A 114,267-nucleotide genomic window follows, 5' to 3' on the forward strand; every position below is an offset into this window, starting at 1 on the left:
TCGCTGCTGGTGATGACTATCGTTATCCCGATTGGCATCTTTTCGCGCTACGTACTCAACCGCGGTGAGTCGTGGCCGGAGCCGATTGCCATTATCTGCATGGTGACGTTCACCTTTATCGGCGCGGCGGTGAGCTACCGCGCCGGCTCGCATATTGCGGTGAATATGCTCACTGACAGATTACCGGCTTCACTGAAAACGCTCTGCGCGCGCACGGTCGATCTGCTGATGCTGGCGATCTCGGGGATCATGTTCTGGTACAGCTACCTGCTGTGCATTGAACTCTGGGAGCAGCCGGTGGCGGAGTTCCCGATCCTGACCTCCGGCGAAAGCTATCTGCCGCTGCCGATCGGATCGGCAGTGTTAATCCTGTTTGTGCTTGAGCGCCTGATGTTTGGCTCTCAGGAACATCGCCCGGTCGTGCTGATCGGCAACCACAGTTAAGGGGTGAACAATGGATGCATTTGTTTTGTTATTCACCCTCGCCATTCTGCTGGCGCTGGGGATGCCGGTGGCCTTTGCCGTCGGCTTAAGCGCCGTGGCCGGGGCGCTGTGGATTGACCTGCCGCTGGAAGCGCTGATGATCCAGATAACCAGCGGGGTGAATAAGTTCACCCTGCTGGCGATCCCGTTCTTTATCCTCGCCGGGGCGATCATGGCGGAAGGGGGCATTGCCCGCCGTCTGGTGAACTTTGCCTATATCTTCGTCGGCTTTATTCGCGGCGGGCTGTCGCTGGTGAATATCGTCGCCTCCACCTTCTTCGGCGCGATTTCCGGCTCCTCGGTGGCGGATACCGCCTCCATCGGGACAGTGATGATCCCGGAGATGGAGAAGAAGGGCTATCCGCGCGAATACGCGGCGGCGGTGACCGCCAGCGGTTCGGTGCAGGCGATTTTGATCCCGCCCAGCCACAACTCGGTGATTTACTCGCTGGCGGCCGGAGGCACCGTCTCCATCGCCACGCTGTTTATCGCGGGCGTGCTGCCGGGGCTGATCCTCGGGTTAAGCCTGATGGTGCTGTGCCTGGGCTTTGCGCGCAAACGGGGTTATCCAAAAGGCGAAAGGGTGCCTTTTAAACAGGCGCTGAAGATCTTCTTCGATGCCCTGTGGGGGCTGATGACGGTGGTGATTATCCTTGGCGGTATCTTGTCGGGGATCTTTACCGCCACGGAATCTGCGGCGGTCGCCTGTCTGTGGGCGTTCTTTGTCACCATGTTTATCTATCGCGACTACAAGTGGAACGAACTGCCGAAGCTGATGTGCCGCACGGTGAAGACGGTAACCATCGTGATGATCCTGATCGGCTTCGCGGCGGCGTTTGGCGCGGTGATGACCTACATGCAGCTGCCGATGCGGATCACCGAGTTCTTTACCTCGCTCTCAGATAACAAGTACGTGATCCTGATGTACCTCAACATCATGCTGCTGTTGATTGGCACCCTGATGGACATGGCGCCGATCATCCTGATCCTGACCCCTGTCCTGCTGCCGGTGACCAATTCGCTGGGCATCGATCCGGTGCATTTCGGCATGATCATGATGGTAAACCTTGGGATCGGCCTGATTACCCCGCCGGTAGGATCGGTGCTGTTTGTTGCCAGTGCGGTGAGCAAGCAGAAGATTGAAGCGGTGGTGCGGGAGATGCTGCCATTCTACGGCATGTTGCTGGTAGTGCTGGGGATGGTGACCTACATTCCGGCGATATCGTTGTGGTTGCCGAGGATGTTGGGTATGCAGTAGTAAAAATGCCGGGCGGCGCTGCGCTTGCCCGGCCTACGGTTCGAGGACGTTGTAGTTGTAGGCCCGGTAAGGCGTAGCCGCCACCGGGCGTTTTCTTACCGACCACGCAACAACCGCAACGCGTTCGCCGTCACTAACACCGTCGCCCCGGTATCCGCCAGCACCGCCAGCCACAATCCCGTTATTCCCAGTAGCGTGGTCACCAGGAAAATCCCCTTTAACCCCAGCGCGATAGCGATGTTCTGCCGGATATTGGCCCGGGTGGCGCGGGCAAGAGCAATCATCTGCGCCAGCCCGGTCAGGCGGTTGTGGGTGAGCGCCGCATCGGCGGTCTCCAGCGCCACGTCGGTGCCGCTGCCCATCGCGATCCCAATCGTAGCCGCCTTCATCGCCGGGGCGTCGTTGATCCCGTCCCCGACCATCGCCAGCGGCGCTTGCGCATTCAGCGCCGTCACCGCCTGCACTTTATCGGCGGGCAGCAGGCCAGCGCGGAAGTCCAGCCCCAGCTCCCCGGCAATGGCGGCGGCCGCGCGCGGGTTATCCCCGGTCAAAATCACCCCGTTGACCCCAAGCTGGTGCAGGGCCTGAACCGCCTCCTTCGCATCCTCACGCAAAGTGTCGCGCAGGGTAATCAGCCCTTTTGCCACGCCATCCTGCACGAGCATGACCACAGTTTGTCCGGCCTGCTCAAGAGACGCGATTTGCGCCGTCAACGGCGGGGCAGGGAATTTATCCGCCGCACAAATCAGGATCGTGCTGTCCGCTACCCTGGCCTCGATGCCCGAACCCATCAGCGCGCGCTGGGCACTCGCTGCCGCAATCGTCAGATTCCGGGCCTTTGCTTCACGGACAATCGCCTGCGCCAGCGGGTGGGTGGAACCTTGCTCCACCGCCGCTGCCAGCGCCAGCAGATCGTTTTCGCTGATGTCGAGAGGATAAACGCCCGTCACCTGCGGCTTGCCGACCGTCAGAGTGCCGGTTTTATCGAAGGCCACCTGCTGCACCTGCGCCAGCTGCTCCAGCGCGGCGCCGCCCTTAATCAACGCGCCACGTCGCGCCGCCGCCGCCAGCCCGGAGGTGATGGCCGCCGGGGTGGAGATCACCAGCGCGCACGGACAGCCAATCAGCAGCAGGGTCAGCCCCTTATAGATCCAGCCCTCCCACGGGGCGCTGAAGAGTAGCGGCGGCATCACGGCCACCAGCAGGGCAACCAGCATAATCACCGGGGTATAGATGCGGCTGAAACGGTCGATGAAACGCTCCACCGGGGCGCGGCGCTCTTCGGCCTCTTCGATCAGCTTCAGGATGCGGTCGATGGCGCTGTCACCGGGTTCGGACAATACCCTCAGCTCGACCAGCCGATCGACGCTGGTGGCGCCTGCCGGGACTTTTTCCCCGGCGGTGCGATCCACCGGGATGGATTCGCCGGTCAGCGCGCTTTCGTCAAAGCTGGCCGCGGCGGTAAGCAGCGTTCCGTCAGCGGGCAGACGGCCCCCGGCGGCGACTTCGATCACATCCCCCGGACGCAGCGCGGCAATGGGCACGGTTTTGCGCTCGCCGTTAATCACCTGGGTGGCGGTCTCGGGCTTCAGCGCCATCAGCGCGCTCACCCCTTTACGCGCCCGGCTCGCTGCCCAGCCTTCGAGCCGCTCGCCAATCAGAAACAGCAGCAGCACCATCGCCGCTTCCGCCGTGGCGCCGATAAACAGCGCTCCGATGGCGGCCACGCTCATCAGCGTTTCGATGGCGAACCAGCTGCCGCTTTTCATCAGGCGCAGCGCCTGACGGGCCACCGGCCATAGCCCGACGAGGGTGGTGGCGATAAAGGCAAGGTTGCCGAGCGGGTGGTTGAACTGCGTAAGGCTCCAGCTCAGCGCCATCAGCACGATCAGCGTGATGAGCGGCAGGTTATCGCGCAGCAGAGAGGTTTTTTCAGCCGGGGCGTTTTCGTTGCGCAGGGTGTAGCCCGCTTTCACCACCGCGGCCTCGACCTGGGCGCTGACGTTGCTTGCCGCATCAACCAGCAGTTTTTCCGTGGCAAACAGCACCTGAACATGATTCACGCCCGGCACCTGGCGAACGGCGGTTTCCACTTTGCGGGCGCAGGCGGCGCAGTCCATGCCGTTGACCACCCAGCTGTAACGCTGGCCTTCTACGGGCGGCACGGTTTCGGCCTGCGGCGCGGCGTGATCCACGGCGCAACAGGCGTCTTTAGCGGGAAGGGGGGCAAGTTTAAGCGCCGAGAACTGCGGCACTTTTTTCGGTGTTTCTGGAGTCGACATGGCACTCTCCGGCAATGATAATTTTCTCATTAACCGCAGTATGCACTCTGGAGTCGACTCCAGAGTCAAGCGTTAAATATAGAGCGAACGCACAATCAGGAAGTGCCCGGCAAAGTAGCACGCGGCGGCAATGGCGTTATCGGCGCGGAAACGGCGACGATAGTGGCTACCCAGCCAGACGATATTGCCCAGCAGCAGGAGCGTAGCGCCGATAAAGGCCGACAGCGCCGGAGCCGTTGGACGGAAGAACCACAGCTCGCCCGCCAGCCACACCATCACCAGGGTCATGGCGATAAAAGTACACACCGCCCAGCGCAGCTCTTCCAGACGCGACCAGATCACCGCGATCAGCAGCGCGCCAATCACCAGCAGCGCCAGCGGCAGCGGCCAGAAGAAGGAGAGCGTCATCTGGCTGGCAAAGTAGATGGTGTAGAGCAGGTGGGATAAGAAGAAGGCCCCCACGGCATACAGCAGACGCTGGCGCGGCAGCAGGGTCAGAGCATCGCCTGCCAGCGACGCGCAGAGCCCGGCGAGAACCAGGTAGCTGATCGCGTTAAACATCGGTGCCTGCCAGGCCAGCAGCAGCAGGAGCAACAGGGTGACGGGTTTAAAAAGCCAGCGCTGCCAGGCAGGGCCGCGGTAGGACGCATCGACATACAGCCATGCGGAGAAACAGACAGCGATAAATGACCAAAGCATATTAAGTCCCTGTATCTGTTATTGTTGAATAAACAGTTTCACTTCAGTGTAGTGGTGCAGACGGGCCAATAGCAATGCCTGACGCGGCACGCTATTCTGATTTCAGCCTGGTCTTATAGGATGGTCTAATGAGCAAGATACCGCTCTTTTTTATTATCGTGCTGGCGATTATCGTCGTTGCAGCGTCATTTCGCTTTGTGCAGCAGCGCCGGGAAAAGGCCGATAACGACGCCGCGCCGCTGCTGCAAAAGCGGGTGGTGGTGAGCAATAAACGGGAAAAAGCCCTCAACGACAGGCGCTCGCGCCAGCAGCAGGTGACGCCTGCCGGCACCACCATGCGCTATGAAGCGAGCTTTAAGCCGGAAAGCGGCGGCCTGGAGATGACCTTTCGCCTCGACGAGAAGCAGTACCATCAGCTGACGGTTGGGGATAAAGGGGTGCTGAGCTACAAGGGATCGCGGTTTGAGGGGTTTGATCCGGTGCCGTGATGTCCCCTCACCCTAACCCTCTCCCCAAAGGGGAGAGGGGATCGCCCGGATCCGTGTTTTCTCCCTCGCCCCTTTGGGGAGAGGGCCGGGGTGAGGGGCAAAAATTACTTCTTCGCCTGCGCCTTAAACTTATTCATCCACACCAGCAGCTCAAACACGCCAAAAACAAAGACCCGGAACTGCTGCCAGCCGGTCATTTTTGGGCCATCTTTCGGCATCCCGTTTTTCAGCATCACCATCTGCAGGGCGTGCATGAATGAGGTAAAAATCAGCGCCACGTTGACGAAAATGTTCATTGGGCGCGGGAACGGGTGGACGAGGTTGAGCAGTAAAAATGCCCAGACCCCAATCATCAGCAAACGACCCAGATTAATCAGTACCGGCATCAGTCTCTCCTTGTGATTGTCGGTGATAAAGACGATAGGCGACCTGCCCGGCCACTTTTTCCCGGTGCAGATCCCAGTGGGCAGGCACCGGCGGTAAACCGTTTTCTACCTCGCTCTCGACGTAGATTAGCGCATCATTAGCCAGCCAGCCGTTGTTTTCCAGCAGCGTTAACGTCTCTTCCAGCAGCCCTTTACGAAACGGCGGATCGACAAACACTACATCGTGCGGCGTGCCCGCCTGGGCCAGAAACGCGAGGGAGTTAGTGTTAACGACGCGGGCGTGCGCCGCTTTTAACGTAACGAGATTTTGCTGTAACTGCTGGGCGACGCTGCGATCCATCTCCAGCAGCGTGGCGCTGGCGGCGTAGCGCGACAGGGCTTCGATGCCGAGCGCGCCGCTTCCGGCGAAGCAGTCCAGGCAGCGGGCATCTACCATTGAAGGGGCCAGCCAGTTAAACAGCGTCTCGCGGACGCGGTCGGTGGTCGGGCGCAGGCCGGGGCTGTCCGGTACGGGAAGTTTACGGCCTCGCCACTGGCCGCCGATAATGCGGATCTGGCCAGCGGCGGCACGGTTGGGTTTCTTCATATTGTTGCTCAGGTCACTCGTACGGCCTGCGCTTGCAGGCGGTGATGTGCGTTAAGTTAAGTGATAAACTATTTCATCATTTTTTTAGCTTCCATGTATATAGCGCCAGTAATTAACCGCGAGGGGTGTAGTCGCAGATGGCAAAAGAGAAAAAACGTGGCTTCTTTTCCTGGCTGGGATTTGGTCAAAAAGAGCAGGAAACCGAGCAGCAGAACGAAGAACAACAGGTCGCAGAACAGCCGGCGGTTGTTGAGCAGCCGCAGCCTGAAACCCCTGTTGAAACCGTCGCTGACGTAGAAGCAGAAGAACACGCCCACAGCCAGCAAGAGACTGAAGCCTTTGCTGAAGAGGTGGTTGAGGTTACTGAGCAGGTTCAGGAGAGCGAAAAACCGCAGCCGGTCGAGCCGGAGCCTGTCGCCGTAGAACCAGAACCTGTCGCCATTGTGCCGGAACCGGTTGTCGAGCCCGAGCATGAAGCCGAGCCGGTGCAGGCGGTTGAGCATGAAGAGCTGCCGCTGCCGGAAGAGATCGCCGAACAGATTGAAGAAGTCATTCCGGAAGAGTATCTGCCAGAGTCTGAAGAAGAGGCAATCAGCGACGAAGAGCTGGAAGCTCAGGCGCTGGCGGCCGAGGCGGCAGAAGAGGCGGTGATCGTTGTTCCGGTCGCTGAAGAAGACGAGCCGGTCGAAGAGATCGCTCAGGAGCAGGAAAAACCGACTAAAGAGGGGTTCTTCGCCCGCCTGAAACGCAGCCTGATCAAGACCAAAGAGAACCTCGGTTCCGGATTTATCAGCCTGTTCCGCGGCAAGAAAATCGACGATGATCTCTTTGAAGAGCTGGAAGAACAGCTCCTGATTGCCGACGTTGGCGTGGAAACCACCCGCAAAATCATCAGCAGCCTGACCGAGAGCGCCAGCCGTAAGCAGCTGCGTGACGCCGAAGCGCTGTACGGCCTGCTGAAAGAAGAGATGGGCGAAATCCTCGCAAAAGTTGACGAACCGCTTAATATTGAAGGCAAAATGCCTTTTGTTATTCTGATGGTCGGCGTTAACGGCGTGGGTAAAACCACCACCATCGGCAAGCTGGCGCGTCAGTTTGAGCAGCAGGGCAAATCGGTGATGCTGGCTGCGGGGGATACCTTCCGTGCCGCCGCCGTTGAGCAGCTGCAGGTGTGGGGCCAGCGCAACAATATTCCGGTGATTGCCCAGCACACTGGCGCAGACTCCGCATCGGTAATTTTCGATGCCATTCAGGCGGCGAAAGCGCGTAATGTGGATGTCCTGATTGCCGATACCGCAGGGCGTTTGCAGAATAAATCGCACCTGATGGAAGAACTGAAGAAGATCGTCCGCGTCATGAAGAAGCTGGACGAAGATGCACCGCATGAAATTATGCTGACTATTGATGCCAGCACCGGGCAGAACGCCATCAGCCAGGCGAAGCTGTTCCATGAAGCGGTAGGGCTGACCGGGATCACGCTGACCAAGCTGGATGGCACAGCGAAAGGCGGGGTGATCTTCTCGGTGGCGGACCAGTTTGGTATTCCTATCCGTTACATCGGCGTTGGCGAACGTATCGAGGATTTACGTCCGTTTAAATCGGGCGACTTTATTGAGGCACTTTTTGCCCGAGAGGATTAACAATGATTCGCTTTGAACACGTCAGCAAGGCCTATCTCGGTGGGAGACAAGCGTTGCAGGGGGTTAATTTCCACCTGCAGCCGGGCGAGATGGCATTTCTGACCGGCCACTCCGGCGCGGGGAAAAGTACCCTGCTCAAGCTTATCTGCGGGATCGAACGGCCCAGCGCCGGGAAAATCTGGTTCAGCGGCCATGACATCAGCCGCCTGAAAAACCGCGAAGTGCCGTTCCTGCGTCGGCAGATCGGCATGATTTTCCAGGATCACCATCTGCTGATGGACCGCACGGTATTCGACAACGTGGCGATCCCGCTGATTATCGCGGGCGCAAGCGGGGATGATATTCGTCGTCGCGTGTCGGCGGCGCTGGATAAGGTCGGGCTGCTGGACAAAGCGAAGAACTTCCCTATCCAGCTCTCCGGCGGTGAACAGCAGCGCGTCGGCATTGCCCGCGCGGTGGTGAACAAACCGGCGGTACTGCTGGCGGATGAACCGACCGGTAACCTGGACGACGCCCTTTCCGAAGGGATCCTGCGTCTGTTTGAGGAGTTTAACCGCGTGGGAGTGACAGTACTGATGGCGACGCACGACATGGGGCTTATCTCCCGCCGTTCGTACCGCATGCTGACGCTCAGCGACGGGCATTTGCACGGAGGCCTTGGTGAATAAGCGTGACGCAATGAACCAGATGCGGCAGTTTGGCAGCAAACTCGACCGTTTTCGCAAATCGGCAGGCGGCCCGGGTGACGGCAACCGCAACGTGCCGAAGCGCAGCAAATCCTCGCCAAAACCCAACTCGCGCAAGACGAACGTCTTTAACGAGCAGGTGCGTTACGCCTTCCAGGGCGCGCTGCAGGATCTGAAAAGCAAACCCTTCGCCACCTTCCTGACGGTGATGGTTATCGCCATCTCCCTGACCCTGCCCAGCGTCTGCTACATGGTCTACAAAAACGTCAATGAGGCGGCATCGCAGTACTATCCTTCCCCGCAGATCACCGTCTATCTCGATAAATCCCTCGACGATAACGCCGCTGCGCAGGTGGTGGGGCAGCTGCAGGCCGAGCAGGGCGTCGAGAAGGTGAACTACCTGTCGCGGGAAGACGCCCTGGGTGAGTTCCGTAACTGGTCCGGGTTTGGCGGCGCGCTGGATATGCTGGAAGAGAACCCTCTCCCTGCGGTGGCGGTGGTGATCCCGAAACTGGATTTCCAGGGCACCGAGTCGCTGAATACTCTGCGCGATCGCGTTTCCCGTATTCATGGTATTGATGAAGTGCGGATGGACGACAGCTGGTTCGCCCGCCTGACAGCGCTGACCGGTCTGGTCGGGCGCGTGGCGGCGATGATTGGCGTGCTGATGGTGGCGGCGGTGTTCCTGGTGATCGGTAACAGCGTGCGTCTGAGCATCTTCGCCCGTCGCGATACCATTAACGTGCAGAAGCTGATTGGCGCCACCGATGGTTTCATCCTGCGTCCGTTCCTTTATGGCGGCGCACTGCTCGGTTTTGCCGGCGCATTTCTTTCACTGATTTTGTCAGAAATTTTGGTGATGCGTCTTTCCGCTGCGGTGACCGATGTAGCGCAGGTTTTCGGAACTAAGTTTAATATCAGTGGCTTATCCTTCGATGAGTGCCTGTTACTGCTGCTGGTTTGCTCGATGATTGGCTGGATAGCCGCCTGGTTAGCAACTGTGCAACATTTACGTCACTTTACCCCTGACTAAAAAATCTCTGGTATAATCTTTCCCTGCATTGAGAATCACCGTGCAGGGAAAGAGTCCCCCTGTTGTCTCTGACCCGCATTATCATCCCCGTGTCACATTTTGTGCGTAATTTATTCACAGTTACATACGGAACTTGTGGATAAAATCACTGTCTGATAAAAGAGTGAATGATATTCTCGTTGCTCATTAATTCTGGCATGTTCGTTGCCTGATGGGGACAAACCGCCGCCAGAAAGAATAGATTGAGAGGAATGAATGACCAAAGAAATGCAAACTTTAGCTTTAGCCCCTGTTGGTAACCTGGAATCTTACATCCGGGCCGCTAACACCTGGCCGATGTTGACGGCTGAGGAAGAAAAGGAGCTTGCTGAAAAGCTGCATTACCAGGGCGATCTGGAAGCAGCTAAGACGCTGATCCTGTCTCACCTGCGCTTTGTTGTTCACGTTGCTCGTAACTATGCGGGCTACGGCCTGCCGCAGGCAGACCTGATCCAGGAAGGTAACATCGGCCTGATGAAGGCGGTGCGTCGCTTTAACCCGGAAGTGGGTGTGCGTCTGGTCTCCTTTGCCGTGCACTGGATCAAAGCGGAAATTCACGAATACGTGCTGCGTAACTGGCGTATCGTGAAGGTCGCGACCACCAAAGCACAGCGTAAACTGTTCTTTAACCTGCGTAAAACCAAGCAGCGTCTGGGCTGGTTCAACCAGGATGAAGTTGAAATGGTTGCCCGCGAGCTGGGCGTTTCCAGCAAAGACGTGCGTGAAATGGAATCGCGGATGGCCGCGCAGGACATGACCTTTGATATGTCCTCCGACGACGATGCCTCCGACAGCCAGCCGATGGCCCCGGTCCTGTATCTGCAGGATAAATCGTCCAACTTTGCTGACGGCATTGAAGACGACAATTGGGAAGAGCAGGCCGCTAACAAGCTGACCTATGCAATGGAAGGCCTCGACGAGCGTAGTCAGGATATTATCCGTGCCCGCTGGCTGGACGAAGACAACAAGTCCACCCTGCAGGAGCTGGCCGACCGCTACGGCGTCTCCGCTGAACGTGTACGTCAGCTGGAAAAGAACGCCATGAAAAAACTTCGCGCCGCTATCGAAGCCTAATCCTCGCGAAGTGCCCCGATAACCCTCGAATGCAAATTCGGGGGTTTTGTTTTTTTAGCCCCTCTCCTGGCGAATTCTCCCTCCTTCGCAAACACTTATCGCAGCGTTGTGTGCTGACTCGTTAAAGCCTCGCTTACCTTATATACATTTCAAAATAGCTATTCCAAATAGATAAAAATGGGGTATGTTTTAGCAGAGTATGCTGAAAAGGCGCGCACGGCAGACACATAATCGAAATAAAGCGCCATAAAACAACATCACAACAAACACAATAACCATCACAATGGGGATTCTCAGGATGAATATGAAGGGTAAAGCCTTACTGGCAGGATGTATCGCGCTGGCATTCAGCACTATGGCTCAGGCGGATATCAAAGTGGCCGTGGTTGGCGCCATGTCCGGTCCGGTAGCGCAGTACGGCGACCAGGAATTTACAGGTGCAGAGCAGGCGGTTGCCGACATTAATGCCAAGGGCGGTATCAAAGGCGAAAAGCTGCAGATCGTAAAATATGATGATGCCTGTGACCCGAAACAAGCGGTTGCGGTTGCCAACAAAGTGGTGAATGACGGCATCAAATACGTTATCGGCCACCTGTGCTCCTCTTCCACACAGCCAGCGTCTGACATCTACGAAGACGAAGGCATTCTGATGATCACCCCTGCCGCCACCGCGCCGGAGCTGACTTCCCGTGGCTATAAGATGGTGATGCGTACCACCGGTCTGGACTCCGACCAGGGCCCAACTGCGGCGAAATACATCGTCGATAAAGTGAAGCCGAAGCGTATCGCAATCGTTCATGACAAACAGCAGTACGGTGAAGGCCTGGCGCGTTCCGTGCAGGACAACCTGAAAAAATCTAACGCCAACGTGGTGTTCTTCGACGGTATCACCGCCGGTGAGAAAGACTTCTCTACCCTGGTGGCGCGCCTGAAGAAAGAGAACATCGATTTCGTTTACTACGGTGGCTACCACCCGGAGATGGGCCAGATCCTGCGTCAGTCTCGTGCGGCCGGTCTGAAAACCCAGTTCATGGGTCCGGAAGGCGTTGCGAACGTCTCCCTGTCTAACATCGCCGGTGAATCTGCTGAAGGTCTGCTGGTGACCAAGCCGAAGAACTACGACCAGGTTCCTGCGAACAAACCTATCGTAGATGCCATCAAGGCGAAGAAACAGGATCCAAGTGGTGCTTTCGTATGGACCACCTACGCTGCGCTGCAAACCCTGCAGGCGGGCCTGAATCAGTCAGCTGAACCGGCTGAAATCGCCACCTGGCTGAAAGCGAACTCCGTTGAAACCGTAATGGGGCCGCTGTCCTGGGATGAGAAGGGCGATCTGAAAGGCTTCGAGTTTGGTGTATTCGACTGGCATGCTAACGGTACAGCGACCGACGCCAAATAATTTTCCCGTCGCCTTTCGCGCCGCAGGTGCGTTGGCTGCGTTATTCAACCCCGGTCACTTACTTATGTAAGCTCCCGGGGATTTCATAACTTGCCGCCTTCCTGCAACACGAAATTCTTGGGAAAATGCTGCGGAGCATGTAGGCCGGGTAAGCGTAGCGCCACCCGGCTTTTTTAACGCTTCTCCCACCCGTTACTCTGCGCCGTGAACCCCAGCGCCTGCATAAAGGCCGCCATCACGCCCCTGTCTTCCACGCCGACGTCCGCCATCCACCACGAGGCCACGCTCGGGTTGTCGCGAATCACTTCCTCAATCAAATATTGCCCCACGCCGCGACGACGGGTGACTTCGCGCACGCGCAGGGAATCCAGCGCCCCTTGCGTCCCGCTCAGCGTTACCCGCACCGCGCCTAACAGCCGCTCGTTAAAGCGCGCAGCATAAATACGGTGGGTGTCGTCAACGTTGAGGGAGGAGGGGGAATATTCCGGCCAGATCTTGTTGAGGTCGATATGATCCTGGTCGCTAAAGTTCTCCAGACGGTGGATGGTCAGTTTCATTAGCCGCTTGTCCAAATCAAAAAGAGTGCAGGCAGTGTACTCAATTTATTCTGTCAGACGCTTCCACTTTTTAAACCCATTACCTAGCTGATTACTTTTTTAGCGTTGCGTTGCGTAGTTTTAAAACGCAGGGATCGAAAAATAAGCAGAATTTTAACCTAAAAGGCAGCGTTTTATTCGGCGCATTGTACCGTTATTTTATGCTGCAATTCGTACTTTTATTTGTTTATCTCTGCCTGATTTCAGAATATTATCTTTGCTTAATCGCCTGAAATATAGAGATTTTAGTCTGATTTTTGTGAAAAAACTGCGCTAAACCATTAAAGGCAATAGCAAAAGTTGCGTTGTTTATTAAAAGTACAGAATGCTTTTTAACCATAATAAAACAAAATATATACATCACGTCACGAATGGGGATTCACCGATGAAAAGGAACGCGAAAGCATTACTCGCGGGAATGGTTGCACTGGCAGTTTCACAGGCAGCCATGGCGGAAGATATTAAAGTTGCCGTAGTAGGTGCGTTGTCCGGCCCTGTTGCCCAATGGGGTGATATGGAGTTCAATGGCGCGCGCCAGGCAATTAAAGACATCAACGCCAAAGGCGGCATCAAAGGCGACAAACTGGTTGCCGTGGAATATGACGATGCCTGCGACCCGAAACAGGCCGTTGCCGTTGCCAACAAAATTGTTAACGATGGCATTCAGTATGTGATTGGCCATCTCTGCTCCTCCTCCACCCAGCCAGCGTCCGATATCTACGAGGACGAAGGCATTCTGATGATCACGCCGGGCGCCACTAACCCGGAACTGACCCAGCGCGGCTATCAGTACATCATGCGTACCGCCGGTCTCGACTCGTCTCAGGGGCCGACCGCGGCGAAGTACATCCTCGAAAGCGTTAAGCCGCAGCGTATTGCCATCATTCACGATAAGCAGCAGTACGGCGAAGGGCTGGCCCGCTCCGTCCAGGACGGCCTGAAGAAAGGCGGCGCCAACGTGGTCTTCTTCGACGGCATTACCGCAGGCGAAAAAGACTTCTCCGCGCTGCTGGCGCGTCTGCAAAAAGAGAATATCGACTTCGTTTACTACGGCGGTTACTACCCGGAAATGGGGCAGATGCTGCGCCAGGCGCGTTCTATCGGCCTGAAAACCCAGTTTATGGGGCCGGAAGGGGTGGGTAACGCTTCGCTGTCGAACATTGCGGGCGATGCGGGCGAAGGCATGCTGGTAACGATGCCAAAACGCTATGACCAGGATCCGGCGAACAGCGCTATCGTGAACGCGCTGAAAGCCGAGAAGAAAGACGCAAGTGGTCCTTACGTCTGGATCACCTATGCCGCCGTACAGTCTCTGGCCACCGCCATGGATCGTACCGGCAGCAAAGCGCCGCAGGATCTGATTAAAGATTTAAAAGCACACGGGGCAGATACCGTGATTGGGCCGCTGAACTGGGATGAGAAAGGCGATCTGAAGGGATTTGAGTTTGGTGTCTTTAAGTGGCACGCCGACGGGTCATCCTCGGTCGCCAAATAATCATGATCCCACCGCCCGGCAGGTCCGGGCGGGAATAGAAAGGTTACCTTATGTCCGAGCAGTTTCTCTATTTTCTGCAGCAGATGTTTAACGGCGTTACGCTGGGAAGCACCTATGCACTGATCGCCATCGGCTACACGATGGTGTATGGCATTATCGGCATGATCAACTTCGCCCACGGCGAGGTGTATATGATCGGCAGTTATGTCTCCTTTATGATTATCGCCGCACTGATGATGATGGGGATCGACAGCAGCTGGCTGCTGGTGGCCGCCGGATTTGTCGGGGCGATTGTCATTGCCAGCGCCTACGGCTGGAGTATCGAACGGGTGGCCTATCGCCCGGTGCGCAGCTCCAAGCGTCTGATTGCGCTGATCTCCGCGATTGGTATGTCCATCTTCCTGCAGAACTACGTCAGCCTGACCGAAGGGTCCCGCGACGTGGCGCTGCCAAGCCTGTTTAACGGCCAGTGGATTGTGGGTGCCAGCGAGAACTTCTCGGCGTCGATTACCACCATGCAGCTGGTGATCTGGATTGTGACCTTCCTCGCCATGCTGGCGCTGACCCTGTTTATCCGCTACTCCCGTATGGGCCGCGCCTGCCGCGCCTGTGCGGAAGACCTGAAAATGGCGAGCCTGCTCGGCATCAACACCGACCGCGTGATCGCCCTGACCTTCGTGATTGGCGCGGCGATGGCGGCCGTTGCTGGTGTTCTGCTCGGCCAGTTCTACGGCGTGATCAACCCGTACATCGGCTTTATGGCCGGGATGAAAGCCTTCACCGCAGCGGTACTGGGCGGTATCGGCAGCATTCCGGGCGCGATGATCGGTGGCCTGATTCTGGGCGTGGCCGAAGCGCTCTCCTCTGCTTACCTGAGTACCGAATATAAAGATGTGGTGTCGTTTGCCCTGCTGATTCTGGTTCTGCTGGTTATGCCTACCGGTATTCTGGGTCGTCCGGAGGTAGAGAAAGTATGAAACCGATGCATTTTGCGATGGCGCTGCTTTCTGCGGCGATGTTCTTCCTGCTGGCGGGCGTCTTTATGGGCGTGCAGCTGCAGCTGAGCGGCACAAAGCTGGTAGTGGATTCCGCCTCTGATATCCGCTGGCAGTGGGTGTTTGTCGGCACCGCGGTGGTCTTCTTCTTCCAGCTGCTGCGTCCGCTGTTCCAGAAGGCGCTGAAAAACGTCTCCGGGCCGAAGTTTGTTCTGCCGGCGATTGACGGCTCGACCGTTAAACAGAAGCTGTTCCTGGTGGCGCTGCTGGTGGCTGCGGTAGCGTGGCCGTTCGTGGTCTCGCGCGGGACGGTGGACATCGCCACCCTGACCATGATTTACGTCATTCTGGGCCTCGGCCTGAACGTGGTGGTAGGTCTGTCTGGCCTGCTGGTGCTGGGCTACGGCGGCTTCTACGCCATCGGCGCCTATACCTTTGCCCTGCTGAACCACTATTACGGTCTCGGCTTCTGGACCTGTCTGCCGCTGGCGGGGCTGGTCTCTGCGGCGGCGGGCTTCCTGCTCGGCTTCCCGGTGCTGCGCCTGCGCGGTGACTATCTGGCGATTGTGACCTTAGGCTTCGGCGAAATTGTCCGTATCCTGCTGCTCAACAATACCGAAGTGACCGGTGGCCCGAACGGCATCAGCCAGATCCCGAAACCGACCTTCTTCGGTCTGGAGTTCAGCCGTTCCGCCCGTGAAGGCGGCTGGGACACCTTCAGCAACTTCTTCGGCGTGAAGTACGATCCGTCCGACCGCGTGATCTGGCTCTACCTGGTGGCGCTGCTGCTGGTGGTCATCACCCTGTTCGTGATTAACCGTCTGCTGCGCATGCCGCTGGGACGTGCGTGGGAAGCGCTGCGTGAAGATGAGATTGCCTGTCGCTCCCTGGGCCTGAATCCGACCCGCATCAAGCTGACCGCCTTTACCATCAGCGCCGCGTTTGCCGGTTTCGCCGGAACGCTGTTCGCCGCGCGTCAGGGCTTCGTCAGCCCGGAATCCTTTACCTTTGCGGAATCCGCGTTCGTGCTGGCTATCGTGGTGCTCGGCGGGATGGGCTCGCAGTTTGCCGTTATTCTCGCGGCCATCCTGCTGGTGGTCTCCCGTGAGCTGATGCGCGACTTTAACGAATACAGCATGCTGATGCTCGGTGGTTTGATGGTACTGATGATGATCTGGCGTCCGCAGGGCTTGCTGCCGATGACCCGTCCACAGCTGAAACTGAAAAACGGGCAAGCGAAAGGAGAGCAGGCATGAGTCAGCCATTATTATCCGTTAACGGCCTGATGATGCGTTTTGGCGGCCTGCTGGCGGTCAACAATGTGTCTCTGGATCTGCATCAGAAAGAGATTGTTTCGCTGATCGGCCCGAACGGTGCCGGTAAAACCACGGTCTTTAACTGCCTGACCGGTTTCTACAAACCGACGGGCGGCACCATCATGCTGCGCGACCAGCACCTGGAAGGGCTGCCGGGCCAGCAGATTGCCCGCATGGGCGTGGTGCGTACCTTCCAGCACGTGCGTCTGTTCCGCGAGATGACGGTGATCGAGAACCTGCTGGTGGCGCAACATCAGCAGCTGAAAACCGGGCTCTTCTCCGGCCTGCTGAAAACCCCGGCGTTTCGCCGTACCCAGGATGAAGCTTTAGATCGCGCCGCCACCTGGCTCGACCGTATCGGTCTGTTGCAGCACGCTAACCGTCAGGCCAGCAACCTGGCCTACGGTGACCAGCGTCGTCTGGAGATTATCCGCTGCATGGTGACTCAGCCGGAGATCCTGATGCTCGACGAACCGGCGGCAGGGCTTAACCCGAAAGAGACCAAAGAGCTGGACGAGCTGATTGTCGAGCTGCGTAACCATCACGACACCACCATCCTGCTGATTGAGCATGATATGAAGCTGGTGATGGGCATTTCGGATCGTATTTACGTGGTGAACCAGGGCACGCCGCTGGCGAACGGGACGCCGGAAGAGATCCGCAACAACCCGGACGTGATCCGCGCTTATCTGGGTGAGGCATAAGATGGAAAAAGCGATGTTATCTTTTGACAAGGTTAATGCCCACTACGGCAAGATCCAGGCGCTGCACGACGTCAGCCTGCACATCAACCAGGGGGAGATCGTCACCCTGATTGGGGCCAACGGCGCGGGGAAAACCACCCTGCTCGGCACCCTGTGCGGCGATCCGCGCGCCACCAGCGGGCGTATCGTTTTTGACGGTAAAGACATTACCGACTGGCAGACCGCCAGAATCATGCGTGAAGCGGTGGCGATTGTCCCGGAAGGGCGTCGCGTCTTCTCCCGCATGACGGTGGAAGAGAACCTGGCGATGGGCGGCTTCTTTGCCGAGCGCGAGCAGTTCCAGACCCGCATCAAGCGCGTGTATGACCTGTTCCCGCGTCTGTTTGAGCGTCGTATTCAGCGTGCGGGCACCATGTCCGGCGGGGAACAGCAGATGCTGGCGATTGGCCGTGCGCTGATGAGCCAGCCGCGCCTGCTGCTGCTCGACGAACCGTCCCTCGGGCTGGCGCCGATCATCATTCAGCAGATCTTCGACACCATCGAGCAGTTGCGTAGCGAAGGGATGACCATCTTCCTCGTGGAGCAGAACGCCAATCAGGCGCTGAAGCTCGCGGATCGCGGCTACGTGCTGGAGAACGGTCGCGTGGTGCTGGAAGACACCGGCGACGCGCTGCTGGCGAACGAAGCGGTGCGGAGTGCGTACCTGGGCGGTTGAGCCGTCTGTGATGCCCAGTGGCGCTGCGCTTACCGGGTCTCCAGAATCGAGCCGGGTAAGGCGAAGCCGCCACCCGGCTTTTTTGTTTTTTGTACACTTCAGTTGTACAATTGACTTGTACTTAAAAGGAGGGGTTATGCGTACAATGAACTATAGCGAAGCACGTCAAAACCTTGCTTCAGCGCTGGATTCCGCGGCGACGGGAACACCCGTGACAATCACGCGTCGGGGCCATAAGCCTGCCGTGATTATCAGCGCGGAAGAGTTTGAACGTTATCAGGCGGCAAAGCTGGATGCCGAGTTCGATGCCATTATGGGCATACATGGGAACGAAATAAGGGAACTGGCTGATAAATGAATCTGCAATTTATCTCAGCGGAAGAGATAGTCCTGTTTCATGACAAACTCCTGAGCGTCACGCCTGGCGTCACGGGAATGTCAGACCCGGGACGTGCTGAAGCATTGCTCTATCGCGTACTGAACAAATATCAATACGAAGGTGTGACCGATGTATGGATCCTGGCGGCAATGCATTTGCTGGCCATATCCCGCGGTCATATCTTCAATGACGGCAATAAACGCACAGCGCTGTTTATCACCCTGCTTTTTCTCAAACGCAACGGCATTACGCTGAAGGCCAACCCGGATTATGTGGCGATGACGGTTGAAGCTGCTGCGGGTCGCCTGTCGCTCGAAGAGATTGCTGAACGTCTACGCTGCACCCCTTTCACACAACCATCATCCCCCTGACGCCTTGCTGTCATCTCTCTGTAAACAAAAAGTTATTTTTCTGTAATTCGAGCATGTCATGTTACCTCGCGAGCACAAAACGCGTGATATCGCGCATCCGGCACAATAAGAGAGATGACAATGACATCGTTACGACACACAGCTTTGGGTCTGGCAATGGGTCTGGCGTTTGCGACTAACGCAATGGCCGTCACCACTATTCCGTTCTGGCATTCCATGGAAGGGGAGTTGGGTAAAGAAGTTGACTCCCTGGCGCAACGTTTCAACGACAGCCACCCGGACTACAAGATTGTGCCGGTGTATAAAGGCAACTACGAGCAGAGCCTGAGCGCGGGCATCGCCGCATTCCGTACCGGCAACGCCCCTGCGCTGCTGCAGGTTTACGAAGTGGGCACCGCCACCATGATGGCATCGAAAGCCATCAAGCCGGTCTATGAAGTGTTCAAAGACGCGGGCATCAACTTCGACGAGTCCCAGTTCGTGCCGACCGTCTCCGGTTACTACACCGACTCCAAATCCGGCCATCTGCTCTCCCAGCCGTTTAACAGCTCCACCCCGGTGCTGTACTACAACAAAGACGCCTTCAAAAAAGCCGGTTTAGATCCGGAGCAGCCGCCGAAAACCTGGCAGGATCTGGCGGCGTACACCGCCAAACTGAAAGCGGCCGGCATGAAGTGTGGCTACGCGAGCGGCTGGCAGGGCTGGATCCAGATCGAGAACTTCAGCGCCTGGCACGGCAAGCCGGTGGCGACCGAAAACAACGGTTTCAACGGTACCAACGCGGTACTGGAATTCAACAAGCCGGAGCAGGTGAAGCACATCGCCCTGCTTGAAGAACTGAACAAGAAGGGCGATTTCAGCTACTTCGGGCGTAAAGACGAATCCACCGAGAAGTTCTACAGCGGCGACTGCGCCATCACCACCGCCTCGTCCGGCTCGCTGGCGGATATTCGCCACTACGCCAAATTCAACTACGGCGTGGGGATGATGCCGTACGACGCTGATTCTGAAGGCGCGCCGCAGAACGCCATCATCGGCGGGGCGAGCCTGTGGGTGATGCAGGGCAAAGACAAGGAGACCTACAAAGGCGTGGCCGAGTTCCTCGACTTCCTGGCGAAACCAGAAAACGCGGCGGAATGGCACCAGAAGACCGGCTACCTGCCGATCACCAAAGCCGCCTATGACCTGACCCGCGAGCAGGGCTTCTACGACAAGAACCCAGGGGCGGATATCGCCACGCGCCAGATGCTGAACAAGCCGCCGTTGCCGTACACCAAAGGCCTGCGCCTGGGCAACATGCCGCAGATCCGTACCATCGTGGATGAAGAGCTGGAGAGCGTGTGGACCGGTAAGAAAACCCCGCAGCAGGCGCTGGATGCGGCCGTCGAGCGTGGCAACCAGCTACTGCGCCGCTTTGAGCAGTCGACTAAATCGTAAAAAATGCCCGGTGGCGCTGCGCTTACCGGGCCTACGATGTGCCCCATGTAGGCCGTGTAAGGCGTAGCCGCCACCCGGCACTGTTCAGGAATCCAATCTCCATGTCCTCATCCCGTCCGGTGTTTCGTTCCCGTTGGCTGCCGTACCTGCTGGTCGCGCCGCAACTGGTCATCACCGTTATCTTCTTTATCTGGCCTGCGGGCGAAGCGCTGTGGTACTCGGTGCAGAGCGTCGATCCGTTCGGGCTCTCCAGCCAGTTTGTTGGCCTGGATAATTTCGCTGCCCTGTGGCACGACAGCTACTACATCGACGCCTTCTGGACGACGATCAAATTCAGCACCCTGGTTACCTTTAGCGGCCTGATCGCCTCGCTGTTTTTCGCCGCGCTGGTGGATTACGTGGTGCGCGGCAGCCGTCTCTATCAGACCCTGATGCTGCTGCCCTACGCCGTGGCGCCCGCCGTCGCCGCCGTGCTGTGGATCTTCCTCTTCAACCCCGGTCGCGGGCTGATCACCCATTTCCTCGGTGAATTCGGCTACGACTGGAACCACGCCCAGAACAGCGGCCAGGCGATGTTCCTGGTCGTGTTCGCCTCGGTATGGAAGCAGATCAGCTACAACTTCCTGTTCTTCTTTGCCGCGCTGCAGTCCATCCCGCGCTCGCTGGTGGAAGCCGCCGCGATTGACGGCGCAGGCCCGATCCGCCGCTTCTTTAAACTGGCGCTGCCGCTGATCGCCCCGGTGAGTTTCTTCCTGCTGGTGGTCAACCTGGTCTACGCCTTCTTCGACACCTTCCCGGTGATCGACGCCGCCACCGCAGGCGGCCCGGTGCAGGCGACCACCACGCTTATCTATAAGATCTACCGCGAAGGGTTTGCCGGTCTGGATCTCTCGGCCTCTGCCGCCCAGTCGGTGGTGCTGATGTTCCTTGTCATCATCCTCACGGTGGTGCAGTTCCGCTATGTCGAAAGTAAGGTGCGCTACCAATGATTGAGAACCGTCGCGGGCTGACGATTTTCAGCCACACCATGCTGATTCTGGGGATCGTCGTCATCCTGTTCCCGCTGTACGTGGCCTTTGTTGCCGCCACGCTGGATCGCAACGCCATATTTGAAACCCCGATGACGCTTATCCCCGGCGGCCATCTTTTCGAGAACATGGCAACCATCTGGACCCAGGGCGTCGGCGTTAACAGCGCCCCGTTCTGGCTGATGATGCTCAACAGCTTCATCATGGCGCTGGGCATTACGGTGGGCAAAATCGTGGTGTCGATGCTGTCGGCCTTCGCTATCGTCTGGTTCCGCTTTCCGCTGCGCAACCTGTTCTTCTGGATGATCTTTATCACCCTGATGCTGCCGGTAGAGGTGCGTATCTTCCCGACGGTAGAGGTGATCGCTAACCTCGGCATGCTGGACAGCTACGCGGGCTTAACCCTGCCGCTGATGGCCTCGGCCACCGCCACCTTCCTGTTCCGCCAGTTCTTTATGACCCTGCCGGACGAACTGATTGAGGCCGCGCGTATCGACGGCGCGTCACCGATGCGCTTCTTCCGCGACATCGTGCTGCCGCTGTCGAGAACCAACCTTGCGGCGCTGTTTGTGATCACCTTTATCTACGGCTGGAACCAGTACCTGTGGCCGCTGTTGATTATCCAGGACGTCAACCTCGGCACCGCCGTGGCGGGCATCAAAGGCATGATCGCCACCGGCGAAGGCACCACCCTCTGGAACCAGGTGATGGCGGCGATGCTGCTCACCCTTATCCCACCCGTAGTCATTGTTTTAGCCATGCAGCGTGCATTTGTCCGCGGCCTGGTCGATAGCGAGAAATAAGATGGCAGGTTTAAAACTACAGGCAGTTACCAAAAGCTGGGACGGCAAAACCCAGGTCATTCAGCCCCTCACCCTCGACGTGGCGGACGGAGAATTTATCGTGATGGTCGGCCCGTCGGGCTGCGGCAAATCAACCCTGCTGCGGATGGTGGCTGGCCTTGAGCGCGTCACCTCGGGCGATATCTGGATCGACCGCAAGCGCGTCACCGAGATGGAGCCCAAAGACAGGGGCATCGCGATGGTGTTCCAGAACTACGCGCTTTATCCGCACATGAGCGTGGAGGAGAACATGGCCTGGGGGCTGAAAATCCGCGGCATGGGCAAGGGCCACATTGAGGAGCGCGTCAAAGAGGCGGCGCGCATTCTGGAGCTGGACGGCCTGCTGAAGCGCCGCCCGCGCGAGCTCTCCGGCGGCCAGCGTCAGCGCGTGGCGATGGGCCGCGCCATCGTGCGCGATCCTGCGGTATTCCTGTTTGACGAACCGCTCTCAAACCTCGACGCCAAGCTGCGCGTGCAAATGCGTCTTGAGCTGCAGCAGCTGCACCGCCGCCTGAAAACCACCTCCCTGTACGTCACCCACGATCAGGTCGAGGCGATGACTCTCGCCCAGCGGGTGATGGTAATGAACAAAGGTGTCGCCGAGCAGATTGGCACCCCGGTGGAGGTGTACGAAAAGCCTGCCAGCCGCTTTGTGGCGAGCTTTATCGGCAGCCCGGCGATGAACCTGCTGGAGGGGCGCATCAGCGCTGCGGGCACCCATTTTGAAATGGACAGCGGCATGGCGCTGCCCATCAACTGGTTCTATCGCGGCTATGCCGGACGCAAAATGACCCTGGGTATCCGCCCGGAACATATTGCGCTAAGCTCGCAGGCGGAAGGCGGCGTACCGCTGGTGATGGACACCCTGGAGATGCTGGGGGCCGATAACCTGGCGCACGGACGCTGGGGCGAGCAGAAGCTGGTGGTGCGCATGTCGCATCAGGAGCGCCCGAAAGCGGGCAGCACGCTGTGGCTGCACCTGCCGGAAAATCATCTGCACTTATTTGATGGTGAAACAGGACAACGCATATGAGTAACTGGCCTTATCCCCGCATCGTCGCCCACCGGGGCGGCGGTAAACTGGCCCCGGAAAACACGCTGGCGGCCATCGACACCGGCGCACGCTACGGTCACACCATGATCGAGTTCGACGCCAAGCTGTCGAAAGACGGGGAGATCTTCCTCCTGCATGATGACAACCTCGAGCGTACCAGCAACGGCTGGGGCGTGGCGGGGGATCTGCCGTGGCGCGACCTGCTGAAAGTGGATGCCGGAAGCTGGTTCAGCGGCGAATTCACAGGCGAGCCGCTGCCGCTGCTTGCGGAAGTGGCCGATCGCTGTCGCCAGCACGGGATGATGGCCAACATCGAAATTAAACCGACCACCGGCACGGGGCCGTTAACCGGCAAGGTGATTGCGTTAGCGGCCCGGGAGCTGTGGGCAGGCATGACGCCGCCGCTGCTGTCGTCGTTTGAAATGGATGCGCTGGAAGCGGCCCAGGCTGCGGCTCCGGAACTGCCGCGCGGGCTATTGCTGGACGAGTGGCGGGAAGACTGGCGCGAACTGACCACCCGGCTGGGCTGCGTGTCGATTCACCTGAACCATCGTCTGCTGAATGAAGGGCGGGTAGAGGCGCTGAAAGCCGCGGGATTACATATCCTGGTTTATACCGTCAACCAGCCCCAGCGTGCAGCCGAACTGCTGCGCTGGGGTGTGGATTGCATCTGTACCGATGCGATTGCTCTTATTGGCCCGGACTTTCAGCCCTAAGGGTTATTCAGCATCGAACCATTCTGCTGCTGCGGCAGCATATGTTGCTGCTGCACGCCGCTGGCATCGACCCCGCCACCGCTGAGCATCCCGCCGTTGGTGTTAGGCAGAACCTGCACCCCCGGCTGGCTCTGCTGAATCCGCTGGGTGTTGTTATTCATCTGGGTTTGCAGATGCTGCTGCTGGACGCGGGTCTGCGTCTGCAGCTGCTGGTTGAGCATCCCTGTCTGCTGCTGCTGCTGGATCATCATCTGATTTTGCATTCGCTGCTGGCTGGGGTTCTGATAGCCCGGCTGGTTGGGGTTATTCAGGGTGTTGATCGGCTGCGCGAACACGGCAAACGGCAGTAACGCCGCAACAAGAATGAGTCGTTTCATGGTCATTCCCTCCTTCTGAGGCCTTACCTAAGTTTACCTCGAATCCGCCATTACGATGATTTTTTAAGAGTTATGAACCAGGATTAAGCGGGAGCCCGAGTCCCATCACCTGGAGAATTATAAAGATGAAACCAACGTTTATACGCTGGGTAGCGATTGCTGCCCTGACGGCAGGCGGTACGTTTTGCGTGGCAGCGAATCCTCCGGCGGCACCGCCGGTATCCTACGGCGTGGAGGAGGATGTGTTCCATCCCGTACGGGCGCAGAAGGGGATGGTTGCCTCGGTAGATGCTCTCGCCACCCAGGTCGGGGTGGATATCCTCAGGCAGGGCGGTAATGCGGTAGATGCGGCGGTGGCGGTGGGTTACGCGCTGGCGGTCACCCACCCGCAGGCGGGTAACCTCGGCGGCGGCGGTTTCATGATGCTGCGCACCAAAGAGGGCGTGACCACGGCCATCGACTTCCGTGAAATGGCCCCGGATCAGGCGACGCGCGACATGTTCCTCGACGAGCAGGGCAACGCCGACAGTAAAAAATCGCTTACCTCCCATCTGGCGACCGGTACGCCGGGCACCGTGGCGGGCTTCTCGCTGGCGCTGGATAAATACGGCACTCTGCCGCTGAACAAGGTGGTGCAGCCGGCCATCAAGCTGGCGCGCGACGGCTTCGAGGTTAACGATGCCCTGGCCGACGATCTGAAAACCTACGGCAGCGAAGTGATCCCCAACCATGAGAACAGCAAAGCGATCTTCTGGAAGGATGGCGAGCCGCTGAAGAAGGGCGACAAGCTGGTGCAGACCAACCTCGCCAAAAGCCTGGAGATGATCGCGGAGAACGGCCCGGATGCCTTCTATAAAGGTCCGATTGCCGACCAGATTGCCGAAGAGATGAGTAAAAACGGCGGGCTGATCACCAAAGCGGATCTGGCCGCCTACAAAGCGGTGGAGCGCACGCCAATCAGCGGCGACTATCGCGGGTATCAGGTCTACTCCATGCCGCCGCCGTCTTCCGGAGGCATCCATATCGTGCAGATCCTCAACATTCTTGAAAACTTCGATATGCACAAATTTGGCTTCGGCAGCGCGGATACGTTGCAGGTGATGGCCGAGGCGGAGAAGTATGCCTATGCCGACCGCTCGGAGTATCTGGGCGACCCGGATTTCGTTAAGGTGCCGTGGCAGGCGCTGACCAACAAAGCCTATGCCAAATCCTTGGCCGATCAGATCGATATCAACAAAGCCAGACCCTCGAGCGAGATCCGCCCCGGCAAGCTGGCGCCCTATGAGAGCAACCAGACCACCCACTTCTCGGTGGTGGATAAGGACGGAAACGCGGTGGCGGTGACCTATACGCTTAACACCACCTTCGGGACCGGGATCGTGGCGGGCAACAGCGGCATTCTGTTGAACAACGAGATGGATGACTTCTCTGCCAAACCGGGCGTGCCGAACGTTTACGGGCTGGTGGGCGGGGATGCCAACGCCGTCGGGCCGAAGAAGCGTCCGCTGTCGTCGATGTCGCCGACCATCGTGGTGAAAGACGGTAAAACCTGGCTGGTGACCGGCAGCCCGGGCGGGAGCCGCATTATCACCACCGTCCTGCAGATGGTGGTCAACAGCATCGATTTCGGGATGAACGTGGCGGAAGCCACCAACGCGCCGCGCTTCCATCACCAGTGGCTGCCGGATGAGCTGCGGGTGGAGAAGGGCTTCAGCCCGGACACCCTGAAACTGCTGGAGCAGCGCGGGCAGAAAGTGGCGGTGAAAGAGGCGATGGGCAGCACCCAGAGCATTATGGTCGGGCCGGATGGCACGCTGTATGGGGCGTCGGATCCGCGTACGCCAGGGGATTTAACGGCGGGGTATTGAGTTATTTGCCGGGTGGCGGCTTCGCCTTACCCGGCCTACAAGGTCAACGCAAAACGGCAACCTCGGTTGCCGTTTTTAATGTTTGCACCCTCTCCCTGTGGGAGAGGGCCGGGGTGAGGGCACCAGCCCGCACAAAACTACTTAATACGCGCCATATAAAGCGCATCCACAAATTCGCCGTCGCGCAGGGCAAACTTATTCCCGGTGCCTTCCACGACAAAGCCGTATTTGCGGTACAGGGCAACGGCGGACGGATTGTCGGAAAATACCGTCAGCTCAATGCGTTCGATGCGCAGCCAGTTGTCGCACAGGTTGATCATCTCACGCATTAACGCGCTGCCCACACCGTGGCCCTGCACGTCGGCAGAAACGCCGATGCCAAAGGTTGCCACATGGCTGCGGCGGGGGTTTTCCATCACATCCAGCACCAGATGACCGACTACCTTATCGTCCAGGCAGGCCACCAGTTGGCGTCTGCCTGGCTTTCTCATCACCCGTTCCTGCCACATCTCCATCGAAGGATGAGGAAGTTGTAGTGTGTTGTGATACACCCCTGGATGGGCATTTAGCTGGCGTAAAGCTTCGGCATCGGCGGCTTCAACGTGGCGTATCACTATCTCACTCATTCCTTCGTCCTCAGTTAGTTAGGTTCCTTTCCAACATCCATGAGATTGAAATGTGAGTCAACTAGCATTTTTTGCAAAAAATGAGTGGACAAGTGCGAATGAGAATGATTATTATTGTCTTGCATTCAGGAAGTCCGCGACGGAAACCTGAAAGCACGACATTGCTCACATTGCTTCCAGTATTATTTTAGCCAGCGTTTCGCTGGCTTTTTTTTGCCTAAAGCTTTTGCAACGGTATGAGTTCAGGCGTGTCAGGCACGTTCTCTTTCATCAGGCCCACCACGTTGTTCTTCTCGGCGAGAGCAGGTAACACCTCCGCCTGGCCGGAAAACACACCGCCCTTTTTGACCGCCAGCGTCCGGTAGAGCAGGGTGCCCGTGACCTGACCGTTTTCGCAGATCTCAATAACATCGCCGCTGCACTGGCCGATGACCTTGCCATCGACAATCAGCTCCCGGCAGGTGATGTTCCCCTCCACCTGACCGCCGCGCATGATTTTTATCAGGCTCTCTTTAGAGTCGATATTGCCGGTCAGCGTGCCGTGAACGTAGACGTGCCCGCCCGAGACGATATTGCCTTCAAAGTGCACATCGCTGGCGATAACGGTGGTGCCGTGTTTCTCCACCGCGGTGGGCTCTTTCTCGCTGACCGGGGCCGGTGCGATCATCTCTGGCTTGTCAATTTCGGTGATTTTTTGCTTTTTAAACATAAGGTTGACCTGATTAGATAAGAGGGGAATAGCAAAAGCCATTAGGGTCAATGCCGCGAACAGCCACGTCAGGGAGCGGGCGTTAAAGCACCAGGCGACCAGGGCGAGCAGCCAGAAGAGAAGTGCGCTATTCAACGCGAGATATTTTCTGTCCATAGAAAATGAGCGCGACTCCGTTCGCGAGCAGATTGATTTGACCGCCTCCTTATCCTGATAATTTCGGCCAGGATCAAGGTCCTGGCTGCCATTTTAGGATTCGTTATAGAAATATATTTCAGCGTCATGTTGCGCTATGGTTGAAAGCAGAGACCTTAGCCAGGAACAACACCATGACACTACACTGCGCATTTATTGGATTTGGCAAAAGCACCACCCGCTATCACCTTCCGTATGTTCTTACCCGTAAAGCCAGCTGGCACGTGGCGCACATCTTCCGCCGCCACCCGAAACCGGAAGAGCAGTCCCCGCAGTACTCCCATATTCACTTCACCAGCGATCTCGACGAGGTGCTGAACGATCCTGAAGTGAAGCTGGTGATCGTCTGTACCCATGCCGACAGCCATTTTGAGTACGCAAAACTCGCCCTGGAAGCCGGTAAAAACGTGCTGGTGGAAAAGCCGTTCACCCCGACGATGGCCGAAGCAAAAGAGCTCTTCGAGCTGGCCCGCAGCAAAGGGCTGACCGTCAGCCCGTATCAGAACCGCCGCTTCGACACCTGCTTCCTCACCGCGAAACAGGCCATTGAGAGCGGCAAGCTGGGCGACATCGTCGAAGTTGAAAGCCACTTCGATTACTACCGTCCGGTGGCCGAGACCAAACCCGGCCTGCCGCAGGACGGCTCGTTCTACGGCCTCGGCGTGCACACCATGGATCAAATCATCTCCCTGTTCGGTCGCCCGGACCACGTGGCCTATGACATCCGCAGCCTGCGTAACAAAGCTAATCCTGACGATACCTTTGAAGCGCAGCTGTTCTACGGCGACCTGAAGGCAATCGTCAAAACCAGCCATCTGGTGAAAATCGACTACCCGAAATTCATCGTCCACGGCACCAAAGGCTCGTTTATCAAATACGGTATCGACCAGCAGGAGACCAGCCTGAAAGCCAACATCATGCCGGGCGAGCCAGGGTTTGCGGCGGATGATTCCGTGGGCGTGCTGGAGTACGTTAACGACGCGGGCGTGACGGTGAAAGAGGAGATCAAACCGGGCAACGGCGACTACGGTCAGGTCTACGACGCGCTGTTTGAAACCCTCACCAACGGAGCCCCTAATTACGTCAAGGAAATTGAAGTGATGACCAACCTTGAAATCCTTGAACGGGCCTTTGAACAGGCTTCACCTGCCACAGTAACCCTTGCCAGATAAGCCTGAATGACTCCTCTGTGTTTGTTCAGATATTTTGAACAGAGGAGTCAATTTTCACCCTCTATGATCCCAGGTCGATTGCGTCCACACTTACTCCATCGAAACGAACTGAGGGTAAAAACAATGATCTTCTTACGCAAAGCAAACGACCGCGGTCACGCAAACCATGGCTGGCTGGACTCATGGCACAGCTTCTCGTTCGCCGATTATTACGACCCGAATTTTATGGGTTTCTCGGCACTGCGCGTGATTAACGATGACGTGATCGATGGCGGCCAGGGCTTTGGTACCCACCCGCACAAAGACATGGAAATCCTGACCTACGTGCTGGAAGGGGCGGTTGAGCACCAGGACAGCATGGGTAACAAAGAGCAGGTTCCGGCGGGCGAGTTTCAGATTATGAGCGCCGGTACCGGGGTGCGTCACTCCGAGTACAACCCAAGCAAAACCGACCGTCTGCGTCTGTACCAGATCTGGATCATTCCGGAAGCGAAAGGCATCACCCCGCGCTACGAGCAACGCCGCTTTGACGCGCAGCAGGGTAAACAGCTGGTGCTTTCCCCGGATGCCCGTGACGGCTCGCTGAAAGTGCATCAGGACATGGAGCTCTACCGCTGGGCGCTGGCGAAAGACGAGCAGTCTGTGCACCAGATTGCCGCCAACCGCAAAGTGTGGATCCAGGTGGTGAAAGGCGAAGTGACCATCAACGGCACTAAAGCCACCACCAGCGATGGTCTGGCTATCTGGGATGAGCAGGCGATCTCCGTGCATGCCGACAGCGCTGCTGAAATCCTGCTGTTCGACCTGCCGCCGGTCTAAATCATAAATAATTTCCAGCCTTCTCCTTTCGCAGGGGAAGGTTGGTCTTTGTCCGTGATAAACTGAGGAAATCTATTGCTACCGATTTCTCTCAGGAAGATGAAAAAGAAAAGACCCGTACTTCAGGATGTAGCCGATCGCGTCGGTGTGACTAAAATGACGGTCAGCCGTTTCTTACGTAACCCGGAGCAGGTCTCCGTGGCGTTACGTGGCAAGATTGCCGCTGCTCTCGATGAACTGGGTTATATTCCTAACCGCGCCCCGGATATTCTCTCCAACGCTACCAGCCGCGCGGTGGGTGTCCTGCTTCCCTCCCTGACCAACCAGGTTTTCGCCGAAGTGCTTCGCGGCATTGAAAGCGTGACCGACGCCTTTGGCTATCAGACCATGCTCGCCCACTACGGCTACAAGCCGGAGCTGGAAGAGGAGCGTCTGGAGTCGATGCTCTCCTGGAACATTGACGGCCTGATCCTCACCGAACGTACCCACACCCCCCGCACCCTGAAGATGATCGAAGTGGCGGGTATTCCGGTGGTGGAGCTGATGGACAGCCAGTCACCCTGTCTCGATATCGCGGTCGGATTCGACAACTTTGAAGCCGCACGCCAGATGACGGCGGCGATCATCGCCCGCGGCCATCGTCATGTCGCCTATCTTGGCGCACGTCTGGATGAACGTACTATCATCAAACAGAAGGGGTACGAGCAGGCGATGCTCGACGCGAACTTAACGCCGTACAGTGTGATGGTCGAGCAATCCTCTTCCTACACCTCCGGCATTGAGCTGATGCGTCAGGCGCGTCGTGAATATCCGCAGCTTGATGGCATCTTCTGTACCAACGATGACCTCGCGGTGGGCGCCGCTTTCGAATGCCAGCGTCTCGGGCTTTCCATCCCGCAGGATATGGCGATCGCCGGTTTCCACGGTCATGACATCGGCCAGGTGATGGAGCCGCGTCTGGCGAGCGTCCTGACGCCGCGCGAGCGCATGGGGCGTATCGGTGCAGAACGCCTGCTGGCGCGCATTCGCGGTGAGACCGTGACGCCTAAAATGTTAGATTTAGGTTTCACGCTGTCACCAGGTGGATCTATTTAGCCTGACAAGTTTGAACTAGCTCACACTTATTCACTTCGCGCACGTTTGGATATTGCTTCTCGATAGCCCCGGCAGGACAATGTTACCGATAACTGTTACCCGTAACAATCGACTGAGGGACATACCTTGAGCACCACTAATCCTGATCACCACGTTTATGTCCTGATGGGCGTTTCCGGTAGCGGTAAGTCCGCCGTTGCCAGTGAAGTGGCGCATCAAATTCATGCCGCGTTCCTTGATGGTGATTTTCTCCATCCGCGCAGCAACATCACCAAAATGGCCTCCGGTGAGCCGCTGAACGACGACGATCGTAAGCCGTGGCTGCAGGCGCTGAACGATGCCGCCTTTGCCATGCAGCGCACCAATAAAGTGTCGCTGATCGTCTGCTCCGCGCTGAAAAAGACCTACCGCGACCAGCTGCGTGAAGGTAACGCCAATCTCTCCTTTATCTACCTGAAGGGCGATTTCGACGTGATCGAAACCCGTCTGAAAGCGCGCAAAGGGCACTTCTTCAAAACCCAGATGCTGGTGACGCAGTTCGAAACCCTGCAGGAACCGGGCGCTGACGAAAGCGATGTGCTGGTGGTGGATATCGATCAACCGCTGGACGGTGTTGTAGCAAGCACCATCGAGGTCATTAACAAAAGGCAGTAAGTTTTGAGTACGTTAACGCTTGTTTTAACAGCAGTCGGCTCCGTGCTGTTACTGCTGTTTTTAGTGATGAAGGCCCGTATGCACGCCTTCGTTGCTTTGATGGTGGTCTCTATTGGTGCAGGTCTCTTTTCCGGAATGCCGCTCGATAAAATCGCAGCGACCATGGAAAAAGGGATGGGAGGCACGTTAGGCTTCCTGGCGATTGTGGTCGCGCTTGGCGCGATGTTCGGCAAAATCCTGCATGAAACCGGCGCGGTCGATCAGATCGCCGTCAAAATGCTGAAATCCTTCGGTCACAGCCGGGCGCACTATGCCATTGGTCTGGCCGGTCTGATCTGCGCGCTGCCACTGTTCTTCGAAGTGGCGGTGGTGCTGCTGATTAGCGTGGCCTTCTCCATGGCCCGCCATACCGGCACCAACCTGGTGAAGCTGGTGATCCCGCTGTTTGCCGGTGTGGCCGCCGCCGCGGCGTTCCTGCTGCCGGGGCCTGCGCCGATGCTGCTGGCCTCGCAGATGCACGCGGATTTTGGCTGGATGATCCTGATTGGTCTGTGCGCGGCGATCCCGGGGATGCTGATTGCCGGTCCGCTGTGGGGCAATTTCATCAGCCGTTACGTTGAGTTGCACATTCCTGATGACGTCTCCGAGCCGCATCTGGGCGAAAACAAAATGCCGTCCTTCGGCTTTAGCCTCGCGCTGATCCTGCTGCCGCTGGTGCTGGTGGGGCTGAAAACCATCGCCGCCCGCTTTGTGCCTGAAGGCTCTACTGCCTATGAATGGTTTGAGTTTATCGGCCATCCGTTCACCGCGATCCTGGTGGCCTGTCTGGTGGCGATTTACGGTCTGGCGATGCGCCAGGGTATGGCGAAAGACAGGGTAATGGAGATCTGCGGTCACGCGCTGCAGCCGGCGGGTATTATCCTGCTGGTGATCGGTGCGGGCGGGGTGTTCAAGCAGGTGCTGGTCGATTCCGGCGTTGGCCCGGCATTGGGTGGGGCGCTCACCGGAATGGGCCTGCCGGTTGCGGTGACCTGCTTCGTGCTGGCTGCGGCGGTGCGTATCATTCAGGGCTCCGCGACCGTGGCCTGTTTAACCGCCGTCGGGCTGGTGATGCCGGTGATTGAGCAGTTGAACTACTCCGGCGCGCAGATGGCAGCACTGTCTATCTGTATCGCGGGTGGGTCGATTGTGGTGTCGCACGTTAACGACGCCGGTTTCTGGCTGTTCGGTAAATTTACCGGGGCGACGGAAGCGCAGACCCTGAAAACCTGGACGATGATGGAAACTATCCTCGGGACGACCGGGGCGATTGTGGGGATGATTGCGTTTACGTTGTTGAGCTAGCGGCTACAAAGCCAGACCGTAAACCGTAGGCCGGGTAAGCGCAAGCGCCACCCGGCTTCTGGCACCCCGCACTGGGGTGAACATGTGGCAACGGTGGTGGTTTCGTTCACTTTACGTTCCTTGCTTCTCTGTATGCCACGTCACCCGTGAACGTGTCAGGGGGGCTTGCCGCCGCCCCCCTGACCACCCCGGCTCCCGGCAAAGAAAATCGCCGCTTCGCGGTACCCTCAGCTTATTCCTTTCGGCTATCGGGTCGGGGGCGATCCTACATCCCTGTAGGTCGCCCCCTCTCGGCGCATCCATGCGTCTCGCCCCGGCCTTCAGTCAACGCTTCGGCGATTTTCAGCCGGACCAGGGAGCCGCTGCGGGTGTTTTGCCAGCTTTTAACTCAATTGCTGTTGAGCAAATCGCTGTCAAAAAATGATGAAAGAGTGGCAGGAGATTTACTCCAGGAACTGCTTGGTTTTTATAGCGATACGCTAAAAGCACCGCGCTGGCTGCGTACAGATGAAGGTGTCGTGCTGCTGTAAAAAGCCGGGTGGCGCTTGCGCTTACCCGGCCTACATTTCGTGCCTGACGGTTTTGTAGGCCGGGTAAGGCGTAGCCGCCACCCGGCGTCTGGCACCGGGATGAACGGAACGACCTGGAAAGCCGCATGTTCCCCTCACCCTAACCCTCTCCCCAAAGGGGCGAGGGGATCGTTCGTCACCCCTTCATCCACGCCCTAATCCCATCCAAAAACATCTGCGTCGCCATCATCACCAGTATCAATCCCATCAAACGCTCCAGCGCATTCACCCCTTTCTCCCCCAGCAGGCGCAAAAACAGCGACGACTGCAGCAGGATGATAAAGGTCCCGCCCCAGGCTATCAGCAGGGCAATCACCAGATGGCTCATCTGATTCGGATACTGATGCGACAGCAGCATCAGCGTCGCCAGAATGGTCGGCCCGGCGACCAGCGGGATCGCCAGCGGCACAATAAACGGCTCTTCACCCGCAGGCAGGCCGCTGCTGTTGCCTTCGCTGCTCGGGAAAATCATTTTGATGGCGATCAGGAACAGAATAATCCCGCCGGAAATCGAGACCGTTTCAGCGCGTAAATTCAGGAACGCGAGAATTTTCTCGCCGGCAAACAGGAAGATAAACATTACCAGTAGGGCGATGAGCAGCTCGCGGATCATGATGGCCCGACGGCGCTTCGGCTCGGTGTGCTTCAGCACCGACATGAAAATAGGCAGGTTTCCGAGTGGATCCATAATTAGGATCAATAAAACAGCTGCGGAAATGATTTCGCTCATCGTAGGTTATCCCTGATACTTGTATGGTTTCTCGGATGATTAGCTCTTTTTCTGATAGCCGGGCAATCATCGATTAATTTCGCTTGCGACTTTGGCAGCATTTTGTAATGTGAAGCATATCCCAGTTCAATACTGGCTTGCATAAACAGCACACACCCTCTGCAGGAAAAAAATGCTATGAAAAACGTTGGTTTTATCGGCTGGCGCGGTATGGTCGGCTCTGTACTCATGCAACGCATGGTTGAAGAGCGCGACTTCGACGCTATCCGCCCTGTCTTCTTCTCCACTTCCCAGCTCGGCCAGGCTGCTCCGTCCTTTGGGGGTTCCACAGGCACGTTGCAGGATGCTTTTGATCTGGAAGCGTTGAAGGCGCTGGACATTATCGTGACCTGCCAGGGCGGCGATTATACCAACGAAATTTATCCAAAGCTCCGTGAAAGCGGCTGGCAGGGCTACTGGATTGACGCGGCCTCTTCGCTGCGCATGAAAGACGACGCCATCATTATTCTTGACCCGGTTAACCAGGATGTCATCACCGATGGCCTGAACAAGGGCGTGAAAACCTTCGTCGGCGGCAACTGCACCGTCAGCCTGATGCTGATGTCGCTGGGCGGCCTGTTTGCTCAGGATCTGGTGGAGTGGGTCTCGGTTGCCACCTATCAGGCAGCGTCCGGCGGCGGCGCGCGTCATATGCGCGAGCTGCTGACCCAGATGGGCCAGCTGCACGCAAGCGTTGCGCAAGAGCTGGCAAATCCGGCGTCCGCCATTCTCGATATCGAGCGTAAAGTGACTCAGCTGACCCGCAGCGGCGAGCTGCCGGTGGATAACTTCGGCGTACCGCTGGCCGGTGGCCTGATCCCGTGGATCGACAAACAGCTGGATAACGGCCAGACCCGCGAAGAGTGGAAAGGCCAGGCCGAGACCAACAAGATCCTGCGTACCTCTTCCGTGATCCCGGTTGACGGCCTGTGCGTGCGCATCGGCGCGCTGCGCTGCCACAGCCAGGCATTCACCATCAAACTGAAAAAAGATGTGTCTATTCCGACGGTGGAAGAGCTGCTCGCATCGCACAATCAGTGGGCGAAAGTGGTGCCAAACGACCGCGACATCACCATGCGCGAGCTGACCCCTGCGGCAGTGACCGGCACACTATCTACCCCTGTTGGACGCCTGCGTAAACTAAATATGGGGCCAGAATACCTTTCCGCCTTTACCGTCGGCGACCAGCTGTTATGGGGTGCCGCCGAGCCGCTGCGCAGGATGCTGCGTCAGCTGGCGTAATAAATACTTAATACTAAGGGGTGATTTATCACCCCTTTTTTTGCGTACTAAAGGACGAAAACGCAAATGATCCATTATTTTTCGGGAGTCATATAAAGCGTTGGCTATGCTTTATGCGGGATGCCACATATTCCGCCTGGAGGTTGGATGGAACAGAGAGGATGCACAGTGTGCTGTTCCATTCAGGTCACATCAAGGTCGTACCCGGCGCGCGAAAGGGGCGGCAACTAAAAAAACAGGATGAACACCATGTCTGTTCGTATTGATAGAGACGTGATTAATGCGCTTATTGCGGGTCACTTTGCGGATCCGTTTTCTGTACTTGGCATGCACCGCACTGACGCCGGGCTGGAAGTCCGGGCACTGTTACCTGACGCAACGGAAGTGTGGGTGATTGAACCCAAAACCGGTCGCAAGGTCGGTAAACTCGAATGTATCGATTCACGCGGCTTCTTCGCTGGCGTGATGGCCCGCCGTAAAAACTTCTTCCGCTATCAGCTCGCCGTGATCTGGCATGGTCAGCAGAATCTGATCGACGATCCCTATCGCTTTGGTCCTCTGTTGCAGGAGATGGACGCCTGGCTGCTGTCGGAAGGTACGCACCTGCGGCCTTATGAAACCCTCGGCGCGCACGCCGACACGATGGACGGCGTCACCGGCACCCGCTTTACCGTCTGGGCACCGAATGCCCAACGCGTCTCCGTGGTGGGGCAGTTCAACTACTGGGATGGCCGCCGCCACCCGATGCGCCTGCGCCGTGAAACCGGCATCTGGGAGCTGTTTATCCCCGGCGCGCAAAACGGCCAGCTGTACAAATATGAGATGATCGATGCTCACGGCAAGCTGCGCATCAAGGCCGACCCCTATGCCTTCGAGGCACAGATGCGCCCGGAAACGGCGTCACTGATTTGCGGCCTGCCGGAGAAAGTCGCCCAGAGCGAAGAGCGCGCCCGGGCCAACCAGTTCGATATGCCGATCTCCATTTACGAAGTCCATCTTGGCTCCTGGCGTCGTCATACCGATAACAACTTCTGGCTCAGCTACCGGGAGCTGGCCGACCAGCTGATCCCCTATGTGAAATGGATGGGCTTTACCCATCTGGAGCTGCTGCCGATCAACGAACACCCGTTTGACGGCAGCTGGGGCTACCAGCCGACCGGGATGTATGCCCCGACCCGCCGTTTCGGCACCCGGGATGACTTCCGCTACTTTATCAACGCCGCGCACGCCGCCGGGCTGAATGTGATCCTCGACTGGGTCCCGGGCCACTTCCCGTCCGATGATTTTGGCCTGGCGCAGTTCGACGGCACCAGCCTGTATGAGCACAGCGATCCGCGGGAAGGCTATCACCAGGACTGGAATACCCTGATCTACAACTATGGCCGTCGGGAAGTGACCAACTACCTGGTGGGCAATGCGCTCTACTGGATCGAGCGTTTCGGCATTGATGCCCTGCGCGTGGATGCGGTGGCGTCGATGATCTACCGCGACTACAGCCGCAAAGAGGGGGAGTGGATCCCGAACGAATTCGGCGGCCGCGAAAACCTCGAAGCGATCGAGTTCCTGCGCAACACCAACCGCATTCTCGGCGAGCAGTCGCCGGGCGCGGTGACGATGGCTGAAGAGTCCACCGACTTCCCGGGCGTCTCCCGTCCGCCTTCAATGGGCGGCCTCGGCTTCTGGTACAAGTGGAACCTCGGCTGGATGCACGACACCCTGGATTACATGAAGCTCGATCCGGTGCATCGCCAGTATCACCACAACAAGCTGACCTTCGGCATGCTCTATAACGGCACCGAAAACTTTGTCCTGCCGCTCTCCCACGACGAAGTGGTTCACGGCAAAAAATCGATTCTCGACCGTATGCCGGGCGACGCATGGCAAAAATTTGCCAACCTGCGCGCCTACTACGGCTGGATGTTCGCCTTCCCGGGCAAAAAGCTGCTGTTTATGGGCAACGAGTTCGCCCAGGGCCGCGAGTGGAACCACGACTCCAGCCTCGACTGGCATCTGCTGGAAGGGGGCGACAACTGGCACCACGGCGTTCAGCGCCTGGTTCGCGACCTCAACCATACTTACCGTCACCACAAGGCCCTGCACGAGCTGGACTTCGATGATTACGGCTTTGAGTGGCTGGTGGTGGATGACCACGAACGCTCGGTGCTGATCTTTGTTCGTCGCGATAAAGCGGGCAACGAAATCATCGTCGCCAGCAACTTCACCCCGGTGACGCGCCATCACTACCGGTTCGGCATCAATCAGCCGGGCAAATGGCGCGAGGTGCTGAACACCGACTCCATGCACTACCACGGCAGCAATGCGGGTAACGGTGGGCTGGTGCAGAGCGACGAGCAGGAGAGCCATGGTCGTCCACAATCCCTGAGCCTGACGCTGCCGCCGCTGTCCACTATCTGGCTGGTCCGGGAGGGGGAATGACGCAACTCACTGCCGGTAAACCCGCCCCGCTCGGTGCGTGCTACGACGGGAAGGGGGTGAACTTCACGCTCTTCTCCGCCCACGCGGATCGGGTTGAACTCTGTGTGTTTGACGGCAAAGGCATTGAACATCGCTACGATCTGGTGGCGCGCAGCGGCGATATCTGGCACGGCTATCTGGAACATGCCCGCCCCGGCATGCGCTACGGCTATCGGGTGTATGGCCCCTGGGATCCGGCCAAAGGGCTGCGCTTTAACCCGGCGAAACTGCTGCTCGACCCCTGCGCGTATCAGGTCGATGGCACGCTGAATGACGACGTTCTGCTGCACAGCGGCAAAGAGACCCCGGATCATCGTGACAGCGCCGCCGTCGCGCCGAAAAGCGTGGTGGTCAACGATCATTACGACTGGGAAGAGGATGCCCCGCCCAACACGCCGTGGGGCAACACGGTCATCTATGAAGCGCACGTCAAAGGGCTGACCTGGCTGCACCCTGACATCCCGGAAGAGATCCGCGGCACCTATCAGGCGCTCAGCCATCCGGTGATGATTGCCTATTTTAAGCAGCTCGGCATCACGGCCCTGGAGTTATTGCCGGTGGCCCATTTCGCCAGCGAGCCGCGCCTGCAACGCCTCGGCCTCAGCAACTACTGGGGCTATAACCCGATGGCGATGTTTGCCCTCGAGCCGCGCTACGCCTCGCATCCCGACCGGGCGCGGGATGAGTTTCGTGACGCGGTGAAGGCGCTACACGAAGCGGGTATCGAGGTCATTCTGGATATCGTTCTCAACCACAGCGCCGAGCTGGATCTTGAGGGGCCGACCTTCTCCCTGCGCGGAATTGATAACCCTAGCTATTATTGGTTAAGAGAGGACGGGGATTATCACAACTGGACCGGGTGCGGTAACACCCTCAACCTCAGCCATCCGGCGGTAACAGACTACGCGTACGCGTGCCTGAAATACTGGGTTGAAACCTTCCACATCGACGGTTTTCGTTTTGACCTGGCCCCGGTAATGGGACGCACGCCGGAATACAGCCAGCAGGCGCCGCTGTTTGAGGCCATCAAAAACTGCCCGCTGCTCTCTGGCGTGAAGCTGATTGCTGAACCCTGGGATGTCGGCCCGGGCGGTTACCAGGTGGGGAATTTCCCGCCGCTGTTTGCCGAGTGGAACGATCACTATCGTGATGCGGCGCGCCGCTTCTGGCTGGCGCGCGATCTGTCGCTGGGGGCCTTTGCCGGACGTTTCGCGGCGTCCAGCGATCTGTTTAAACGCAACGGGCGTTTGCCTTCTGCGTCGGTCAATTTGCTGACGGCGCACGACGGATTCACCCTGCGTGACTGCGTTTGTTTCAATCAGAAACACAATGAAGCAAACGGCGAAGAAAACCGTGACGGCACCTTCAATAACCACAGTTTTAACCATGGTGTTGAAGGATTAAGTGGCAATCTGGATGTGATTGAACGGCGGCGCGCCAGCGTGCATGCGCTGCTGACCACCCTTTTGCTGTCACAGGGGACGCCGATGCTGCTGGCGGGCGATGAACATGGCCACAGTCAGCACGGCAACAACAACGCGTATTGCCAGGATAACGCGTTAACCTGGCTGGACTGGCAACAGGCCAACGAGGGATTGGTCGCCTTTACGGCCGCGCTGGTGCATCTGCGCAAGCAGATCCCGGCGCTCACCCTGAATCAGTGGTGGGAAGAGGGCGATGGCAATGTTCGCTGGTTAAATAAAAAGGCGCAACCCCTGGACGCGCACGAGTGGCAGAGCGGCGTGCCGTGCCTGCAGATCCTGCTTTCGGATTGCTGGCTCATCACCTTCAACGCCACCAATGAGGTCGCAGAAATTGCTTTACCCGAAGGGGAGTGGCGGGCTATCCCCCCCTTTGCCGGAGAGGATAATCCGGTCGTTATGACTGCCTGGCATGGGCCTGCGCACGGTGTATGTGTATTCCAGAGATGATAATAAAAGGAGTTGATCATGGTTAGGTTAGATAAGAACGACCCTCTAATGTTGGCGCGTCAGCTGCCATTGAAGTCTGTTGCCCTGATTCTTGCTGGTGGACGCGGTACCCGATTAAAAGATTTAACGATTAAACGTGCCAAACCCGCCGTCCACTTCGGCGGTAAATTCCGTATTATCGATTTTGCTCTGTCAAACTGCCTTAACTCCGGTATTCGCCGTATTGGCGTGATCACCCAGTATCAGTCCCACACCCTGGTGCAGCACATTCAGCGCGGCTGGTCGTTCTTCAGTGAGGAGATGAACGAGTTTGTCGATCTGCTGCCTGCCCAGCAGCGCGTACACGGCGAAAACTGGTATCGCGGCACCGCCGATGCGGTCACGCAGAACCTCGACATTATTCGTCGCTACGACGCCGAGTATGTGGTGATCCTTGCCGGGGACCACATCTACAAGCAGGACTACTCGCGCATGCTGATCGACCATGTCGAAAAAGGGGCGCGCTGCACCGTAGCCTGTATGCCGGTGCCCGTTGCCGAGGCGACGGCGTTTGGCGTTATGGCGGTGGATGAAAACGACAAAGTCATCGAGTTCGTGGAAAAACCGGCGAACCCGCCTTCAATGCCGGGGGATGACACTAAGTCGCTCGCCAGTATGGGTATCTATGTCTTTGATGCCGATTACCTTTACCAGCTGCTGGAAGAGGATGACAAGGACGAGAAATCCAGCCACGACTTCGGCAAAGATATTATCCCGAAAATCACCAAATCTGGCATGGCCTATGCACATCCGTTCCCACTCTCCTGCGTACAGTCCGATCCGAATTCAGAACCGTACTGGCGCGATGTGGGCACCCTGGAAGCGTACTGGAAGGCCAACCTCGACCTGGCCTCTGTAACGCCAGAACTCGACATGTACGACCATAACTGGCCGATCCGCACCCACATGGAGTCTCTGCCTCCTGCGAAATTTGTGCAGGACCGCTCGGGCAGCCACGGCATGACGCTGAACTCGCTGGTTTCTGGCGGGTGCATTATTTCGGGCTCGGTGGTGGTGCAGTCGGTGTTGTTCCCGCGCGTGCGGGTGAACTCCTTCTGCAACATTGATTCGTCAGTACTGTTACCCGACGTCTGGGTGGGCCGCTCGTGCCGCCTGCGTCGTTGCGTTATCGACCGTGCCTGCGTCATCCCGGAAGGCATGGTAATTGGAGAAAATGCGGAAGAGGACGCGCGCCGTTTCTACCGCTCAGAAGAAGGTATCGTGCTGGTTACGCGTGAAATGCTGCGTAAACTGCAGATCAAACAGGAGCGATGATGCAGGTTTTACACGTTTGTTCTGAGATGTTCCCGTTGCTAAAAACCGGCGGGTTGGCGGATGTGATTGGGGCGTTACCGGCGGCGCAAATCGCCGGTGGGGTCGATACTCGCGTGCTTCTCCCTGCTTTTCCGGATATTCGTCGCGGCGTGCCTGACGCGCAGATTGTCAGCCGCCGTGAGACCTTTGCCGGGCGCATCACATTACTGTTTGGCCATTACAACGGCGTGGGCATCTACCTGATTGATGCCCCGCATCTTTATGACCGCCCAGGGAGCCCGTACCACGACACTAACCTGTTTGCCTATACCGACAACGTGCTGCGTTTCGCGCTGCTCGGCTGGGTCGGCGCGGAGATGGCCTGCGGGCTGGATCCGTTCTGGCGTCCGGACATCGTGCATGCCCACGACTGGCACGCTGGCCTGGCCCCGGCGTATCTGGCGGTGCGTGGCCATCCGGCAAAATCGGTCTTTACCGTGCATAACCTGGCGTATCAGGGGATGTATTTAGCCAAACACATGGATGAAATAGAACTGCCATGGTCGTTCTTTAATATCCATGGGCTGGAGTTCAACGGGCAGATTTCGTTCCTCAAGGCCGGGCTGTACTACGCCGATCACATCACCGCCGTAAGCCCGACCTACGCGCGGGAGATCACCGAAGCGCAGTTTGGCTACGGCATGGAAGGGCTGCTGACCCAGCGCCACCGTGAAGGCCGCTTGTCGGGCATTCTCAACGGCGTGGATGAAAAAATCTGGAGCCCGGAGACCGATCTGCTGCTGAGCGCGCGCTATAACCGCGACTCGGTGGAAGATAAGGCCGAGAACAAACGTCAGCTGCAGATTGCTATGGGGCTGAAGGTCAACGACAAGGTGCCGCTGTTTGCGGTGGTGAGCCGTCTGACCAGCCAGAAAGGGCTCGATCTGGTGCTTGAAGCGCTGCCGGGTCTGCTGGAGCAGGGCGGACAGCTGGCGCTGCTGGGGGCCGGCGATCCGGTGCTGCAGGAGGGCTTCCTCGCCGCCGCCGCCGAGCATCCGGGGCAGGTGGGGGTGCAGATTGGCTATCACGAAGCGTTCTCCCATCGCATCATGGGTGGCGCCGACGTTATCCTGGTGCCGAGCCGTTTTGAGCCCTGCGGCTTAACCCAGCTGTATGGCCTGAAGTACGGCACGCTGCCTCTGGTGCGCCGTACCGGCGGGCTGGCGGATACCGTATCCGACACCTCGCTGGAGAACCTGGCAGACGGAATAGCCAGCGGATTTGTCTTCGAGGACAGTAATGCCTGGTCGCTGTTACGCGCGATTCGTCGTGCCTTCGTGTTGTGGTCACGTCCCTCTTTATGGCGTTTTGTTCAACGCCAGGCGATGGCCATGGATTTTAGCTGGCAAGTTGCGGCGCAGTCCTACCGCGATCTTTATCAACGCTTGATGTAACAACGCTGGAATCAGAGATATGAATGCACCCTTTTCCTATGCGTCTCCCACGGTAAGCATTGAGGCGTTAAAGCACTCTATCGCTTACAAGCTGATGTTCACCATCGGCAAAGATCCGGTCATCGCCAACAAACACGAATGGCTTAACGCCACGCTGTTTGCGGTGCGTGACCGGCTGGTTGAACGCTGGCTGCGCTCCAACCGCGCCCAGCTCTCACAGGAGACTCGCCAGGTTTACTATCTGTCGATGGAGTTTTTGATTGGCCGCACCCTTTCCAACGCGCTGTTGTCGCTGGGTATTTATGACGACGTCAAAACCGCGCTGGAAGAGATGGGGCTGGATTTAGAAGAGCTGATTGACGAAGAGAACGACCCCGGCTTAGGCAACGGCGGTCTGGGTCGTCTGGCGGCCTGCTTCCTCGATTCGCTGGCGACCCTCGCCCTGCCGGGGCGTGGCTACGGCATCCGCTACGATTACGGCATGTTCAAACAGAACATCGTCGATGGCCGACAGAAAGAGTCCCCGGACTACTGGCTGGAGTACGGCAACCCGTGGGAGTTCAAGCGCCACAACACCCGCTATAAGGTCCGCTTTGGTGGCCGTATTCAGCAGGAAGGCAAAAAGAGCCGCTGGGTCGAGACCGAAGAGATCCTCGCCGTGGCCTACGACCAGATTATCCCCGGCTACGACACCGATGCCACCAACACGCTGCGCCTGTGGAACGCCCAGGCCAGTAGCGAGATCAACCTCGGTAAATTCAACCAGGGCGACTACTTCGCGGCGGTGGAAGATAAAAACCACTCCGAGAACGTCTCCCGTGTGCTTTACCCGGACGACTCCACCTACTCGGGGCGCGAGCTGCGTCTGCGCCAGGAGTACTTCCTGGTCTCCGCGACCATTCAGGATATCCTGAGCCGCCACTACCAGCTGCACAAAACTTACGCCAACCTGGCCGAGAAGACCTGTATCCACCTGAATGACACCCATCCGGTGCTGTCGATCCCCGAGCTGATGCGTCTGCTGATCGACGAGCATAAGTTCAGCTGGGACGAGGCCTTCGAGGTGACCTGCCAGGTCTTCTCCTACACCAACCACACGTTGATGAGCGAAGCCCTGGAGACCTGGCCGGTGGATATGCTCGGCAAAATCCTGCCGCGCCACCTGCAGATCATCTTTGAGATTAACGACTTCTTCCTGAAAACGTTGCAGGAGCAGTATCCGCACGACACCGGCCTGCTGAGCCGCACCTCCATCATTGATGAATCCAATGGCCGCCGGGTGCGCATGGCGTGGCTGGCGGTGGTGATCAGCCACAAGGTCAACGGCGTGTCTGAGCTGCACTCTAACCTGATGGTGCAGTCGCTGTTCGCCGACTTTGCAAAAATCTTCCCGATGCGTTTCTGCAACGTCACCAACGGGGTGACGCCGCGCCGCTGGCTGGCGCTGGCTAACCAGCCGCTCTCCGAGGTGCTCGACGAGAACATTGGCCGTACCTGGCGCACCGATTTAAGCCAGCTGAGCGAGCTGGAGCAGCACGCTGATTTCCCGACGGTGAATAAAGCGGTACGCGACGCCAAGCTGCTGAACAAAAAGCGGCTGGCGGTGTGGATGGCGCTGCATCTGAACGTGGTCGCCAACCCGAAAGCGCTGTTCGACGTGCAGATCAAACGTATTCACGAGTACAAGCGTCAGCTGATGAACGTGCTGCACGTGATCACCCGCTACAACCGCATCAAGGCCGACCCGGATGCCGAGTGGGTGCCGCGCGTGAACATCTTCGCCGGTAAAGCGGCCTCGGCCTACTACATGGCGAAACACATCATCCATCTGATCAACGACGTGGCGAAGGTGATCAACAACGATCCGCAGATTGGTGACAAGCTGAAGGTCGTCTTTATCCCGAACTACAGCGTGAGTCTGGCGCAGCTGATCATTCCGGCGGCCGACCTCTCGGAGCAGATCTCGACCGCAGGCACTGAGGCCTCCGGCACCAGTAATATGAAGTTTGCCCTGAACGGGGCGCTGACCATCGGCACGCTGGACGGCGCCAACGTTGAGATGCTGGAGCACGTGGGTGAAGAGAACATCTTTATCTTCGGCAACACCACGGAAGAGGTTGAGGCGCTGCGTGCGAAGGGCTACTCGCCGCGTGACTATTACGAGAAGGATGAAGAGCTTCGTCAGGTGCTGACCCAGATCGCCACCGGGGTATTTAACCCGGACGAGCCTGGCCGTTACCGCGACCTGGTGGATTCGCTGATTAACTTCGGGGATCACTATCAGGTGCTGGCGGACTACCGCAGCTATGTGGATTGTCAGGACCGCGTGGACGAGCTGTACCGCAAGCCGGAAGAGTGGGCCACCAAAGCGATGCACAACATCGCCAACATGGGCTACTTCTCGTCGGATCGCACCATCAAAGAGTATGCCGAGACGATCTGGCATATTGATCCGGTGCGGTTGTAAAAGCAAAAAGGCAACGAAAGTTGCCTTTTTTAGTGTTTGCACCCTCTCCCTGCGGGAGAGGGCCGGGGTGAGGGCATCAGGCCGCACCGCTGTTTTTTTGCCGGGTGGCGGCTTCGCCTTACCCGGCCTACGTTCCTTAGTCTTTTGTAGGCCCGGTAAGCGTCAGCGCCACCGGGCGAGAAGCGCGCACGAATCTTGCAGGCCCGGTAAGCGTCAGCGCCACCGGGCATTTCCTCACGACGCTAACGACAGCTCACGCTTTCCCGTCTGCTCAGCCAGCCACTGCGCTACGCGCGACTGCTGCTCCGCGTTCAGCCACATTCCCTCTTTGGTGCGACGCCACAGCGCATCGTCCGCGCGGCGTACCCACTCGTGGTCGACTAAATAACGCAGCTCCGCCTCGTAGAACTCATGACCAAAATGTTCGCCCAGATCGGTCAGATCCTTGGCTTCATTCAGGATCAATTCGCAGTTGCTGCCGTAGGTGCGGGCAAAGTGGCGGGCCATGGATTCGCTGATAAACGGATAGCGACGGCGCAGTTTGGCCGCGTAGTCATCGCGGTTGCCGCCGAGATCGCCGCCAGGCAACACTGCCCCTTTGGTCCAGGCCGGGCCGATACCTTTATAATACGGCGCCAGTTTTTCCATCGCGTGCTCCGCCAGCTTACGGTAGGTGGTCAGCTTGCCGCCAAACACCGACAGCAGCGGTGCGTTGCCGTGGTCATCGTGAATATCAAGCGTGTAATCGCGGGTGATGGCCTGCGGTGAGTCGGACTCGTCATCGCACAGCGGACGCACGCCGGAGTAAGTCCAGACCACGTCGTCGCGCCCCAGGGTCTTCTTAAAGTGCGCGTTATAGACCTTCAGCAGATAGCTGATTTCGCTCTCGTCGATCTCGACGTTCTTCGGATCGCCTTTGTACTCCACGTCGGTGGTGCCGATGATGGAGAACTCATCCATCCACGGGATCACAAACACGATACGTTTGTCTTCGTTTTGCAGAATGTAGGCCTGCTTCTGGGTGTGCACGCGCGGCACCACGATATGGCTGCCCTTGATCAGGCGGATACCATATGGCGACGGCAGCTGCATCCCGTGGTCAAAGAAGTGTTTCACCCACGGACCGGTGGCGTTGACCAGGCCACGCGCCTGCCAGCTGAAACGCTCGCCGGTATCGATATCTTCGGCTTCAACGATCCACAGCCCGTTTTCCCGGCGCGCCGAGACCGCGCGGGTGCGGGTTTTGACCTCGCCGCCTTTGCGTTCAACCATTTGCGCGTTAGCGAGCACCAGACGGGCATCGTCCACCCAGCAGTCGGAATATTCGAATCCGCGCACGATCTCCGGCTTCAGCACCGAGTCTGCGCCAAAACGCACACCGGCAGAGGCTGGCAGGCTGGTGCGTTTGCCCAGATGATCGTACATAAACAGACCAATGCGGATCATCCATGCCGGACGCAGATGCGGGCGGTGCGGGAGACGAAAACGCATTGGCGTGGCGATATGCGGGGCCATTTTCAGCAGCACTTCACGCTCGGCCAGGGCTTCACTCACCAGGCGGAACTCGTAGTGTTCCAGGTAACGCAGGCCACCGTGGATCAATTTGGAGCTGGCGGAGGAGGTGGCACAGGCGAGATCCTGCGCTTCCAGCATCAGGACAGATAGCCCGCGTCCGGCAGCATCCGCCGCAATGCCCGCACCGTTGATTCCGCCACCTATTACAATCAGATCTTTGGTTTCCATTGTATCCTCACACCGCTTTCGTTAAAGCTCAAAAATGTTCGATATCGCTCATACTAGCAAAGGAAATGGATTTTTGTAACATCAAAAAAACAATTTTGAGTGATAGAGCTAACATAATGGCGTTTACCCGCCGCCACGACGTACACTACGCGGTATATTTTTCCCCTCACCCCGGCCCTCTCCCCAAAGGGGCGAGGGAGCAAACAGACAAGAGAGCACCATGGAACAATTTGAATGTATTAACGTAGAAGAAGCCCATCAGAAGATGCACCAGGGAACGGCGGTGCTGGTGGATATTCGCGATCCGCAAAGTTTTGCCATGGGCCACACGCCGGGCGCATTCCACCTGACCAATGCCTCGCTGAGCGAGTTTATGCGCGACAACGATTTCGATACCCCGGTGATGGTGATGTGCTATCACGGCAACAGCAGCAAGGGTGCGGCGCAGTATCTGCTGCAACAGGGCTATGACGCGGTTTACAGCGTGGACGGCGGATTCGATGCCTGGCACCGTCATTTCCCGGCAGAAGTCGAGCACGCCGGCATTTAGGGTATATACTGTCCCCTTTTGTGTGGAATAAGCGACTGCCGCCGATGCTACTGATTACCTCTTTTAACAACCCGCGCGTTGCCCAGGCGTTTGTCGACTACATGGCGACGCAGGGGGTTATCCTCACCATTCAACAACATACGCAGACCGACGTCTGGCTGGCGGATGAGAGCCAGGCCGACCGGGTTAACGCTGAACTGGCACGTTTTATGGAAAACCCCGGCGATGCGCGCTATCTGGCGGCGAGCTGGCAGTCTGGCCATACCGGGAGCGGCTTGCGTTACCAGCGCTTTCCTTTCCTTGCGACCGTGCGCGAACGCGCGGGGCCGTTCACTCTGGTGTTGATGGCGGCCTGTATTCTGGTCTTCATTATGATGAGCGTGGTGGGCGATCAGCAGGTGATGCTGATGCTCTCCTGGCCCTATGATGCCTCGGTGGAGTTCGAATTCTGGCGCTACTTTACCCACGCGCTGATGCACTTCTCGTTCCTGCATATTCTCTTTAACCTGCTGTGGTGGTGGTATCTCGGCGGGGCGGTGGAGAAGCGGCTCGGCAGCGGCAAGCTCATCGTACTCACCCTTATCAGCGCGCTGCTCAGCGGCTTTATCCAGCATAAGTTTGGCGGCCCGTGGTTCGGGGGGCTTTCCGGCGTGGTCTACGCGCTGATGGGCTACGTCTGGCTGCGCGGCGAGCGCGATCCCCAGAGCGGCATCTACCTGCAGCGCGGGTTGATGACCTTTGCCTTAATCTGGATTATTGCCGGATGGTTTGATCTGTTTGGAATGGCGATTGCCAACGGCGCACACGTAGCCGGGCTGGCGGTCGGGCTGGCGATGGCGTTTGCCGATACGCTAAATGCGCGAAAACGAACATAAATCTGGCAGGGAACTCCGATGAAACAAACACAACGTCACGACGCCATTATCGATCTGGTGAAAAAGCAGGGATACGTCAGTACCGAAGAGCTGGTGGAGCAGTTTGCCGTCAGCCCGCAGACCATCCGCCGCGACCTTAACGACCTGGCCGATCAGAACCGCATCCTGCGCCACCACGGCGGCGCGGCGCTGCCGTCCAGCTCGGTGAACACCTCCTGGCACGACCGTAAGGCGACGCAGACCTCCGAGAAGGAGCGCATTGCCCGCAAGGTGGCGAGCCAGATCCCCAACGGCGCGACGCTGTTTATCGACATCGGCACCACGCCGGAAGCGGTGGCTCATGCTCTGCTCGGGCATGAAAACCTGCGTATCGTCACCAACAACCTGAACGTAGCCACTACCCTGATGCAGAAAGAGGATTTTCGCATCATTCTGGCGGGCGGTGAGCTGCGCAGCCGCGACGGCGGCATTATCGGCGAGGCGACCCTCGACTTCATCTCCCAGTTCCGCCTCGACTTTGGCATCCTGGGTATCAGCGGCATCGACAGCGACGGCTCGCTGCTGGAGTTTGACTACCACGAAGTGCGCACCAAGCGGGCGATCATTGAGAACTCGCGCCACGTGATGCTGGTGGTGGATCACTCCAAGTTTGGCCGTAACGCGATGGTGAATATGGGCAGCATCAGCATGGTGAATGCGGTCTATACGGACGTGATGCCGCCGGAAGGGGTGTTAAAAGTGATTCGGGATAATAAGTTGCAGTTAGAACTGTGCTGAGTTTTTGTCGGGCGGCGCTACGCTTGCCCGACCTACGAAAAGCGTAGGTCCGGCAAGCGTAGCGCCGCCGGGCAATGAATTACACCCCGTACCCCATCATCTTCAACAGCTGCTGCGCATGCAGCACCGCATCCTGACGGTGGGCAACCCCCAGCTTCTGATACAGATTACGAATGTGCGTTTTAATGGTGGTGGCCGCCACGGCCAGCTCACCGGCGATCTGCTCGTTGCTGTAACCTGAGTAAATCAGCCCCAGAACCTGCCACTCGCGCTGGGTCAGCGGGCTGGTGCGGATCAGCTCCGGCACTTCCGGATGGGTCAGCAGACGCTCGACAAAGGTCTCATCGAAGTGGGCAAACTTGTGGCGGTGATGCTGGTTAATCTCCCGCAGGATGCGCTGGGCGCGGTGCTGATCCAGCTCCGGCAGGGTGTTGAGCTGAATCAGCTGGCGCAACTGCTGCGCCATGGTCTCGCCTTCAATCACAAAGTGGCTGATAAACCCGGTACGGTTCGCCAGCTGCAGCGCTTCGAGCAGCACGCGCTGGGCGTCATTTTTACGACCTGCCTGCCAGTAGAGCTGGTTTTGCAGCAGCAGGTTGCGGTTGAGATCGCTCATCAGACGCAGGCTGCGGGCATTCTCGTTCAGCTCTTCCAGCACCATCTCTGCCGGTTCGAACTCGCCTAACAGGATCTGCGCCCGGGCAATGTTGCGCCACTGGCTCTGCAGGAAATGGTTATTGGCGAACGCCGGCTTCGGCGTCTGGCGCAGCCAGTTGGCCGCCGATTTTTTGTCACCGGTCATCTGCCAGTAGATCACCCGCACCTTATCGGCGTTGGATACCCAGTCGCTGTGGTACTGACCGTTGCCGAGCAGGTTTTCCAGACGGTTAAGGTGGTTACGGGCATTGTCCAGATCGCCGCGCGCCAGAGAACACTGCACCAGCAGGCCCAGACACTGTAACTGCTGCTGCGGCTGGTAGGTGGAGAGCACGTCGACCCCGTGACGGGCGGTGCTTTCAGCTTCGTCCAGACGCGCCCACGCCCACAGAAGCTGGGCGCGAATGCGCAGCAGGAACTCGTGCATCGGCAGCTGTTCCAGATGCTGATCGCGGATCAGGTTGAACGCTTTTTCCTGCGTCTCCCAGGCGGCCTGCAGGAAGCCCTGGGCAAATAAAATTTCGCTCTGCTGGATCATGCTCCACAGGGCGTAGTGCCAGACGTCGTGACGGCGCGCCATCTGCTCGGTCTGCTGCATCAGCGACAGGGAGCGGGTGAGGTCGCCCTTACAGTGCAGCACTTCGCCATGCACCGAGGTGGCAACGATACGGCTGTAGAAATTCGCCAGCGGCAGCTCTTCCAGCGCGACCATCGCCAGCCGCTCGGCCTCTTCCTGGTCGCCGTCGTTAATGGCCACCTGCGCGCGCAGGGCGTTAAATTCGCCGTGCAGGGCGGCGTCCATCTCGCCTTTCATCTCCTGCTCGGCGCGGGCCAGCAGGGTGTTCACTTCGCTGTAGCGATGCTGGCTCTGCATCAGCCAGGCCTGCAGCAGTACCAGGCGCGGATTTTCCAGCAGGCTTTCCCACGGCAGGGCGCGCAGCGACTCCTCCAGCAGGGCCAGTTCGCTGTGATTAAACAGGCTCCAGGCGTGGTTGAGCAGGATATCGCGCAGCATATGGGCGTCGCCCGCTGCCAGCGCGTGGTGGATAGCCTCGCTCGGGAAACCCTGTGCCATCCAGCTCTCGGCGGCGGCGCGGTGGATTTCCGGCAGTTCGGTCGCCAGCTCCCACTGACAGCGCTGGCGCAGGAAGCTGCCAAACAGCGGGTGGTAGCTGAACCATTCGCCGGAGTCGTCCATGCGCTGCAGGAACAATCCCTGGCGTTCAATCTCTTCCAGGCGCATCTGGCCGTTGTCTTCGCCGGTGACGCGCACGATCAGCGCATCGTTCATCGAGCGCAGCAGGGAGCTTTTCAGCAGGAACTGGCGGGTAGATTGATCGACGCTGTCGAGCACTTCATCCACCAGGTAATCGGAGAGGTGGCTGGCGTTGATCCCCGACAGGCGGCGGGCGGACTGCTGCGTCGAGCTGTTGTTATGCCGTGCGGAGAGGGCAATCAGCTGCAGGGCGGTCGCCCAGCCTGCCACGTCGTCGCACAGACGGCTGCTCTCGGCCACCTCAATTGGGGATTTCAGACGGCAGTCGAAGAACTGCTTCGCTTCCTGATGGGTAAAGGAGAGCTGCTGGCTGCCCACTTCCAGCAGCTGATCGCGCACGCGCAGGTTGGCAATGCCCAGCTGCGGCAGGTTGCGCGACAGAACCACCAGGGTCAGGTTCTCCGGCTGATGGCGCAGGAAGAAGCGCATCGACTCGTGAATGACCGGGTTGGTGATCAGGTGGTAATCGTCAATGACCAGATAAAGCGGGCGATGCCATTCGGCCAGCTCAATAAACAGTTGGGAAAACAGCGAGGAGAGGCTGGCGTACTGCCGCTTTTGCACCATGCTTTCGCTGGTCACGCAGTGTCCGTTGGTCGCCTGCTGAATGGCGGCGATCAGGTAACTGGCGAAACGCTCCTGCTGGTTATCGCCCTCATCAAGGGAGTACCAGCCGAGATCGGTTTTGCCGGATGCCCACTGCGAAATGAGCGTTGTTTTGCCGTACCCGGCAGGGCTCGTTACCAGCGCCAGTCGAAAATTGTTCGCGCCGGAAAGTTTCGCCAGCAACCGTTCGCGGACCACAGTATGGTCAAGACGAACCGGGCGACTTAATTTGGACGGAATCAACATAGGTTTCACTTCACTGTGTGGAAATCGAGATTTTTGATTTTTTTTGCGCTTCGTAATTAATGCATATAAGGTCGGTCAGAAACCTTTTTATTGCAAGTTATGTCCGGGTTTTATGTCCCTGAATTTGCACTCTGTCACAAAAAGTTATGTGGGGGGAAGGGAACTTTTCCAGTGAGCCTCCAAAGCGCATGGATACTGGCCTGGCGAGTTTTCGGACGGTTAAGCATAAAAAGGAATATAGAAGCGTAAATGCTGTGAAAAGTTAATTAAGTCGCGGAATCATTACTTTCCTGAAATAACGATTTGAGATGCAGTAAATTCTGAGTGATATTACGTCGGGTAAGTAATTATTTCCGTGCGGTATATTTCAGGCGAAACCGCATTTCATTTTTTTGAGCCTCTTCCCGTTAATTTCATCCTCAATGCCCCACACTCCGGCAGCAGAAAGTGGCCGCGATCACACTTTATCGCTCATCCCCGCTACTCCTCCCCGCCTAATCCCCGGCGGGAGGAGGAAGAGCCATAAGGAGCCAGGCACACTAGCACCAACGTGTTAATTTCTCTCTACAGGATGCAGATTCCCTATGTCACAGCCTACTTTCAACAAAGCTCAATTCCAGGCTGCCCTGACGCGTCAGTGGCAGCGTTTTGGACTACATGCCGCTGAAGAGATGACCTCCCGCCAGTGGTGGCAGGCCGTCAGCGGAGCGCTCGCCGAGCTGCTGAGCGCCCAACCCGCGGTAAAACCGGTGAAAGGTCAGCGCCACGTCAACTATATTTCGATGGAGTTCCTGATTGGCCGTCTGACCGGCAACAACCTGCTGAACCTCGGCTGGTATCAGGAGGTGAGTGACGTGCTGAGCACGCACAACATCCACCTGACCGACCTGCTGGAAGAGGAGATCGATCCGGCGCTGGGCAACGGCGGCCTGGGTCGTCTGGCGGCCTGCTTCCTTGACTCCATGGCGACGGTAGGCCAGTCGGCTACCGGCTATGGTCTGAACTACCAGTACGGTCTGTTCCGCCAGTCCTTCGCCGACGGCCAGCAGATGGAAGCCCCGGATGACTGGCATCGCGGCAGCTACCCGTGGTTCCGCCACAACGAAGCGCTGGATGTGCAGGTGGGCATTGGCGGTAAAGTGACGAAAGCGGGCCAGTGGGAGCCGGGCTTCACCATCACCGGCCAGGCCTGGGATCTGCCGGTGCTGGGCTACCGTAACGGCGTGGCGCAGCCGCTGCGCCTGTGGCAGGCGACGCACGCTCACCCGTTCAACCTGACCCGATTCAACGACGGCGATTTCCTGCGTGCCGAGCAGCAGGGCATCGACGCCGACAAGCTGACCAAAGTTCTCTACCCGAACGACAACCATCTGGCGGGTAAAAAGCTGCGCCTGATGCAGCAGTACTTCCAGTGCGCCTGTTCCGTGGCCGATATCCTGCGTCGCCATCACCTGGCGGGCCGCAAACTCACCGAACTGGCGGATTACGAAGTGATCCAGCTGAACGACACCCACCCGACCATCGCCATCCCGGAACTGCTGCGCGTGCTGATCGATGAGCATCAGCTGAGCTGGGACGACGCCTGGGCCATCACCAGCAAGACCTTCGCCTACACCAACCACACCCTGATGCCAGAGGCGCTGGAGTGCTGGGACGAGAAGCTGATTAAAACCCTGCTGCCTCGCCATATGCAGATCATCAACGAGATCAACAACCGCTTTAAGAAGCTGGTCGATAAAACCTGGCCGGGCGATAAAGCGGTCTGGGCGAAGCTGGCGGTGGTCTTCGATAAGCAGGTTCGCATGGCTAACCTGTGCGTGGTCAGCGGCTTTGCTGTGAACGGCGTGGCAGCACTGCACTCCGACCTGGTGGTGAAAGATCTGTTCCCGGAATATCACCAGCTGTGGCCGAACAAGTTCCACAACGTCACCAACGGCATCACGCCGCGTCGCTGGATCAAACAGTGCAACCCGAAACTGGCCGCGCTGCTGGATGCCTCGCTCGACAAAGAGTGGGCTAACGATCTCGACCAGCTGATCAACCTGGAAAAGTATGCTGACGATGCGGCGTTTCGCGAGACCTACCGCACCATCAAGCAGGACAACAAAGTGCGCCTGGCGGCGTTCGTCAAAACCCGCACCGGGATTGAGATCAACCCGAACGCGATTTTTGATATCCAGATTAAACGTCTGCACGAGTACAAGCGTCAGCACCTGAACCTGCTGCACATTCTGGCGCTCTACAAAGAGATCCGCGAGAACCCGCAGGCCGACCGCGTGCCGCGCGTGTTCCTGTTTGGCGCGAAAGCGGCGCCGGGTTACTACCTGGCAAAAAACATCATCTTCGCTATCAATAAAGTGGCCGACGCGGTGAACAACGACCCGAAAGTGGGCGACAAGCTGAAGGTGGTCTTCCTGCCGGATTACTGCGTCTCTGCGGCTGAGCTGCTGATCCCGGCGGCGGATGTCTCCGAGCAGATTTCGACTGCCGGTAAAGAGGCCTCCGGTACCGGCAACATGAAGCTGGCCCTGAACGGCGCGCTGACCGTGGGTACGCTGGACGGCGCGAACGTGGAGATCGCCGAGCAGGTGGGCGACGAGAACATCTTTATCTTCGGCCATACTGTGGAAGAGGTGAAAGCCATCAAAGCCAAAGGTTACGACCCGGTGAAGTGGCGTAAAAAAGACAAACTGCTGGATGCGGTACTGAAAGAGCTGGAGAGCGGCAAATACAGCGACGGCGACAAGCACGCGTTCGACCAGATGCTGCACAGCATCGGCAAGCAGGGCGGCGACCCGTACCTGCTGATGGCGGACTTTGCCGGCTACGTCGAGGCGCAGAAGCAGGTTGATGTTCTGTACCGTGACCAGGAAGCCTGGACCCGGGCGTGCATTCTGAACACCGCGCGCTGCGGCATGTTCAGCTCCGACCGTTCAATCCGCGACTACCAGGCCCGCATCTGGCAGGCAAAACGCTAAGGAAGCGCGATGGAAAGTAAACGTCTCGATAATGCCGCGCTGGCGGCGGGGATCAGCCCCAGCTACATCAATGCTCATGGTAAACCGCAGTCTATTGGTGCTGAAACCAAGAGACGTTTGCTGGATGCCATGCATAAAGCCAAACCCGTCGCGAAAGCGGCGGTGACTCCCGTCCCGAACGTGATGGTCTACACCACCGGGAAAAAGATGCCGCTGACCCTCGAAGGCAGCGGCGAATTTAGCTGGCTGCTGACCACTGAAGAGGGGCATCAGCACAAAGGCCACGCCACGGGCGGTAAAAAACTCAACCTTCCGGCAAAACTGCCGGAGGGCTACCACACCCTGACGCTGACCCAGGATGGCAGTCGCTGGCACTGTCGGGTGATTGTGGCGCCAAAACGCTGCTACGAGCCGCAGGCGCTGAAAGAGGGCAAGAAGCTGTGGGGCGCCTGCGTGCAGCTCTACACCCTGCGTTCTGAGGCTAACTGGGGGATCGGCGATTTCGGCGATCTGAAAAAGATGCTGACCGATGTCGGCAAGCGCGGCGGGGCCTTTATCGGCCTCAACCCTATTCACGCCCTCTATCCGGCCAACCCGGAGAGCGCCAGCCCGTACAGCCCGTCGTCCCGCCGCTGGCTGAACGTGATTTACATCGACGTGAACGCCGTTGAAGATTTCCGCAACAGCGACGAGGCCCAGGCGTGGTGGGGCATGGAGACCACCCGTCAGGCGCTGCAGCGCGCCCGCGATGCAGAATGGGTGGATTACGCCAGCGTCACCGCGCTGAAGATGGCCGCCCTGCGCATGGCGTGGAAAGGCTTTGCGCAGCGTGAGGACGACCAGATGGCGGCGTTCCGCGAGTTTGTTGCCCGGGAAGGGGAGAGCCTCTACTGGCAGGCGGCGTTTGACGCGCTGCATGCGTATCAGGTGAAAGAGGACGAAATGCGCTGGGGCTGGCCGGTCTGGCCTGAGCAGTATCAGTCCGTCAATTCCCCTGCGGTGAAAGCCTTTTGCGAAGAGCATGCCGAAGAGGTCGATTTCTACCTCTGGTTGCAGTGGCTGGCTTACAGCCAGTTTGCGGCCTGCTGGCAGGAGAGCCAGGGCTACGACATGCCGATTGGTCTTTACCGCGACCTGGCGGTGGGCGTGGCCGAGGGCGGGGCGGAGACCTGGTGCGATCGCGAGCTCTACTGCCTGAAAGCGTCTGTTGGTGCGCCGCCGGATATTCTTGGCCCTCTGGGTCAGAACTGGGGCCTTCCGCCGATGGATCCGCACGTGATTGCGGCCCGCGCCTATGAGCCGTTTATCGAACTGCTGCGCGCCAACATGCAGAACTGCGGCGCGCTGCGTATCGACCACGTGATGTCGGTCCTGCGCCTGTGGTGGATCCCGTACGGCGAAACCGCCGACCACGGGGCCTACGTGCACTATCCGGTGGACGATCTGCTCTCTATCCTTGCCCTCGAGAGTAAGCGCCACAACTGCATGGTGATCGGCGAAGACCTCGGTACCGTGCCGGTGGAAATCGTCAGCAAGCTGCGTGACAGCGGCGTTTACTCCTACAAAGTGCTCTATTTTGAAAACGACCTTGAGAAGAACTTCCGCGCGCCGGAGGCGTATCCAGAACAATCAATGGCAGTCGCGACGACGCATGACCTTCCTACGCTTCGGGGCTGGTGGGACAGCGGCGACCTTACCCTGGGCAAGACGCTGGGTCTCTACCCTGACGACGTGATGCTGCGCGGCCTGTACCAGGATCGCGAGCTGTCGAAGCAGGGTTTGCTGGATGCGCTGCACGCGCACGGCTGCCTGCCGAAACGCACCGGGCATAAGGCGTCGATGATGTCGATGACCGCCACGCTTAACCGCGGCCTGCAGCGTTACATCGCCGACAGTAACAGCGCCCTGTTAGGGCTGCAGCCGGAAGACTGGATCGATATGGCGGAGCCGGTAAACATTCCGGGCACCAGCTACCAGTACAAAAACTGGCGGCGTAAGCTGTCCACCTCGCTTGAAGCGATGTTTGCTGACGAAGGGGTGAACAAGCTGATTAAGGACCTGGACAAGCGGCGAAAAGCGGCTGCGAAGAAGTAAAACAAAAACCCGCCAGATGGCGGGTTTTTTATTGCCCGGTGGCGCTGCGCTTACCGGGCCTACGGGGATTATGCGGATAATTGTCGCACGTTCACCGGTTCAGTTTTGTAGGCCGGGTAAGGCGTAGCCGCCACCCGGCAATGTCACATCAGACAACCATACCCAGAAGCAGACACCCGATCAGCCCGCAAACAGAGATGATGGTTTCCAGCATGGACCAGGACTTGATGGTCTCACCGATGGTCAGGTTGAAGTACTCCTTGAACAGCCAGAAGCCCGGATCGTTTACGTGGGAGAAAATCACGCTACCGGAACCGACCGCGATAACCATCAGCTCAGGGCTAACGCCGGTAGTCGCAATCAGCGGAGCAACGATACCACCCGCGGTGATAGCCGCAACGGTTGCGGAACCCAGCGCAATACGCAGGACCGCCGCGATAGACCATGCCATCAGGATGGGGGAGATGTTGGTTTCATGCATCATGGAAGCGATGTACTTGTCCACGCCGCTATCAACCAGAACCTGTTTGAACGCACCGCCACCACCGATGATCAGCAGCATCATGGCGATGATTTTGATCGAAGAGCTCAGGGTGTCGTTGATCTGGTCCATGGAACGGCCACGGTTCAGACCGAAGGTGAACAGCGCAATCAGAACGGCAATCAGGGTTGCCATCACCGGGTCACCCAGGAACTCGGCGACGCCCAGAACCGGATGGCCTTTCGGCAGGATCATCTCGCAGACGGCACGCATAGCCATCAGCACGACCGGTACCAGAGAGGTCCAGACGCTGACCGCAAAGCTTGGCATCTCGGCTTCGGTAAAGGTTTTCGCGCTGTACAGACCTTCCGGGATCGGCTTGTCGATACCTTTCAGGCAGCGGGCAAAGACCGGGCCGGCCAGAATAACTGTCGGGATCGCAAGGATGGTACCGAACAGCAGGGTTTTACCCATGTCCGCATGGAAGATGGTGGCGATAGCGGTTGGGCCCGGGTGCGGCGGCAGGAAGCCGTGGGTTACGGACAGCGCAGCGGCCATCGGTACGCCCACATACAGCAGCGGGATGCTGGCAGACGCGGCGATGGTAAACACCAGCGGCAGCATCAGCACGAAGCCCACTTCGTAGAACAGGGCGAAACCCACGGTGAAGCCGGTTAAAACCACCGCCCACTGAATGTTATTTTTGCCGAATTTGGCAATCAGCGTGGTCGCGATGCGCTGTGCGCCACCGCAGTCAGCCAGCATTTTACCGAGCATGGCGCCGAAGCCCATGATCAGCGCCAGGCTACCGAGCGTACCGCCCACCCCAGCTTTAATGGAGCTGATAACTTTTACCAGCGGCATACCCTGCATCAGGCCGACAGCAAGTGCCACCAGAACAAGGGCGATAAAACCGTTCATTTTGAAACGGATCATCAAGAGCAGTAACAGGATTACACCGATAGCGACGATGACTAATGGCATGATTATCTGGCCTTAAAATTGTTATGGGTAACGTCATTGTTTCAACGACATATTAATGTTGCCCCAACTGGGAACGGCTAACTGATGGCACACAGGCTGGCTGCCTTCTAAATCTTAAGTTTAGTCGGTCGGCGTAAAGCTGTTTTAGTGCCCACGAGAATGATACGGGTAACATGTGCGGCTTGAGAATGACCCTGGCGGTCAAAATGTGAATTCTGAGACGCAGGTCATGTTATGAGGCAGGGAAAGCAGGGGAGTTTGCCCGGCAGCGTTTAGCGCCGGGCAACAGATAGCGGAAACTTAATAGTAAGAGTGTTCGCCGCGCTGGTGTTCGGTCAGATCGCGTACGCCTTTCAGCTCCGGGAACTCGTTCAGCAGCTGCTTCTCGATCCCTTCTTTCAGGGTGACGTCGACCATGGAACAGCCGTTACAGCCGCCGCCAAACTGCAGAATGGCCAGACCGTCTTCGGTGATCTCCATCAGGGAGACGCGACCACCGTGGCCAGCCAGCTGCGGGTTAATCTGGGACTGCAGCAGGTACTCAACGCGCTCCATCAGCGGGGCATCGTCGGTCACTTTACGCATTTTGGCGTTTGGCGCTTTCAGCGTTAACTGTGAACCCAACTGGTCGGTTACAAAATCAATTTCCGCATCTTCCAGATACGGTGAGCTCAGCTCATCGACATAGGCAGTGAGTTGCTCAAACTTCAGGGCGGTGTCAGTTGCTTCCACAGCATCCGGTGGGCAATAAGAGACGCCGCATTCTGCATTCGGGGTGCCCGGGTTGATCACGAATACGCGGATCTGGGTCCCTTCTTCCTGATTTGCCAGCAGTTTGGCAAAGTGCGCTTGTGCAGCATCGGAAATACGGATCATAGCATTGGCCTAATAGTTGACTAAATTACCTGGGTATAATACGCCCAACCAGAGGGCGCTACAAGGTTCGACACAGACACCATACCTGAACCGACGCCGCGCCGCTTCGCAAAAGCAGGCGGGAGAGTTCCGCGACGGTAGCGCCTGTTGTCACGACATCATCCACCAGAGCGATATGGCGTCCCGCCACCGGTAATTCAAGCGCAAAAGCGTGCTGCAGGTTGCGTTTACGCAATCTCGCGCTGAGCTGATGCTGCGCCGGAGTGGCGCGAATACGGCGAATGGCATCGGGAGCATAGCGGCAGTTCAGCCAGCGGGCCAGCGGACGACAGAGCAGGTCGCTCTGGTTAAACCCGCGCCGCCAGTGGCGCCGGGACCAGAGCGGCACGCAGACCATCATATCGACACGCGGCAAACCCCGGCTGCGTCTGGCAAGCAACAGCGCCAGCAGTAACAGTCTCGCCAGCGGCTGTGCCAGCTGGGTGCGGCGGGAAAATTTGAGCTGATGCACCAGCGGGCTCACCGGCGGTGTATAGCCGCACACCGCCACCAGGGCCTGCCACGGCGGCGGCTTGCGCAGGCAGCGTCCGCAGGGCAGGTGAGGGTGGAAGGCCGGTAAGCCGCACTGGGGGCAACAGCACGTCCGGGCCGCAATCCCTCTTTCGCACAGGGAACAGACTCCCCAGTGGCCGAGCGCAAGCGGCATCCGGCATAGCCAGCACAAGCCGGGCACTGTTAGCATAGACATCCTCCTTGTGAAAAAAGAGAACAGTAATCGATGAACACGCTTTGGTGGCAGACCGTTGGGACAGGAAATTGTCATCTTGTGCTGCTGCACGGATGGGGACTGAATGCTGAAGTCTGGCGTTGCGTCAGTGAGGAACTGGCCTCGCAATTTACGCTGCACCTGGTGGACCTGCCGGGCTTTGGCCGCAGCCGCGATTTTGGGGCGATGTCGCTTGAGGAGATGGCGGAGCGGGTATTGGCCCAGGGGCCGGATAAGGCGATCTGGTTGGGCTGGAGCCTCGGCGGGCTGGTGGCGAGCCAGATCGCCCTTGACCACCCGGAACGCGTCCAGGCGCTGGTGACGGTAGCGTCATCCCCCTGTTTTAGCGCCCGCGACGGGTGGCCAGGCATTAAGCCTGAGGTATTAGCCGGTTTTCAGCAGCAGCTGAGCGACGATTTTCAGCGCACGGTGGAGCGGTTTCTGGCGCTGCAAACCATGGGGACCGAAAGCGCGCGGCAGGATGCGCGTCTGCTGAAAAGCACGGTCCTCGCCCTGCCGATGCCTGAGGTGAACGTACTCAACGGCGGGCTGGAGATCCTGAAAACGGCCGATCTGCGGGAGCCGCTGGCGGCATTGTCGCTGCCGCATCTGCGTATTTATGGTTATCTTGACGGGCTGGTACCGCGCAAAATCGTGCCGCTGCTGGATGCGCAGTGGCCGCAGAGCGAAGCCCTGATCCTGGCCAAAGCGGCGCATGCGCCCTTTATCTCTCACCCCGCTGAATTTTGCGCGGCGTTGATGGCCCTAAGTCAGCGTTTAAACTGATTATTTTCTTTTCCACCTGGAAAAAGTGACGTACCGCAACAATACTCACTATATCGTTGCGGTTGTCCCGCTTTCGATAATCAAAATTACAATCCTTCTTTGGGAGTCATAACTATGAAACTTGTCACAGGTATTGTTGCTTCTCTGGTTATTGGATCACTCTCTTTTGGCGTGATGGCGGCAGAAGAGATCCAGAAAGATAAAGTGAAAGAGATGAATTTGACGAAGGTTGGTACTGTCTCTACGTCTGACACCACTGCGCCGATGGATGCCAGAAAAGAGCTTTCACAGAAAGCAGATGAGCTGGGCGGTAAGTACTATGTCGTCACCAGCGCCAACAAAGATCAGAAAGACATCCGCGCGACCGCAGAAGTCTACAAATAAAAGATGAAGCCGGGCAGCCCTGCCCGGCTTTATTACGATTAACGCAGCGCCCACCACTCTCTGAGGCAGGCTTTTCCTTCAGGGCAGCTTTTACAGCTGCCGGTTAAGCAGCCGTCGGCATCCTCCTGAATGCGCTTCGCTTTGCCCATCGCCTCAAGTCGTTGCAGCATGGCCTCGATCATCGCCTGCGGAGTATGCAGGATCTGGCTGAGCTGGGTGGCCTCCATTCGTCCCTGCAACGCCAGCAAATCACGCACTTCAATTAACGATGCCATGCCGCCTCCTAATGACAGTCGCTGGCCGGACTTTCGCAGCAGGCCGCCGCGGTCCTGCCTTTCACCAGCAGATTGACGTCCACGCGGCTACGGGCCCGGCGCAACAGTCCGATCACCAGCACGTTAAACAGCACCACCGCCAGGATACACGCCAGGCTGTACTGCGGATGCTGGTTGAAATTGGCCGTCTGGTAGTAGACCGTTGCCAGCGAGTAGGCGATATTCAGCCCCCACAGCACGGAGAAGCCCATCCAGCCGCGGCTTGATTCGCGGGCGATGGCGCCCATCACCGAGATGCACGGAATGTAGAGCAGAACGAAGATCAGGTAGCTGTAGGCCGCCGAAGCGCTGCCGAATTTCTCGCTCATCACGCCCATGGCGCCGGTCGCCATCTCGCCGTCGCCTTTGCTGGCTTCAATCGGGTTCGCCAGCACGCTCAGGCTGAAGGTCTCTTTCAGGCTCTGCCAGGTTTCATCCACGGCGCTGAACAGTTCGTCGCCGAGGTGGAAATCGGCCGGGTTAAACTCCGCTTCCTGAATATTTTCAGCGGTATAGAGGGTGTTCAGGGTACCGACCACCACCTCTTTCGCCATCGCGCCGGTGAACAGCCCGACGGTGGCCTGCCAGTTGTCTTCGTGCACGCCAATCGGCTTGAACAGCGGGGTGATGACGCGGCTGACGGAGGCCAGCGCGGAGTCGTTAATGTTATCCGCCGCCTGGCCGCTGAGGGTAAAGCTGTTCAGCGCGCTCAGGAAAATGCTCACCACCACAATCACTTTACCCGCCCGCAGGACAAAGCCTTTCAGGCGCTGCCAGGTCTGGATCAGCAGGCTTTTCAGGTGCGGAACGTGGTAGACCGGCAGTTCCATCACGAACGGCGTGGCTTCCCCGCGCATGATGGTGTGTTTGAGCATCAGGCCGGTGAGGATAGCCATGACGATGCCCAGCACGTAGAGCGAGAAGACCGCCAGCGCCCCCTCCTGACCGAAGAAGGCGGCGGCAAAGACGGCAAAAATCGCCAGCCGCGCGCCGCAGGACATAAACGGCGCCATCATGATGGTCATCAGGCGTTCGCGCGGCGCATCCAGCGTGCGGGCGCCCATCACCGACGGCACGTTGCAGCCGAAGCCCACGATCAGCGGCACGAAGGATTTACCCGGCAGGCCGAGAGCCTGCATCAGGCGATCCATCACGAAGGCCGCGCGGGCCATGTAACCGGAGTCCTCCAGAAAGGAGAGGAACAGATACATCATGCCGATCTGCGGCACCAGCGGCAGGACGGTGTTGATCCCGCCGCCCAGCCCCTGGGCGAGGAAAATGGTCAGCCATTCCGGCAGGTGCAGCGTATAGCCCAGCCACTGAATGCCGTGAATGAAGATCGCCACGGAGCCGACGTCAAACAGCGGCTGCAGCGCGCCGCCAATGTTGATGGCCAGCAGGAACATCACGTACATCACCAGCAGAAACACCGGCAGGCCGAGGAAACGGTTGAGGATCACCCTGTCCATCGCCCGGGTAAAGCGGCTTGGCTCGGCGGTGAGGGCGTTGCTGACCACGTCGCAAATGGCATTGATGCTTTGATAGCGGGCATCGGCGATGTGCAGGGCAGGATCGTCCAGTTCGTCGTTCAGGCGCGCCAGGGACGCATCAAGCTGTTGCGCGGCATCACCGGCGTAGGCGCGGCTGTAGATATCGCCTTCCAGCATCTGCAGGCCGAGCCAGTTGCGCTGTTTTAACGGCATGCTGTGCGCCATTTCCTGAGCGAGGATCCCGGCTTCACGCAGCAGCGGCTGAGGGTAGTGCACCAGCTCCACGTCGGCGTTACGGCTGTGTCGATCAATGGCGAGCTTCAGGGCGTCGATACCGCGGGCGCGGGTAGAGACCAGCGGCACCACCGGGCAACCCAGGCGAGCAGAGAGGGCGTCGACGTCGATACGGATCTGCTGCTTCTCGGCAATATCGAGCATATTCAACGCCACCACGCAGGGGATGCCCAGCTCGAGAAGCTGCAGCGTCAGGTAGAGGTTGCGCTCGAGGTTCGAGGCATCCACCACGTTGATCAGCAGGTCGGCGTCGCCGCTCAGAATATAGTGGCAGGCGATCTGCTCATCCAGCGAGGTCTGGGAGGAAATAGTGGTTAACGAGTAGGTGCCGGGCAGATCGACGAGCGTAACCTGGTTGTCGGTAGTGGTGAACAAACCCTCTTTACGCTCGACCGTGACGCCCGCCCAGTTACCGACGCGCTGACGTGCGCCGGTAAGCTGATTAAATAAGGTGGTCTTGCCGGAATTGGGATTGCCAATTAAGCCAATGGTTAATTTTTTCATTCTTTTAGACTCGCTACGAAAGCTGGCGTTTTATTGAGACAGAGCTTCAACTTCTATTAATGCGAGATCTTTCTTACGCAGAACCAGATTCACACGTCGGGTTTCGATATGGATCGGATCGCCCAGCGGGGCAACGCGAACAACGTTAAAAGAGGAGCCGGGAAGCATTCCTAAAGAGAGCAGTTTCTGGCGATAGGCCGGGCTGATTTCGCGAGTGAAACCGGTAATTTTCCACGCGCTGTCTGGAGTGAATTGCATAGTGCCTACTTAACGAAAGGTTAAATAATCTACAGGCACAATGGTAATGAGAATAGTTTCTATCATCAATGCTAAATATGTGACGGAATGTACATGGCGCTATTAATTTGCAGCCGGATTGACCTTGCTCAATATTTGCGAAGACTGCTGGTGAGAGAAAAAAAGACTTATTGTTAATAGAGTGATAATTATCGGTTTAAATATGGATATGCAATCGGTTCCATATTTATTTAATTCCTGCGCTCTGTTTGCCGGGAGGCACGGCGTTTGCCCGGCCTACGGTTTTGCAGGCCCGGTAAGCGAAGCGCCACCGGGCACTGCCAATATTAACGCTTCTTACCCATTGCCGCTGCCAGCGCATCCATCATCGCGCTGTTACCGGATGGCTGTGCTTCACGACCGCGCGGTTTCGCTGCCGGACGCTGCTGGCGCGCCTCGCTGTTTCCGCCGCCGCGACGGGCGTTGGTCTCGCCAGGCTGCTCGTCCAGACGCATGGTCAGGGCGATACGCTTGCGCTGCAGATCCACTTCCAGCACTTTCACCTTCACGATGTCGCCGGCTTTCACCACGGTATGCGGATCCTGCACGAACTTGTCCGCCAGAGAGGAGATGTGCACCAGGCCATCCTGATGAACGCCGATATCCACAAACGCACCGAAGTTGGTGACGTTGGTGACGGCGCCTTCCAGCACCATACCCGGCAGCAGGTCGTTCATCGTCTCGACGCCATCCGCAAACTGCGCGGTTTTGAACTCCGGACGCGGGTCGCGGCCCGGTTTCTCCAGCTCTTTGATGATGTCGGACACCGTCGGCACACCAAATTTCTCATCGGTGAAGTCGACCGCTTTCAGGTTACGCAGTTCGCTGCTGTTACCCATCAGCGCGTTCAGCGCCTGCTGGGTGGCCGCCAGAATGCGCTCCACCACCGGATAGGCTTCCGGGTGAACGGTGGAGGCGTCCAGCGGGTTGTCGCCGTGGTTGATACGCAGGAAGCCCGCGCACTGCTCGAACGCTTTAGGTCCGAGGCGGCTCACCTTCAGCAGCTGCTGGCGGTTCTGGAACTGCCCGTTCTCATCGCGCCAGGCAACAATGTTCTGCGCCATCATCCGGGTTAAGCCCGCCACGCGGGTCAGCAGGGCGACGGAGGCGGTGTTCAGGTCAACGCCAACGGCGTTTACGCAGTCTTCCACCACCGCATCCAGCTTACGCGCCAGCTGCGTCTGGCTGACGTCGTGCTGGTACTGGCCCACGCCGATGGATTTCGGGTCGATCTTCACCAGCTCCGCCAGCGGATCCTGCAGACGGCGGGCGATAGAGACCGCACCGCGCAGGGAGACGTCCAGATCCGGGAACTCCTGCGCTGCCAGCTCGGACGCCGAGTACACCGACGCACCCGCTTCGCTGACAATCACTTTTTGCGCCGTCACTTTCGGGAACTGCTTTTGCAGGTCGAGGAAGAAGCGTTCGGTTTCGCGGGAGGCGGTGCCGTTGCCGATCGCCACCAGCTCAACGTTGTGCTTCTCGCACAGCGCCGCCACGGCAACCGCGGCTTTCGCTGCCTGACCGGTATGAGGATAGATGGTATCGGTGGCCACCAGCTTGCCGGTGCCATCCACCACGGCCACCTTCACGCCGGTACGCAGGCCTGGATCGAGGCCCATGGTGGCGCGCAGGCCCGCCGGGGCAGCCATCAGCAGATCGTGCAGGTTACGGGCAAAGACGTTGATCGCCTCGTCTTCGACGCGTTCGCGCACGGTGCCCATCAGTTCGGTTTCGAGGTGCATCAGCACCTTGATACGCCAGGTCCAGCTCACCACGCCTTTGCGCCAGCTGTCCGCCGGGGCGTTGTTCAGGCGCAGGCCGAGATGGTCAATGATGATCTGCTCGCCGTGGCTCTCTTTTGGCGGCTCGTCAAACTGCGGGTCGGCGTTCAGGGAGAGCTGTAGAATGCCCTCGTTGCGACCGCGGAACATCGCCAGCGCGCGGTGGGACGGCACGGTTGAGATCGGTTCATGGTGATCGAAGTAGTCGCGGAATTTCGCCCCTTCTTCCTCTTTGCCACTGACCACGGTGGAGACGATATGGGCGTTCTTCCACAGATAATCACGCACTTTTGCCAGCAGGGCAGCGTCTTCGGCAAAGCGCTCCATCAGGATGTAGCGGGCGCCATCGAGGGCGGCTTTGGTGTCGGCCACGCCTTTATCGGCATCGATAAACTTCGCGGCTTCGGTTTCCGGGTCGTGGGACGGCGTCGTCCACAGCAGATCGGCCAGCGGCTCCAGGCCTGCTTCAATGGCGATCTGTCCACGGGTGCGGCGTTTTTGTTTATACGGCAGATAGAGATCTTCGAGTTCGGTTTTATTCAGGGTGCCGTTGATGGCTGCTTCCAGTTCGCTGGTCAGCTTGCCCTGTTCGCCGATGGATTTCAGAATCGCCTGGCGCCTGTCTTCCAGTTCACGGAGATAGCCGAGGCGGGTCTCCAGGTTACGCAGCTGCGTATCATCCAGACCGCCAGTCACTTCCTTACGATAACGTGCAATAAACGGCACGGTGTTCCCTTCATCAAGCAGGCGAACGGCAGCTTCTACCTGTTCAGCCCTTGCCTGAAGTTCACCCGCAATAATGCGGCAGAGCGAATCTTTCATCATGGCTATTTCATCTTGTGGGTCGAAAAATCAGGGGATAGTTATACGGACTGGCACTGCAAAATGCCAGTCGTGGAGGGCGCTCTCGGACTATTTTACGTACTCGATTTCATTGACGTACCAGCTGGCTTCACCCGCCGGGGTATGGACGACAGCCAGATCGCCCACCTCTTTTTTCAGCAGCGCCCGGGCCATCGGTGAATCGATGGAGATGTAATCCTTACGACCAAAAATTTCATCGTAGCCGACAATACGAAAGCGCTTGAGATCGCCCTCGTCGTTTTCGATCTCGACCCACGCGCCGAAGAAGACCTTGCCCTCCTGCTGCGGGGAATAATCGACGATTTTCAGGTTCTCGAGGCATTTGGTCAGATAACGCACCCGGCGGTCGATTTCACGCAGTCGCTTCTTGTTGTACTGGTAGTCGGCATTCTCACTGCGGTCGCCGAGGCTCGCTGCCCAGGTCACTTTTTTTGTCACCTCCGGGCGCTCTTCACGCCACAGGGTGTCCAGCTCTTTCTTCAGATTTTCATACCCTTCGCGGGTGATCAGGGGCGTTTTCATTCTCTGGCCTTACAACAGGGTTGCTTACCTTGCGCACATTACGTATCACTTATCTTATCAGACAGGATTAATAATGAGTTATGTGACGGAATGTACAGATAAGCTGCTGTTAAATATGCTTTGTAACAATTTCGACTAGAATTTATACCAGAATTAGCTGGTCGTGGACGCGCACTTTTTTAGAATACGCTGTTCAAGATTATCCGAACCTTTGGGAGTACTGACAATGCAAGAGAATTATAAGATTCTGGTGGTGGATGACGACATGCGCCTGCGTGCGCTCCTTGAGCGTTATCTGACCGAGCAGGGCTTCCAGGTTCGTAGCGTCGCCAACGCCGAACAGATGGACCGCCTGCTGACCCGCGAATCCTTTCACCTGATGGTGCTGGATCTGATGCTGCCGGGCGAGGATGGCCTTTCCATCTGCCGTCGTCTGCGTAGCCAGAGCAACCCGATGCCGATCATTATGGTGACGGCGAAAGGGGAAGAGGTTGACCGTATCGTGGGCCTGGAAATTGGCGCCGACGACTACATTCCAAAACCGTTTAACCCGCGCGAGCTGCTGGCCCGTATCCGTGCCGTGCTGCGCCGTCAGGCGAACGAACTGCCGGGCGCGCCGTCCCAGGAAGAGGCGGTGATTGCCTTCGGCAAGTTCAAGCTGAACCTCGGCACCCGCGAGATGTTCCGTGAAGATGAGCCAATGCCGCTGACCAGCGGTGAGTTCGCGGTACTGAAAGCCCTTGTCAGCCATCCACGTGAGCCGCTCTCCCGCGATAAGCTGATGAACCTGGCGCGTGGCCGGGAATATTCCGCGATGGAGCGTTCCATCGACGTACAGATCTCCCGCCTGCGCCGCATGGTGGAAGAGGATCCGGCGCACCCGCGCTATATCCAGACCGTCTGGGGTCTGGGCTACGTGTTTGTCCCGGACGGCTCTAAAGCATGAGGCGAATGCGTTTCTCGCCGCGTAGCTCGTTTGCCCGCACCCTGTTACTGATCGTCACCCTGCTGTTTGTCAGCCTGGTGACGACCTATCTGGTCGTGCTGAACTTTGCGATCCTGCCGAGCCTGCAGCAGTTTAATAAGGTCCTGGCCTACGAAGTCCGTATGCTGATGACCGATAAACTGCAGCTGGAAGATGGCACGCAGCTGGTGGTTCCTCCGGCGTTTCGCCGTGAGATCTACCGTGAGCTGGGGATATCGCTCTATTCTAACGAAGCGGCGGAAGACGCAGGCCTGCGCTGGGCTCAGCATTATGAATTCCTTAGCCAGCAGATGGCGCAGCAGCTGGGCGGCCCAACGGAAGTGCGCGTTGAGGTCAACAAAAGCTCGCCGGTCGTCTGGCTGAAAACCTGGCTGTCACCCAATATCTGGGTGCGCGTGCCGCTGACCGAAATCCATCAGGGCGACTTCTCGCCACTGTTCCGTTACACCCTGGCGATCATGCTGCTGGCGATAGGCGGCGCGTGGCTGTTTATCCGTATTCAGAACCGACCGCTGGTCGACCTGGAGCACGCGGCGCTTCAGGTCGGTAAAGGGATTATTCCGCCTCCGCTGCGCGAGTATGGCGCGTCGGAAGTGCGTTCGGTGACCCGCGCCTTCAACCATATGGCGGCCGGGGTGAAGCAGCTGGCGGATGACCGTACCCTGCTGATGGCCGGGGTCAGCCACGACTTGCGCACCCCGCTGACGCGTATTCGTCTGGCGACGGAGATGATGGGCGAGGAGGACGGCTACCTGGCGGAGTCCATCAACAAGGACATCGAAGAGTGCAACGCCATTATCGAGCAGTTCATCGACTACCTGCGTACCGGGCAGGAGATGCCGATGGAGATCGCGGAACTTAACGCGGTGCTGGGCGAAGTGGTGGCGGCCGAGAGCGGCTACGAGCGTGAGATCGAAACCGATCTGCAGCCGGGCGATATCACCGTGCGCATGCACCCGCTCTCCATCAAGCGCGCCGTGGCGAATATGGTGGTGAACGCCGCCCGCTACGGTAACGGCTGGATCAAAGTCAGCAGTGGCTCCGAACTGAATCGCGCCTGGTTCCAGGTGGAAGATGACGGCCCGGGGATCAAACCGGAACAGCGCAAACATCTGTTCCAGCCGTTTGTGCGTGGCGACAGCGCGCGCAGCACCAGCGGCACCGGTTTAGGCCTGGCGATTGTGCAGCGTATCGTGGATAACCATAACGGTCTGCTGGAGATTGGCACCAGCGAGCGGGGCGGGTTGAGTATCCGCGCGTGGCTGCCGGTTCCGTTTCCGCGCAGGCAGGTGAAAGAGAGCTAAAAAATAAGCCGGGTGGCGGCTTCGCCTTACCCGGCCTACATTCAGGGTTTTTGTAGGCCGGGTAAGCGCAGCGCCACCCGGCACAGTCTCTACAGCTTAGGTCCTGCAACAACCAACGCCGCACCCGCTGGCGTATCGGTGTACTTCTCAAAGTTTTCCACAAACAGCTTCGCAAGCTGAGTGGCTTTTTCCTGCCACTGTTCCGGCGACGCGTAGGTGTTACGCGGATCGAGGATATGGCTGTCCACGCCTGGCAGTTCGGTCGGGATCGCCAGATCGAACATCGGCAGGGTGAAGGTTTCCGCATCATCCAGCGAACCGTTCAGAATGGCGTCGATAATGGCGCGGGTATCTTTAATCGAGATACGTTTGCCGGTGCCGTTCCAGCCGGTGTTGACCAGGTACGCCTGGGCGCCTGAGGCCTGCATGCGTTTCACCAGCACTTCGGCGTACTGCGTCGGGTGCAGCGACAGGAAGGCTGCGCCGAAGCAGGCGGAGAAGGTTGGCGTTGGCTCAGTGACACCCCGCTCGGTACCGGCCAGCTTGGCGGTAAAACCGGAGAGGAAGTGGTACTGTGTCTGGCTGGCGGTCAGGCGTGAAACCGGCGGCAGCACGCCAAACGCGTCGGCGGTGAGGAAGATCACCTTGGTCGCGTGGCCCGCTTTTGAGACCGGCTTAACGATGTTGTCGATGTGGTAGATCGGGTAGCTGACGCGGGTGTTTTCGGTTTTTGACGCATCGTCAAAATCCACCGAGCCGTCGGCGCGTACCGTCACGTTCTCCAGCAGCGCATCGCGGCGGATCGCCTGGAAGATATCCGGCTCCGCTTCTGCCGACAGACGAATGGTCTTGGCGTAGCAGCCGCCTTCAAAGTTAAACACCCCGTCATCGTCCCAGCCGTGCTCGTCGTCGCCAATCAGGCGGCGTTTCGGGTCGGTGGAGAGGGTGGTTTTACCGGTGCCGGAGAGGCCGAAGAAGACCGCCACATCGCCTTTCTCGCCGACGTTCGCCGAGCAGTGCATGGAGGCAATGCCCTGCAACGGCAGCAGGTAGTTCATCACCGAGAACATCCCTTTCTTCATTTCGCCGCCGTACCATGTGCCGCCGATCAGCTGGATACGTTCCGTCAGGTTAAAGGCGACAAAGTTTTCGGAGTTCAGTCCCTGCTCTTTCCAGTTCGGGTTGGTGCACTTCGCACCGTTCATCACCACAAAGTCAGGCTCGAAGCTCTGCAGCTCTTCATCGGTGGGGCGAATGAACATGTTCTTCACGAAATGCGCCTGCCAGGCCACCTCGGTGATAAAGCGAACGGAAAGACGGGTGTCGGCGTTGGCGCCGCAGTAAGCGTCGATAATGAACAGACGCTTGCCGGAAAGTTGTTGGGTGACGAGGGTCTTCAGGTGCTGCCAGGTTTCAGGGGAGATCGCTTTGTTGTCGTTCTTCCCTTTGCCATGATCGGCCCACCACAGGGTGTCGCGGGTGGTGTCGTCACGGACAATGTATTTATCCTTCGGCGAACGCCCGGTAAAGATACCGGTATCGACAGCAATGGCGCCGGTCGTCGTCAGGATGCCGCGCTCGTAGCCTTCCAGCGCTGGATTGAGCTCTTCCTGATACAGCGTATCGTAATCGGGGTTGTAGACGATATCCTGAGCATCGTTGATACCATAAGCCATGAGATCTTGCGGGGTTAAACCATTAACACGCATATCACTGCTCCTTAGCCAATTTATACTGCCTGAAATTGTAGGGTTTTTCTTCGAATGTTAACCGCGACCGGGCTCATAGATTTGCGTATCTGGACAAAAACCCTTAATGACGGAAAACGCTGTGACTCCTGTCACTCGCGGAGCAGATTATGGCAGGAATCACTTTTCGGTTGGGGAAAATGTTCTTAAAAGGTTAATGGGCGGTAAATTTAACTACGAGAATGTGAATGTAAGCGCATACATGAAAGAAAATTACGAAAGCCTTACATGACTGGTAACGATTCAGCAGGGGAGGGGGAATAGTGAATGAAATTAAAGAGTAGCGGGAAAGGGAAGAAGGTCAACTGCCCCCACAGGAGGGCAGTTAACGACAGGGCTTAGTGCAGCTGAGGATCCGCCGGAGAGGCGTTGTTGCGGATCTCGGCAATGTCCATTGCATTGAAGACGTAGTGAGAGCCACAGTAATCGCAGTGCATGTCGATCTCGCCATCTTCCGCCAGGATGCTGTCGATCTCTTCATCCGGCAGCGTTTTCAGGGCACCCGCACAGCGTTCACGGGAACAGGTGCACTTGAACTCAACGTCCTGCGGATCGTACAGGGTCACCTCTTCTTCATGATACAGACGCCACAGCACGTCGTTCGCCGGCAGGGTGAGCAGCTCTTCGGCTTTGATGGTTTCGGTCAGGGTCGCCAGGTGCTCAAAATCATTGGTCTGAGCGTCCTGCGCAGGCAGAACCTGCAGCAGCATCCCGCCTGCCGCCGGCTGGCCATCGACTTCGCCGGTACGGATAAACAGGCGCGTCGGCAGCTGTTCGGAACGCATGAAGTAATCTTCCAGGCAGGCCGCCAGGGTATCGCCCTCCAGACCCACAACGCCCTGATAGCGCTCGCCCTCTTCCGGGGAGATGGTGATCACCAGATAGCCGTTGCCGACCAGCGTTTTCAGATCGGCATTTTCCGGGACGTCGCCCTGAACGCGCGCCACGCCGCGCATCTGCTGCTGGTTGTTGCCGTTGATCACCGCCAGGCTCATCGGGCCATCACCCTGCAGCTGCACGGTGATGTCACCGGCAAATTTCAGGGTCGCAGTCAGCAGGCTGGTGGCGACCAGCAGCTCACCCAGCACGGTCTTAACCGGCAGCGGATAGTTGTGGTTTTCCAGGATCTGTTTCCAGGTTTCGGATACCGTAACCAGCTCGCCGCGAACGGCAAATTGTTCAAACAGATAGCGGTGTAATTGGTCGTGTTGGGCCATAGTCATCTCTCGTTCAGCAAGAATCACTCATTCTCGCCATTTTTAAATTTAATCAGATCGCGACGCTCTTTCTTGTCCGGTCGCCTGTCGGGATGCGGCATGGTCAGGGCATTGAGCTTGCGCGCATGGGCCATCTTCTCGCGTTTTTCAACGCTTTCTGCCGTCTCTTCGTACAGGGTGCTGGCTTCCGCTGCCGGGCGACGCTGTTCGGTGACGTTTTTTACGATCACCGTTCGTTCGTCATTGCCCTGACGCAGCGTCAGGGTGGCGTTCAGCTCCACGAGCTTGCTCGGTTTGCTGCGCTGCCCGTTGTAATGCACCTTGCCGCCTTCAATCATTTCGCGGGCGAGGGCGCGCGTTTTGTAAAAGCGGGCAGCCCACAGCCATTTATCCAGTCTTACCCCTTCGGAGGGTTTCTCTTTCATGGCTTCTCCTTCACGGTGAGTGAGGGGATCATCCGGCGATAGTCGTTCATCCCCGGATGGCGAAGATAGCTTTTTTCAGCCAGGCCAGAATCAGGATTGGTCACGCCAAGGCAATAACGAATGCCAAATTTTGCCGCCGCATCCAGAATGGGTTCGCTGTCATCAATGAACAACGTTCTCTCTGGCTGCAGGCCGGTCTCTTCTGCCACCGCCTGCCACAGTCGCTGATCCTCTTTCGGATAACCAAATGTGTGGGTGGAAAGTAATAAATCAAGGTGTGAACCCAGTCCGGTATGTTCCAGCTTCACCGCCAGATTATGTGGGTGCGCGTTGGTCAACAGAATGCGCCGCTTACCGCTGGCTTTGAGCGCGTCCAGAAAGGGAACAGTATCTTCACGCAGTACGGCGCGCGCGCCCTGAGCGGTAGTCATCGCACAAATATCCAGTCCGAGGCGTTCGCTCCAGTAGTCCAGGCAGTACCAGTTTAGCGTATGTTGTACGGCGGTATATTGCTGGCGTATGAATTCCTGCGCCTCCAGCGGGGTGATCCCTTGCTGCTCGCCGTAGGTCTCCGGCACCAGTTTTTGCCAGAAGTAGTTATCAAACGCGAGATCGAGCAGCGTGCCGTCCATATCCAGCAGGACGGTATCAACGTCCTGCCAGGCGATATCAAGATGCATGGGGAATACTCCAGCCAGAAGAAACGTGCGCGACAGGGTAGCATATCTTGTCGCGCACAGAAGTTATCCGATCAGGCTCTCAGGGGTGGGGATCAGCTTCGGATTGAGGCAATTTTCGTAGTACTGCTGGATCTCGGCCAGGCGGGTGCGCGAGCGCTGGTAGCGGCGCAGGGCCATCACGCCGTTCCAGATAATGCACAGCACCATCGCCAGCATCAGCAGCGAGGTGGCGATGTAGCGCCATAAAGCGGCGCTATCCGGTATGCGGTGCAGTTCGATATGGCGGGTGCCGTTGGCATCGGTAAAGATGTTGGTCACAATCCCTTCCGCGCTGAACGGCGTGCGCATCAGCATCTGCGCCAGCCGCTGAAACTCACCCCACTGCTCCTGGGCCGGGTAGTCGTACAGCGCTACCGGCGGATAAGGCTGATCGACCAGATCGCTGCCCTCATCGCTGACAATCACAAAGCCGCCGGGCGCCGGGCTGTTAAGGGCCTGTGCGGCACGGGAGGTTTCGCGCATCACGAACGGCGCGGTAGAGGTGGCGACCAGGTTTTCCAGCGACTCGGCGCTCACCGGACGCAGCAGGACGTTAACGCCATCAAGACGGCCAGCGGTAGCGCGCTTGACCAGCGCTTCCCAGTCCTTGCTGTTACCGAGATTCACCAGCGCGTTCTTCAGCCTGACGCATTCGTCCGCCTCTGCGCACAGATCCTGGGTTTTCAGGACGATATCGCCAAAATCATCCAGCAGGATCATGCCCGATTTCTGAATGGCGGAGCGTAATGCCGGGCTGACGCGCGTCTCATCTTCCGGTTTAGGATGGAGCTGGCGGCTCAGGGCCTGAGTCAGCGCCGTGGCTTTGTTAACGGTATCCGATTCAGGCAGCGGCAGCGGGGCCGCGTCATTCCAGATCAGCTGCGAGCAGTCAAAAGGTGCAAAAGGCGAGCTCTGGCGCGCGTTCCAGTTGCCCGCCGCGTGGATATTACACATCCCGGTGCCCTGCAGATGCAGAGTATCACCGATGCGCACCCCGGCGTTTTCAAGCTGATCGACGCTGGTGGCCTCGATGGTCTGGGCGCCCTTGATCCATGAGAGGGTAAATTTGATCGGCATATCCAGCGGCACGAGGAGAACCAGCATCGCCAGTACGAGCCCTGCGCCACCGGCAATCACCGTGCTGCGCAGCCAGTGCTGCAGCGGGAAGTTTTTCACCTCGTCATGCAGGGATAAATAGCGCCCCTGGCGCACCACGTGGCGGTCAAGATAGATATCAACGTCGGTCTTTTGCCCTAAATCCTGGGCCAGCCACGGCTGCCAGTGGCGCGGGTAGATCAGGTCAATAATGCCCATCGAGATATTATTGACGTGGTCCTGATCGTTCTCGCCAAACAGACCCCAGCGCTTTGGCGTCCCGCGCAGACAGTGGATCTCACGCAGGGCGTTTTTCGCCGGCGGGGCGAAGAGTCCCCATAATCCCGCCGCCAGCAGCAGCACGCCGCCCCCGGCAAGCCAGGGGGCAAAGACGTCCGGGCTCATCAGGCAGAAGAAAAACAGCAGGAAGGCGGCGACAATCAGCAGCGCTTCACGAATGCCGTCCGGGCGACTGAGAGCGTACTCTTCGTGGGTCTCCTGGCGAATGTTCAGCAGCTCAATCTGCTCGGTCTCTTCGCCACGAATCGAGGCCTGGGTTGAGCTGACGTGTTCCAGCGCCAGGTGCGGGGCTTCCTGAACATATTCGGCGATGGAGTGGCCGTTCAGGGCAATCACCAGCGGGATAGAGTCGGTGTGGATCAGCTCAACGCTGTTTTCATCGTTGATGTACTGTTCCCAGAACGGCGGCAGATGCACTTCGACGGAGTCGAGGTAGTAGCGCCATTTATTGGGATCGTCGGTGGTAATACCGTAGCGGGTAATGGAGCGCGTCAGGCTGTGCACGGTATTGCTCTGGGCATTCAGGCTTAACGATACCGGTGCGGCGCTGGCACCTGTTGCAGGCGTCTGCTGGATACGGTTAAACGACTCGAGATATTGCTCGATCGCGCTGCGCTCTTCTGCGGTGAGTTTGCGTGTGCTCGCCCCGGTAAAGGCATTGAGATAAGGCAGGCGATATCGATGCTGCGCCCGACGTCTGTACAACCACCCTGCAATGAATGCGCAGGCCAGCATAGCAGCGATGACAATCAAAATGGTGCTCATGCTTTCCCCATCTTACTTTTTCTTACAGGTGTAGTCAGTAGCACCTTAACAGTGAATGCGTGTCTGTGGTTGGCTATCGGCATGTAAGGCGTTGAACTTGAGCAATTTGAAGCGCATCCCAGTGATCGCTGATGATAGCAAAGGCAACCGTGGCGGAATATCAGCAAATTCCTGGAACAATTTCAACCTATTGACTTTTGACTTGAAATGAGGAATGAATCTCATAAAGTTGCAATAATGTAAATAAAGCGCGATTGACATTGCCGAAACCGTGCGGCATATCGCACAATGACGCCAGTTCACCCAGCAAAGACCCGTCAAAATGAGCAAACCCTTACAAAAGCCCACCATCCTGAATGTTGAAACCGTCGCCAAATCGCGCCTGTTTAACGTTGAGAGCGTGGACCTGGAGTTTAGTAACGGCGTGCGCCGCGTCTACGAGCGTATGCGTCCTTCCACGCGCGAAGCTGTCATGATTGTGCCTATTGTCGACGAGCACCTGATTTTAATCCGCGAATACGCGGTGGGAACGGAATCCTACGAGCTGGGCTTTTCAAAGGGGCTTATCGATCCCGGCGAGTCGGTTTATGAAGCCGCAAACCGTGAGCTGAAAGAAGAGGTCGGTTTTGGTGCGAAAGAGCTCACTTTCCTGAAAAAACTCAGCATGGCACCCTCTTATTTCTCCAGCAAAATGAATATTGTGCTGGCGGAAGATCTCTATCCTGAGTCGCTGGAAGGGGATGAACCGGAACCGCTGCCGCAGGTGCGCTGGCCGCTGGCGCATCTGATGGATCTGCTGGAAGAGCCTGATTTTAACGAAGCCCGGAACGTAAGCGCGCTGTTCCTGGTGCGTGAATGGCTGAAAGGGCAGGGAAGGCTGTAGCGTAAAATCCCCCTCTCCACAGGGAAAGGGGGAAGATGTATCAGAAGAGCTCTTGCGTTTCGCCGTTATCAATCAACGTTGTACCCACCTCATGCACCACCTGATGCGTTGGTTGCGTGCCTTCGATGAAATACTCTTCGCGACTGTTACCGCCGTTAGCCAGCTGACCGCTGCTGCGATCGATATTGACCGTAACGATACCCGGCGGTGGCGTGAGCGGCTGCTCCGGTACGCCATCAAGAACGACTTTCATAAAGGCATCCCACGCCGGCTGAGCACTTTTGGCTCCGCCTTCGTAACCGGAGATCTGATCTTTAATCGCTCCGGACGCCGTGGTACGGCCTAAATCACGACGGTGATCGTCAAAGCCGATCCACACCGACGTTACCGCACCCGGACCGTAACCCGAGAACCAGGCATCTTTCGAGCTGTTGGTGGTCCCGGTTTTACCGCCGATGTCCTTGCGCTGCAAATCACGACCCGCACGCCAGCCCGTGCCCTGCCAGCCCGGTTCACCAAAGATGTTGGTGTTCAGCGCGCTCTTGATCAGGAACGCCAGCGGGGTGTTAATCACGTGCGGGGCATACTCCTGAGCACCGGTCTGGGCAACCAGCGCCTGGTTCGCCTGCTGTAGCTGCGGCATCGGCACCGCCGCATTCTGCTGCTCCTGAGAAATCGCGACATCTTCCATGTCCTGGTTGTTCAGCGCCTCTGACTTAGGCGTGTCACCGTAGATCACCGGAATATCACACTCTGCGCAGGCGATTTTCGGTCTGGCGTCAAACAGGACACCGCCCTGATCGTTCTCGATTTTGCTGATGAAGAACGGATCGACCAGGAAGCCGCCGTTGGCCATCACCGCATAGCCGCGCGCGACCTGCAGCGGGGTAAAGGAGGCGGAGCCCAGCGCCAGCGACTCGGTATGCACGATATTTTGCGCCGGGAAGCCGAAGCGCTGCAGATATTCCGCCGCATAATCGACGCCCATGGCACGCATGGCGCGCACCATCACCACGTTTTTCGACTGTCCCAGCCCCTGACGCAGGCGAATCGGACCGGCGTACTCTGCGGGTGAGTTTTTCGGACGCCAGTCGGAACCGGCCCCGGCATCCCAGCGGGAGATCGGCACGTCATTGAGGATACTGGCGAGGGTCAGACCCTTATCCATTGCCGCGGTGTAGAGGAAGGGTTTGATATTGGAACCGACCTGACGCAGCGCCTGAGTGGCACGGTTAAATTTGCTCTGGTTAAAGTCGAAGCCGCCAACCAGCGCCAGCACCGCGCCGTTATGCGGATCGATGGATACCAGCGCCGAGTTAACGTCCGGGATCTGCCCCAGCCACCAGGCGTCATTCACCTGGCGAACCCAGATTTGCTGACCCACCTGTACCGCATCGGTCACTTTACGTGGCGTCACGCCCTGCTGCGTATCAGAGCGATACGGACGCGCCCAGCGTACCCCTTCCATCCGCAGCGACACGGACGTGCCGTCCGCGAGCATCGCCGTGGCTTCCTGCGGATTGGCCTGGGTCACCACCGCCGCTACGAACGGCCCGTAGCCCGGAAGCGGCTTCAGGGTATCGGTGATTTTTTTGCTGTTCCACGCCGATTCACCCACTTTCCACAGCACGTTTGAAGGACCGCGGTAGCCGTGACGCATATCGTAATCAATCACGTTGTTACGCACCGCCTGCTGCGCGCCCTGCTGGACGTTGCGGCTGATGGTGGTGTAAACGCGGTAACCATCTTCGTAGGCCTGCTCGCCGTAGCGGGAAACCATCTCCTGACGAACCATCTCGCTGAGGTACGGCGCGGAGAAGGCAATTTCCGGGGCATGGTAGTTGGCGTCAATCACATCGTTGCGCGCCTGATCGTACTGGGTCTGGCTGATATAGCCCTCGCTCAGCATACGCGACAGCACCACGTTGCGACGCGCCGTAGCGCGATCCAGCGAGTAGAGCGGGTTAAAGGTGGAAGGCGCCTTCGGCAGACCGGCGATGGTGGCCATCTCACTCAGGGTGAGCTGCTCGATGGATTTACCGAAATAGACCTGCGCCGCCGCGCCCACGCCATAGGCACGGTAGCCGAGATAGATCTTGTTGAGGTAAAGCTCAAGGATCTCATCTTTGTTCAGCAACTGCTCAATGCGGATCGCCAGGAACACTTCCTTAACCTTACGCATCAGCGTTTTTTCAGGGCTCAGGAAGAAGTTACGCGCCAGCTGCTGGGTGATGGTACTAGCCCCCTGCGAAGCATGGCCGGAGAACAGCGCCACGCTTGCGGCACGGAAAATCCCCACCGGGTCAACGCCGTGGTGCTCATAAAAGCGGCTGTCTTCTGTGGCAATAAAGGCTTTCACCATGACGGGCGGAATTTGATTCAGCGTCAGCGGGATACGGCGCTTTTCACCGTACTGGGCAATCAGCTCGCCATCGGCGCTATAAACCTGCATCGGGATCTGAAGTCGTACGTCACGAAGCGTAGCGACATCAGGCAGTTGCGGCTCAATATATTTGTACAAACCAAAAATCGAGCCTGCTCCAAGCAGAATGCAACAGACTGCAAGGATCAATAAATACTTTACGAACTTCACTGGAGATTTCCCATTTAGTTTGAACTGGGCAGTTTCTAAACAATCGCGCGGTAGTATAAAGGCAAGCCTGTAGCATTGATATAGCCGTCATCCCCAGGGACGATAAGGAGATCGTGAAACATGGCGTTTAAAACATGGCGAACAGGCGTTCATATTCAACAGGATAAGGTTCTGGCCGTCGCGCTGGTGCGCGAAAAGTCGGGGTGGGGGCTGCGCCGCTGGTGGCAGCTTCCCCTGGCGGAGGGCATTATCCACGACGGGCAAATTCTTCAGCCCGAACAACTGGCTGCGGCCCTGCGCGAATGGCGTCAGACGCTGCCGCATCAGCATCAAATATTTCTCGCCTTTCCGGCTGCCCGCACCCTGCAGCGCACGCTGCCGCGCCCGGCGATGACCCTGCGCGACAGCGAGCAGACGGCCTGGATTGCATCCGCGTTGAGCCGTGAACTGGAGATGGCGCCCGAAGCCCTGCGTTTTGACTATGCAGAAGATACCTTCAGCCAGACATTTCAGATTACTGCCGCACAAAATAAGGAGATCGACGCGCTTCTGGAGCTGGCCCGGGTCCTGCGCCTGCAACTCACCACCATCACGCCCGATGCCGGAGCGCTGACGCATCTGCTGCCTTTTGTGCAGGCGCCCGCCCAGTGTATCGCCTGGCGCGATCGGGACCAGTGGCTCTGGGCGATGCGCCACCAGTGGGGCAGGCGCGGGCTGGCGGAAGCCCCCGACGTCGAACGGCTGGCCGCGCTGCTGGCGCTCAGGGTTGAGGAGATCGCCTGCTGCGATATGGCCAGTTTCGATCCCTGGTGCGTGGTACCCCACCGGCAGCCGCCGCTGCCTGAAAATGGCGCGGATTTTAGCGTCGCGCTGGCGCTGGCGGCGGGAGTCTATCCGGTATGAGGACCGCAAACCTGCTGCCGTGGCGTCAGCAACAAAAACGCCACTGCCTGCGCTTCTGGGGCCTGCTGTTTACCGGCTCGCTGCTCTTAACGCTGGTGCTCTGGACGGCCCTTCGGGCCAGCTCATCTCTGCAGACGGATGTTTACGCCCATAGGCAGGCCAGCGATCTGGCGCTACGACAGGCGCTGGAGCAGCGGCAAACGCAGTGGGCGGCGCGTGTTGTTCAGCGCCAGCAACGGCAGCGCTGGGCGCGGCAAAAAGCCAGCACGGAGGCCTGGCAGGCGGAACTGATCGCCCTGGCCCACGCCCTGCCGGAGCAGGCATGGCTGGCGCAGCTTCGCTTTAAGCAGTCCACGCTCTCGCTCCACGGATACGCCACTACCTTACCGGCGCTTGCGGCGCTGGAGACGGCACTACGCCAGCTGCCCGGATTCGGGCCGGGAACGCCGGGGGAGATGCGCCAGGACGCGCAGGGACGCTGGCAGTTTAGCTGGACGCTGACCCGCAAGGAGCAGGCTTATGCGGATCCCTCCTGACATCTGGTACAGGCTGTCTCCGCGCTGGCGCGGCCTGTGCTGGGGCGTCAGTTCCGGGCTGATGCTGTTCGGCGTCACCGGTGTGCAGCTACACATACAGCATCAACAGCTCACGACGCAGCAGGCTCAGCATGAACAAGACGCGGCGATCAACGCCCGCTTATGGACCGCGGTGCGTAAGCTCTTCCCCGACGATGACGTCCCAGCGTCCGTGGCAACGCGCCCTTTTTCGCCGCTGGAGTTCGATACCGGTGAGATGCGGATGGTGCGCTGGCAGCCCGTCAGCGCAGGCGGGGAGCTGGTGGTCGATGCGGTGTGGGCGCAGATCCCCACGCTGTTTGCCACCCTCGCCCGGCGCGATGTGGCGGTCGGGCGTTTTACCATCCAGCCAGAGCAGCAAAAGCTACGGATTACCCTGCACCTGGAGCGCCAGAATGCGGGTTAACCGGGGCGTGCTGCTTTTACTGCCGCTGCTTCTCGGCATGCGCGATCCGTTTCAGGCCCCGGTGTCACGCTGCCCCGACGCCGTCCTGAGCCAGTGGCGTTATGCCGGGCTGGTGTCCGGCGCGGTACCGGTGGGGATCGTCAGGAATGAAACGTCGCGCTGGCTGCGCGTGCGCCGCGGCGAGACGCTGCCTCAGGGCTGGCGGGTAATGACGCTGGATGAAAAGGAGCTGGTCATCGACACCTCAGAGGCCTGTGAACAGCCGCTGTGGCGATGGCAACGACAAGGAACGAAACATGAAAACAGGGATCGTGGCACTGCTGCTGATCGCCAGCCAGGCGCTGGCAGCGGAAACGGCGGCCGTCAATCTGGTGGTGGATGACGTACCGGTCGCCCAGCTTCTGCAGGCTCTGGCGGAGCAGGAGAACCGCAACATGATTATCGCCCCGGACGTGAGCGGCAACGTCTCGCTGCGTCTGCAGAAGGTGCCCTGGCTACAGGCGCTACAGACGGTAGTGACCAGCGCCGGGCTGGTGATGCGCCAGCAGGAGGGCATCTTTTATATCCACAGCGCCGCCTGGCAGCAGCAGCAGCAGGCCAGAAAAGAGGCGGAGCGCGCAAAGCGCCAGCTCAGCGTGCCGCTGGAGGCGCGCAGCTTCCCTCTCTCGTATGCGGATGCGAGCGATCTCCAGCAGGCGGCCGAAAAGCTCCTTAGCCCGAAAGGCAGCCTTGCGGTGGACAAGCGCACCAATCGTCTGCTGGTGCGCGACACCCGGGCAGCGCTGGACGCACTACAGCACTGGGTGACGCAGATGGATCTGCCGGTAGCGCAGGTCGAGCTCGCGGCGCACATCGTCAGCATGAGTGAAAAAAGCCTGCGCGAGTTAGGGGTGAAGTGGAGTCTGGCCCAGGCTCAGCAGGCGGGTAAGCCCGGTCAGCTGACGATACTCAGCGCCGATCTTGCGGTTAACGCCGCGACCACGCAGGTGGGCTTTAATATCGGGCGGATTAATGGCCGGCTGCTGGACATTGAGCTCTCCGCCCTCGAACAAAAGCAGCAGGTGGATATCATCGCCAGCCCGCGGCTGTTGGCATCCCACATGCAGCCCGCCAGCATCAAACAGGGGAGCGAGATCCCTTATCAGGTCTCCAGCGGAGAGAGCGGGGCGACGTCGGTGGAGTTTAAAGAGGCGGTGCTGGGCATGGAGGTGACGCCGGTGGTGCTGGCCAACGGTCGGGTACGCCTGAAGCTGCGTATCAGCGAGAACAGCCCGGGCCAGGTGTTGCAGCAGGCCGACAGTGAAACCCTGACCATCGATAAGCAGGAGATTGAAACCCAGGTTGAAGTTAAAAGTGGTGAAACGCTGGCCTTAGGGGGAATTTTTTCTCAGAGGCATAAAAGCGGCAGCGAAAATGTGCCAGGCTTGAGCCGTATTCCTCTCCTGGGGCACCTTTTCCGCCATCAGGGTAAAGACAACGAGCGCCGGGAATTAGTGGTTTTTATCACCCCACGTCTGGTTGCAACGCCATAATGGGCAGCAATGCCCCGCGTGATTTTGCATTCTGTTTGTTGCAGATGTTTGACGTGGGGCATGAATTAGCATACAAGGAGTACCGATTTGAGAATCAGCTTACACAATCTCACCCCTTAATAACTTAAGCGGCAAGCCTGGTGATTTATTCTGTTGCCAAACAAGCTGGAGTACTGAGATAATTTTTAGTCTGACTCTCGCTCTATCGCATATGAGGTTTCAGTTCATGTCCTGTTACGCCAGGTATCGGCGAAGCGGGTTTACCATTAACGAATAGTCTTAGTAGTACCGAAAAAATGGCAGAGAAACGCAATATCTTTCTGGTTGGGCCTATGGGTGCCGGCAAAAGCACTATTGGGCGCCAGTTAGCTCAACAACTCAATATGGAATTTTACGATTCTGATCAAGAGATTGAGAAACGAACCGGAGCTGATGTGGGCTGGGTCTTCGACGTAGAAGGCGAAGAGGGTTTCCGTGACCGTGAAGAAAAAGTCATCAATGAACTTACGGAAAAGCAGGGCATTGTGCTGGCTACCGGCGGCGGCTCTGTAAAATCTCGCGAAACTCGCAACCGTCTCTCCGCCCGCGGTGTCGTGGTCTATCTCGAAACGACCATCGAAAAACAACTGGCGCGTACGCAGCGTGATAAAAAACGCCCGTTGCTACAGGTTGAGACGCCTCCACGCGAAGTTCTGGAAGCACTGGCTGGTGAACGCAATCCGCTGTACGAAGAGATTGCTGACGTCACCATTCGCACAGACGACCAGAGCGCAAAAGTGGTCGCAAACCAGATTATTCATATGCTGGAAAGCAACTGATTCTGGCTTTATATACACTCGCCTGCGGGTAAAAGCATTTAAGGTGGATGTCGCGTTATGGAGAGGATTACAGTCACTCTCGGTGAACGGAGTTACCCTATCACTATCGCGGCTGGTTTGTTTAACGACCCAGCTTCCTTCTTACCACTGAAAGCGGGTGATCAGGCAATGCTGGTCACCAATGAGACTCTGGCTCCGCTTTATCTCGACCGCGTACGTCAGATGCTCGAACAGGCTGGCGTGAAGGTCGACAGTGTGATTCTGCCTGATGGCGAGCAGTATAAAAGCCTGACGGTACTCGATACCGTCTTCACCGCATTACTGCAAAAACCGCACGGTCGCGACACTACACTGCTGGCTTTAGGCGGCGGTGTCGTTGGCGATCTGACGGGGTTTGCTGCGGCAAGCTATCAGCGCGGTGTCCGTTTTATTCAAATTCCTACCACGCTGTTGTCGCAGGTCGACTCTTCCGTTGGTGGCAAAACCGCCGTTAACCATCCGCTTGGCAAAAACATGATTGGCGCGTTCTACCAGCCCGCTTCGGTGGTGGTGGATCTCGACTGTCTGCAAACGCTGCCTCAGCGCGAGCTGGCCTCTGGCCTGGCGGAAGTGATCAAGTACGGCATTATTCTGGACGGCGAGTTCTTTAGCTGGCTTGAAGAGAATATGGACGCCCTGTTGCGCCTGGATGGTCAGGCGATGGCGTACTGTATTCGCCGTTGTTGTGAGCTGAAAGCAGAAGTGGTTGCCGCAGACGAGCGCGAAACAGGCTTACGTGCTTTACTGAATCTGGGGCACACCTACGGTCATGCTATCGAAGCCGAAATGGGCTACGGTAACTGGCTGCATGGCGAGGCCGTGGCGGCGGGAATGGTAATGGCCGCACGCACCTCGGAGCGTCTGGGTCAGTTCAGCAAGGCGGATACACAACGCATTATCACGCTGCTTGAGCGCGCCGGTTTGCCGGTGACGGGGCCGCGAGAAATGTCAGCGCAGGCCTACTTGCCGCACATGATGCGTGATAAAAAAGTATTAGCAGGCGAGATGCGTCTGGTACTCCCGCTTGCCATCGGAAAGAGTGAAGTTCGTGGCGGTGTGCCGCACGATGTCGTTCTTGGCGCTATTGCTGATTGCCAGCAAGCGTAACTATTAGAAAGGTCCGGCTGCGGTCACACGTAGCCAGTTTGCTTCAGGTGATGTGCAAAGTTGTAGGCATAAGCCTTTTAGTGGGGTGTTAAATGGATGAATTCAAACCAGAAGACGAGCTGAAACCCGATCCCAGCGATCGTCGTACTGGTCGTACTCGCCAGTCTTCAGAACGTGATAACGATCCGCAAATTAACTTTGATGAGGTCGATCTGGACAATGACGATCCTCGTCCTTCGCGTGGCCGCGCCGCCCGCGACGAGCGTGAAGAAGAGGATTATGAGTCCGAAGAAGATTCAATGGACGAAGAGCCCGTAGAGCGTCGCCCGCGTAAGCGTAAAGCCGCTCCGGCGAAGCCCGCTTCCCGCCAGTACATTATGATGGGTCTGGGCGTGCTGGTCCTGCTGCTGCTGATTATCGGCGTCGGCTCGGCACTCAAAGCCCCGTCAACCACGCCTGCTGAACAAACCGCGTCCGGCGAGAAGAGCATCGATCTCTCCGGCAGTGCTGCCGATCAGGCGAATGGCACCCAGCCTGCGCCAGGCACCACTTCTGCAGAGAATACTGCCGGGAATAACCAGCAGGAGATCTCTCTGCCGCCGGTTGCCTCCACGCCAACTCAGGGCCAGTCTCCGGCGACCCCGGAAGGACAGCAGCGTGTTGAAGTGCAGGGCGATCTGAATAATGCCCTGACGCAGCCGCAGAGCCAGCAGCAGGTCAACAACGTGGTGGTTAACTCCACGCTGCCGACCGAGCCTGCGACCGTCGCGCCGATTCGTGGCGCATCAGGGCAGCAGCAGACGGCGGCCACAGAATCTGCACCTCGTCAGACTAAGCCTGCTCAGCATCAGGAACGTAAGCAGACGGTCATCGAGCCGAAGCGTGAAGTGAAGCCACAGCCTGTTGCCAAAGCCGAAGCGCCGAAAGCCGCCGCGCAGCCGAAGCACACTGAAACGGCAACCAGCGCCCCGGCCAAAGCGCCAGCGGCAACCGTGACGGCACCGAAAGCGACGGCTACGCCAGCGCCGACGGCAACCGCCTCGACGCCAGCTGCAACCGCGCCTGCGGCTTCTGCCAGCACCGGTAAATCTACAGGGAATGTGAGTTCACTGAAGTCTGCGCCGTCAAGCAACTACACGTTGCAGCTGAGCAGCTCTTCCAGCTATGACAACCTCAACGGCTGGGCGAAAAAATCAAACCTGAAAAACTTCGTTGTTTACGAGACCACCCGTAACGGTCAGCCATGGTATGTGCTGGTGAGCGGTGTGTACTCTTCTAAAGATGAAGCAAAACGCGCGGTTGCCACGCTGCCAGCCGACGTTCAGGCGAAAAATCCGTGGGCGAAGCCGATCCGTCAGGTTCAGTCCGATTTGAAGTAATCTGTGAAGCGCAGGATGCTGTCGGAGCTTTCTCCACAGCCGGAGAAGGTGTAATCAGTTAGTCAGCATGAAAAAAAATCGCGCTTTTCTGAAATGGGCAGGGGGGAAATACCCCCTGCTCGATGATATTCAAAAACACCTGCCAGACGGCGAGTGTCTTGTCGAACCCTTTGTTGGCGCGGGCTCGGTATTTCTCAATACCCACTACTCCCGCTATATCCTTGCGGATATCAACAGCGATCTGATCAGCCTCTATACCATCGTAAAAGAGCGTACCGATGAGTACGTCGATGAGGCGCGCAAGCTGTTTACGCCAGAGAACAACAACCCGGACGTTTACTATCAGCATCGCGCTGAGTTTAATCAGAGCCAGGACAAGTTCCGCCGTGCGCTGTTGTTCCTCTATCTTAACCGCCATGGCTACAACGGCCTGTGCCGGTACAACCTGCGTGGTGAATTCAACGTGCCCTTTGGTCGCTACAAGCGCCCGTACTTCCCGCAGGCCGAGCTGTATCACTTTGCTGAAAAAGCGCAGAATGCGGAGTTCCATTGCCTCTCGTATGAAGAGTGTATGGATAAAGCTGACGCCAACTCGGTGGTCTACTGCGATCCGCCATACGCTCCACTGTCGGCAACGGCGAACTTCACCGCGTATCATACCAACAGCTTCAGTCCCGCCGAGCAGGCGCGTCTGGCGGAGATGGCGGAAAAACTGGTCAGCAAAAGTATCCCGGTGTTAATTTCGAATCACGACACGCCCGATACGCGCGAATGGTACAAGGCCGCTGAGCATTTTCAGGTCAAGGTCCGGCGCAGCATCAGCAGCAACGGCGGTACACGTAAAAAGGTGGACGAACTGCTGGCTCTCTATCTGCCCTGAGCCGTTTCGCCCGCCGTTAAACAAAGTTCAAGGAGATGCGGATGAAACAGTATTTGATTGCACCCTCAATTCTTTCGGCTGATTTTGCCCGGCTGGGCGAAGACACCGCGAAAGCCCTGGCTGCCGGTGCGGATGTCGTTCATTTCGACGTTATGGATAACCACTACGTGCCTAACCTGACCATCGGCCCGATGGTCCTGAAGGCGCTGCGCAACTATGGCGTCACCGCACCCATTGATGTGCATCTGATGGTGAAGCCGGTTGATCGCATCGTGCCGGATTTTGCCGCCGCGGGCGCCAGCATCATCACCTTCCATCCTGAAGCCTCCGAACACGTTGACCGCACGCTGCAGCTGATCAAAGAGCATGGCTGTAAGGCGGGCCTGGTCTTTAACCCGGCCACGCCGCTGAGCTACCTTGATTACGTGATGGACAAGCTGGACGTGATCCTGCTGATGTCCGTGAACCCGGGCTTTGGCGGGCAGTCCTTCATTCCACAAACGCTGGATAAGCTGCGTGAAGTGCGCCGCCGTATCGACGAGTCTGGCTTTGATATCCGCCTCGAAGTGGACGGTGGCGTGAAGGTCAACAACATCGGCGAAATCGCTGCGGCGGGCGCGGATATGTTTGTCGCGGGTTCGGCTATTTTCGATCAGCCGGACTACAAAAAAGTCATTGATGAAATGCGCAGTGAACTGGCGAAGGTAAGTCATGGATAATTTGCAGGCAATTCGGGGCGTTGCATTTGACCTCGACGGTACGCTGGTGGACAGCGCGCCGGGTTTAACGGCGGCAGTCGATCAGGCGCTGTATGCGCTGGAACTGCCGGTCGCGGGCGAAGAGCGCGTGGTAACGTGGATCGGTAACGGGGCGGACGTGCTGATGGAACGCGCGCTGACCTGGGCGCGTCAGGAACGGGCGATCCAACGTGCGGCGCAGGGCAAGCCGGGTGTCGATCATGCGGATATCCCGCAGGAAGAGCAGGTTCGTGTCCTGCGTAAGCTGTTTAACCGTTTTTATGAAGAGACGGTGGAAGAGGGCAGCTTCCTGTTCCCGGATGTGGCCGGTACGCTGGGCGCGCTGCATGCTAAGGGTATGCCGCTGGCGCTGGTGACCAATAAGCCGACAGCGTTCGTCGCGCCGTTGCTGGAAGCGCTGGATATCGCCCACTATTTCTCGGTGATTGTCGGTGGCGATGACGTGCAGAACAAGAAGCCGCATCCCGAACCGCTACTGCTGGTGGCAGGAAAATTATCTTTATCGCCTGAAGCACTGCTCTTTGTAGGTGATTCGCGCAATGATATTCTGGCTGCCAGGGCCGCAGGCTGCCCGTCCGTTGGCCTCACCTATGGTTATAACTACGGTGAATCCATTACGCTGAGTGAGCCGGATTTTGTCTTCGACCACTTCAAAGATTTACTGCCCGTTCTCGGGCTTTCGCACAGTGAAAATCAGGAATTGAAAAATGACTAAGCCCATCGTATTTAGTGGCGCACAGCCCTCAGGTGAACTGACCATTGGCAACTATATGGGTGCGCTGCGTCAGTGGGTGAACATGCAGGATGAGTATCACTGTATCTACTGCATCGTTGACCAGCACGCCATTACCGTGCGCCAGGATCCGCAGCAGTTGCGTAAAGCGACGCTCGACACCCTTGCGCTCTATCTGGCCTGCGGTATCGATCCTGAGAAAAGCACCATTTTCGTTCAGTCCCATGTGCCGGAACACGCGCAGCTGGGCTGGGCCCTGAACTGCTACACCTATTTCGGCGAACTGAGCCGTATGACCCAGTTCAAGGATAAATCTTCCCGTTACGCCGAAAACATCAACGCCGGTCTGTTCGACTATCCGGTGCTGATGGCCGCTGACATCCTGCTGTACCAGACCAACCAGGTTCCGGTGGGTGAAGACCAGAAGCAGCACCTGGAGCTGAGCCGCGATGTCGCCCAGCGCTTCAATGCGATCTACGGCGACATCTTCAAGGTGCCAGAGCCGTTTATTCCGAAGTCCGGCGCTCGCGTGATGTCCCTGCTGGAGCCAACCAAGAAGATGTCCAAGTCAGACGATAACCGCAACAACGTTATCGGCCTGCTGGAAGATCCGAAAGCGGTGGTTAAGAAGCTCAAACGTGCGGTTACCGACTCGGACGAGCCGCCTGTGGTGCGTTACGACGTGCAGAACAAAGCGGGCGTCTCTAACCTGCTGGATATTCTCTCCGCCGTGACGGGGCGCAGCATTCCTGAGCTGGAGCAGCACTTCGAAGGCAAAATGTATGGTCATCTGAAAGGCGAAGTGGCTGACGCGGTTTCCGGCATGTTGACCGAACTGCAGGCGCGTTATCACCAGTTCCGTAATGACGAAGCCTTCCTGCAGAAAGTGATGAAAGAGGGTGCCGAGAAGGCCAGCGCACGCGCCTCTGAAACGCTGAAAGCGGTGTACGAAGCGATTGGGTTTGTGGCGAAACCTTAAGCTTGTTTGCCGGGTGGCGGCTTCGCCTTACCCGGCCTACGGGGCAATGTAGGCCGGGTAAGTGTAGCGCCACCCGGCGAAAAAAAACCGGGAATTTCCCGGTTTTTTTATGCCTGAAAAACGCTTACTGACTCGCTGCCGGGCCACAGCCGCCGATGATTTTGGAGATAGAGATCGCCGGGTGCAGCAGGTAATCGTAGCTGCAGTTATTTTTGGTGTTTTCAACACGGCCGGTACATGCCGTAAGAGTCGTTAAGATGCCTGCAACCAGGGCAATCTTTGCCAGTTTGAACATAACGCTTCCTTGTCTGTAACATGAGGGAATATATGAAAATATGCTTTCGCGGAAGGTATGTTATCGACACGGGTAAGAGAGGAGTAGTCCATAACAGGACTACTCATTGAGCGGGGAATATGTTCAGTCTGGCTCAGTGATTGGAGAACCAGTTTAGTCTGTCACGCAACGCCACCACGCGGCCTACCACGATCAGCGCCGGGCTTTCAACCTGTTGGGCAAGCTCGCCCAACTGAGTTAACACGCCGCTGACCACACGCTGTTTGATCGACGTGCCGTTCTCCACCAGCGCAACCGGCATTTCTGCATCCATGCCGTGTTCAAGCAGTTTCGCCTGAATGGTCGCCGCCTGGTTCAGCCCCATATAGAACACCAGGGTCTGTTTTTCCGCGGCCAGATTATGCCAGTCCAGTTCGCTGCCGGTTTTCAGGTGGCCGGTAACCAGACGCACGCTTTGGGCGTAATCACGGTGGGTCAGTGGGATACCGGAATAGGCCGAGCAGCCTGAGGCGGCGGTAATGCCCGGCACCACCGAGAACGGAATGCCTGCGGCACACAGCGTCTCCAGCTCTTCGCCGCCGCGCCCGAAGATAAAGGGATCGCCGCCTTTCAGACGCACCACGCGTTTCCCCTTTTGCGCTTCACGCAGCAGGATCTGGTTAATCTCTTCCTGCGGTACGCAGTGATATCCGGCGCGCTTGCCGACAAACACCCGGTCGGCATCCCGGCGCACCAGGTTCATGATGTCATCAGAGACCAGACGGTCATAAACCACGATATCCGCCTGCTGGATCTGCTGCAGACCTTTCAGGGTTAACAGGCCGGCATCGCCCGGACCGGCCCCCACCAGCACCACCTCGCCACGGTGATCGAGCGGTGCACTCAGCAGCTGCTCGGTGGTGTCATCCACGGCTTTGCGATCCTGGTTAGCCAGCGACTGTGCCAGCCGGTCGTTGACAAAGAATTTTTCCCAGAAGCGGCGGCGTTCGCCGACGGTGGCGTACTGCTTTTTCACCCGGGCGCGCAACTGCCCCGCATAGTGGGCAACCTGGCCTAAGTGCTGCGGCAGAATGGCTTCGAGCTTTTCGCGCAGCAGGCGCGCCAGCACCGGCGAGGTACCGCCGGAGGAGACGGCGACCATCAGCGGTGAGCGGTCGATAATCGACGGCATGATGAAACTCGCCTCTTTCGGCGCATCCACCACGTTGCAGAAGATCCGCCGGGTTTCGCAGGCGTCGCTGACGCGCTGGTTAACCGCATCGTCGTCGGTAGCGGCGATGGTCAGCCAGCAGGTATCAAGCAGAGATTCGTTGAACTCACCCTCAACCAGGGTGAGCATCCCTTCCTGCGCCCACACGGTAAACTGCGGGGCGAAGTCGAGGGCGTTTACGGTGAGTCGGGCCCCTGCCTCTAACAGCAGGCGGGCTTTACGTTCAGCCACATCGCCACCGCCCACGAGCAGGCAGTCACGATTGCGTAATTGACAGAATATTGGCAGGTGATCCACGACATTACCTCTTACTGGTTGGCTTTCGCCTGAACGGTTGCGATGGTGGCAGGAGTCGGACGCTCCGCTTTAGGGGTAGCATACCAGTAACCCCAACCCATAAATACAACCCCAGAAAGGGTATTGCCAAGCGTTACCCACAACAGGTTATGACCGATGCCTGACAGGGTATAGGCTTCGCTGTGGTGACCAAACCAGGAGAGGGCAAACAGCGTCATGTTGGCAACGGAGTGTTCGTAACCGGAGGCGATAAAGGCCAGCAGGCACCACCAGATCGCGATGAACTTCGCGGCACCTTCAGTACGGATTGCCATCCAGATCGCAAGACACACCAGCCAGTTACAGAGCGCGCCTTTAAAGAACAGGACCATCGCCGGGGCGGTGGTTTTCGCCAGAGCGACGGTGTGAACGAGGCTGGTATCCACCGGCAGCAGGCTACCGCCACCCCAGCTGTAAAGCAGCGCGACAAACACGGAGCCCACCAGGTTACCGAGCCAGGTCTGCGGCAGAATGCCCCACATCTGGCCCTGGGTGATGGTGCCGGCTTTCACGCCCAGCGTCAGGAACATGGTGTGACCGGTGAAAAGCTCAGAACCTGCGATGATGACCAGGGTCAGCGCGATCCCGAAGGTAGCGCCCATCACCAGCGGACGAACAGACGGGTCGACGAGATTACCGAGGGTGAAAATTAAAATGATCCCCAGGCCCACATAGGCACCGGCCATCGCGGAACTGATCCAGAATCCGAGAGGACTATTTTTGCTGAGGCGTGCGATGCGCGCAGCGTTAGCCGCACACTTATTAATAGTGTCTGTAAACATTTGATTATCCATTACACTTTATCCTTCGCGCTGCCTCTTTGTTGGCTGCCTTCACTCACCCCAGTCACATAGTGAACTATGCTCCTGGGGATTCGTTCAGTTGCCGCCGCGATGCAGCACAAATGATTTCGTGTAAAAAGTTGAAAAGCTCCCGAACGGGAGAACATTTAAAAGCGGGGGCATTGCGCCCCCGTATCAATCAGCCTCTCAGCTGCACCTTGCCGTCTTTGACGCGGACGTCATAGTGCTTCACGGAGTGGCTCTCATCTTCCATGCAGTGGCCGTCGCTCAGGCGGAAACGCTGCTTTTTCAGCGGGCTGGCAACCCACAGCTCGCCCTGATGTTCCGCGATGATCCCGCGGGAAAGTACGCTGGCCTCAAAGAACGGGTCGATATTGCTGATGGCAAAAACCTGTTCGTCGTGACGCGGACGGAAAATGGCAACCTGCTCATGACCCAACAGCGCACACACGCCGGTGGCTGGCAGGATCTCGTCGATTTTGCAGATGTTTACCCACTGGCTCATGCGTTTTCCTCCACCAGAGTCACCGGAATGCGTTCATACGGCGTCGCCGGACGATGCTGTTCGCGCTCAGCTACTACCTGCACGCTCGGGTCGCGCTGGTTGCTGTTGATAAAGTGTTTGAAGCGAACCTGCGCCGACGGGGTGTTGACGGTTTCGGTCCATTCGCAAATCACGGCATCGCGCAGGCGAGCCATCTCTTCTTCCAGCGTCGCGTTCAGGCCCAGCTTGTCGTCGATGATAACGGACTTCAGGTAGTCAATGCCGCCTTCCAGGTTATCCAGCCACGGCGCGGTACGGGTCAGTTTGTCCGCGGTACGGATGTAGAACATCATGAAGCGGTCGAGGTACTTAATCAGCGTTTCACGGTCGATATCCGCCGCCAGCAGATCCGCGTGACGCGGTTTCATCCCGCCGTTACCACAGACATACAGGTTCCAGCCTTTCTCGGTGGCGATGATCCCCACGTCTTTACCCTGCGCTTCAGCACATTCACGGGTACAGCCAGAGACGCCGAACTTCATTTTGTGCGGGGTGCGGATGCCTTTGTAGCGGTTTTCCAGCTCGACGCCGAAGCCGACGCTGTCGCCCACGCCGTAGCGGCACCAGGTGCTGCCCACGCAGGTTTTCGCCATACGCAGCGCTTTGGCATAGGCGTGACCGGTTTCGAAGCCCGCTTCAATCAGCTGACGCCAGATTTCCGGCAGGTCGTCTTTCTGCGCACCAAACAGGCCGATACGCTGGGAACCGGTGATTTTGGTGTAGAGGTTAAACTCGCGTGCGATGCGACCGACAGCCACCAGCCCTTCCGGGGTGATTTCACCGCCGGCAGAACGTGGAATGACGGAGTAGGTACCGTCTTTCTGGATGTTCGCCAGGAAGTTGTCGTTGGTGTCCTGCAGCGGGGTGTGCTGCGGCTTGAGCACGTACTCATTCCAGCACGAGGCCAGCAGAGAACCGACGGTCGGTTTACAGACTTCACAGCCATAGCCCTGGCCGTGTTTTTGCAGCAGCTCGTCGAAAGATTTGATGCCTTCAACGCGGATCAGGTGGTACAGCTCCTGGCGAGAGTAAGCGAAGTGCTCGCACAGGTTGTTGTTGACTTCGATGCCCTGTTTCGCCAGCTCGGCGTTCAGCACCTGGGTCACCAGCGGGATACAGCCGCCGCAGCCGGTACCGGCTTTGGTTTCAGCTTTCAGCGCCGCAACGGTGTGGCAGCCTTTGTTGATGGCGGCAACCAGCATGCCTTTAGTGACGTCGAAGCAGGAGCAAATCTGCGCGCTGTCCGGCAGCTTATCAACCCCAATAGACGGCTTACCGCTGGCCGCGTGGGCAGGCAGGATCAGCGCGTCCGGGTTCTCCGGCAGCTCAATGGCGTTCAGCACCAGCTGCAGCAGGTTGCCGAAATCGCTGGTATCACCCACCAGCACCGCGCCGAGCAGGGTTTTGTTATCCGGGCTGACGATAAGACGTTTATAAACTTCTTTGCTTTCGTCGAGGTAGACGTAGCTGCGGGAGTTCGGCGTGCGACCGTGCGCATCGCCGATACCGCCTACGTCCACGCCCAGCAGCTTCAACTTGGCGCTCATGTCCGCGCCGGTGAAGGCGTTTTCATTGCCGAGGATATGGTCGGCAGTCACCTGCGCCATCTTGTAGCCCGGGGCAACCAGACCGTAGACGTGATTTTCCCAGCTGGCGCATTCACCGATGGCGTAGATATCCGGATCGGAGGTCTGGCAGGTGGAGTTGATCATGATCCCGCCGCGCTGGGCAACGGCCAGACCGCACTGGGTGGCCAGCTTGTCGCGCGGGCGAATACCGGTGGAGAAGACGATAAAGTCGACTTCCAGCTCGCTGCCGTCGGCGAAGCGCATGGTTTTACGCGCCTCGGTGCCTTCCTGCACGATCTCTTTGGTATTTTTGCTGGTGTGAACTTTCACACCCATGCTTTCAATTTTGCGTTTCAGCTGCTCGCCACCCATGTGGTCGAGCTGCTCTGCCATCAGCATCGGGGCAAATTCGATGACGTGGGTTTCAACACCTAAGTTTTTTAGCGCGCCAGCGGCTTCGAGGCCGAGCAGGCCGCCGCCGACAACCGCGCCGCGTTTGCTGCGACGGGCGCAGGATTCAATGGCATTCAGATCTTCAATGGTGCGATAGACGAAGCAATCCTGAGTTTCAGACCCTTTAATCGGCGGAATCCACGGGTATGAGCCAGTCGCCATGATCAGCTTGTCGTAAAAAACCGTGCGTCCCGCACTGGAATGAATCACTTTTTCCTGACGGTTGATGGTGATAGCGCGCTCGCCCACCAGAACCTTCACGCCATGTTTCTCGTAAAAACCTTCGCGCACTAAAGAGAGCTCTTCGGCGGTGTGGTGAGAGAAATAGGAGGAGAGGTGCACGCGGTCGTACGCCTTACGGGGTTCTTCACAGAACACGGTAATGTCGAACCGGTTGGCATCGGCTTTATCAAGGAGATCCTCAATAAAGCGGTGGCCGACCATGCCGTTACCGATGATAGCGAGTCTGACTTTGCTCATTTTTGCCTCGATTTCTTTTCTATTACTGCCTACCTTAACGATTCAGCAAAGCCGCTTATTGATGCAAATCAAATACGCCTTCAACTACTCCTTAGTGGGTAGTTTGTTGATTTGTCAGGTTTTTTCTAAGTAGTGGAAATCTCAGGCTTTTCGTAATAGATGGTTTTGTGTACAAAATAGGAGGCTAATTTTTAATTTCAGCTACTCCTGAATTTCAGCCCTCATTTTAGGGAGAACATGATGTCTACAGCACCGCTTTGGCTTATCCAGAACGTCCGTTTACCGGGACGGGATGGCTTATGGCAACTGGCTATTGAGAACGGTCGTTTTGGCGAAATCACCCCAACGGGCGAGAAGCAGAGCGAGAGCTATGAGGTGTTAAACGCTCGCGGCGGGCTGGCCATTCCGCCTTTTATCGAGCCGCATATCCACCTGGATACCACCCAGACCGCGGGTGAGCCGAACTGGAACCAGTCCGGGACGCTGTTTGAGGGCATCGAAAGATGGGCGGAGCGCAAGGCGCTGCTCAGCCACGAGGATGTTAAAGCCCGGGCCTGGAAGACCCTGAAGTGGCAGATCGCCAACGGCATCCAGTTTGTGCGCACCCATGTGGATGTCTCGGATCCGACCCTCACCGCCCTGAAGGCGATGCTGGAGGTGAAGCAGGAGGTCGCGCCATGGGTCGACCTGCAAATCGTCGCGTTCCCGCAGGAGGGGATCCTCTCCTATCCCAACGGCGCCGCACTGCTGGAAGAGGCGTTACGGCTGGGGGCTGACGTGGTAGGCGCTATCCCGCACTTTGAGTTCACCCGGGAATATGGCGTGCAGTCGCTGCATATCGCCTTTGAACTGGCGAAGAAGTACGACCGTCCGCTGGATATTCACTGCGATGAGATCGACGACGAGCAGTCGCGGTTTGTCGAAACGGTGGCCGCGCTGGCGTATGAGGCGGGGATCGGCCCGCGCGTTACCGCCAGCCATACCACCGCGATGCACTCCTATAACGGGGCTTATACCTCGCGGCTGTTTCGTCTGCTGAAGCTCTCCGGGATTAACTTTGTCGCCAATCCGCTGGTGAATATCCATCTGCAGGGGCGCTTTGACGACTATCCGAAGCGGCGCGGCATTACCCGGGTGAAGGAGTTGCTGGAGGCGGGGATTAACGTCTGCTTCGGCCATGACGACGTGTTTGACCCCTGGTATCCGCTGGGTACCGGCAATATGCTGCAGGTTCTGCACATGGGGCTGCACGTCTGTCAGATGATGGGCTATCAGCAAATCGATAGCGGACTCAACCTCATCACCCACAACAGCGCGCGCACGTTTGGGCTGAGCGATTACGGTATCGAAACGGGGAACCCGGCAAACTTAATTATCTTGCCAGCGGAAAGCGGCTTTGAAGCGGTGCGTTGTCAGGTGCCGGTGCGCTGGTCGATTCGTCAGGGCAGGGTGATTGCGACGACCCAGCTGGCGCAGACCTGGGTACAGACGGACAGCGGCGGAGAAGAAGTGTTCTTTACCAAAAACAGCCCCTTTACCGAGCGCAAAGGGGCTTAAGGGTTAGTGTGCCGCTGCTGCCGCGTTGTGCTGGCGGTGGCGGGTCACAAAGCCCAGCACCAGACACATCACAAACACCACAGCATAGAGGCCGTTCGCGGTGTGTAACGCCGCCAGCGGGCCGCTGTGGGCAACAATCGGGCCGGTAACCACGAAGGTCAGCATGGTGCCGATGGTGCCGCAGGTCAGCACGAAGTTAACCAGCTTAGGCGAAGCTACTTTGGTCTGCAGGGAGCCCAGGGTGATGATCGAGGTGTAAATGGCGCTGGAGAAGAAGCCGAGCGTCAGAATGAACCACGGCATCTGCTCCGGGGAACCGTTGATGAACAGGTACATCAGCACGGTGGCGGCGCCTGCCAGCACGGTGAGGATGCGCTGCAGATCGAAGAAGCGCAGGATAAAGCTGAACGCCCACATGCCGAACATGTACGACATCCAGAAGTCACTGACCAGCTTGCCGGCATCGTTCAGGCTCATCCCCAGACCTTTGGCGTACTCCGGCACCCAGGAGATAAAGCCCAGCTGGCCCAGGATGTAGCACAGGGCGGCAACGGAGAGGAACAGGACGCCAATACCCCATTTTTCTTTCACAACCGGCTCGCTGGTGGTCTGCGCTTTTTTGCCCAGAACCGGGAAGTCACAGCCGAAGGTCAGAATAAAGATCGCCACGTAGACCACACCGATGCAGGCATAGACCCAGTACCACTCGATGCTGCGGGCCAGCAGCGCGGCGGCCACCATCGGGAAGATCATCCCGGCCATGCTGAAGAAGGAGTCGGTGAACAGCAGACGTGCGCCGCGCTGGCGACCTTCATACATGTGGGTGATGAGGAATGTCCCGATGGACATGGTGATCCCGCTGACCAGACCCAGCACAAACATGGCGGCGGAGAACAGGGCGATGCTGTGGCTGAGCATCAGACCCGCCACGGCAAGCACCATCAGCACAAAGCCAAAACGCAGCTGGGTTTTCAGCGGGACGATTTCCATCAGCCAGGCATTGAGGAAAATGGAGATCAGGATCCCGGCGTTAAGGAAGGTGAAGGTATTACTCATGCTGGAAACGGGCAGGTTGAAATAGTCTGCGATATTTCCCATCACCATCCCGGTGACAATTACCAACGCACCGGTGAGGGCGTAGGAGAAGAAGCTGATCCATGTGAGCTTGATACGATTGCTGTTAGTCATGACTGGCCTGTGAATAGAGATGTAAAGCGCGTTGACTGCGCTGCGGGCGGCCAGATTTTAATCGTGAATGTGATCTAATTAAATCTTTTAAGATAAATTATTCATCAATTGCATAGAAAAGAGTGATATTAGTCACGTTAACGTCGCTGGCCTGAGTTTGCCCGGCGGTTACATCTGTTTCAAATTGGTAAAATTAGGTAAATGGCTGGCCTAGGTTCATACTGCTCTTTAGAATCAAGCCATTCGCTTTCTTTACTGCGCTTTGTTAAGGAATTCTCATGCTCAAATCAACCCTGGCGGCTGTCGCGGCTGTACTTGCTCTCTCAGCCCTCTCTCCTGCTGCGCTGGCAGCGAAAGGAGACCCGCACGTTCTGTTGACCACCTCTGCCGGCAACATTGAGCTGGAACTGAACAGTCAGAAAGCCCCAATTTCTGTGAAAAACTTCCTCGATTACGTGAACAGCGGTTTCTATAACGGCACCACTTTCCACCGTGTGATCCCAGGCTTTATGCTGCAGGGCGGCGGCTTCAACGAGCAGATGCAGCAGAAGCAGCCGAACCCGCCAATCAAGAACGAAGCGGATAACGGCCTGCGCAACAGCCGCGGTACCATCTCAATGGCGCGTACCGCCGATAAAGACAGCGCCACCAGCCAGTTCTTCCTCAACGTGGCGGACAACGCCTTCCTCGACCACGGCCAGCGTGATTTTGGCTACGCGGTATTTGGTAAAGTTGTGAAAGGCATGGATGTGGCCGATAAAATTTCTCAGGTGCAGACGCACGACGTCGGCCCTTACCAGAATGTGCCGACAAAACCGGTAGTTATCCTCTCTGCGAAAGTCCTGCCTTAATCTCTGATGGCGCGGGCAGTCTTTGCCCGCGTTGCCTTTACCTCCCTGCGAAACCGCAGTTTGCTGCTTATACTTGTGGCAACACGGGCACAAGCAGGGAGGTAACAGGTGAAAAAACTCACTGAGAAACAAAAATCCCGTCTCTGGGAACAACAGCGAAACGCGAATTTTCAGGCCAGTCGCCGTCTTGAAGGGGTCGACAGTCCGCTAGTCACGCTCAGCGCCGACGAGGCACAGTTGCGTCTTGAGGAACTCAGGAGGCACTATGAGCGATAAATACGGCAACGATCGCGATCCCTATCTCTATCCCGGACTGAATGTGATGCGTAACCGGCTGGGCATCCGCCAGGCGGAGCGTCTTGCGCAGGCGGCGTATGAACTCACTGCCCTGCGCGCGGCTACCCTCGGCCTGGGGCCGCTGCTGCGCGGACTGCCGCATCTGTGCGCCATTCATCAGCATATCTATCAGGATATCTTCGACTGGGCAGGTGATATTCGTGAAATGGATATCTACCAGGGCGATACCCGCTTCTGCCACTTCGCCTATATCGAAAAAGAGGGCAACGCCCTGATGCAGGATCTGGAAGAGGAGGGGTATCTCGTCGGGCTTGAGAAAGCGGACTTCATTAACCGTCTCAGCCACTACTATTGCGAAATCAACGTCCTGCACCCGTTCCGCATCGGCAACGGCATTGTTCAGCGCATCTTCTTTGAGCAGCTGGCGATCCATGCGGGCTATCAGCTCGACTGGCGCGATATCGATCCTGAGGCGTGGGCGCAGGCCAACCAGAGCGGGGCGATGGGGGATCTGAGCGCGTTGAACGCAATCTTCAGTAAAGTGGTAAGCGAAGCCCGGGAAACTGAGTAGAATAGGGCTGCCATTTTTTCGGGAGCCGCCATGATTCTGCTGATTGATAACTACGATTCCTTCACCTGGAACCTGTACCAGTATTTTTGCGAACTGGGGGCGGAGGTGGAGGTCCGGCGCAATGACGTGCTCTCTCTGGAGGATGTCGCGGCGCTCAATCCGCAGAAAATCGTGATCTCTCCCGGGCCCTGCACCCCGGATGAGTCCGGCATTTCGCTGGCGGTGATCCGCCACTATGCCGGTCAATTACCCATTCTGGGCGTTTGCCTCGGCCATCAGGCCATCGCCCAGGTCTTTGGCGCCACCATCGTGCGGGCCGCCAAAGTGATGCACGGCAAAACCTCCCTGGTAACGCACACCGGCACGGGAGTGTTCCTTGGCCTGAATAACCCGCTTACCGTCACCCGCTACCACTCCCTGGTCATCGATCCGCCTACCTTACCCGACTGCTTTGAGGTCACCGCCTGGAGCGAAACGCAGGAGATCATGGGTATCCGCCACCGGGAATGGGATCTGGAGGGGGTGCAGTTCCACCCGGAAAGCATTCTCAGCGAGCAGGGCCACCAGCTGCTGGCTAATTTCCTCAATCGTTGATTTTTAGTTGCCATGAAGTGATTTTTTAAGCATATTTCGTGATTATATTTTCACTTCTGCTTTTTGCTTAAAAAAGGGTGGGGTTACATGGCAACTGAACAATCTGCAATTACGCGCGCGACATTCGATGAGGTGATTCTGCCAATTTATGCACCGGCTGAGTTTATCCCGGTGAAAGGGAAAGGTAGCCGCGTCTGGGATCAACAGGGCAAAGAGTACATTGATTTTGCGGGCGGCATTGCAGTGACGGCGTTAGGTCACTGTCACCCGGCGCTGGTCGAGGCGCTGAAAAGCCAGGGCGAAACCCTGTGGCACACCAGCAACGTCTTTACCAACGAACCCGCGCTACGTCTGGGTCGCAAAATCATCGACGCCACCTTTGCCGAACGCGTGCTGTTTATGAACTCCGGCACCGAAGCCAACGAAACGGCCTTTAAGCTGGCCCGGTATTACGCGTCCACCCGCCACAGCCCGTTTAAAAGCAAAATTATCGCCTTCCACAACGCGTTCCACGGTCGTTCGCTGTTTACCGTGACCGTGGGCGGTCAGCCAAAATATTCCGACGGCTTTGGCCCGAAACCGGCCGACATCATCCACGTGCCGTTTAACGATCTGCATGCGGTAAAAGCGGTGATGGACGATCACACCTGCGCGGTAGTTGTCGAGCCCATCCAGGGCGAAGGCGGCGTGATGGCGGCAACGCCAGAATTCCTGCAGGGACTGCGCGATCTGTGCGACCAGCACCAGGCGCTGCTGGTCTTTGATGAAGTGCAGAGCGGCATGGGGCGCACCGGAGATCTGTTTGCCTATATGCACTACGGCGTGACGCCGGACATCCTGACCAGCGCCAAGGCACTCGGCGGCGGTTTCCCGGTCAGCGCGGTGCTCACCACCCAGGATATCGCCTCGGCGTTCCACGTGGGCTCTCACGGCTCCACCTACGGCGGCAACCCGCTGGCGTGCGCGGTCGCAGGGGCGGCGTTCGATATCATTAATACTCCGGAAGTGCTGAGCGGCGTTAATACGAAGCGCGAGCAGTTCGTGAAGCATCTCCAGCAGATCGATGCCCAGTACGATGTCTTCAGCGATATCCGTGGCATGGGGCTGCTGATTGGCGCCGAGCTAAAGCCGCAGTACAAAGGCCGGGCGCGTGATTTCCTCTATGCCGCCGCCAGCGAAGGGGCGATGGTGCTCAACGCCGGACCTGACGTGATGCGCTTTGCGCCGTCGCTGCTGGTGGAAAGCGCGGATATCGACGAAGGGATGAACCGCTTTGCGAACGCGGTGAAGCGGGTGGTTCAGGGATAAACAAAATGCCGGGTGGCGGCTTCGCCTTACCCGGCCTACAGGACCCGTAGGCCCGTGCAAGCGCAGCGCCGCCGGGCAATAGCGTCCGTTTTAAACGCCGGATCAACCAGATACCGTGATGCGGGCGCTGGCGCCACGCCACCGACGAAATGGTGTGCATGGTGTTCAGGTGCCCCAGAATGCGCTGCAGATGCTGTTCCAGCGTGCTCATGGGGCCGTGCGTCAGGGTCTCTGGCGCTTCCAGAATATTACTGTCTCCGCTCTCCCCCGGCGCGTCATACTCCAGACGCTGCTGACAGCGCTGAAGCGCAATTTCACACGACTGCAGATACCGCTGCGCCAGATCGGGCGTCAGCATCGTATGCTCCCGCGCCAGCGTCGTCATCGCATTGATATGTTCGACGATAAACTGGCTGTGCGTCACCCACAGCCGCATATCCGCCAGATAGGCTGAATTGAAGCCCGGCTCCTGCATCGCCTGATTCAGGGAGTTGAACAGCGCGTTGTGCGCCTGGTTAACCTTCATGCGCTGCCACGCCAGCGGTGTGGGTTGCGGATCGTCGCTGAGGATCAGGCGGATGGCCTCCTGATCGGCCTCCAGCGCGTCGTGGGCGTTCTGGCGCAGCAGCCCGCTTTGCCATTGCGGCCACAGCCATACCATCCCGCCGAAAGCGATTAAACAGCCAATCAGGGTGTCGGCCAGTCGGGCGATAATAAACTGCTCCCCGTTCAGCGTGATCAGCTGAAGGGTGTACACGGCGGTCACCGTGAAGCCCACCGTCGCCCAGCCGTAGTTCTTACGAATGAACAGATAACTTACCAGGGTGACCATCAGCATCCCCGCCAGGGTGTAGCCTTCCGGAACGTGGAAGTGCAGGGTAACGCCGGCAATAACCAGCCCCGCCAGGGTACCGGCCGCCCGGTGGAGAATGCGTACCCGCGTGGCGCTGTAGCCGTTTTGCGTCACCAGCAGGACGGTCATTAAGATCCAGTAAGGCTTAGGCAGATGCAGCGCCATGCCCATCAGGCTGGCGATACTCAGCATCACGCTGATGCGGGCCGCATTGCGCAGGGCGGCAGATTTAAGCGACAGATAGCTTCTCAGGGCGGGGATCAGCGGCAGGCGCTTCTGCTTGTCCGCCATCAGATCGCGCGGATAGAGCGGACGCTGGGTGCGGAGCACGCGGGCAATACGGCTGAAGTGCCATGCGCAGAACTGACCCACCGGGTTATCCGGGTGCTGGCGGGCGATTTTTTCCAGCGCGCCAAGCTGCTTGTCCATGTTGAAGCGGGTGGGATAGCGATGATAGAGAATGTCATCCGCCAGCACGCGCAGACGGGCGGCGACGGTCAGGGCATTCCAGCGGATCACCGCTTCGGCGTGGCTGCGCTCCACCAGCGTTTGCACCTCCTTCGGATGATGCAGGCTGACGGAGATGTGCTCCTGCAGATCCAGCCCCACCTGGAAGGTACGCAGCAGCCGCTTGTATTCATGATTTTTGTTCGCGGCAAGCATGTGCAACTGCTGATAACACTGGCTAATCAGGTCGACCACCTTCTGCTGGCGGGCCAGCAGCGGCGGTAACGATTTTTCAGGGTCGGTATGCTGGGTCAGCAGGGTGTATTTGGCTTCGCAGTAATCAGCCAGCTGGCGATAAAGCACGCTCAGGGATTCACGCAGCGGCTGCTCGCGCCACATCCAGAACCAGAACCAGTTGAACAGCCCGTACCAGAGGGTACCCAGCGCGTAGATGAGCAGCGGCGCCCAGATCGGCATATTTCCCGCCAGGCTCAGGGTAAAGATGGCGGCAATCAGCGAGGCGGGCAGCAGGCGGGCATGCAGGGCGCTGATCTCTGCCGTGATCCCTAACGTCATCGCCAGCACCGTCAGAATGAGGGGCAACGGTATATCGCGCGCCAGCAACAGCTGCACGGCCAGGCTACAGCCGGCAAACAGCGAGCCGCCAATAATCAGGCGTTTAAAAAAGCGTTTATGGGGCGTGTCGAGGCCAGCAATGTTGCAGCAGGCGGGGACGAGGGAGAACAGCAGACCGTATTGCAGATAACCGAGAACTAAACCCACAGCCACAGGGAGACACAACACCAGGGTTTGCCGCAGTGCGTAGTTAACTTCCGGGTGATAGATGAGCCTGCGCCACATGGGTGAGAGAGACAAAAACGGCGTGTCATCGTGCGATGCCACGCCGTCTGAGTGGAATTAACGTGTTCCGTAAACCACGATGGTTTTACCGTGGGCGGAAATCAGGTTCTGATCTTCCAGCATTTTCAGAATACGACCCACCGTCTCACGAGAACATCCGACGATCTGACCAATTTCCTGACGGGTGATTTTAATTTGCATACCGTCCGGGTGGGTCATGGCGTCTGGCTGTTTCGCCAGGTTCAGCAGAGTCTGAGCGATACGGCCCGTCACGTCCAGGAAGGCGAGGTTGCCCACTTTCTCGGAAGTGACCTGCAGACGGCGAGCCATCTGCGAAGAGAGGCGCATCAGGATATCCGGGTTAACCTGGATCAGCTGGCGGAATTTCTTATAAGAGATCTCAGCCACTTCACACGCGGTTTTCGCACGGACCCAGGCGCTACGCTCCTGACCTTCTTCAAACAGGCCCAGTTCACCGATAAAGTCTCCCTGATTCAGGTAAGAGAGGATCATCTCTTTGCCTTCTTCATCTTTGATCAGCACTGCTACTGAGCCTTTGACGATGTAATACAACGTTTCCGCTTTTTCACCCTGGTGAATCAGCGTGCTCTTCGATGGGTACTTATGAATATGGCAATGAGACAAGAACCATTCGAGAGTCGGGTCTGTTTGCGGTTTGCCAAGCACCATGCGCTGTTATCCTCTGTTATAAGCTGTCTCCAGAGTCTGGCTGTGTACCTGTACTCTGGGGGTTGCAATCGAATTCTTCCCCCTGCCTGGGGAGCGGCTGTCACAATAATTAGCAGCCTGTAATGTGTGATGTCCTCTGCATACATGTGTAACGTCAATGTATTACTGTAGCATCTCGACTGTTTTAGCATAGGTTTTGCCGCGTGTCTCCTGGTGTCTCGCTTCAGCTTGATGCAGGTCGACTTCCGTTGCCAGAATTGTTACTGGCGCGTAATCTGACAGGAAAAATGCAATCCTGGAGTTAATAAAAATGCAAGCACGTGTGAAATGGGTTGAAGGGTTAACCTTTCTCGGTGAGTCTGCCTCGGGCCACCAGATACTGATGGATGGTAACTCCGGTGACAAAGCGCCAAGTCCGATGGAAGTGGTTCTGATGGCGGCGGGTGGATGCAGCGCAATCGACGTGGTATCGATTCTGCAAAAAGGCCGTCACGACGTGACTGACTGCGAAGTAAAGCTGACCTCAGAACGCCGGGATGAAGCGCCGCGCCTGTTTACCCATATCAATCTTCACTTCGTGGTGACCGGCAAAGAGCTGAAAGACGCTGCGGTCTCCCGCGCGGTGGATCTCTCTGCGGAGAAGTACTGCTCCGTGGCGCTGATGCTGGAAAAAGCGGTCAAAATTACCCATTCGTATGAAGTGATCGAGGCATAAGTTCTGGGTAAAGTGCGGGGCCTACGGATCCTGTAGGCCCGGTAAGCGCAGCGCCACCGGGCAAAAAGCCTCAGGCGATCTTCTTGCCTTCCATCAGCCGCTGCACCAGCGGCGTCATGATTAACTCCATCGCCAGCCCCATCTTGCCGCCCGGCACCACCAGCGTATTCATGTGCGAAATAAACGAACCCTGTAGCATCGCCAGCAGCCAGGGGTAATCGATCTCGTCCAGATTACGGAAATGGATCACCACAAAACTCTCGTCCAGCGAAGGGATGGCTTTTGCCGCAAACGGGTTCGAGGTGTCCACGGTCGGGACGCGCTGGAAGTTAATATGGGTGCGGGAAAACTGCGGCGTGAGGAAGTTAATGTAATCCTCCATGGAGCGAACCACGGAATCCATCACCGCTTCACGGGAGTGGCCGCGCTCGCTGGTATCCCGCGTCAGCTTCTGGATCCACTCCAGGTTAACGATAGGCACCACGCCCACCAGCAGATCGACATGGCGCGCCACGTCGTGTTGCGGCGTGACGACCCCGCCGTGCAGGCCTTCATAAAACAGCACGTCGGTGGGTTCCGGCAGCGGTTGCCAGGGAGTAAAGGTACCCGGCACCTGGTTCCAGGGCACCGCTTCGTCATAGGTATGCAGGTATTTGCGCGACTGGCCGGTCCCGCTGCGTCCGTATTCCGCGAAGGTCTGCTCCAGCAGGCCAAAGTCGTTGGCATCGGGGCCAAAGTAGCTGATATGTTTGCCTAAATCGCGCGCTTTGCGGATTGCCATATCCATCTCGGGGCGGGTGTAGCGGTGAAAGCTGTCGCCCTCTACCTCGGCTGCGCGCAGATGCAGTTGCGAGAAGATCTTACGGAAGGCGAGGCTGGTGGTGGTGGTGCCTGCACCACTCGACCCTGTAACGGCAATAACCGGATGTCTGGCGGACATAGCAACTCCCTGAGTGGAAAGAGTGTGCGATCAGTCGCGAAACTGACCACGGGGCATGATATTCACCGTCTCGTGCAGTTCGGACCACACCAGAACGGCCTCACCGCTTTTAAGCTGCTGTTTAACATCGGCGACTTTCATTTCAAGCGTGCGTTCATGTTCACCATAATCTGTGCCCTCACGCAATACAAAGCTTTCAATCAGATTATCCAGCGTTTCGGGAGCCAGATCCTGCCAGGGAATGATCATGTTTACTTTTCCAGATATGTGGTCAGCCAGTCCGGGATACGTGTCTCCAGCCACATCTGCGGTCGACGCAGCGTGCCGCCGATAAAGCCCACGTGTCCGCCATGTTCGGTCAGTTGATACTGCACGTTGGCCGGTAAATGGTCCGGCGCCGGAATCGAGTGATGATCCATAAAGGGATCGTCTTTCGCATGAATAATCAGCGTAGGCCGGGTGATTTGATTCAGCAACGGCATGGCGCTGCACTGGCGATAGTAGTCGATAGCATCGGCAAAACCGTGGATTTTCGCGGTGATCAAATCGTCAAATTCGCGCAGGCGACGCACCCTTTTCAACTGCTGAAGGCTGACAGGCAGCGTGTCCGGGTAGGCCTTTAGCTTACGGGCGGCGTTGGCTTTCAGTAAGTTCAGCAGATAGCGCTGATACACGCGGGAAAACCCCTTCTCCATATGATAACTACACTGCTCAAGCATGAACGGCGCAGAGACAATGACCGCCGCGTCGAGCGGGACGTTATCGCCCTCTTTTGCCAGCAGGCAGGCGAGCATATTGCCGCCCAGTGAATAGCCTACCGCCGCGGTGGGTGCCGGGCCGTGGGTCTGCACCAGCCAGTTCAGGAACCAGCGGCCATCTTCGATCTCGCCGGAGTGGTAGATCCGTTTTTGCCGGTTCGGTTCGCCGCTGCAGCCGCGAAAATGCATCACCACGCCAAGCCAGCCGCGCTCTTTCGCGGCGTGGATCAGACCGTGGGCATAAGGGCTGTGCAGGCTCCCCTCCAGACCATGAAACACCACCAGTCGCGGTTTATGCTGCGCCTGAGAGGGATCTTCACTCCAGGCGAGATCCACGAAGTCATCATCAGGCAGGTCGAGCCGCTGCCAGTGGGGCGTGAACTGTAACTTCCGGCGCAGCAGGCGCGGGAGCATGGTTTGCAGATGCGGGTTCGCCACGCCGCGCATGGGGACAAATGTTGCGCTCTCGTCGTGGGGAAAATTGAAATCAGATGGGATTGTTTGTGTCATAGGGATGCGAGCATGTCCTCAAGCTGCTCCTGCGCGTCGAGCCAGGCCATTTCACACTCTTCAAGGCTGGATTTGGTTTTTGCCTGAACCTGCAGACACTCTGTCAGTTCGGCTTTGCGGCTCTGGTCGTACAGGCCGCTGTCACCGAGCTTCTCTTCCACCGTGGCAAGTGTGGCGTTGAGCTTCTCCATCTCTTTTTCCAGACGGGTAATCTCTTTACGCAGCGGCTGGGTTTGGGTGCGCAGCTCTGCTTCGCGACGCTTCTGATCCTTACGGGCCTGGGCGCTGTTGACGTTCTCTTTAGCCCCTTCTACAGGCTGGCTTTCCTGCTTCTGAATGTCGCTCAGCCACTGCTGATAATCTTCCAGATCGCCATCGAACGGCTCGACTTTGCCGTCATGCACCAGATAGAGATCATCGGTGGTGGAGCGCAGCAGGTGACGGTCGTGCGAAACGACCACCAGCGCGCCTTCGAATTCGATTAACGCTTCGGTCAGCGCCTGACGCATGTCGAGATCGAGGTGGTTAGTCGGTTCATCGAGCAGGAGCAGGTTAGGGCGCTGCCAGACGATCAGCGCCAGCACCAGACGGGCTTTTTCGCCGCCGGAGAAGCGTTCGGTATTCTCGCTGACTTTATCGCCCTGGAAACCGAAGCCGCCCAGATAATCACGCAGCTTCTGCTCCAGCTCCTGCGGGGCCAGACGCGCCAGGTGCTGCAGCGGTGATTCATCAGCGCGTAAAAATTCCAGCTGATGCTGGGCGAAGTAGCCGAGCTTAATACCCTTCGCCAGACCGATGTCGCCACGCACAGGCGCAAGCTCGCCCGCCAGCAGCTTAATCAGCGTCGATTTACCGGCGCCATTGCGCCCGAGCAGGCCGATACGGGAACCCGGTACCAGGTTGAGCTTGATAGAATCGAGGATAATGCGATCGCCATAGCCGGCGCTGACCTTTTCCATTTTCAGCAGCGGGTTGGGCAGGCTTTCCGGAGCCCGGAAGTTAAAGTGGAACGGGTTATCGACGTGCGCCGGGGCAATCATCTCCATGCGTTCCAGCATCTTGATACGGCTCTGGGCCTGTTTCGCTTTTGACGCTTTCGCCTTGAAGCGATCGACAAAGCTCTGCAGGTGCGCCACGCGCTGCTGCTGGCTTTCGTACATCGCCTGTTGCTGGGAGAGACGGACCGCACGCTGACGCTCAAACGAGCTGTAGTTGCCGGTGTACTCGAACATGGTTTCCTGTTCGATGTGAATAATTTTGTCCACCACCGGATCGAGGAAGTCGCGGTCGTGGGAGATCAGGATCAGCGTGCCCTGATAGCTCTTCAGCCACTTTTCCAGCCAGATGACCGCATCCAGATCGAGGTGGTTAGTCGGTTCATCAAGCAGCAGCAGGTCAGAGCGGCAGATCAGCGCCTGGGCCAGGTTAAGGCGCATGCGCCAGCCACCGGAGAAATCACTTACCGGACGCTCCAGCTGCTCGTTGCTGAACCCCAGACCGTGCAGAAGGCTGGCGGCGCGGGAGCGGATGGTCCAGGCATCAATGGCGTCGAGTTTGCCGTGTACGGTGGCAATCGCATGACCGTCATTACGTTCGTTGGCGGCGTGCAGTTCGGCTTCGAGTTTGCGGTACTCCCGGTCGCCGTCGATAACATAGTCCATCGCCGGGACGCTCAGGGCTGGCGTCTCCTGGTTTACCCAAGCCAGCTGCCAGTTGCCAGGGTAGGTGAAGTTACCGCCGTCGGCAGTGATTTCGTTTTTCAGCAATGACAGTAACGTGGATTTACCACAGCCGTTTTTGCCCACCAGGCCCACTTTCTGGCCCGGGTTGATGGTGGCTGTAGCGTTGTCCAGCAGGACACGTACGCCGCGACGAATTTGTAATGAGGAGAAAACAATCATAGAGCGCCGTATGTTCCGACTATGTTAAGTTGTCATTATAATCAGGTTAAATGTGCCGCCACGCGCCGCGTGGGTGTGCCATGGTAGCCCAAAATAACAGTGATGACGACCCGGGAGAGGAATGATGTCCCAGACAGCAAAAGTGCTGCTGCTGTATGCCCATCCGGAGTCTCAGGACTCGGTCGCCAACCGGGTTTTGCTACAACCGGCATTACAGCTCAGTAATGTGACGGTGCACGATCTCTACGCGCACTACCCCGATTTTTTTATCGATATCCCTCGTGAACAGGAGCTGCTGCGCCAGCACGACGTTATCGTGTTCCAGCATCCGCTCTATACCTACAGCTGCCCGGCGCTGCTGAAGGAGTGGCTGGATCGCGTGCTGAGCCGCGGGTTTTCCAGTGGCCCGGGAGGAAACCAGCTGGCGGGAAAGTACTGGCGGAACGTCATTACCACCGGCGAGCCGGAGAGTGCTTACCGCCACGATGGGCTTAACCGCTATTCAATGAACGATATTTTACGCCCGTTCGAGCTGACGGCGGCCATGTGCCGCATGCACTGGCTGAGCCCGATCGTCGTTTACTGGGCTCGTCGGCAGCCTCAGGACGAGCTCGCCAGCCATGCAAGAGCGTACGGCGACTGGCTGGCAGCGCCAACGCTGACGGGAGGCCACTGATGGAAGGCTCAGATCTTTTGCTGGCAGGGGTGTTGTTCCTGCTCGCCGCGGTGGTGGCGGTGCCGCTGGCGTCGCGTCTGGGGATTGGCGCGGTGCTCGGTTATCTGCTGGCGGGTATTGCCATCGGCCCGTGGGGGCTGGGGTTTATCAGCGACGTCGACGAAATACTGCACTTCTCCGAGCTGGGCGTCGTCTTTCTGATGTTTATCATCGGCCTCGAGCTGAACCCGGCGAAGCTCTGGCAGCTGCGGCGCTCTATCTTCGGCGTCGGCGCCGCGCAGGTGTTGTGCAGCGCGGTGATCCTCGGCGGACTCCTGATGCTGACCCAGTTCTCATGGCAGGCCGCGGTGGTCGGCGGGATTGGTCTGGCGATGTCCTCCACGGCGATGGCGTTACAGCTGATGCGCGATAAGGGCATGAACCGCAGCGAGGCGGGACAGCTGGGCTTCTCGATCCTGCTGTTCCAGGATCTGGCGGTGATCCCGGCGCTGGCCCTGGTTCCGCTGCTGGCGGGGTCGGGAGATGAACATTTCGACTGGATGAAGATCGGCATGAAGGTGCTGGCCTTCGCCGGCATGCTGGTGGGCGGGCGCTATCTGCTCCGTCCGGTGTTCCGCTTTATTGCGGCGTCCGGGGTGCGGGAAGTGTTTACCGCCGCGACGCTGCTGCTGGTGCTGGGCTCGGCGCTGTTTATGGACGCGCTGGGGCTGTCGATGGCGCTGGGCACCTTCATTGCGGGCGTGCTGCTGGCGGAGAGTGAGTACCGGCACGAACTGGAAATTGCCATCGATCCCTTTAAAGGGCTGCTGTTAGGGCTGTTCTTTATCTCTGTCGGCATGGCGCTGAATCTTGGCGTGCTCTACACCCATATCCTGTGGGTCGTGATGAGTGTTGTCGTGCTGGTGGCGGTCAAAATGCTGGTGCTCTACGTACTGGCGCGGGTTTACGGCTTGCGTCAGACGGAGCGGGCACAGCTTGCCGGGGTGTTGAGCCAGGGGGGAGAGTTTGCTTTTGTGCTCTTCTCCACAGCATCATCCCAGAGATTGTTCCAGCATGATCAGATGGCCTTGCTGCTGGTGACCGTTACGCTGTCGATGATGACTACGCCGCTGTTGATGAAGCTTATCGATAAGCAGTTATCCCGCCGCATCAATGCCCCGGAAGATGAGCATGAAGCCCCGTGGGTGGAAGATGATAAACCCCAGGTGATTGTAGTGGGCTTCGGACGTTTTGGGCAGGTCATCGGGCGTTTGCTGATGGCGAATAAAAAGCGCGTGACGGTGCTGGAGCGCGACATCAGCGCGGTCAACCTGATGCGAAAATACGGTTACAAGGTCTATTACGGTGATGCCACTCAGGTCGAACTTCTGCGCTCCGCAGGGGCAGAGGCGGCAGAGTCGATCGTCATCACCTGTAACGATCCTGAAGACACCATGAAGCTGGTGGAGATCTGCCAGCAGCATTTTCCGCATCTGCATATTCTTGCCCGTGCGCGAGGACGTGTTGAGGCACACGAGCTGCTCCAGGCCGGGGTAAAGTATTTTACCCGCGAGACCTTCTCCAGTGCGCTGGAGCTGGGGCGTAAAACATTAGTGACGCTGGGGATGCATCCGCATCAGGCCCAGCGCGCGCAGTTACATTTTCGTCGTCTGGATATGCGCATGCTGCGCGAGCTGATGCCGGTGCATACCGATACGGTGCAGATCTCTCGCGTACGGGAGGCGCGTCGTGAGCTGGAAGAGATTTTCCAGCGAGAGATGCAGCAGGAGCGTCGGCAGCTGGATGGCTGGGATGAGTTTGAATAACGAGGTAGAGAATGGCGGTACGTAAACGTTTTATCGCCGGCGCGAAATGCCCGGCCTGTCAGGCTCAGGATTCACTGGCCATGTGGCGTGAGAACAATATCGATATTGTTGAGTGTGTTAAGTGCGGGCACCAGATGCGTGAGGCCGATAAAGAAGCGCGCGAGCATGTTCGCAAAGAAGAACAAGTGATCGGCATTTTTCATCCGGACTAGCGATATGTCCCGAGTTTTTTTAAGCTAAAGGGTACACGGGTGCAGAATTCGGCTACAATCTGCGCCAGCAATTTTCCCACGCTCAGGAGATATCATGAAAGTAGCAAAAGACCTGGTGGTCAGCCTGGCCTATCAGGTACGTACAGAAGACGGTGTGTTGGTTGATGAGTCTCCGGTGAGTGCGCCGCTGGACTACCTGCACGGTCACGGTTCCCTGATTTCCGGTCTGGAAAACGCGTTGAACGGTCATGAAGTTGGCGACAAATTTGACGTAGAAGTTGCGTCTAACGACGCTTACGGTCAGTACGATGAAAACCTGGTGCAGCGTGTTCCTAAAGACGTCTTCATGGGCGTTGACGAGCTGCAGGTTGGCATGCGTTTCCTGGCTGAAACTGACCAGGGTCCGGTTCCAGTAGAAATCACTGAAGTTGAAGACGACCACGTTGTGGTTGACGGCAACCACATGCTGGCTGGCCAGAACCTGAAGTTCAACGTTGAAGTGGTTGCCATCCGCGAAGCCACTGAAGAAGAGCTGGCTCACGGCCACGTTCACGGTGCGCACGGTCATGACCACGATCACGGTCACGACGGCTGCTGCGGCGGTCACGGCCACGATCACGACCATGGTCACGACCACGGTAAAGGCGGTTGCGGCGGTAACGGCGGCTGCGGTTGCCACTAATCGTTACGCCTTAAGCGCAAAAAAGCGGGATATTCCCGCTTTTTTTACGTCTTAATAGTGGGGCGGCGGCGTCTCTTCTGACTGCGACGCGATGTGCGAGGCCTGCGACGCTTTCACTTTTTCGGTTAACAGACGCAGCAGATCCCGCAGCTTGGCCATTTCCAGTTCGTGTGCGGTGACGGTCTGATTCAGCTCATCGATGGTGATCTCCTGAAAAGCCAGACGGCTTTCAAGCTCAGCCAGACGCGCTTCCATTTCTGTATTCTGCATGATTCACCTCGTTTGTCTCTTTAACCCCGACCGGGGCTGGCGGCGGCGAATATTACCCGAGATTATCCCCGCGCGCAGTAAACATCCCATTGCTGCGAAACTAATTTAAACAAAAATAGTCTGAAATGTGGTGCTAATCAGGGGTGTCTACCTGTAGATTTGTTCCTCAACGTTTTATAGTACGCTACTCATTTACGCTTAACACGGGGTGAGAGTCCCCGGCCCTGGAGAAATGGATGAAATCACTGTTTAAAGTAACGCTGCTGGCGACCACGATGGCTGTCGCTCTGCATGCGCCGCTGACTTTCGCTGCTGATACTGCTGCGAAACCTGCTGCGACTGCTGACAGCAATGCGGCGTTCAAAAATGACGACCAGAAATCAGCCTACGCACTGGGCGCATCTCTGGGCCGTTACATGGAAAACTCTCTGAAAGAGCAGGAAAAACTGGGCATCAAACTGGACCAGGCTCAGCTGATCGCGGGCGTTCAGGATGCGTTTGCGGACAAGAGCAAACTGTCTGACCAGGAAATCGAGCAGACTCTGCAGGCTTTCGAAGCGCGCGTGAAAGGCGCAGCGCAGGAGAAGATGGAGAAAGACGCGTCTGAGAACGAAACGAAAGGCAAAACCTACCGTGACGCTTTCGCTAAAGAGAAAGGCGCGAAAACCTCTCCTACTGGCCTGGTCTACAAAGTAGAGAAAGAAGGTACCGGCGACGCACCGAAGGACAGCGATACCGTTGTTGTTAACTACAAAGGTACGCTGACCGACGGTAAAGAGTTCGATAACTCTTACACCCGTGGTGAGCCGCTCTCCTTCCGTCTGGATGGGGTTATTCCTGGCTGGACTGAAGGCCTGAAGAACATCAAGAAAGGCGGTAAAATCAAGCTGGTCATCCCACCGGATCTGGCTTATGGCAAAACTGGCGTCCCGGGTATCCCGGCTAACTCCACGCTGGTATTCGACGTAGAGCTGCTGGACATCAAGCCAGCGCCGAAAGCGGATGCTAAGCCTGACGCGAAGCCAGAAGCGCCGGCAGAAGCCACCAAGAAGTAAACCGGTAAAAACCGCCGCCCCTGAAGCGGCGGTTTTTTTATTGTGGTGTAGATATAATTAACACTGGAAGCGCTACCTACGCTGTATTAATTTAATTGCCCGTGTAAATAATGAGCCTGCCCTGAAAACCTACCGACAGGCTCCTGAAAAGGAGTGTTTTTTTCATGACCAGGTCGCTTTTAACCAACGAAACCAGCGAACTTGATTTGCTGGATCAACGTCCTTTCGATCAGACCGATTTCGATATTCTGAAATCCTACGAAGCGGTAGTGGACGGGTTAGCGATGCTCATTGGGTCCCACTGCGAAATCGTTTTGCACTCCCTGCAAGATCTGAAATGTTCTGCCATCCGCATTGCCAATGGTGAGCATACTGGCCGTAAAATTGGCTCGCCGATCACCGACCTTGCACTGCGTATGCTGCACGACATGACCGGCGCGGACAGCAGCGTCTCCAAATGCTATTTCACCCGCGCGAAGAGCGGCGTTCTCATGAAGTCCGTGACCATCGCCATCCGCAACCGTGACCATCGCGTGATTGGCTTACTGTGCATCAACATGAACCTTGATGTGCCGTTCTCCCAGATCATGAGCACGTTTATTCCGCCAGAAACGCCGGATGTCGGATCCTCTGTCAACTTTGCCTCCTCCGTTGAAGATCTCGTCACCCAGACGCTGGAATTCACCATTGAAGAAGTTAACGCCGATCGCAATGTCTCTAACAATGCCAAGAATCGTCAGATCGTGCTTAACCTCTATGAAAAAGGCATCTTCGATATTAAAGACG

Annotated in this window: 105 protein-coding genes and 1 pseudogene (2 of these 106 running past the window's edge); 68 read left to right on the plus strand and 38 right to left on the minus strand. The window is 57.8% G+C overall.

Going from position 1 to position 114,267, the window contains the following annotated elements; translation table 11 throughout:
- Together ACOYA6_RS20595 and ACOYA6_RS20600 are read left to right on the plus strand one after the other, a co-directional pair.
- Positions 1-444: the 3' portion of a TRAP transporter small permease gene (locus ACOYA6_RS20595; protein WP_039032498.1), read on the plus strand. 66 nt of this gene lie to the left of the window's left edge; the window shows 444 of its 510 coding nt (coding positions 67-510); its start codon lies off the left edge, out of view; it ends in the stop codon at positions 442-444.
- A 10-nt stretch (positions 445-454) separates the two neighbouring features.
- Positions 455-1,741, plus strand: a complete 1,287-nt coding sequence (locus tag ACOYA6_RS20600; RefSeq protein ID WP_032614956.1) for a TRAP transporter large permease — start codon at positions 455-457, stop codon at positions 1,739-1,741.
- A gap of 95 nt (positions 1,742-1,836) precedes the next feature.
- Here the strand turns inward: ACOYA6_RS20600 and zntA are convergent, their stop codons facing one another.
- Together zntA and ACOYA6_RS20610 are read right to left on the minus strand one after the other, a co-directional pair.
- A complete protein-coding gene (gene zntA, locus ACOYA6_RS20605; protein ID WP_422655307.1) occupies positions 1,837-4,023 on the minus strand; it encodes a Zn(II)/Cd(II)/Pb(II) translocating P-type ATPase ZntA in 2,187 nt (728 codons plus the stop codon).
- A gap of 72 nt (positions 4,024-4,095) precedes the next feature.
- Entirely contained in the window at positions 4,096-4,722 is a 627-nt protein-coding gene (locus tag ACOYA6_RS20610; protein ID WP_039032500.1) for a lysoplasmalogenase, read from the minus strand.
- Between the two features lie 128 nt (positions 4,723-4,850).
- On the opposite strand from ACOYA6_RS20610, the gene ACOYA6_RS20615 reads away from it, so the two are divergent.
- On the plus strand, positions 4,851-5,210 hold the full coding sequence (locus tag ACOYA6_RS20615) for a DUF2500 domain-containing protein (protein ID WP_422655308.1): 360 nt from the start codon (positions 4,851-4,853) through the stop codon (positions 5,208-5,210).
- Positions 5,211-5,314: 104 nt separating this feature from the next.
- Here ACOYA6_RS20615 and ACOYA6_RS20620 read toward each other — a convergent pair whose 3' ends face one another.
- Both ACOYA6_RS20620 and rsmD read right to left on the minus strand, forming a co-directional pair.
- Entirely contained in the window at positions 5,315-5,596 is a 282-nt protein-coding gene (locus tag ACOYA6_RS20620; RefSeq protein WP_039032502.1) for a DUF1145 family protein, read from the minus strand.
- Positions 5,580-6,182 (minus strand): 16S rRNA (guanine(966)-N(2))-methyltransferase, encoded by a 603-nt coding sequence (gene rsmD / locus ACOYA6_RS20625; RefSeq protein WP_138370734.1) that lies wholly within the window; start codon positions 6,180-6,182, stop codon positions 5,580-5,582. Before rsmD ends, ACOYA6_RS20620 begins: the two co-directional genes overlap by 17 nt.
- Positions 6,183-6,319: 137 nt before the next feature.
- Here rsmD and ftsY point away from each other — a divergent pair, with 137 nt between their 5' ends.
- From ftsY to ACOYA6_RS20650, 5 genes are all read left to right on the plus strand, one after another.
- Complete coding sequence (gene ftsY, locus ACOYA6_RS20630) at positions 6,320-7,822, plus strand: signal recognition particle-docking protein FtsY (RefSeq protein WP_422655309.1); 1,503 nt, start codon at positions 6,320-6,322, stop codon at positions 7,820-7,822.
- Between the two features lie 2 nt (positions 7,823-7,824).
- A complete protein-coding gene (gene ftsE / locus ACOYA6_RS20635; protein ID WP_039032505.1) occupies positions 7,825-8,490 on the plus strand; it encodes a cell division ATP-binding protein FtsE in 666 nt (221 codons plus the stop codon).
- Positions 8,483-9,541, plus strand: coding sequence for a permease-like cell division protein FtsX (gene ftsX, locus ACOYA6_RS20640; RefSeq protein WP_039032506.1), 1,059 nt, complete (start codon positions 8,483-8,485; stop codon positions 9,539-9,541). The genes ftsE and ftsX overlap by 8 nt, the downstream gene beginning before the upstream one ends.
- Before the next feature lie 255 nt (positions 9,542-9,796).
- Entirely contained in the window at positions 9,797-10,654 is an 858-nt protein-coding gene (gene rpoH / locus ACOYA6_RS20645; protein ID WP_032614938.1) for an RNA polymerase sigma factor RpoH, read from the plus strand.
- Positions 10,655-10,952: 298 nt separating this feature from the next.
- Positions 10,953-12,053: a branched-chain amino acid ABC transporter substrate-binding protein gene (locus ACOYA6_RS20650; RefSeq protein ID WP_082019626.1), complete on the plus strand. Its 1,101-nt coding sequence runs from the start codon at positions 10,953-10,955 to the stop codon at positions 12,051-12,053.
- A gap of 173 nt (positions 12,054-12,226) precedes the next feature.
- Here the strand turns inward: ACOYA6_RS20650 and panM are convergent, their stop codons facing one another.
- Positions 12,227-12,610, minus strand: a complete 384-nt coding sequence (panM, locus tag ACOYA6_RS20655) for an aspartate 1-decarboxylase autocleavage activator PanM (RefSeq protein WP_039032508.1) — start codon at positions 12,608-12,610, stop codon at positions 12,227-12,229.
- A 424-nt stretch (positions 12,611-13,034) separates the two neighbouring features.
- On the opposite strand from panM, the gene livK reads away from it, so the two are divergent.
- From livK to ugpQ, 12 genes are all read left to right on the plus strand, one after another.
- A complete protein-coding gene (gene livK / locus ACOYA6_RS20660; RefSeq protein WP_039032509.1) occupies positions 13,035-14,144 on the plus strand; it encodes a high-affinity branched-chain amino acid ABC transporter substrate-binding protein LivK in 1,110 nt (369 codons plus the stop codon).
- Positions 14,145-14,194: 50 nt separating this feature from the next.
- Complete coding sequence (gene livH / locus ACOYA6_RS20665) at positions 14,195-15,121, plus strand: high-affinity branched-chain amino acid ABC transporter permease LivH (protein WP_039032510.1); 927 nt, start codon at positions 14,195-14,197, stop codon at positions 15,119-15,121.
- Positions 15,118-16,395, plus strand: a complete 1,278-nt coding sequence (locus ACOYA6_RS20670) for a high-affinity branched-chain amino acid ABC transporter permease LivM (protein ID WP_039032511.1) — start codon at positions 15,118-15,120, stop codon at positions 16,393-16,395. The genes livH and ACOYA6_RS20670 overlap by 4 nt, the downstream gene beginning before the upstream one ends.
- A complete protein-coding gene (gene livG / locus ACOYA6_RS20675; protein WP_422655310.1) occupies positions 16,392-17,159 on the plus strand; it encodes a high-affinity branched-chain amino acid ABC transporter ATP-binding protein LivG in 768 nt (255 codons plus the stop codon). Before ACOYA6_RS20670 ends, livG begins: the two co-directional genes overlap by 4 nt.
- Before the next feature lies 1 nt (position 17,160).
- Positions 17,161-17,874, plus strand: a complete 714-nt coding sequence (gene livF, locus ACOYA6_RS20680) for a high-affinity branched-chain amino acid ABC transporter ATP-binding protein LivF (protein WP_039032513.1) — start codon at positions 17,161-17,163, stop codon at positions 17,872-17,874.
- Between the two features lie 136 nt (positions 17,875-18,010).
- Complete coding sequence (locus tag ACOYA6_RS20685) at positions 18,011-18,232, plus strand: type II toxin-antitoxin system Phd/YefM family antitoxin (protein ID WP_422655311.1); 222 nt, start codon at positions 18,011-18,013, stop codon at positions 18,230-18,232.
- Entirely contained in the window at positions 18,229-18,624 is a 396-nt protein-coding gene (locus ACOYA6_RS20690; protein WP_422655312.1) for a type II toxin-antitoxin system death-on-curing family toxin, read from the plus strand. The genes ACOYA6_RS20685 and ACOYA6_RS20690 overlap by 4 nt, the downstream gene beginning before the upstream one ends.
- Positions 18,625-18,744: 120 nt before the next feature.
- Positions 18,745-20,061 carry a sn-glycerol-3-phosphate ABC transporter substrate-binding protein UgpB gene (gene ugpB / locus ACOYA6_RS20695; protein WP_039032514.1) on the plus strand — a complete coding sequence of 439 codons (1,317 nt, stop codon included), beginning with the start codon at positions 18,745-18,747 and terminating at the stop codon, positions 20,059-20,061.
- Positions 20,062-20,162: 101 nt separating this feature from the next.
- Entirely contained in the window at positions 20,163-21,050 is an 888-nt protein-coding gene (gene ugpA / locus ACOYA6_RS20700) for a sn-glycerol-3-phosphate ABC transporter permease UgpA (protein WP_039032515.1), read from the plus strand.
- Positions 21,047-21,892 (plus strand): sn-glycerol-3-phosphate ABC transporter permease UgpE, encoded by an 846-nt coding sequence (gene ugpE, locus ACOYA6_RS20705; protein WP_138370740.1) that lies wholly within the window; start codon positions 21,047-21,049, stop codon positions 21,890-21,892. Before ugpA ends, ugpE begins: the two co-directional genes overlap by 4 nt.
- Before the next feature lies 1 nt (position 21,893).
- Complete coding sequence (locus ACOYA6_RS20710) at positions 21,894-22,964, plus strand: sn-glycerol-3-phosphate import ATP-binding protein UgpC (protein WP_039032517.1); 1,071 nt, start codon at positions 21,894-21,896, stop codon at positions 22,962-22,964.
- Positions 22,961-23,701 carry a glycerophosphodiester phosphodiesterase gene (gene ugpQ, locus ACOYA6_RS20715; protein ID WP_139563766.1) on the plus strand — a complete coding sequence of 247 codons (741 nt, stop codon included), beginning with the start codon at positions 22,961-22,963 and terminating at the stop codon, positions 23,699-23,701. The genes ACOYA6_RS20710 and ugpQ overlap by 4 nt, the downstream gene beginning before the upstream one ends.
- On the opposite strand, the gene ACOYA6_RS20720 is transcribed toward ugpQ, so the two are convergent.
- Positions 23,698-24,078 carry a DUF2756 family protein gene (locus ACOYA6_RS20720; protein ID WP_039032532.1) on the minus strand — a complete coding sequence of 127 codons (381 nt, stop codon included), beginning with the start codon at positions 24,076-24,078 and terminating at the stop codon, positions 23,698-23,700. The two genes, ugpQ and ACOYA6_RS20720, sit on opposite strands and share 4 nt — an antisense overlap.
- 125 nt (positions 24,079-24,203) lie before the next feature.
- On the opposite strand from ACOYA6_RS20720, the gene ggt reads away from it, so the two are divergent.
- Positions 24,204-25,946, plus strand: a complete 1,743-nt coding sequence (gene ggt / locus ACOYA6_RS20725; RefSeq protein WP_422655313.1) for a gamma-glutamyltransferase — start codon at positions 24,204-24,206, stop codon at positions 25,944-25,946.
- A gap of 137 nt (positions 25,947-26,083) precedes the next feature.
- On the opposite strand, the gene yhhY is transcribed toward ggt, so the two are convergent.
- Both yhhY and ACOYA6_RS20735 read right to left on the minus strand, forming a co-directional pair.
- Positions 26,084-26,572: an N-acetyltransferase gene (gene yhhY, locus ACOYA6_RS20730; protein ID WP_039032520.1), complete on the minus strand. Its 489-nt coding sequence runs from the start codon at positions 26,570-26,572 to the stop codon at positions 26,084-26,086.
- A 217-nt stretch (positions 26,573-26,789) separates the two neighbouring features.
- Positions 26,790-27,437: a bactofilin family protein gene (locus tag ACOYA6_RS20735; protein WP_422655314.1), complete on the minus strand. Its 648-nt coding sequence runs from the start codon at positions 27,435-27,437 to the stop codon at positions 26,790-26,792.
- Between the two features lie 173 nt (positions 27,438-27,610).
- Between ACOYA6_RS20735 and ACOYA6_RS20740 the strand changes: the two genes are divergently transcribed.
- The 6 genes from ACOYA6_RS20740 to ACOYA6_RS20765 all read left to right on the plus strand — a co-directional run bounded on the left by ACOYA6_RS20740 (position 27,611) and on the right by ACOYA6_RS20765 (position 33,090).
- Positions 27,611-28,648, plus strand: a complete 1,038-nt coding sequence (locus ACOYA6_RS20740) for an oxidoreductase (protein ID WP_422655315.1) — start codon at positions 27,611-27,613, stop codon at positions 28,646-28,648.
- A 123-nt stretch (positions 28,649-28,771) separates the two neighbouring features.
- Positions 28,772-29,467, plus strand: a complete 696-nt coding sequence (locus tag ACOYA6_RS20745; RefSeq protein ID WP_039032523.1) for a pirin family protein — start codon at positions 28,772-28,774, stop codon at positions 29,465-29,467.
- A gap of 99 nt (positions 29,468-29,566) precedes the next feature.
- Entirely contained in the window at positions 29,567-30,562 is a 996-nt protein-coding gene (gntR, locus tag ACOYA6_RS20750) for a gluconate operon transcriptional repressor GntR (RefSeq protein ID WP_039032524.1), read from the plus strand.
- 126 nt (positions 30,563-30,688) lie between these two features.
- The gene (gntK, locus tag ACOYA6_RS20755; protein ID WP_039032525.1) at positions 30,689-31,216 is read left to right on the plus strand and encodes a gluconokinase; all 528 of its coding nucleotides are present in this window, start codon (positions 30,689-30,691) and stop codon (positions 31,214-31,216) included.
- 3 nt (positions 31,217-31,219) lie between these two features.
- A complete protein-coding gene (gntU, locus tag ACOYA6_RS20760; RefSeq protein ID WP_422655316.1) occupies positions 31,220-32,560 on the plus strand; it encodes a gluconate transporter in 1,341 nt (446 codons plus the stop codon).
- A 368-nt stretch (positions 32,561-32,928) separates the two neighbouring features.
- On the plus strand, positions 32,929-33,090 hold the full coding sequence (locus ACOYA6_RS20765; RefSeq protein ID WP_422655317.1) for a hypothetical protein: 162 nt from the start codon (positions 32,929-32,931) through the stop codon (positions 33,088-33,090).
- 175 nt (positions 33,091-33,265) lie between these two features.
- On the opposite strand, the gene yhgN is transcribed toward ACOYA6_RS20765, so the two are convergent.
- Positions 33,266-33,859, minus strand: coding sequence for an NAAT family transporter YhgN (yhgN, locus tag ACOYA6_RS20770; protein ID WP_039031487.1), 594 nt, complete (start codon positions 33,857-33,859; stop codon positions 33,266-33,268).
- A 177-nt stretch (positions 33,860-34,036) separates the two neighbouring features.
- Here yhgN and asd point away from each other — a divergent pair, with 177 nt between their 5' ends.
- The 6 genes from asd (at position 34,037) to glgP (ending at position 44,760) form a co-directional block, all read left to right on the plus strand.
- Positions 34,037-35,140 (plus strand): aspartate-semialdehyde dehydrogenase, encoded by a 1,104-nt coding sequence (gene asd / locus ACOYA6_RS20775; protein WP_039031488.1) that lies wholly within the window; start codon positions 34,037-34,039, stop codon positions 35,138-35,140.
- A 249-nt stretch (positions 35,141-35,389) separates the two neighbouring features.
- Positions 35,390-37,576, plus strand: a complete 2,187-nt coding sequence (glgB, locus tag ACOYA6_RS20780; RefSeq protein WP_039031489.1) for a 1,4-alpha-glucan branching enzyme — start codon at positions 35,390-35,392, stop codon at positions 37,574-37,576.
- Positions 37,573-39,546: a glycogen debranching protein GlgX gene (gene glgX / locus ACOYA6_RS20785; protein WP_138370753.1), complete on the plus strand. Its 1,974-nt coding sequence runs from the start codon at positions 37,573-37,575 to the stop codon at positions 39,544-39,546. Before glgB ends, glgX begins: the two co-directional genes overlap by 4 nt.
- Before the next feature lie 18 nt (positions 39,547-39,564).
- Positions 39,565-40,860, plus strand: a complete 1,296-nt coding sequence (gene glgC, locus ACOYA6_RS20790; protein ID WP_039031491.1) for a glucose-1-phosphate adenylyltransferase — start codon at positions 39,565-39,567, stop codon at positions 40,858-40,860.
- The gene (glgA, locus tag ACOYA6_RS20795; RefSeq protein ID WP_039031492.1) at positions 40,860-42,293 is read left to right on the plus strand and encodes a glycogen synthase GlgA; all 1,434 of its coding nucleotides are present in this window, start codon (positions 40,860-40,862) and stop codon (positions 42,291-42,293) included. The genes glgC and glgA overlap by 1 nt, the downstream gene beginning before the upstream one ends.
- 19 nt (positions 42,294-42,312) lie before the next feature.
- Entirely contained in the window at positions 42,313-44,760 is a 2,448-nt protein-coding gene (gene glgP, locus ACOYA6_RS20800; RefSeq protein ID WP_223075735.1) for a glycogen phosphorylase, read from the plus strand.
- A 234-nt stretch (positions 44,761-44,994) separates the two neighbouring features.
- On the opposite strand, the gene glpD is transcribed toward glgP, so the two are convergent.
- Positions 44,995-46,503 carry a glycerol-3-phosphate dehydrogenase gene (gene glpD, locus ACOYA6_RS20805; RefSeq protein WP_422655318.1) on the minus strand — a complete coding sequence of 503 codons (1,509 nt, stop codon included), beginning with the start codon at positions 46,501-46,503 and terminating at the stop codon, positions 44,995-44,997.
- Between the two features lie 220 nt (positions 46,504-46,723).
- Between glpD and glpE the strand changes: the two genes are divergently transcribed.
- Genes glpE through ACOYA6_RS20820 form a run of 3 tightly spaced genes read left to right on the plus strand, consistent with a single transcriptional unit; the run spans position 46,724 to position 48,705 of the window.
- The gene (gene glpE, locus ACOYA6_RS20810) at positions 46,724-47,053 is read left to right on the plus strand and encodes a thiosulfate sulfurtransferase GlpE (protein WP_039031495.1); all 330 of its coding nucleotides are present in this window, start codon (positions 46,724-46,726) and stop codon (positions 47,051-47,053) included.
- A gap of 44 nt (positions 47,054-47,097) precedes the next feature.
- Positions 47,098-47,928 (plus strand): rhomboid family intramembrane serine protease GlpG, encoded by an 831-nt coding sequence (gene glpG, locus ACOYA6_RS20815; protein WP_039031496.1) that lies wholly within the window; start codon positions 47,098-47,100, stop codon positions 47,926-47,928.
- Positions 47,929-47,946: 18 nt separating this feature from the next.
- Positions 47,947-48,705: a DeoR/GlpR family transcriptional regulator gene (locus ACOYA6_RS20820; RefSeq protein ID WP_039031497.1), complete on the plus strand. Its 759-nt coding sequence runs from the start codon at positions 47,947-47,949 to the stop codon at positions 48,703-48,705.
- Between the two features lie 79 nt (positions 48,706-48,784).
- On the opposite strand, the gene malT is transcribed toward ACOYA6_RS20820, so the two are convergent.
- Entirely contained in the window at positions 48,785-51,490 is a 2,706-nt protein-coding gene (malT, locus tag ACOYA6_RS20825; protein WP_039031498.1) for an HTH-type transcriptional regulator MalT, read from the minus strand.
- 584 nt (positions 51,491-52,074) lie between these two features.
- Between malT and malP the strand changes: the two genes are divergently transcribed.
- Together malP and malQ are read left to right on the plus strand one after the other, a co-directional pair.
- Positions 52,075-54,468, plus strand: a complete 2,394-nt coding sequence (gene malP / locus ACOYA6_RS20830; protein WP_039031499.1) for a maltodextrin phosphorylase — start codon at positions 52,075-52,077, stop codon at positions 54,466-54,468.
- 9 nt (positions 54,469-54,477) lie between these two features.
- Positions 54,478-56,562, plus strand: coding sequence for a 4-alpha-glucanotransferase (gene malQ / locus ACOYA6_RS20835; protein WP_039031500.1), 2,085 nt, complete (start codon positions 54,478-54,480; stop codon positions 56,560-56,562).
- Between the two features lie 148 nt (positions 56,563-56,710).
- On the opposite strand, the gene gntT is transcribed toward malQ, so the two are convergent.
- From gntT to gntX, 3 genes are all read right to left on the minus strand, one after another.
- Complete coding sequence (gene gntT, locus ACOYA6_RS20840; protein WP_039031501.1) at positions 56,711-58,027, minus strand: gluconate transporter; 1,317 nt, start codon at positions 58,025-58,027, stop codon at positions 56,711-56,713.
- Between the two features lie 300 nt (positions 58,028-58,327).
- Complete coding sequence (nfuA, locus tag ACOYA6_RS20845) at positions 58,328-58,903, minus strand: Fe-S biogenesis protein NfuA (RefSeq protein WP_039031502.1); 576 nt, start codon at positions 58,901-58,903, stop codon at positions 58,328-58,330.
- Between the two features lie 58 nt (positions 58,904-58,961).
- Positions 58,962-59,645, minus strand: a complete 684-nt coding sequence (gene gntX / locus ACOYA6_RS20850; protein ID WP_223075730.1) for a DNA utilization protein GntX — start codon at positions 59,643-59,645, stop codon at positions 58,962-58,964.
- A 36-nt stretch (positions 59,646-59,681) separates the two neighbouring features.
- Here gntX and bioH point away from each other — a divergent pair, with 36 nt between their 5' ends.
- Positions 59,682-60,455, plus strand: coding sequence for a pimeloyl-ACP methyl ester esterase BioH (bioH, locus tag ACOYA6_RS20855; protein WP_223075729.1), 774 nt, complete (start codon positions 59,682-59,684; stop codon positions 60,453-60,455).
- Between the two features lie 114 nt (positions 60,456-60,569).
- A complete protein-coding gene (locus ACOYA6_RS20860; protein ID WP_039031505.1) occupies positions 60,570-60,839 on the plus strand; it encodes a YdgH/BhsA/McbA-like domain containing protein in 270 nt (89 codons plus the stop codon).
- Positions 60,840-60,877: 38 nt separating this feature from the next.
- Here ACOYA6_RS20860 and feoC read toward each other — a convergent pair whose 3' ends face one another.
- The 5 genes from feoC to greB form a co-directional block, all read right to left on the minus strand.
- On the minus strand, positions 60,878-61,114 hold the full coding sequence (feoC, locus tag ACOYA6_RS20865; RefSeq protein WP_138370760.1) for a [Fe-S]-dependent transcriptional repressor FeoC: 237 nt from the start codon (positions 61,112-61,114) through the stop codon (positions 60,878-60,880).
- A gap of 8 nt (positions 61,115-61,122) precedes the next feature.
- The gene (gene feoB / locus ACOYA6_RS20870; RefSeq protein ID WP_422655319.1) at positions 61,123-63,441 is read right to left on the minus strand and encodes a Fe(2+) transporter permease subunit FeoB; all 2,319 of its coding nucleotides are present in this window, start codon (positions 63,439-63,441) and stop codon (positions 61,123-61,125) included.
- A gap of 30 nt (positions 63,442-63,471) precedes the next feature.
- Positions 63,472-63,699 carry a ferrous iron transporter A gene (gene feoA, locus ACOYA6_RS20875; protein WP_039031508.1) on the minus strand — a complete coding sequence of 76 codons (228 nt, stop codon included), beginning with the start codon at positions 63,697-63,699 and terminating at the stop codon, positions 63,472-63,474.
- A gap of 326 nt (positions 63,700-64,025) precedes the next feature.
- Positions 64,026-66,347: a Tex family protein gene (locus tag ACOYA6_RS20880; protein WP_422655320.1), complete on the minus strand. Its 2,322-nt coding sequence runs from the start codon at positions 66,345-66,347 to the stop codon at positions 64,026-64,028.
- A gap of 87 nt (positions 66,348-66,434) precedes the next feature.
- A complete protein-coding gene (gene greB, locus ACOYA6_RS20885) occupies positions 66,435-66,908 on the minus strand; it encodes a transcription elongation factor GreB (protein ID WP_139563749.1) in 474 nt (157 codons plus the stop codon).
- 226 nt (positions 66,909-67,134) lie between these two features.
- Here greB and ompR point away from each other — a divergent pair, with 226 nt between their 5' ends.
- Both ompR and envZ read left to right on the plus strand, forming a co-directional pair.
- On the plus strand, positions 67,135-67,854 hold the full coding sequence (gene ompR / locus ACOYA6_RS20890; RefSeq protein WP_001157751.1) for an osmolarity response regulator transcription factor OmpR: 720 nt from the start codon (positions 67,135-67,137) through the stop codon (positions 67,852-67,854).
- Entirely contained in the window at positions 67,851-69,197 is a 1,347-nt protein-coding gene (gene envZ / locus ACOYA6_RS20895; protein WP_039031511.1) for a two-component system sensor histidine kinase EnvZ, read from the plus strand. The genes ompR and envZ overlap by 4 nt, the downstream gene beginning before the upstream one ends.
- A gap of 89 nt (positions 69,198-69,286) precedes the next feature.
- Here envZ and pckA read toward each other — a convergent pair whose 3' ends face one another.
- From pckA to ACOYA6_RS20920, 5 genes are all read right to left on the minus strand, one after another.
- Positions 69,287-70,906, minus strand: a complete 1,620-nt coding sequence (gene pckA, locus ACOYA6_RS20900) for a phosphoenolpyruvate carboxykinase (ATP) (RefSeq protein ID WP_039031512.1) — start codon at positions 70,904-70,906, stop codon at positions 69,287-69,289.
- Between the two features lie 377 nt (positions 70,907-71,283).
- Positions 71,284-72,162 (minus strand): Hsp33 family molecular chaperone HslO, encoded by an 879-nt coding sequence (gene hslO / locus ACOYA6_RS20905; RefSeq protein WP_039031513.1) that lies wholly within the window; start codon positions 72,160-72,162, stop codon positions 71,284-71,286.
- A gap of 23 nt (positions 72,163-72,185) precedes the next feature.
- Positions 72,186-72,587 carry a ribosome-associated heat shock protein Hsp15 gene (hslR, locus tag ACOYA6_RS20910; RefSeq protein WP_138370765.1) on the minus strand — a complete coding sequence of 134 codons (402 nt, stop codon included), beginning with the start codon at positions 72,585-72,587 and terminating at the stop codon, positions 72,186-72,188.
- The gene (yrfG, locus tag ACOYA6_RS20915) at positions 72,584-73,267 is read right to left on the minus strand and encodes a GMP/IMP nucleotidase (protein WP_039031515.1); all 684 of its coding nucleotides are present in this window, start codon (positions 73,265-73,267) and stop codon (positions 72,584-72,586) included. The genes hslR and yrfG overlap by 4 nt, the downstream gene beginning before the upstream one ends.
- 63 nt (positions 73,268-73,330) lie before the next feature.
- Complete coding sequence (locus ACOYA6_RS20920) at positions 73,331-75,466, minus strand: intracellular growth attenuator family protein (RefSeq protein ID WP_039031516.1); 2,136 nt, start codon at positions 75,464-75,466, stop codon at positions 73,331-73,333.
- Between the two features lie 322 nt (positions 75,467-75,788).
- On the opposite strand from ACOYA6_RS20920, the gene nudE reads away from it, so the two are divergent.
- Positions 75,789-76,349: an ADP compounds hydrolase NudE gene (nudE, locus tag ACOYA6_RS20925; RefSeq protein ID WP_039031517.1), complete on the plus strand. Its 561-nt coding sequence runs from the start codon at positions 75,789-75,791 to the stop codon at positions 76,347-76,349.
- Positions 76,350-76,389: 40 nt separating this feature from the next.
- On the opposite strand, the gene mrcA is transcribed toward nudE, so the two are convergent.
- On the minus strand, positions 76,390-78,942 hold the full coding sequence (gene mrcA, locus ACOYA6_RS20930; RefSeq protein ID WP_223075726.1) for a peptidoglycan glycosyltransferase/peptidoglycan DD-transpeptidase MrcA: 2,553 nt from the start codon (positions 78,940-78,942) through the stop codon (positions 76,390-76,392).
- 120 nt (positions 78,943-79,062) lie between these two features.
- Here mrcA and ACOYA6_RS20935 point away from each other — a divergent pair, with 120 nt between their 5' ends.
- The 12 genes from ACOYA6_RS20935 to trpS all read left to right on the plus strand — a co-directional run bounded on the left by ACOYA6_RS20935 (position 79,063) and on the right by trpS (position 89,051).
- On the plus strand, positions 79,063-79,845 hold the full coding sequence (locus tag ACOYA6_RS20935; RefSeq protein ID WP_039031519.1) for a type IV pilus biogenesis protein PilM: 783 nt from the start codon (positions 79,063-79,065) through the stop codon (positions 79,843-79,845).
- Entirely contained in the window at positions 79,842-80,381 is a 540-nt protein-coding gene (locus tag ACOYA6_RS20940) for a PilN domain-containing protein (protein WP_422655321.1), read from the plus strand. Before ACOYA6_RS20935 ends, ACOYA6_RS20940 begins: the two co-directional genes overlap by 4 nt.
- Positions 80,365-80,826, plus strand: coding sequence for a HofO family protein (locus ACOYA6_RS20945; protein WP_422655322.1), 462 nt, complete (start codon positions 80,365-80,367; stop codon positions 80,824-80,826). The genes ACOYA6_RS20940 and ACOYA6_RS20945 overlap by 17 nt, the downstream gene beginning before the upstream one ends.
- Positions 80,816-81,208, plus strand: coding sequence for a HofP DNA utilization family protein (locus tag ACOYA6_RS20950; RefSeq protein ID WP_422655323.1), 393 nt, complete (start codon positions 80,816-80,818; stop codon positions 81,206-81,208). The genes ACOYA6_RS20945 and ACOYA6_RS20950 overlap by 11 nt, the downstream gene beginning before the upstream one ends.
- On the plus strand, positions 81,123-82,358 hold the full coding sequence (hofQ, locus tag ACOYA6_RS20955) for a DNA uptake porin HofQ (RefSeq protein WP_422655324.1): 1,236 nt from the start codon (positions 81,123-81,125) through the stop codon (positions 82,356-82,358). Before ACOYA6_RS20950 ends, hofQ begins: the two co-directional genes overlap by 86 nt.
- 296 nt (positions 82,359-82,654) lie before the next feature.
- Complete coding sequence (aroK, locus tag ACOYA6_RS20960) at positions 82,655-83,176, plus strand: shikimate kinase AroK (protein ID WP_010436374.1); 522 nt, start codon at positions 82,655-82,657, stop codon at positions 83,174-83,176.
- 57 nt (positions 83,177-83,233) lie between these two features.
- Positions 83,234-84,322, plus strand: a complete 1,089-nt coding sequence (gene aroB, locus ACOYA6_RS20965) for a 3-dehydroquinate synthase (RefSeq protein ID WP_422655325.1) — start codon at positions 83,234-83,236, stop codon at positions 84,320-84,322.
- Positions 84,323-84,414: 92 nt separating this feature from the next.
- Positions 84,415-85,701, plus strand: a complete 1,287-nt coding sequence (gene damX, locus ACOYA6_RS20970) for a cell division protein DamX (protein WP_422655326.1) — start codon at positions 84,415-84,417, stop codon at positions 85,699-85,701.
- 67 nt (positions 85,702-85,768) lie between these two features.
- Entirely contained in the window at positions 85,769-86,581 is an 813-nt protein-coding gene (dam, locus tag ACOYA6_RS20975; protein WP_039031524.1) for an adenine-specific DNA-methyltransferase, read from the plus strand.
- A 41-nt stretch (positions 86,582-86,622) separates the two neighbouring features.
- Entirely contained in the window at positions 86,623-87,300 is a 678-nt protein-coding gene (rpe, locus tag ACOYA6_RS20980; protein WP_039031525.1) for a ribulose-phosphate 3-epimerase, read from the plus strand.
- Positions 87,293-88,054, plus strand: a complete 762-nt coding sequence (gene gph, locus ACOYA6_RS20985; protein ID WP_039031526.1) for a phosphoglycolate phosphatase — start codon at positions 87,293-87,295, stop codon at positions 88,052-88,054. Before rpe ends, gph begins: the two co-directional genes overlap by 8 nt.
- Positions 88,047-89,051 carry a tryptophan--tRNA ligase gene (gene trpS, locus ACOYA6_RS20990; RefSeq protein WP_039031527.1) on the plus strand — a complete coding sequence of 335 codons (1,005 nt, stop codon included), beginning with the start codon at positions 88,047-88,049 and terminating at the stop codon, positions 89,049-89,051. The genes gph and trpS overlap by 8 nt, the downstream gene beginning before the upstream one ends.
- Positions 89,052-89,175: 124 nt before the next feature.
- Here trpS and ACOYA6_RS20995 read toward each other — a convergent pair whose 3' ends face one another.
- The 5 genes from ACOYA6_RS20995 to nirB form a co-directional block, all read right to left on the minus strand.
- Positions 89,176-89,346: a YhfL family protein gene (locus tag ACOYA6_RS20995; protein ID WP_039031528.1), complete on the minus strand. Its 171-nt coding sequence runs from the start codon at positions 89,344-89,346 to the stop codon at positions 89,176-89,178.
- 133 nt (positions 89,347-89,479) lie between these two features.
- Positions 89,480-90,853, minus strand: a complete 1,374-nt coding sequence (gene cysG, locus ACOYA6_RS21000; RefSeq protein ID WP_422655327.1) for a siroheme synthase CysG — start codon at positions 90,851-90,853, stop codon at positions 89,480-89,482.
- Positions 90,854-90,864: 11 nt separating this feature from the next.
- Complete coding sequence (gene nirC / locus ACOYA6_RS21005) at positions 90,865-91,674, minus strand: nitrite transporter NirC (protein ID WP_422655328.1); 810 nt, start codon at positions 91,672-91,674, stop codon at positions 90,865-90,867.
- 199 nt (positions 91,675-91,873) lie between these two features.
- Complete coding sequence (gene nirD / locus ACOYA6_RS21010; protein WP_039031530.1) at positions 91,874-92,200, minus strand: nitrite reductase small subunit NirD; 327 nt, start codon at positions 92,198-92,200, stop codon at positions 91,874-91,876.
- The gene (gene nirB / locus ACOYA6_RS21015) at positions 92,197-94,740 is read right to left on the minus strand and encodes a nitrite reductase large subunit NirB (RefSeq protein ID WP_422655329.1); all 2,544 of its coding nucleotides are present in this window, start codon (positions 94,738-94,740) and stop codon (positions 92,197-92,199) included. Before nirB ends, nirD begins: the two co-directional genes overlap by 4 nt.
- A 240-nt stretch (positions 94,741-94,980) precedes the next feature.
- Between nirB and ACOYA6_RS21020 the strand changes: the two genes are divergently transcribed.
- On the plus strand, positions 94,981-96,297 hold the full coding sequence (locus ACOYA6_RS21020; protein ID WP_422655330.1) for a cytosine deaminase: 1,317 nt from the start codon (positions 94,981-94,983) through the stop codon (positions 96,295-96,297).
- A gap of 3 nt (positions 96,298-96,300) precedes the next feature.
- Here the strand turns inward: ACOYA6_RS21020 and tsgA are convergent, their stop codons facing one another.
- Positions 96,301-97,485, minus strand: coding sequence for an MFS transporter TsgA (tsgA, locus tag ACOYA6_RS21025; protein ID WP_039031533.1), 1,185 nt, complete (start codon positions 97,483-97,485; stop codon positions 96,301-96,303).
- 278 nt (positions 97,486-97,763) lie between these two features.
- On the opposite strand from tsgA, the gene ppiA reads away from it, so the two are divergent.
- From ppiA to argD, 5 genes are all read left to right on the plus strand, one after another.
- Positions 97,764-98,336 (plus strand): peptidylprolyl isomerase A, encoded by a 573-nt coding sequence (ppiA, locus tag ACOYA6_RS21030; RefSeq protein WP_039031534.1) that lies wholly within the window; start codon positions 97,764-97,766, stop codon positions 98,334-98,336.
- Between the two features lie 108 nt (positions 98,337-98,444).
- Entirely contained in the window at positions 98,445-98,612 is a 168-nt protein-coding gene (locus ACOYA6_RS21035) for a YhfG family protein (RefSeq protein WP_138370778.1), read from the plus strand.
- Positions 98,602-99,204, plus strand: coding sequence for a putative adenosine monophosphate-protein transferase Fic (locus tag ACOYA6_RS21040; protein WP_039031535.1), 603 nt, complete (start codon positions 98,602-98,604; stop codon positions 99,202-99,204). Before ACOYA6_RS21035 ends, ACOYA6_RS21040 begins: the two co-directional genes overlap by 11 nt.
- 30 nt (positions 99,205-99,234) lie before the next feature.
- Positions 99,235-99,798, plus strand: a complete 564-nt coding sequence (gene pabA / locus ACOYA6_RS21045) for an aminodeoxychorismate synthase component 2 (protein WP_422655331.1) — start codon at positions 99,235-99,237, stop codon at positions 99,796-99,798.
- Between the two features lie 87 nt (positions 99,799-99,885).
- Positions 99,886-101,106 (plus strand): bifunctional acetylornithine/succinyldiaminopimelate transaminase, encoded by a 1,221-nt coding sequence (gene argD, locus ACOYA6_RS21050; RefSeq protein ID WP_422655332.1) that lies wholly within the window; start codon positions 99,886-99,888, stop codon positions 101,104-101,106.
- Between the two features lie 82 nt (positions 101,107-101,188).
- Here argD and ACOYA6_RS21055 read toward each other — a convergent pair.
- Together ACOYA6_RS21055 and crp are read right to left on the minus strand one after the other, a co-directional pair.
- Positions 101,189-103,267 (minus strand): annotated as a pseudogene (locus tag ACOYA6_RS21055) (YccS/YhfK family putative transporter); the annotation flags it as partial.
- 57 nt (positions 103,268-103,324) lie between these two features.
- On the minus strand, positions 103,325-103,957 hold the full coding sequence (gene crp / locus ACOYA6_RS21060) for a cAMP-activated global transcriptional regulator CRP (protein WP_000242758.1): 633 nt from the start codon (positions 103,955-103,957) through the stop codon (positions 103,325-103,327).
- Between the two features lie 310 nt (positions 103,958-104,267).
- Between crp and ACOYA6_RS21065 the strand changes: the two genes are divergently transcribed.
- Positions 104,268-104,672 carry an OsmC family protein gene (locus tag ACOYA6_RS21065; RefSeq protein WP_039031539.1) on the plus strand — a complete coding sequence of 135 codons (405 nt, stop codon included), beginning with the start codon at positions 104,268-104,270 and terminating at the stop codon, positions 104,670-104,672.
- Between the two features lie 70 nt (positions 104,673-104,742).
- Here the strand turns inward: ACOYA6_RS21065 and ACOYA6_RS21070 are convergent, their stop codons facing one another.
- The 4 genes from ACOYA6_RS21070 to ACOYA6_RS21085 are packed head-to-tail and all read right to left on the minus strand — an operon-like array spanning position 104,743 to position 108,781.
- Complete coding sequence (locus ACOYA6_RS21070; RefSeq protein WP_039031540.1) at positions 104,743-105,612, minus strand: phosphoribulokinase; 870 nt, start codon at positions 105,610-105,612, stop codon at positions 104,743-104,745.
- A 30-nt stretch (positions 105,613-105,642) separates the two neighbouring features.
- On the minus strand, positions 105,643-105,861 hold the full coding sequence (locus tag ACOYA6_RS21075; protein ID WP_039031541.1) for a YheU family protein: 219 nt from the start codon (positions 105,859-105,861) through the stop codon (positions 105,643-105,645).
- Positions 105,862-105,863: 2 nt separating this feature from the next.
- Positions 105,864-106,880, minus strand: coding sequence for a hydrolase (locus ACOYA6_RS21080; RefSeq protein ID WP_139563735.1), 1,017 nt, complete (start codon positions 106,878-106,880; stop codon positions 105,864-105,866).
- Positions 106,877-108,781 carry an ABC transporter ATP-binding protein gene (locus tag ACOYA6_RS21085; RefSeq protein WP_422655333.1) on the minus strand — a complete coding sequence of 635 codons (1,905 nt, stop codon included), beginning with the start codon at positions 108,779-108,781 and terminating at the stop codon, positions 106,877-106,879. Before ACOYA6_RS21085 ends, ACOYA6_RS21080 begins: the two co-directional genes overlap by 4 nt.
- A gap of 124 nt (positions 108,782-108,905) precedes the next feature.
- Here ACOYA6_RS21085 and kefG point away from each other — a divergent pair, with 124 nt between their 5' ends.
- The 4 genes from kefG (at position 108,906) to slyD (ending at position 112,156) form a co-directional block, all read left to right on the plus strand.
- Positions 108,906-109,457 (plus strand): glutathione-regulated potassium-efflux system ancillary protein KefG, encoded by a 552-nt coding sequence (kefG, locus tag ACOYA6_RS21090; protein ID WP_039031556.1) that lies wholly within the window; start codon positions 108,906-108,908, stop codon positions 109,455-109,457.
- Complete coding sequence (gene kefB, locus ACOYA6_RS21095) at positions 109,457-111,262, plus strand: glutathione-regulated potassium-efflux system protein KefB (protein ID WP_039031544.1); 1,806 nt, start codon at positions 109,457-109,459, stop codon at positions 111,260-111,262. The genes kefG and kefB overlap by 1 nt, the downstream gene beginning before the upstream one ends.
- Before the next feature lie 11 nt (positions 111,263-111,273).
- Positions 111,274-111,474: a YheV family putative zinc ribbon protein gene (locus tag ACOYA6_RS21100; RefSeq protein WP_039031545.1), complete on the plus strand. Its 201-nt coding sequence runs from the start codon at positions 111,274-111,276 to the stop codon at positions 111,472-111,474.
- Positions 111,475-111,568: 94 nt separating this feature from the next.
- A complete protein-coding gene (gene slyD / locus ACOYA6_RS21105; protein WP_039031546.1) occupies positions 111,569-112,156 on the plus strand; it encodes a peptidylprolyl isomerase in 588 nt (195 codons plus the stop codon).
- Positions 112,157-112,207: 51 nt separating this feature from the next.
- Here slyD and ACOYA6_RS21110 read toward each other — a convergent pair whose 3' ends face one another.
- On the minus strand, positions 112,208-112,426 hold the full coding sequence (locus ACOYA6_RS21110) for a protein SlyX (protein ID WP_039031547.1): 219 nt from the start codon (positions 112,424-112,426) through the stop codon (positions 112,208-112,210).
- Between the two features lie 236 nt (positions 112,427-112,662).
- Here ACOYA6_RS21110 and fkpA point away from each other — a divergent pair, with 236 nt between their 5' ends.
- Positions 112,663-113,481, plus strand: a complete 819-nt coding sequence (gene fkpA / locus ACOYA6_RS21115) for an FKBP-type peptidyl-prolyl cis-trans isomerase (protein WP_039031548.1) — start codon at positions 112,663-112,665, stop codon at positions 113,479-113,481.
- A gap of 164 nt (positions 113,482-113,645) precedes the next feature.
- On the plus strand, positions 113,646-114,267 hold the 5' portion of the coding sequence (locus ACOYA6_RS21120; RefSeq protein ID WP_039031549.1) for a helix-turn-helix transcriptional regulator. Its footprint extends 101 nt past the window's final position; only the first 622 of its 723 coding nucleotides appear in the window; it begins with the start codon at positions 113,646-113,648; its stop codon lies beyond the right edge, outside the window.

The sequence above is a fragment of the Leclercia barmai genome (genome assembly GCF_049312895.1).
GTDB classification, from domain to species: Bacteria; Pseudomonadota; Gammaproteobacteria; order Enterobacterales; family Enterobacteriaceae; genus Enterobacter; species Enterobacter barmai.

Bases quoted from the DNA above. Each gene is read 5' to 3' on its own strand.
- feoB (WP_422655319.1), bottom strand. From the start codon at position 63,441: ATGAAAAAATTAACCATTGGCTTAATTGGCAATCCCAATTCCGGCAAG.
- ACOYA6_RS21080 (WP_139563735.1), bottom strand. From the start codon at position 106,880: ATGACACAAACAATCCCATCTGATTTCAATTTTCCCCACGACGAGAGC.
- ACOYA6_RS21075 (WP_039031541.1), bottom strand. From the start codon at position 105,861: ATGATCATTCCCTGGCAGGATCTGGCTCCCGAAACGCTGGATAATCTG.
- ACOYA6_RS21085 (WP_422655333.1), bottom strand. From the start codon at position 108,781: ATGATTGTTTTCTCCTCATTACAAATTCGTCGCGGCGTACGTGTCCTG.
- gntT (WP_039031501.1), bottom strand. From the start codon at position 58,027: ATGCCATTAGTCATCGTCGCTATCGGTGTAATCCTGTTACTGCTCTTG.
- crp (WP_000242758.1), bottom strand. From the start codon at position 103,957: ATGGTGCTTGGCAAACCGCAAACAGACCCGACTCTCGAATGGTTCTTG.
- ACOYA6_RS20860 (WP_039031505.1), top strand. From the start codon at position 60,570: ATGAAACTTGTCACAGGTATTGTTGCTTCTCTGGTTATTGGATCACTC.
- gntX (WP_223075730.1), bottom strand. From the start codon at position 59,645: ATGCTAACAGTGCCCGGCTTGTGCTGGCTATGCCGGATGCCGCTTGCG.
- trpS (WP_039031527.1), top strand. From the start codon at position 88,047: ATGACTAAGCCCATCGTATTTAGTGGCGCACAGCCCTCAGGTGAACTG.
- ftsY (WP_422655309.1), top strand. From the start codon at position 6,320: ATGGCAAAAGAGAAAAAACGTGGCTTCTTTTCCTGGCTGGGATTTGGT.
- livF (WP_039032513.1), top strand. From the start codon at position 17,161: ATGGAAAAAGCGATGTTATCTTTTGACAAGGTTAATGCCCACTACGGC.
- ACOYA6_RS21040 (WP_039031535.1), top strand. From the start codon at position 98,602: ATGAGCGATAAATACGGCAACGATCGCGATCCCTATCTCTATCCCGGA.
- ACOYA6_RS20720 (WP_039032532.1), bottom strand. From the start codon at position 24,078: ATGAAACGACTCATTCTTGTTGCGGCGTTACTGCCGTTTGCCGTGTTC.
- nirB (WP_422655329.1), bottom strand. From the start codon at position 94,740: ATGAGCAAAGTCAGACTCGCTATCATCGGTAACGGCATGGTCGGCCAC.
- ftsE (WP_039032505.1), top strand. From the start codon at position 7,825: ATGATTCGCTTTGAACACGTCAGCAAGGCCTATCTCGGTGGGAGACAA.
- glpE (WP_039031495.1), top strand. From the start codon at position 46,724: ATGGAACAATTTGAATGTATTAACGTAGAAGAAGCCCATCAGAAGATG.
- ACOYA6_RS21110 (WP_039031547.1), bottom strand. From the start codon at position 112,426: ATGCAGAATACAGAAATGGAAGCGCGTCTGGCTGAGCTTGAAAGCCGT.
- ACOYA6_RS20600 (WP_032614956.1), top strand. From the start codon at position 455: ATGGATGCATTTGTTTTGTTATTCACCCTCGCCATTCTGCTGGCGCTG.
- ACOYA6_RS20710 (WP_039032517.1), top strand. From the start codon at position 21,894: ATGGCAGGTTTAAAACTACAGGCAGTTACCAAAAGCTGGGACGGCAAA.
- ACOYA6_RS20995 (WP_039031528.1), bottom strand. From the start codon at position 89,346: ATGTTCAAACTGGCAAAGATTGCCCTGGTTGCAGGCATCTTAACGACT.
- livK (WP_039032509.1), top strand. From the start codon at position 13,035: ATGAAAAGGAACGCGAAAGCATTACTCGCGGGAATGGTTGCACTGGCA.
- feoA (WP_039031508.1), bottom strand. From the start codon at position 63,699: ATGCAATTCACTCCAGACAGCGCGTGGAAAATTACCGGTTTCACTCGC.
- ACOYA6_RS20735 (WP_422655314.1), bottom strand. From the start codon at position 27,437: ATGGACAGAAAATATCTCGCGTTGAATAGCGCACTTCTCTTCTGGCTG.
- zntA (WP_422655307.1), bottom strand. From the start codon at position 4,023: ATGTCGACTCCAGAAACACCGAAAAAAGTGCCGCAGTTCTCGGCGCTT.
- yhgN (WP_039031487.1), bottom strand. From the start codon at position 33,859: ATGAGCGAAATCATTTCCGCAGCTGTTTTATTGATCCTAATTATGGAT.
- ACOYA6_RS21100 (WP_039031545.1), top strand. From the start codon at position 111,274: ATGGCGGTACGTAAACGTTTTATCGCCGGCGCGAAATGCCCGGCCTGT.
- rpoH (WP_032614938.1), top strand. From the start codon at position 9,797: ATGACCAAAGAAATGCAAACTTTAGCTTTAGCCCCTGTTGGTAACCTG.
- ACOYA6_RS20920 (WP_039031516.1), bottom strand. From the start codon at position 75,466: ATGAGCACCATTTTGATTGTCATCGCTGCTATGCTGGCCTGCGCATTC.
- ACOYA6_RS20740 (WP_422655315.1), top strand. From the start codon at position 27,611: ATGACACTACACTGCGCATTTATTGGATTTGGCAAAAGCACCACCCGC.
- ugpE (WP_138370740.1), top strand. From the start codon at position 21,047: ATGATTGAGAACCGTCGCGGGCTGACGATTTTCAGCCACACCATGCTG.
- glgC (WP_039031491.1), top strand. From the start codon at position 39,565: ATGGTTAGGTTAGATAAGAACGACCCTCTAATGTTGGCGCGTCAGCTG.
- ACOYA6_RS20615 (WP_422655308.1), top strand. From the start codon at position 4,851: ATGAGCAAGATACCGCTCTTTTTTATTATCGTGCTGGCGATTATCGTC.
- livH (WP_039032510.1), top strand. From the start codon at position 14,195: ATGTCCGAGCAGTTTCTCTATTTTCTGCAGCAGATGTTTAACGGCGTT.
- ppiA (WP_039031534.1), top strand. From the start codon at position 97,764: ATGCTCAAATCAACCCTGGCGGCTGTCGCGGCTGTACTTGCTCTCTCA.
- ACOYA6_RS21065 (WP_039031539.1), top strand. From the start codon at position 104,268: ATGCAAGCACGTGTGAAATGGGTTGAAGGGTTAACCTTTCTCGGTGAG.
- panM (WP_039032508.1), bottom strand. From the start codon at position 12,610: ATGAAACTGACCATCCACCGTCTGGAGAACTTTAGCGACCAGGATCAT.
- ugpQ (WP_139563766.1), top strand. From the start codon at position 22,961: ATGAGTAACTGGCCTTATCCCCGCATCGTCGCCCACCGGGGCGGCGGT.
- ACOYA6_RS20610 (WP_039032500.1), bottom strand. From the start codon at position 4,722: ATGCTTTGGTCATTTATCGCTGTCTGTTTCTCCGCATGGCTGTATGTC.
- glgB (WP_039031489.1), top strand. From the start codon at position 35,390: ATGTCTGTTCGTATTGATAGAGACGTGATTAATGCGCTTATTGCGGGT.
- nfuA (WP_039031502.1), bottom strand. From the start codon at position 58,903: ATGATCCGTATTTCCGATGCTGCACAAGCGCACTTTGCCAAACTGCTG.
- nirC (WP_422655328.1), bottom strand. From the start codon at position 91,674: ATGTTTACAGACACTATTAATAAGTGTGCGGCTAACGCTGCGCGCATC.
- aroK (WP_010436374.1), top strand. From the start codon at position 82,655: ATGGCAGAGAAACGCAATATCTTTCTGGTTGGGCCTATGGGTGCCGGC.
- yhhY (WP_039032520.1), bottom strand. From the start codon at position 26,572: ATGAGTGAGATAGTGATACGCCACGTTGAAGCCGCCGATGCCGAAGCT.
- ggt (WP_422655313.1), top strand. From the start codon at position 24,204: ATGAAACCAACGTTTATACGCTGGGTAGCGATTGCTGCCCTGACGGCA.
- gntR (WP_039032524.1), top strand. From the start codon at position 29,567: ATGAAAAAGAAAAGACCCGTACTTCAGGATGTAGCCGATCGCGTCGGT.
- kefB (WP_039031544.1), top strand. From the start codon at position 109,457: ATGGAAGGCTCAGATCTTTTGCTGGCAGGGGTGTTGTTCCTGCTCGCC.
- glpD (WP_422655318.1), bottom strand. From the start codon at position 46,503: ATGGAAACCAAAGATCTGATTGTAATAGGTGGCGGAATCAACGGTGCG.
- nudE (WP_039031517.1), top strand. From the start codon at position 75,789: ATGAGCAAACCCTTACAAAAGCCCACCATCCTGAATGTTGAAACCGTC.
- ACOYA6_RS20685 (WP_422655311.1), top strand. From the start codon at position 18,011: ATGCGTACAATGAACTATAGCGAAGCACGTCAAAACCTTGCTTCAGCG.
- ACOYA6_RS21020 (WP_422655330.1), top strand. From the start codon at position 94,981: ATGTCTACAGCACCGCTTTGGCTTATCCAGAACGTCCGTTTACCGGGA.
- malQ (WP_039031500.1), top strand. From the start codon at position 54,478: ATGGAAAGTAAACGTCTCGATAATGCCGCGCTGGCGGCGGGGATCAGC.
- fkpA (WP_039031548.1), top strand. From the start codon at position 112,663: ATGAAATCACTGTTTAAAGTAACGCTGCTGGCGACCACGATGGCTGTC.
- ACOYA6_RS20945 (WP_422655322.1), top strand. From the start codon at position 80,365: ATGCGGATCCCTCCTGACATCTGGTACAGGCTGTCTCCGCGCTGGCGC.
- envZ (WP_039031511.1), top strand. From the start codon at position 67,851: ATGAGGCGAATGCGTTTCTCGCCGCGTAGCTCGTTTGCCCGCACCCTG.
- gph (WP_039031526.1), top strand. From the start codon at position 87,293: ATGGATAATTTGCAGGCAATTCGGGGCGTTGCATTTGACCTCGACGGT.
- glpG (WP_039031496.1), top strand. From the start codon at position 47,098: ATGCTACTGATTACCTCTTTTAACAACCCGCGCGTTGCCCAGGCGTTT.
- ACOYA6_RS20940 (WP_422655321.1), top strand. From the start codon at position 79,842: ATGAGGACCGCAAACCTGCTGCCGTGGCGTCAGCAACAAAAACGCCAC.
- asd (WP_039031488.1), top strand. From the start codon at position 34,037: ATGAAAAACGTTGGTTTTATCGGCTGGCGCGGTATGGTCGGCTCTGTA.
- slyD (WP_039031546.1), top strand. From the start codon at position 111,569: ATGAAAGTAGCAAAAGACCTGGTGGTCAGCCTGGCCTATCAGGTACGT.
- ACOYA6_RS20670 (WP_039032511.1), top strand. From the start codon at position 15,118: ATGAAACCGATGCATTTTGCGATGGCGCTGCTTTCTGCGGCGATGTTC.
- glgX (WP_138370753.1), top strand. From the start codon at position 37,573: ATGACGCAACTCACTGCCGGTAAACCCGCCCCGCTCGGTGCGTGCTAC.
- ACOYA6_RS20745 (WP_039032523.1), top strand. From the start codon at position 28,772: ATGATCTTCTTACGCAAAGCAAACGACCGCGGTCACGCAAACCATGGC.
- rpe (WP_039031525.1), top strand. From the start codon at position 86,623: ATGAAACAGTATTTGATTGCACCCTCAATTCTTTCGGCTGATTTTGCC.
- pckA (WP_039031512.1), bottom strand. From the start codon at position 70,906: ATGCGTGTTAATGGTTTAACCCCGCAAGATCTCATGGCTTATGGTATC.
- livG (WP_422655310.1), top strand. From the start codon at position 16,392: ATGAGTCAGCCATTATTATCCGTTAACGGCCTGATGATGCGTTTTGGC.
- kefG (WP_039031556.1), top strand. From the start codon at position 108,906: ATGTCCCAGACAGCAAAAGTGCTGCTGCTGTATGCCCATCCGGAGTCT.
- ugpB (WP_039032514.1), top strand. From the start codon at position 18,745: ATGACATCGTTACGACACACAGCTTTGGGTCTGGCAATGGGTCTGGCG.
- greB (WP_139563749.1), bottom strand. From the start codon at position 66,908: ATGAAAACGCCCCTGATCACCCGCGAAGGGTATGAAAATCTGAAGAAA.
- hofQ (WP_422655324.1), top strand. From the start codon at position 81,123: ATGAAAACAGGGATCGTGGCACTGCTGCTGATCGCCAGCCAGGCGCTG.
- aroB (WP_422655325.1), top strand. From the start codon at position 83,234: ATGGAGAGGATTACAGTCACTCTCGGTGAACGGAGTTACCCTATCACT.
- ACOYA6_RS20880 (WP_422655320.1), bottom strand. From the start codon at position 66,347: ATGATGAAAGATTCGCTCTGCCGCATTATTGCGGGTGAACTTCAGGCA.
- ACOYA6_RS20820 (WP_039031497.1), top strand. From the start codon at position 47,947: ATGAAACAAACACAACGTCACGACGCCATTATCGATCTGGTGAAAAAG.
- glgA (WP_039031492.1), top strand. From the start codon at position 40,860: ATGCAGGTTTTACACGTTTGTTCTGAGATGTTCCCGTTGCTAAAAACC.
- ugpA (WP_039032515.1), top strand. From the start codon at position 20,163: ATGTCCTCATCCCGTCCGGTGTTTCGTTCCCGTTGGCTGCCGTACCTG.
- hslO (WP_039031513.1), bottom strand. From the start codon at position 72,162: ATGGCCCAACACGACCAATTACACCGCTATCTGTTTGAACAATTTGCC.
- rsmD (WP_138370734.1), bottom strand. From the start codon at position 6,182: ATGAAGAAACCCAACCGTGCCGCCGCTGGCCAGATCCGCATTATCGGC.
- tsgA (WP_039031533.1), bottom strand. From the start codon at position 97,485: ATGACTAACAGCAATCGTATCAAGCTCACATGGATCAGCTTCTTCTCC.
- feoC (WP_138370760.1), bottom strand. From the start codon at position 61,114: ATGGCATCGTTAATTGAAGTGCGTGATTTGCTGGCGTTGCAGGGACGA.
- malT (WP_039031498.1), bottom strand. From the start codon at position 51,490: ATGTTGATTCCGTCCAAATTAAGTCGCCCGGTTCGTCTTGACCATACT.
- ACOYA6_RS21070 (WP_039031540.1), bottom strand. From the start codon at position 105,612: ATGTCCGCCAGACATCCGGTTATTGCCGTTACAGGGTCGAGTGGTGCA.
- dam (WP_039031524.1), top strand. From the start codon at position 85,769: ATGAAAAAAAATCGCGCTTTTCTGAAATGGGCAGGGGGGAAATACCCC.
- ACOYA6_RS20935 (WP_039031519.1), top strand. From the start codon at position 79,063: ATGGCGTTTAAAACATGGCGAACAGGCGTTCATATTCAACAGGATAAG.
- nirD (WP_039031530.1), bottom strand. From the start codon at position 92,200: ATGAGCCAGTGGGTAAACATCTGCAAAATCGACGAGATCCTGCCAGCC.
- yrfG (WP_039031515.1), bottom strand. From the start codon at position 73,267: ATGCATCTTGATATCGCCTGGCAGGACGTTGATACCGTCCTGCTGGAT.
- ACOYA6_RS20950 (WP_422655323.1), top strand. From the start codon at position 80,816: ATGCGGGTTAACCGGGGCGTGCTGCTTTTACTGCCGCTGCTTCTCGGC.
- bioH (WP_223075729.1), top strand. From the start codon at position 59,682: ATGAACACGCTTTGGTGGCAGACCGTTGGGACAGGAAATTGTCATCTT.
- pabA (WP_422655331.1), top strand. From the start codon at position 99,235: ATGATTCTGCTGATTGATAACTACGATTCCTTCACCTGGAACCTGTAC.
- argD (WP_422655332.1), top strand. From the start codon at position 99,886: ATGGCAACTGAACAATCTGCAATTACGCGCGCGACATTCGATGAGGTG.
- damX (WP_422655326.1), top strand. From the start codon at position 84,415: ATGGATGAATTCAAACCAGAAGACGAGCTGAAACCCGATCCCAGCGAT.
- glgP (WP_223075735.1), top strand. From the start codon at position 42,313: ATGAATGCACCCTTTTCCTATGCGTCTCCCACGGTAAGCATTGAGGCG.
- ACOYA6_RS20620 (WP_039032502.1), bottom strand. From the start codon at position 5,596: ATGCCGGTACTGATTAATCTGGGTCGTTTGCTGATGATTGGGGTCTGG.
- hslR (WP_138370765.1), bottom strand. From the start codon at position 72,587: ATGAAAGAGAAACCCTCCGAAGGGGTAAGACTGGATAAATGGCTGTGG.
- ACOYA6_RS20650 (WP_082019626.1), top strand. From the start codon at position 10,953: ATGAATATGAAGGGTAAAGCCTTACTGGCAGGATGTATCGCGCTGGCA.
- ACOYA6_RS20690 (WP_422655312.1), top strand. From the start codon at position 18,229: ATGAATCTGCAATTTATCTCAGCGGAAGAGATAGTCCTGTTTCATGAC.
- ompR (WP_001157751.1), top strand. From the start codon at position 67,135: ATGCAAGAGAATTATAAGATTCTGGTGGTGGATGACGACATGCGCCTG.
- malP (WP_039031499.1), top strand. From the start codon at position 52,075: ATGTCACAGCCTACTTTCAACAAAGCTCAATTCCAGGCTGCCCTGACG.